Origin of the sequence: Modestobacter caceresii (genome assembly GCF_000761485.1) — a bacterium.
Classification (GTDB): domain Bacteria; phylum Actinomycetota; class Actinomycetes; order Mycobacteriales; family Geodermatophilaceae; genus Modestobacter; species Modestobacter caceresii.
The window spans coordinates 186,154-287,369 of the sequence record NZ_JPMX01000118.1 but is presented as its reverse complement, the minus strand read 5'-3'; the positions used below and the strand labels follow the sequence as shown (position 1 = coordinate 287,369).

The following is a 101,216-nucleotide window of genomic DNA, read 5'->3' as shown; positions in this document are numbered from 1 at the left end:
CCCGGGCCCCGGCCCGCCCGTCGTCCGCCGTCGACCCGGGTGCGCCGCCGGGCGCGCCGGGCACGGCGGCGCGCACTGGTGGTCGGGCGGCACGCCCTGCGCCGTGCGGTGCACGCCTGGCGGTCCTCGCTGCAGCTGCGGATCGGCGCGATCACCATGCTGGTCGCCAGCACCGTCGTGGTGATCGTGAGCCTGGTGCTGTTCAGCCAGATCAGCGACCAGCTGCTCCGGGTCAAGCGCGACGCCGCCATCGACCAGGTGCTGAACGGGGTGGCGTACGCCCAGACCGAGGTCAGCGGCATCGCCACCGGTGACTCGGCGAGCGTCCGGTCCACGCTGGCCCGGACGGTCGAGGGGCTGACGTCCCGCGGCGGTGCGGCCGGCGACTTCGAGGTCGTGATGGTCTACGGCTCGGGCGAGCAGGAACGCCCGGCGTGGAGCCGGCTGGACATCTACCCGGCCCTCCCTCCTGACCTGCGCGCCGAGGTGGCCGACGGGTCCCCGGCCTACCAGTACGCCCCGGTGCCCGGTGGGCAGGGTGAGCCCGTGCCCACCCTGGTGGTCGGGGCGCCCGTGCCCACCGATGCCCGCAGCGGCGACCGCGTGGAGGTCTACTTCGCCTTCCCGCTGGACCAGGAGCAGGAGAGCCTGGGGCTGATCCGCAGCACCGTGGTGATCAGCGGGACCGCGCTCGTGCTCTTCGTCGTGGGCATCGGCGTCCTGGTGACGCGGCTGGTCGTCGGCCCGGTGCGCAGCGCCGCCGGCGGGGCGCAGCGGCTGGCGGCCGGGCACCTGGAGGAGCGCCTGGCCGTGCGCGGGGAGGACGACCTCGCGCGGCTGGCCACCAGCTTCAACGCGATGGCCGAGAGCCTGCAGAAGCAGATCACCCAGCTGGAGGGGCTCTCGCAGCTGCAGCAGCGGTTCACCTCCGACGTCTCGCACGAGCTGCGGACGCCACTGACCACGGTGCAGATGGCGGCGGACGTGCTGCACGAGGCGCGCGCGGACTTCGACCCGGCCGTCGCCCGCTCCGCGGAGCTGCTGCGGGCCGAGCTCGACCGGTTCGAGGGCCTGCTGACCGACCTGCTGGAGATCAGCCGCTACGACGCCGGTGCGGCGACGCTCGAGGCGGAGGCGCAGGACCTCGGCCCGTTGGTGGAGCGGGTGGCCGCCGGCATGACCGCGCTCGCCGAGCGGCACGGCTGCGCCCTGCAGGTGCACGTCCCGACGTCGCCGGTGATCGCGGAGGTGGACGGTCGACGGGTGGAGCGGGTGCTGCGCAACCTCATCGGCAACGCGATCGAGCACGGGCAGGGGCAGCCGGTCGAGATCGTCCTGGCGGCCAACCGGTCGGCGACCGCGATCACGGTCCGCGACCACGGTGTCGGCCTGGACCCGGTCGCCGCCCAGCACGTGTTCGACCGGTTCTGGCGCGCCGACCCCTCGCGGATGCGCACCGTCGGCGGCAGCGGCCTCGGTCTGTCCATCAGCCTGGAGGACGCCCGGCTGCACGGTGGCTGGTTGCAGGTGTGGGGCCAGCCCGGGCAGGGCGCCCAGTTCCGGCTCACCCTGCCGCTGAACGCTGGCGGCGGGCTGTCCAGTTCGCCGCTCCCGCTGCGCCCGGCCCAGGCACGCGTCGTCGGGGGTGCATCGTGACCGGCCGCAGCACCGCCCGGCGCGCACCGCTGGTCGCGGTGCTCGCTGCGCTCCTGCTGGGCGGCTGCAGCACGGTGCCCAGCAGTTCCCCCACGGTGCGGATCACCCAGGCGGCCGCCCCGCCGGCCGGTGCGGTCGGCATCGAGCCGCCGGCGCCGGTACCGGGCGCGACGCCGGAGGAGGTCGTCCGCGGGTTCATCGACGCCAACGCCAGCACCGTCCGCAACCACCCGGTGGCCCGTCAGTACCTGACCGAGGAGGCCGCGGAGACCTGGCGGGACAGCGACGGGCTGACCGTCATCAGCGGCGACTACGCACCGGTGCGCACCGAACCCGGCGTCGTCGAGGTCACCGCTGCCGAGGTGGGCACCGTCGATGAACGCGGCAGCTTCACGGTCGGCACCGGTGAGGTCTACAACAAGGACTTCACGCTCACCGACGAGTCGGGGGAGTGGCGGATCAGCGACCCACCCGACGGGCTGCTGATGCTCGAGCCGGACTTCGCCCGCACCTACGAACCCGTCGACGCCTACTTCATCGACCAGTCCGGCACCCGGGTGGTGCCCGATCCCCGCTACCTGGTCGAGGGCGGTGCCCAGCCGAACACGCTCGTGGAGCGCCTGCTCGACGGCCCGTCCCCGCAGATCGCCGCCGGCGTGCTCAACCCGCTGACCGGCGCGAAGCTGCGCAGCACGGTGAGCACCTCCGGTCGGTCGGCGACGGTCGACCTCAGCTTCCCCGCCGACGTCGACGACGCGACCCTGCAGGCGGCCTCCGCGCAGCTGGTCTGGTCGCTGGACCAGCTGGACCTCACCTCGGTCGAGGTGCTGCGCGACGGCCAGGACCTCGGCCTGCCGGACGTGCCCGGACAGCAGCGCGTCGACGACTGGCAGCAGTACGACCCGGACGTCGTCCCGGCCGATGCCGTCGGGCACTACGTCGCCGACGGTGCGCTCCGTCGCGCCTCCGACGGCAGCGCCGCGCCGGGTCCCGCCGGCGCGGGCGTGTACCGCCTCGGCTCGGCGGCGGTCTCGGTCGACGGCCGGACCAGCGCGCTCGGGCTGACGGTGGGGGTGTCCACCTCGGCCTCGGCGTCGGGGGCGCCGGCCACGCTGTACGCCGGCCAGTACGGCGGGGAGCTGGTGCCCGCGCTGACCGGCGCGAGCTTCACCGAGCCGACGACGGCCGGCACCCGGGCGGAGGTGTGGACCGTCCGGGACGGTGCCGAGGTGATCCGGCTCCCCGGCGGCGGCGCGCCGCAGACCGTCAGTGCCCCCACGCTGCCCGGGCTGGGTCGGGCGACCACCTTCCAGCTCTCCCCGGACGGACTGCGGGCCGCCGTGGTGTTCGACGGCCCCGAGGGCGGCCAGCTCTACGTCGGGACGGTCGTCCGGGCCGAGGACGCGGTCAGCGTCCGGGACCTGCGTTCGGTGACCCCGTCGATCCGGCAGGTGGTGGACGTCGCCTGGCGGAACGCCGGGTCGCTGCTGCTGCTGGCCGGTGACCCGAGCACCGGGCGCACCGTCCCCTACGAGGTGAGCGTCGACGGCTGGGGGCTCACCGAGCTGACCACCGCGGGGTTGCCCGCACAGCCGACCGCCGTCGCGGCAGCGCCGGGGCGTCAGCCGTTGGTCAGCGCCGGCGGCACGCTGTGGCAACTGCCCGGGGGCAACTGGGTGACCGCGGTGCGGGGTGCCGAGCCGCTGCCCGGAGGCGCGCCCTTCTACCCGATGTGACCCGAGGGCGCTGGCCGTCGTCCCCACGGCCACCCCGGGTCCCCAGCTGCTCGCTGCGCGACCGGGGTGCGGCCCGGGACGGGCAGGCTCCCGGCATGGGACGGGACGCGGACGGCGGTGTGACCGAGGTGCTGCGGGCCGGGAGCCGGGTGCTGGCCGACCTGGTGCTGCCGCGCAGCTGCGCCGGCTGCGCCCGGCCCGGTGACGTCCTGTGCCCGGCCTGCCGTGGCCGGCTCACCCGGCCCCGGCTGGCCGAGCCGCGGCGACACCCGCCCGGCTTCCCGCCGACCGTGGCGGCCGGTGCCTACGCCGGTCCGGTCCGCCCGGCGGTGCTGGCGTTCAAGGAGCACGGCCGCGCCGAGCTGGCCGGGCCGCTGGGCACGGCGCTGGCACTGGCGGTCGGCGTCGTGCTGGCCGGTGCGGCGGGGCCGGCGTCCGCACCGGTCGTCCTCGTGCCGGTACCGAGCTCCGCGGCGGCGGTGCGCCAGCGGGGCCGGGACCACGTGCGGGAACTGGCCGACCGCGCCGTGGTCGAGTTGCGGGCAGCCGGGGTGCCCGCCCGGACGGCGCCGGTGCTGGGGAGGCTGCGCGGGCGGGCCGGGCGGACCCGGGACTCCGCCGGCCTGGACGCCGCCGCCCGGCGGGCCAACCTGGCCGGTCGGTTCCGGGTGCTGCCGGCCGGGCACGGGGCGTGGGCCGGGGTGTCCGCCGGCAGTCGGCTGGTCCTGGTGGACGACGTCGTCACCAGCGGCGCGACCCTGACCGAGGGGGCCCGGGCGCTGGCCGAGGTGGGGGGCACGCCGGGCCGGGACACGCCGGTGGTCGCTGCGGTCGTCGCGGCCACTCCACGGCGCGTACGGCGACCGTTCACCCCGCCGCCACCTGGGGCGTTCACGGTGCGTGGTCGGGGTGGGGACGGGCTCGGCTCTGCTTCCACTGTCGGGACCGGGACAAGGCGTCTAGCGTCGGGTTGATCACACCCCGCTCAACCGGGAGGTCCCATGGAGATCGTGGTCCGTGGTCGTAACGTCGAGGTGCCGGAGCACTTCCGCCAGAAGGTGGAGGACAAGGTCGGCCAGCTGGAACGGTTCGACGGCAAGGTCATCCGCATCGACGTGGAGCTGCTGCACGAGAAGAACCCTCGGCAGTCAGCCAACGCCCAGCGCGTGGAGATCACGCTGCGGGGCAAGGGGCCGGTGGCCCGCGCCGAAGCCTCCGCCCCCGACTTCTACGCCGCACTGGAACTCGCGGCCGGCAAGCTGGAGAACCACATGCGACGGGCGAACGACCGTCGCCGCGTGCACCACGGCCGCCGCACGCCGCCCAGCGTGCGGATCGACAACGTCCCCGCCGTCGATGAGACGGCGCTCCCCGAGGTGAGCAGCGCCCCGGAACCTGCACTGGACGGGACCCCGTCCGCCGACGTCGAGGCCGCGCTGGCCGACGGGCCCCTGGTGACCGACCTGGACGAGCACCTGCCCGGCCAGATCGTCCGGGAGAAGGTCCACCCGGCCACGCCGATGCACGTCGACCAGGCCCTCTACGAGATGGAGCTGGTCGGCCACGACTTCTTCCTGTTCCTCTGTGCCGACACCGGGGTCCCCTCGGTGGTCTACCGCCGGCACGCGTTCGACTACGGGCTGATCCGGCTCGGTGCCCCGGCGACCGCCGAGGACGACGACGCCGCAGCCATCGCGGCGTCCGCGGCAGCGGGAGACCTCGAGCCCGCGCACGCCTGACCCGGTCACCCCGGCGAGCCGCCCTCCGCACCCGCGGAGGGCGGCTCGTCCGCGTCGGCCTCCCTGCAGGGGCCCGCCGCGAGCGTGCGAGTGGTGGGGGGCAGGGAGGCCCTTCTTCAGTCGCCGGGCAGCCGGGAGAAGACCGCGGCGTCGCCCCGGCTGCCGTCCCGGTAGGCGAGGTAGGAGCGCAGCACGCCCTCCTGGGTGAACCCGGCCCGGCGGGCGACGGCCTGGGACCCGGTGTTGAGCACGTCGGCGACGAGGTACACCCGGTGCGCACCCAGCCCGATCGCCCACTCGGCGAGCGCATGCGCCGCCTCTGCGGCGTACCCGTTGCCGCGGGCCTCGGGGGCGATCCAGTAGCCGACCTCGGGGCCCATCGGGTGCTGACCGATCCGGTGCACGCCGCCGGACCCGACGAACCGCCCGTCGGCCTCGATCGCCACGGTCAGGCCGGTGCCCTCGCGCCGCATGGCCGGCGCCTCGCCGGTGACCCACCCGGCGGCGTCCGCGCGGGTGTAGGGCACCGACACCGCCGCGATCCAGCGCGCGATGTCCGGGCTCTGGCACGCGGCCAGCACCGCGTCGACGTCGTCCTCGCGGAAGGGGCGCAGGACCAGCCGGTCGGTGCGGACCACCTCGGTGGTCAGGTCGATGCCGCTCAGGTCCATGCCGCCCACGTCCATCCCGGTCAGCTCTCGTCCTGGCCCGGACCCCGCCAGCGTTCGGCGTTGCCCAGCACCCGGTCCACCGAGATCTCCAGCACGACCCGGGCCGGGTTGACCCGCGGCTGCTGGTAGCGGACGGCGTACCGGGCCTCTGCGTCGGCGACGGACCCGGCGTCCTCGCGCACCGTCGCCGTCCCCTCCAGCGTCGTCCACACCTTGCCGTCGACCTGGCAGACCGCGACCCGGGTCTGCCCACCCCGCACGTGCCGGACCTTCGCCGAGATGCCCGAGGTGATCACCCGGGCGGTGCCGGTGGCGGCGTCGACGGTGACGCCGACCGGCACGACGTGCGGGCTGCCGTCGGCGCGCAACGTGGTCAGCGTGGCCAGGTGCCGCTCGGTGAAGAAGGTCACCGCCCCGGGACCGAGCAGCGCGGCGGAGGGGGAGTTCGAGTCGGAGGACACGTGGCGGAGGGTACGAGTCGGCGGATCCGGATGCCGTTCTCGGCCGCGCCGGGACCGCTTCACAGCCGCGCCGCCTACGCTGGGGGGGTGGTGTTCAACAAGATCCTGCGTGCCGGTGAGGGCAAGATCGTCCGACGGCTGACGAAGATCGCCGACGCGGTCGAGGCCCTGGAGCCCGACGTCACCGATCTGACCGACGCCGAGCTGCGCGCGAAGACCGATGAGTTCAAGGCGCGCTACGGCGACGGGGAGACCCTCGACCACCTGCTCCCCGAGGCGTTCGCCGTGGTCCGCGAGGCGTCGACCCGCACGCTGGGCCAGCGGCACTACCGGGTCCAGCTGATGGGCGGTGCCGCGCTGCACCTGGGCAACATCGCGGAGATGAAGACCGGTGAGGGCAAGACCCTGACCGGTGTGCTGCCGGCCTACCTGAACGCGCTGAGCGGCGACGGCGTGCACGTGGTCACCACCAACGACTACCTGGCCCAGCGCGACGCCGAGTGGATGGGCCGCGTGCAGCGCTTCCTCGGCCTGTCGATCGGCACGATCGTCTCGGGCCAGCGCCCCGACGTGCGCCGCGAGCAGTACGCCGCGGACATCACCCACGGCACGAACAACGAGTTCGGCTTCGACTATCTGCGCGACAACATGGCGCAGAGCCGGAACGACCTGGTCCAGCGCGGGCACGCCTTCGCCATCGTCGACGAGGTGGACTCGATCCTCATCGACGAGGCCCGCACCCCGCTGATCATCAGCGGCCCCGCCGAGACCAGCGCCAAGTGGTACGGCGAGTTCGCCCGCATCGCCCCGCTGATGAAGCGCGACCGGCACTACGAGGTCGAGGAGGCGAAGCGGACCATCTCCATCAGCGAGGAGGGCGTCGAGTTCGTCGAGGACCAGCTCGGCATCGAGAACCTCTACGAGGCCGCCAACACCCCGCTGATCAGCTACCTGAACAACGCGCTGAAGGCCAAGGAGCTCTACAAGAAGGACCAGCAGTACATCGTCACCGACGGCGAGGTCCTCATCGTCGACGAGTTCACCGGCCGCGTGCTCTCCGGCCGGCGCTACAACGAGGGCATGCACCAGGCCATCGAGGCCAAGGAGCGGGTGAAGATCAAGGACGAGAACCAGACCCTCGCCACGATCACCCTGCAGAACTACTTCCGGCTCTACGAGAAGCTCTCGGGGATGACCGGCACGGCCCAGACCGAGGCTGCCGAGCTCTCCCAGACCTACTCCCTCGGTGTCGTGCCCATCCCGACGAACCGGCCGATGGTGCGCGCCGACCGCGCCGACGTCATCTACAAGACGGAGAAGGCCAAGTTCGACTCCGTCGTCGAGGACATCGCCGAGCGGCACGAGGCGGGCCAGCCGGTGCTGGTCGGCACCGCGAGCGTGGAGAAGTCCGAGCTGCTGAGCAGGTACCTGGTCAAGCGGGGCATCCCGCACGAGGTCCTCAACGCGAAGAACCACGCCCGGGAGGCGTCGATCATCGCGATGGCCGGGCGGCTCGGCGCCGTCACGGTCGCCACCAACATGGCCGGCCGCGGCACCGACATCCAGCTCGGCGGCAACGCCGAGTTCATCGCCGACGAGCAGCTGCGGGCCAAGGGCCTGTCCCCGGCGGAGACCCCCGAGGAGTACGAGGCCGCCTGGGACGACGCACTGGCGTCGGCGCAGGCGCAGGTCAAGGCCGAGCACGACCAGGTGACCGAGGCCGGCGGCCTGTACGTGCTGGGCACGGAGCGGCACGAGAGCCGGCGGATCGACAACCAGCTGCGTGGGCGGTCCGGGCGCCAGGGTGACCCGGGGGAGTCGCGGTTCTACCTGTCGCTCGGCGACGACCTGATGCGCCGGTTCAACGGCCCGATGCTCGAGTCGATGATGACCACGCTGCGGGTGCCCGACGACCAGCCGATCGAGTCCAAGATGGTCAGCCGGGCGATCCTGTCCGCGCAGACCCAGGTCGAGCAGCAGAACCACGAGGTCCGCAAGGACGTCCTCAAGTACGACGAGGTGCTCAACCGGCAGCGCACGGTCATCTACGACGAGCGGCGCAAGGTGCTCGACGGCGAGGACCTGCACCTGCAGGTGCAGACGATGGTCGACGACGTCGTCATCGCCTACGTCAGCGGTGCCACCGAGACCGGTTACGCCGAGGACTGGGACCTCGAGCAGCTGTGGAGCGGCCTCAAGGCGCTGTACCCGGTGGGCCTGGACCGGCAGGAGCTGCTGGACCGGGTCGCCGACGGCGACCAGGCCGCGCTCACCGCGGACGTGCTCAAGGAGGAGCTGCTCGCCGACGTGCACGCCGCCTACGCCGCCCGCGAGGAGTCGCTCGGTTCCGAGGTCATGCGTGAGCTCGAGCGGCGGGTGCTGCTGACGGTGCTGGACCGCAAGTGGCGCGAGCACCTCTACGAGATGGACTACCTGCGGGCCGGCATCCACCTGCGCGCGATGGCCAATCGCGACCCGGTCGTGGAGTACCAGCGCGAGGGCTACGACATGTTCAACGCGATGCTCGACGGCATCAAGGAGGAGTCCCTCGGCTTCCTCTTCAACCTCGAGGTCAAGACCAAGGAGCAGCAGGCCGCGGAGGCCGCGCAGAAGCAGGCCGCCGCCGAGGCGGAGGCGCTCGCCCGGGCGCAGGCCGGCACCGAGCGGGTGCTGGCCCGGCAGGCCGCAGCCCAGGCGGCAGCGGCTGCGCCGGTCGCTCCCGCTGCCGAGCCGACCGCTCCCGCCGCCCCGGCTGCTGCCGACGGCAACGGTGCTGCCCCGGCTGCCCCGGCGCCGGCGGCTGCGCCGACGTCCGACGGCAACGGCAGCGGGACGACGAGCTCGGCCCGGCGCACCCGCAAGCCGGCCCCCGTCGCAGCTGCCGCACCGGCGACCGCTGCGCCGGCGGTTGCCGGGACGGCTGCCGCCGAGCCGGCGGACGCACCGGAGCTCGAGATCAAGGGCCTGGAGGCGCCGGACCAAGGGGAGCTGACCTACAGCGCCCCCAGCCTCGACACCTCGGCCAAGGAGAGTGGCCGGGCGAAGGCCGCGAAGACCGCGACCGTCACCGGCACCAAGGAGACCCCGCGCAACGCCCCGTGCCCGTGCGGTTCGGGCAAGAAGTACAAGCAGTGCCACGGCGTCGCAGGCTGACGCACTGAACCCACCGACGCCCCGCCGACCACTGGTCGGCGGGGCGTCGGCGTGTGTGGGCACGGCCCCGCTCGGCAGGCGCGGGGACCGGACCTCCGTCAGCCGATCTGCAGCGCCGTGCAGCGCCAGCGCCCGTCGATCCCCTCCAGCCGTGCCGCGACCGCGTGCGCCCGCCCTCCCCGTCGGGCCACGGCGCTTATCTCGGCCACCCCGTCCACCGGCTCGCACACCCGCACCGAGCCCAGCAGCAGCGGTGCGGTCCCCTCGGTGCACCAGCGCGGCCGGCGGCGACCGCTGAGGGCCTGGAAGAGCGCCGGGCTCACCAGTGACTGCAACTGACCGATCGGCCGGCGGCCGGCGAACGCCTCGAGGGTGAGGGTGACCAGGCGCCGTCCGGCGGCCTGCGGGTCGGGCAGCTCGGCTCGGCGCGTCCAGGCCGGCCCGAAGTCCGCCGCCTCACCGGCCGGCCGGACCGGCTGGTCCAGGCGGGGCCGTGGACCGGGCGGAGGTGTCGGCCGCGGTGTGCGCCGGCCCGGGACCAGCAGCCGCACCGGCACGCGCTGGTCCTCCAGTGGAGGTCCGGGCGTGGGGACGGCGACCAGGTGCAGCCGCCGGGGCGCCGGTGCTGCGGTCAGCGACCCGGACGACGAGGGCGCGGGTGGTGCGGGGGAGAGGCTCGGCGAGGCGGTCATCGGTGTCTCCTCGAGACGACGGGGAACGGCGGATCGGGGTGGGCGGCGGGGTCAGGTCGGGGGCCGCAGCACCTGACCGGGCAGCAGCAGGTCCGGATCGGGGCCGATGACGGCGGCGTTGGTCTGCCACCACGCGTGGACGGCGGAGGCGATCTCGGCGTCGGCGACCGGGTGTCCGGGGCGGTGGCCGGCGAGCCAGTCGCGGGCGATGTCCCACAGGCAGTCGCCGCGGAGGACGACGTGCTCCCCGGCTGCTGGTCCGGGCCGGTCGGGTTCCGCGGGCGGGGGACCGGGAAGATCCGGCTCCGGTCCGCCCGGCCAGTCGGCCTGCACCACGGGCCCGGGGGAGCCCGACGACCAGTCCGGCCCGGGGTCGTTCGTCTCGGCCGAGGCGGTGACCAGTGGGCTCGCTCCGGCGGGCAGTGCGATGGGCGCCGCGGTGCTGAGGCCGACGCCGATCGCGATGGCCGCAGCCCGCCGGGCGCCGGCCGGGAGCACGCCGCGCAGCAGCACCCCGGCCGCCCGGCCGGCCAGTCCCGGCGCGGCGCTCGCTGCGGTCAGCAGCAGGCCGAGCGCGCCCCAGGCCCAGCAGGCCCAGGCCAGCGCGGTCACCGCCACCAGCACGAGGGCGTCCGGCCCGGCGGTGTCGACCAGCCGCTGCGGGTCGGCGAGCGCGGTGCGGACCGCCCCCGGCTCGGGGCCGAGCCAGCGCAGGCCGCCGGCGACGAGGACGAACGTCGTCGTCGTCGCCGTCCAGCGCACCGCGGACATGCCCACACCGGTCACAGCGACGACCAAACACCATCAACGAGAGCAAATGCAACCAAACGCAAGGATCTGTGGACGAGCTAGCCTCCGTCCATGCGCTGGGAGCAGCTCTTCGCCGACCTCGAGGCCCAGATGGCGGAGCAGGAGGCCGCCGTCGACCAGGCCGACGAGGCGTCCCGGGCGCGCGCCGAGCACGGTCGGGTCCGGCTGGCCGACCGGTTGCGGGGCGCGACCGGGCAGGAGGTCTCCCTCAGCTGCGGCGCCGGTGAGCTGGCCGGGCGGCTGGTCGACGTGGGCGTCGACTGGGTGCTGCTGGTCGATCAGCAGCACCGCGAGGTGCTGGTCGCGCTGGGTGCGGTGCGCGCGGTGTCCGGGCTCACCGCCGTGACCGCCGCCGCGGCCGCCGAGGGCGCCGTCGACCGGGCGCTGGACCTGCGCCGGGCGGTGCGGGCGCTGGCCCGGGACCGGGCTGCCCTGCACTGCCTGCTGGCGGACGGCGCCGTCCTGGCCGGCACGGTCGACCGGGTCGGCGCGGACTTCCTGGAACTGGCCGAGCACCCGGTCGACGAGCCCCGCCGTCGTGCGGTGGTCACCGGGGTGCGGGCGGTGTCACTGGGCGCGCTCGTCGCACTCCGGACGGCCGGGCCGGCGCTCGGCTGAGCACCCGGCGATCAGCTCAGCGGGTGGAGTCGACCTCGGCGTCGTCCGGGACCGGCTCCTCGGTGACGGCCGAGGAGCGCGCCTCGGCGTACTTCTGCTGGATGAACCGCTCCAGCTCGTCCTTCTCGACCCGCCACTGACCCCGCCCGCCGATCTGGATGGCGATCAGCTCCTTGCGCCGCACCAGTGCGTAGGCCTGTGACCAGGAGACGTTGAGGATCTCCGCCACGTCGTCGAGGGTCAGGAAGCGCTGGGTGGCCATGGGGTCGGTGTTCTCCCGTCGAAGGTGCCCGCCAGTGTGGCAGTCGGGTGACAACGGCCCGGACGGTCCACCCGAAGGTGTGGACAACGGCTGCGCGCCGGCTCGCCCCTCGGTCATGATCTCCCCCCGCGACCGCGTAGGGCGAGGTCAGCCGGGTGACCGGCCGGAGACGGACAGGCAGGGCGAGGGATGACCGGGCGAGGGATGACCGACCGATGAGCGCGCCCACCGCGGCGCCGTCCGGCGCGCGCACCGACACGGCGCCACCCGGCCCGGCGGCCCGCCGGGTCCGCCCGCCCCGCTGGCTGGACCTGCGGTTGGTGCTCGGGGTCCTGCTGGTCCTCGGCTCGGTCCTGGTCGGCGCCCGGGTGGTGACGGCCGCGGACGCGACCGTGCCCGTCTGGTCGGCGGCCGGTGACCTGGCGGCCGGCACCGTGCTGTCCGACGCCGACCTCGTGCCGGTCTCCGTCCGGCTGGACGACGTCGCGGAGGCCTACCTGGCCACCAGCACCCGCCCCGCCGGCCGGGTGCTGGCCCGCGCGGTCCGGGCCGGCGAGCTGCTGCCGCGATCGGTGCTCGAGGAGGCCGGTGACCTGGTGCAGCTCGCGCTGCCGGTGCAGGCCGGCTACGTCCCACCCGGGCTCGACCGCGGACAGGTGGTCGACGTCTACGCCGTGGCCGACCCGGTGGTGGGCGGTTCCGCGCCGGCCGGTGGCGGGGTGGACGTCGTGGTGTCCGGTGCACCGGTGCAGGCGGTCACCGGGCGGGGGGACGGCGTGCTCTCCACCGCCACCTCGACCGTGCAGGTGGTGGTCGCCGTGGCCGCCGAGGACGCTGCCGACGTGCTCGCCTCGATCAGGGGGCGGGGCCTGGTGGTCGTCGTCCGGAACTCCGTCGAGGCCACGGCCGGCCCCAGCGGCGCCGCGGCCGGGGCCGTCCCGGCCGGGCCGACCGACTGATGGCCCTGCAGGTCTTCACCGCGGTCACCGGCGCCTCGTGGGAGTCCGAGCTCGTCGGGGCGCTGGACCGTGAGGACCACGGGGTCACCGTCGTCCGGCGCTGCGTCGACGTCGCCGACCTGCTGGCCGCCGCGACGACCGGCACCGGCCAGGCGGCGCTCCTGTCGGCCGAGCTGCGTCGGCTGGACGGCGCGGCGGTGGCCCGGCTGACCGCCGCCGGCATCGCGGTCGTCGGTCTGGTCGAACCCGGCGACACCCGGGCGGCCGACCGGCTCCGCCAGCTCGGCGTCGTCCGGGTGCTGCCCGCCGACGCCCCGGCCGAGGAGATCGCCCGCGCGCTGCGGGACGCGGTGAGCGGCGGGCCGGTGGGTGGCCACGACGTCGGTGACCCACGGTCGGCGCTGCCGGTGCTGGGGCTCCCGCCCGAGGAGTCGACCCGCCCGACCGGTCGAGGACGGGTCGTCGCGGTCTGGGGGCCGACCGGGGCGCCCGGCCGCACCACCGTGGCCGTCGGGCTCGCGGACGAGGCGGCGCGGCTGGAGGTGTCCACGCTGCTGGTGGACGCCGACGTCTACGGCGGGGTGGTCGCCCAGGTGCTCGGCCTGCTGGACGAGTCACCCGGCGTCGCAGCAGCCGCCCGGCAGGCGGCGGCGGGGACCCTGGACGTCGCCGCGCTGGCGCGTCTGGCGTGGGCGGTGGACCCGCACCTGCGGGTGCTGACCGGCCTGGCCCGCGCCGACCGGTGGCCCGAGCTGCGGCCGCAGGCCGTCGCCGTGGTGCTCGAGGAGGCCCGGCGGCTGGCAGCGCTGACCGTCGTCGACTGCGGGTTCTGTCTGGAGGAGGACGAGGAGCTCTCCTTCGACACCGCAGCTCCGCGCCGGAACGGGGCCACCCTCACCGTGCTGGAGGAGGCCGACGAGGTGCTCTGCGTCAGCGGCGCCGACCCGGTCGCCCTGCAGCGCACCGTCCGGGCACTGGCCGAGCTGCGCGAGGTGCTCCCGGACGTGGAGCCGGTCGTGGTGGTCAACCAGCTCCGCCGGGGTCCGGTGCCCGGCGACGCGCGGGAGGAGATCGCCGGTGCGCTGAGCCGCTTCGCCGGCCGCGAGGTCCGTGCCTTCCTCCCGGCCGACCGGCGGGCCACCGACGCCTCCCTGGCAGCCGGGCGGACGCTGGCCGAGGTCGCCCCCGCCTCCGCGCTGCGCACCGGGCTGCGCACGCTCGCCGCGCAGCTCAGCGGGGCCACCGAGCCGGGTGGTCGTCGGCGGCGGCGCTCCCGCTGAGCCGCGCCGGCCGTGCGGCGGTGCTCCCGCGGGGCCGGCAGGGGGTGGGGTCAGCGGACGTGAGCCCGGCCCGTAGCGTGGACGCAGCACCAGTGAGGGAGGTCACGTTGGTCGAACGGCTCACCGCGTTGGACGCGTCCTTCCTGTACCTCGAGGAACCGGGCACCCCGATGCACGTCGGTGCGGTGCTGGTCCTGGAGTGCCCGTCCGGGACGCTGGACCACGACGCGCTGATCGAACTGGTGCGCGCCCGGCTGCCCTTGGTGCCGCGGTACCGGCAGAAGGTGCTGGAGGTGCCCGGCCACCTGGCCAACCCGGCCTGGGTCGACGACCCCGACTTCGACGTGAGCTACCACGTCCGGCGGTCCGCGCTGCCCCGTCCCGGCACCGAGGAACAGCTGCTGGACCTGGTCGCCCGGCTGACCGCCCGGCCGCTGGACCTCAGCCGGCCACTGTGGGAGATGTACCTCGTCGAGGGGCTGGCCGGCGACCGCTCGGCGGTGGTGACCAAGACCCACCCGGCGCTCGTCGACGGTCTGGGGGCCATCGACATCGGGCAGGTCATCCTCGACCCGGACCCGGACGCTGATCCCGCTCCGACGGCACCGGACGAGTGGCGCCCGCGCCGTCCGCCGGGGTCGGCCGCCCTGGTCTGGGAGGCGGTGGAGGACTACCTGCAGCGCCCCTCGGCGGTGCTCGAGACCGCCCGGACGGCGGCCGGTGACCTGCGGGCCACCGCGACCCGCTGGGCCGGGGTGGCCGGCGGGCTGGTGGCTGCGGTGGCCCGCACCGCGGTGTCCCCGGCGCCGGTGAGCCCGCTGAACGCACCCATCGGACGGCAGCGCCGGGTGGCCGTCGCCCGCGCCTCCCTGGACGACCTGCGGACGGTGCGCAAGACGCACGGTGGCACGGTCAACGACGTCCTGCTGACCTCGGTGACCGGCGCACTCCGGGAGTGGCTGCTCTCCCGGGGGGAGCCGGTGGTGGGCAGCACCTCGATCCGGGCCCTGGTCCCGGTGTCGGTGCGGGCCGAGGAGGACGGTGCAGCCAACGAGGTCCGGTCGTTCCTGGTCGACCTGCCGGTGGGGGAGCCGAACCCGCGGGTGCGGTTGGCCCGGATCAGCTTCGCCATGCGCGGCCTGGCGCCCAGCGGGCAGTCTGTCGGTGCGGACACGCTCAGCGCGCTGTCGGGGTTCGCCCCGCCGACGCTGCACGCCCTCGGTGCCCGTGCCGCCAGCGGGCTCTCCCGGCGGCTGTTCAACCTGGTGGTCACCAACGTGCCCGGCCCGCAGGTGCCGCTCTACGCGGGCCCCGCGCGGATGGTCGAGGTCTACCCGGTGGTCCCCCTGGTCCGTGGTCAGGGGCTGGCGATCGGGCTGACCAGCTACGACGGCACCGTCTACTTCGGGTTGAACGCGGACCGGGACAGCGTCAGCGACGTCGACGTCCTCGCCGACCTCATCGAGCAGGAGATCGCCTACCTGCTGGAGGCGTCGAGCTGACGGAGGGCTCCGCTGCCCCCACCGCTCGCGGGCTCGCGGCGCTCACCTGACGCGGGACTGGGAAGATCGTCGGGTCAGCGGCGTTGATGTCGCTGGAACTCTCGACCTGGAGGAGGCGAACCGGTGCGCGTGTACCTGCCGGCCACGACGACCGTGCTGCAGCGGTTGCTCGACGAGGGCCGACTGGAGGGACCGCACACGGTCTTCACGGTCACCCCGCAGCTGCGGGACTTCTACGAACTGAGCGACGACGCCGAGGAGCTGGAGTACGCGGCCCTGCTCGCCGCGGCGCGGGCGAGTCTCCGGTTGATGGACGTCGACCCGCTGGCCGCCCGCCGCCGGGTGGTGCTCGCCGCGGACGTCCCGGAGACCTCGGTGACCCCCCTCCAGGACGAGGGGGCCGACGCCGGTGCCGCCCGCACCACGGCCGACCTGGCCACCTCCGACATCGCCAGTGCGCACATCGACGGAGCCGAGGCGGAGGCGGACGTCCGCGCGGCGACCGCCGTCGTGCTGGAGGCCGACCTGGGGAGCGAGGAGGCACAGTTCGTCGTCGACCAGGCGGAGGGGCACGAGCTGGCCTGGTACGCGACCCAGGAGATCGGCCCGGCGCTCGAGCTGCTCTGACCGCTCCGTCCTCCCTCACGCGTCGACCGGCTCGTGGCGGTGCCGGGCGACCTGCACCCGGGTGACCTCGTGCGGGGTCACCAGCCAGCCCGAGCCCGGCCGCGCGGGCAGCGGCGTGCGGGGCAGCCGGAGCCCGAGCAGCTCGGCGTCCCCGGGTGCCGGCCGCAGCAGCACCGCCGTGCGGCTGCGGCGCAGCGCGGCAGCCGGACCGCGGAACGCCCCGGCGACCTCCGCGGCGGTCCCGGCGCCGACGACCGCCGTGCGGCCGGGCGTGGAGCCGAGCGCGGTGAGCACGTCGCCGACCTCGTCGGAGAGCGAGCTCAGGTCGTCGGCGAGCACGAGGACCGGGCACACCTCGTGCCGGGCCAGCCAGCTGCGCACCCCTGCGGCGTCCGTGCTCGGCAGCTGAGCGCCGGCGGGTTGCGGCACACCGTCGACCGCGGAGTCCTCCACGGTGAGCGGTGCGGGTGCCGGCGCGGCGACCAGGGTCAGGACGGCGGCCCCGGCCGACCGGCCGTGCGCGCCGAAGGCCCGCAGGGCACTGGACCGGCCGCTGCCCGGGGGCCCGACCACCAGCAGACCGCCGGTGCGCGCGAGGTCCACGCCGACCGCCGCACCGGCGTCGCCGCCGGGGCCGATGGGCAACCACCACGTCCGGGGTCCGGAACCGGGCTGTCCGGCGACGGTGGAGGCCGGGCCGGGCAGCGGGAGACGCGGGTCGTCGGGCAGCTCGACCACCCGCACGGGCGGCTCCGGGCACGGTGCGCCCGGCGGGTCGACGGCGGGCACCAGGGGAGTGCGGGGCAGCGCCAGCTGGCACTCGGCGGCCTCCTCGCCGACCAGGGCGCGCCCCGGCGGGCGATCGCCGGGCACCGCCCGCGCGGCAACGCCGGCCACCGCGTAGTCGGCCCGGTCGGGCAACGGCAGCACCAGGCGTTCGCGGACAGCGCCGGCCAGCCGGCCACCGGGGACGGCACGCTCGGCGGTGAGTGCGACCGTCAGGCCGACGGCGGCGCCGTCCCGTGCGAGCCGCAGCAGCGCCGCTGCACCGGTGGCGGGGTCGGCGGCCTCCAGCTGTGCGGCCACGCTCTCGTACCCGTCGACCAGCAGGAGGAGAAACGGTCCGGGTCGCCCGCCACCGCCACCGCCACCACGGCGCCGGTCCACCTCCTCGGTCAGGCGGGCCAGCAGCCGCACCGTGCGGTGCGCGTCGTCCCGGCCGACGGCCGCGCCCGTGTGCGGCAGGCCGTGGGCCAGCCCCGCGAGGCTCCCGCCGCCGTGGTCGAGCACGTGCACCTGCAGGCGGCCCGGCGGCAGGTGGTGGACCGCCTCGCCCAGCACGGTGCGCAGCGCGGTGGTCCGCCCACTGCGGGGGCCGCCCACCACCAACCAGCCGCCGCCGGCGGCCAGGTCCAGCTCCAGCGGGGTCTGCAGCTGCGTGTCGGGGGAGTCGCGCAGGCCGAGCCGGAGCCGGGACGCCGGTGCCCCCGACGACCAGCGGTCGAGCGCGGCGGCGGGGAGCTCGTCGGGCAGCGGGGGGAGCCAGGGGCGGTGCGGCGGGCTGATCTCCTCCGCCCGCGCCCGCTCCGCGAGTGCCCGGACCAGCCGCTGCAGGTCACTGGGGCCCTCGCCACCCGGGTGCCCGGGCTTCGGTGGACCCGGCCGTGACGGCCACGGACGCCGGGCGACGGTCAGCGGCGCCACGGCCGGCGCCGGCCGGCCGGAGACCAGCGCCACCTGCAGGAGCGCGGCCGGCCCGTTGCCGGTCCGCAGGTAGGCGCGGCCGGGACGGTCGGGGGGCAGGTGCGCGGGCAGGGTGCTGCCGAGCACGTCCCTGGCGTCGCCCTCGTCCGTGGTCCGCAGGCAGATCCGCAGCGAGCAGTTCGCCCGGATCTCCGGGCTCACCACACCGGCCGGGCGCTGCGTGGCCAGCACCAGGTGCACGCCGAGCGACCGGCCGCGCTGGGCGATGCCCACCAGGCCGCTGACGAATCCCGGGAGCTCCTCGGCCAGGGTGGCGAACTCGTCGACCACGATCACCAGGCGGCTGGCGGCGACCGGCACCGGCAACGCTGCGAGGTCCCGCACGCCGTGCTCGGCCAGCAGGCGTTCCCGGCGGGTCAGCTCCGCCGACAGGGACCGCAGCGCCCGCGCCGTCGACTGGGAGTCCAGGTCGGTCAGCATCCCCACCGTGTGCGGCAGCGCCGCCGCCTCGCCGAAGGCCGCTCCGCCCTTGTAGTCGATGAGCAGGAAGCTGCACCGGTCCGGTGGATGGTGCTGGGCCAGGCTGGCCACCAGGGTCTGCAGCAGCTCGGACTTGCCCGCGCCGGTCGTGCCGGCGATCAGCGCGTGCGGGCCGTCGGCGACCAGGTCGATCCCCACCGGCCCGTCGCCGGTGACACCCACCGTGGCCAGGAGGCGGCTGCGCACCCGGTCCCAGGCGCCGGACACCTGCTCGTGGCCCGGGTCCAGTCGGAGCCCGGTGGCCGGGAGGTCGAGCAGTCGGGCCGCACCGGGCAGCTCACCGGCGGATGCCGGGACGGCGAGCCGGGCCAGGTCCCGCGCGATCCGGTCGGCCGTCGCCGGGCCGACCGCGTCCAGGTCGACCAGCCGCTCCTGGTCGGCGCCGGGCAGCCGCAACCGGCCGCCGGTGCCGGTCTCCCCGGCGACCTGCAGACGGGCCGGCGCCGGCATCGCGAGGGCGGCCTCGGAGCCGGCCACCTCCAGCCACACGGCCCGTGTGCCCGCCCGCGCGACCAGGGCTGCGGTCGCCTGGTCGACCGGCCCGTCCAGCACGACCAGCGTCCGGGGCTCGGCGCCGGCTCCCGCGGTCGGGGCGCCGGACAGCACGGCCACCAGCCGGTCGGCGACGGGCTCGTCCGGGACGACCACCCCCTGCAGGTGCGGCAGCCAGCGGCACCACCGCCAGTCCGCGAGCTCGGGCTCACCGCTCACGAGCACGATCCGCAGGCCCGCCGGAGGGGTGAGCACGGCCAGCTGGCAGACCAGCGCGCGCGCCACGCCGAGGACTGCCGTCCGCGGCCCCACGAGGCCCAGACCCGTCCCGGGGGGCAGTGGCAGCGCCACCGGCAGGTGCTCGGCCAGGACGGCGGAACGGTTCCCGCCGGGTTCGGCGGTGGTCACGGTGGTGGCGCCCGGGCCCGTGCCCAGCCGCACGCTGAGCGGGGCGGCCGCGCTGCTCCGGGACCACAACGGGCTGCTGCGCCGACGCGCCGCGGCAGCCAGCAGGGCGAGGTCGGGGTGCTCGGCCTCCTGCGCCGCGCGGTGCGCGGCGACCGCCCGGCTGAGCTCGGCATCGGCCCGGGCGAGCGCCACGGCGTGCTCGGCGACCTCCCGGCGGTGACCGCGACGGCCGGACAGCCGGTCCGACGACCAGCTGGCCACGGCGACGACCGGGCTCAGCAGGGCGAAGAAGAGGAAGTGCGGCGTGGCGAGGAGCCAGGCCATCAGCACCCCGCCGAACGCCGGGAGGGCGACGGCGACCCAGCCCAGCCGTCGCCGTGACGGCTCGGACGGGGGCGTCGGCCGGAGCACCGTCGTGCTCCCCGGAGCAGGCGGGGACAGCGGGAGAGGACGGACGTGCACCCGCCCCGCCGGCGCGGCGGCGCACTCCAGGCCGGCGCCGCGGGGACCGGTCAGCCGGAGGGCGCTGGCCCCACCCGCAGCGTCGAGTCGACCGGCCACTCCTGCGCATCGGCGCCCACGGGGGTGGTCGCACCGGAGCGGTCGGTCATCGCGGTGCCGTTGGAGGAACCGAGGTCGGCGACCGTGACCCGGCCCTCGGCCACGGACACGACGGCGTGACGTCGCGAGACGTCCGGGTCCTCGAGCGTCAACCCGCAGGCCGCGCCACGGCCGACGACCAGCACCCCCTGGCCGAGCGCGACGGCACGGCCGGCGTCGGCCCCCGCCACGACGTGCAGCTCGAGAGCACCGCCGTCGGCCGGCTCGCGGGGGCCGGGGCGGCCCCACCCGAGCAGCGCGCCGTGGCGCAGGGCCTCCGACGTCAGCGGGGTGCTGGCCGGCAGGGCGCTCGACCCGGACCACAGCTCGGCCGGGGGGAGGCGGAGCCGGTCGGACAGGCGCGCCAGGACGTCGCCGAGCACAGCCTCCTCGGGTGCCCGGATCTCGACGTCGAGGACGCCGTCGGGCGCCTGCAGCGTCCAGCAGCGAGCGGTGTGCTCGCCGGACGTCGACGTCATGCGGGACACCGCAGCGGGGACCTGACCACCCGGTGATCGTGCCGGTGGCCGACGGGGGCGCGGGGGTCCCGATCGACATCTGTGGACGACCGGGTCGGCTGTGGACAGCAGCGGTCGCGCGCGCCGCGGCGGCCCTAGGTTCGGACCCCGTCGGGACGTCCCCGGCAGCCGAGGAGGGGTCATGAAGGTCGACATCGCGACGCTGGACACGATGGCAGGGCAGTGCCGGGCGGAGGCCGCCGACACCTCGGCCCGGCACGCGACGCTGTCCGCCGGGATCAACAGCTCGGTGCTGGAGGGCTGGACCGACAGTCAGGCCGCCGTGCAGTTCAGCGAGCTCTACGAGAAGTGGCGGCTGTCCAGCCAGGGGGTGAGCGAGGCGCTCACCGGCATGGGGCAGCTGCTCACCAGCGTCTCCTCGGCCTACCAGCAGCACGAGGCCGAGATGGCCGCCCGGATCGGCGCCATGCTCTGACGCCGACGCGGCTCTGACGCCGACGCGGCACGGCGGGGACGCCGACCGGCGGGTCAGCCCGGGGTGGGGGTCCCGGGCACCGCAGGCAGCCCGGTCAGGTTGTCACGGCGCTGGAGCACCGACAGCCGCTCCCACGGCAGGATCGACAGGATCGCGATGCAGTGCGGCAGGAAGATGATCGTGACCCCGGCGTAGACCATCACGTGGAAGCCGAGCAGGAAGAGCACCAGCCCGATCCGGGCCCGGTCGGTGCGCACCAGCAGGATCAGCGGTGCCGCCAGCTCGAGCACGATCATCACCCACTGCACCGTCGGCAGCAGCCAGGCCACGTCCAGCGTCCACATCGACAGGTCGGTGCCCCGGCGGACCAGCGCGCGGGTCAGGGTGGCACCGGTCGCCCAGTCCCAGCCGCCGAACCGGATCTTCGCCCAGGCCGCCAGGAAGTAGGTGAGCATCACGGTGAACAGCACGGCCGCCATCGCGAACCCGGCGGCCTCCGAGGAGCGCCGGTCCCGCAGCCGCGCCCGCCCGATCGTCGGCAGCACCGCCAGGGCGACCAGGAAGGCGATCCGGTCGTGGTCGACCTTCCCGTAGCTCATCGCGATGACCATCCACTCCGAGTAGAGGAGGAAGACGGCGAGGCCGAGCAGCCGTGGCGCCCGGCCGGTGGCGGCGGCCACCGCGGCGATCACCAGCGCCCACTGGACGACCAGCACGAGGGTGTGCGTCGGGGTGGGCAGGTTCAGCAGCCGGCCGACCAGCAGCGGCGCGTACCAGTCGGTGGGCACGTCGGCGTGGGCGCGCACCCACGCCGTGGTGAGGAAGACGTCGATCGGGATGAACAGGTAGGCGATGGCCCGGAAGACCGCGATCCGGGCCAGCGGCACCGGGCGGAACCACCAGCGGGGGGTGCCGGGGACAGCCGGGGCCACCTCCGGGCGCATCGGTGCCGCGGTGGGCGGGGTGGTGGCTGCGGTGCTCACTCGCCGTCCTCCAGCTGGTACTCGATCAGCACCCGGTCGGTGACGTCACCGGTCCGCTGGCCGTCCTCGAGGTCGATGCGGCGCTGCACGACCTGGACCTCGACCAGCTCCTCGGCGGCGGGGTTGCGCTCGGCATAGGAGTCGGCGAGGAGCCCGAGCAGCGAGGGGTCCTCGCCGATGCGGGGGAGCTGGCCCTCGAACTCGGCCCGGCGCAGCCCCACCTCGCCGCCGGAGAGCCGCACCTCCTCACCCGTGGCGGTCAGCCCGACCACCCGGGTCGAGACGACCGGGGTGTCGGGGTTCGCGCGGGTGGAGTACATCCGGAACGGGCCGAAGGGGAACGAGTCGTCGTTCCCCCACACCGTGCCGGCCAGCAACAGGGCCAGCACTATCGCGACCGCGGCCAGTCGGGCGCGCCGCCCACCCGGGGTCAGGCGCTCGACCTCGGCCTCGGCGGGCAGCTCGGGGGCGGACTGCAGGTGCACCGGGTCATCGTAGGATCGGCGCCCGTCCAGACGGGTCATCGTCGCTCCGTGGCGGGCAGCCGGCGCGCGCGTGCACCCGGCCGCCCCGGCAGTCCCACCTGCGTCGTCCGTCACCTGATGAGCGACCAGTGGGAGCAGCCCGATGCAGTTCGGCCGGTACTACGAGGAGTTCGAGGTCGGCGCCACCTACAAGCACTGGCCCGGCAAGACCGTCACCGAGTACGACGACCACCTGTTCTGCCTGCTCACCATGAACCACCACCCGCTGCACCTGGACGCCCACTACGCCGCGGAGACCACCGACTTCGGGGAGAACGTCGTCGTCGGCAACTACGTCTACTCGCTGCTGCTCGGCATGAGCGTCGCCGACGTCTCCGGCAAGGCGATCGCCAACCTCGAGGTCGAGTCGCTCAAGCACGTCGCCCCGACCTTCCACGGCGACACGATCTACGGCGAGACCACCGTGCTGGACAAGACCGAGTCCCGCTCCAAGGACGACCGGGGCGTCGTCCACGTCGAGACCATCGGCTACAAGCAGGACGGCACCGTGGTCTGCGTCTTCCGTCGGAAGGTCATGGTGCCCAAGCGCTCCTACGGAGAGGCCCGCGGCGGGGAGCAGCCCGGGCGTCCCGAGCCCGTCCGTCGGTGACCGGCCCCGGGCACCCCGTGCCGGCGGACGTCGCCGGCCACCGCGACGGCGGAGAGGGCGGTACGTGATGGACCCGATCTCGATCCTCGTCGGGGTGGGGGCGGTGCTGCTGGGGCAGGCCATCGGCTACGTGCAGGGACGCCACCACCGGGCTCCCAAGCCGATCCAGGCGATCTGCGGGTGCGGTCACGGCATGTCGATGCACAACGCGGAGACCGGGCGGTGCCACGGGATGATGAACGGCGACCCGCTCAAGTACGACTCCGACAAGGAGCCCACCGCGTACAAGCAGGTCCCGTGCACCTGCCAGCGGTACGTCGGGCCGCTCCCCATCGACCAGGTGTTCTCACCGCCCCTGCTGCCGCCGTCGGACTCCAGGTGAGTGCGGCTCCGGGTGCTCGCGAGCTCAGCGGGGGAGCACGCCCCAGCCGGAGAGCGCGGTGAGCACGCCGGGCGCCATTTCCAGCGCGGTCAGCCCGGCGGCGTCCACGAAGACGGCGTCGTCGGCGTCGTCCCCGGCCACCGGCTGTCGCTCCGGCTCGACCACGGTGCACAGCCAGTCGGTGACGGTGAAGACGACGCCGTCCCCGTCGATCCGGACGTGGCCCAGCACCCGTACCGGGCGCACGGCCAGCCCGGTCTCCTCGGCGGTCTCCCGGACGACGGCGTCGGCCTCGGACTCGCCGGGTTCCACCCGACCGCCCGGCACCGACCACAGGCCCGCGCTCGGGGCGTGGCTCCGGCGGATCAGCAGCAGGCGGCCCCGCTCGTCGTGCACCACGGCGCCGACGCACGCCACCTCCGGCCGCGGGTCGTCCACCTCGGGAAGGGTACGGGCGGCCGGGGACCCGGTGCCCGGGACGGCGGGACGCTGAGGCGATGCTTGACGAACCCACGGCAGAACAGGACGGTGAGCGGCGATGAGTGTCTCCCCGGTGTGCCCGCGCTGCGGCGAGGTTCTGGTCGTCCGCCCCGGCTCGGCCGACGAGGGCTGGTGCCACGTGCACGCAGCCGTCACCCCGCTGCACCACACCGCCGTGGTTGCCCACGACGCGATCAGCGCGGTGTGCGCCGATGCCCGGGTGCCGGCCTGGGTGCCCGACCCGATGCCCGGCGGCTGGGCGGTCACCGGGCTGGCCTGGGGCGGTGAGCCCGGGGCCCGGGCGATCGTCGTCGCCTGCGCCGGCCCGGCGCCGCTCGGGGGCTCGGCGGAACTGGTGCTCGTGGCCGAGGAGCCCGGCACCGGCCTGGGCTGCGGCTACGCCGGGCTGCCCGGCGTCGACCCGGGAGAGCTCGTCGGTGCCGGTCCCTCCACCGTCGCGGTCGAGGCCGCCGGGCAGCGGGTGCCGCTGTGGCTGGTACCGGTGGGCGACGACCGCGCCGCCTACGTCGGGGAGGCCCACGGGGTCTGGCTGTGGCTGGTCACCTGGCCGGCGTCGGCCGCCTGGTTGCTGGCCGAGGACCTCTCCCTGCTCGACCTGCGCGACCGGGTCTACCCCGACCTCCCGCTCGGCCCGACGACCGATCGGCTGCTGCCCGGCCGGTGAGCGGGCGGTGACGAACCGGCCGGTGTGGATCCGTTCGACACGCGGTCGGCGTGGCGAGTGGTGTTCCGGGTGGGGCTGCTGTTACTCATGGGTGCGCGGTCCGGACGGCCGTCGAGGTGCACTGCCGTCGGCCCGCTAGCCCGGTCGCCGTCGAGTCCGCCTGGCCACGTGAGGAAGGGAAACGGTGCGACCTTGCTGAAGAAGGTGCTCACCTGGCTGGCCATCGCGTTCGTGGTCTTCTACGTGATCCAGCGGCCCGAGGACGCGGCCGGCATCGTGCGCAGCGCCGGCGGCGCCCTCAGTGACGCGGCCGGCTCGCTGTCGGCCTTCGTGGAATCCCTGGTCTAGCCCGGCCGTGTCCGGCGCCCGTACCCGGCGGCCCCGCTGGGGCAAGGACGCCGAGAAGTACCTGCTCCCCGACGAGCCCCCGGTCATCGCCACCCGCCGTCACCCGGCGGTGCTGGCGCGCCCCCTGGCCCGGGGCGTCCCGGCCCTCGTGGTCGGGGTGTGGGTGCTGCAGCTCGACCTGGACAACGCGGGGGCCGGGGCCGTCGTCGGGCTGCTCGTGGTGCTCGGCGCGCTGGGCTATCTCGGGCTGCACGTCGGTGAATGGTGGGTGCGGCACTTCCTGATCACCCGCCGGCGGGTGCTGATGACGTCGGGGGTGATCATCCGCACCGTCGCGGTCATGCCCCTGCGCCGGATCACCGACCTGACCTGGAAGGAGACCTTCTGGGGTCAGGTACTGGGCTACGGCACCTTCCGCTTCGAGTCCGCCGGGCAGGCGCAGGGCCTGGACGAGATCACCTACCTGCCGCACGCGAAGGCGCTGTACAAGCGGCTGTCGGAGCTGATGTTCGGCTCCGACTTCTCCACCAACCCGGTGAGCTCCGACGAGGACGCCGAGGGGTCGATGAGCGCCGACGACCGGGGGGCCGGCGACGCCCCCGAACAGCACATGCCGCCACCGCTGACGCCGGGGCGCGGGCACGACACCGCCCCGATCCCGCGCACCCGCCCGCCGTCCTGACCGGTCCACCCGACCACCCTGCGGCGGGTCCCGCGCCGGTGCGGCAGGCTGGGGGCGTGCGCATCGACCTGCACACCCACTCCTCGGTCTCCGACGGCACCGACAGCCCCGCCGCCCTGGTCGCCACCGCGGCCGCAGCCGGGCTCGACGTCGTCGCCCTCACCGACCACGACACGACGGCCGGCTGGGCCCGGGCCGAGGAGGCGCGCCCGCCCGGGCTGACGCTCGTGCCGGGGATGGAGATGTCCTGCCGGTACTTCCCCGCCGGGGAGTCGCCGATCAGCGTGCACCTGCTGGCCTACCTGTTCGACCCGCTGCACCCGGCCTTCGCCGCCGAGCGGGTACGGCTGCGCGAGGAGCGGCTCAGCCGGGGGGAGCGGATCGTCACCGCGCTCGCCACCGACGGCTACCCGATCGTCTGGGCCGAGATCGTCGCCCGCAGCGAGGGCGGGGTGGTCGGGCGGCCGCACGTGGCGCGGGCGCTGGTCGAGGCGGGCGTGGTCGACTCGGTCGACCACGCCTTCGGCACGCTCCTGCACCACGGCAGCCCCTACTACGCGGCCAAGGCCGACACCGATGTGCTCGACGGAATCCGGTTGGTCCGTGCCGCCGGTGGGGTGCCGGTGTTCGCCCACGGCCTGGCGACGAAGCGGGGGCGGGTGGTCGGCGACGACGCGATCGCCGAGATGGCCGCCGCCGGGCTGCTCGGCCTGGAGGTCGAGCACCCCGACCACACGCCCGACCAGCGGGCGTACCTGCGTGCCCTGGCCACCGGGCTGGGGTTGATCCAGACCGGCTCCAGCGACTACCACGGCACCAACAAGCGCACCGCGATCGGCGCCTGCACCACCGACCCCGAGCAGTACGCGGCGCTGCTGGCCGCCGGCACCGGCAGTGCCGTGCTCACCGACTGACCCTGTCGGTGGCCCCGGTTACCGTGGCGGCGTGGCGACGGAGGGGGACCGGTGAGCGACCAGCTGGAGATGCCCGGCATGCCCAAGCGGCTGTTCTCCTGCACGCCCAGCAAACTGGCCACCTTCGCCGACTGCCCGCGCCGGTACCGGTTCGCCTACCTCACCCGGCCGAGTCCGCCGAAGGGCCCGCCGTGGGCGCACAACACCGTGGGCTCGGCGGTGCACGCGGCGCTGCGCTCGTGGTGGGAGCTGCCGGTGGAGAAGCGCACCCCGGCCGCGGCCCGGCAGCTGCTCTACAGCGGCTGGTCGCGGGCCGGCTTCCGGGACGACGAGCAGGCCGCGCAGTGGCGGGCCAAGGCCGCGGCCTGGATCACCGACTACGTGGCCGAGCTCGACCCCACCGACGAGCCGGCCGGCACCGAGCGCACGGTCGGCGCCACCACCGAGGCCCTCGCCCTCTCCGGCCGGGTCGACCGGATCGACCGCCGGGGCGACGAGCTGGTCGTCGTCGACTACAAGACCGGCCGCGTCCCCAGCACCGAGGACGAGGCACGCGGGTCACCGGCACTGGCGCTGTACGTGCTGGGCGTCCGGCGCACGCTGCGCCGTCCGTGCACCCGGGTCGAGCTGCACCACCTCCCGTCGGGCACGGTCGCTGCCTTCGAGCACACCGACCGGTCGCTGGCCAACCACGTCCGCCGGGCCGAGGACATCGCCGCCGACATCGGCACCGCGACCGAGGCACTGGCCGCGGGCGCGGACGTCGACGAGGCCTTCCCGCCGGTGCCGGGCCAGCAGTGCAGCTGGTGCGACTTCCGTTCCAGCTGCCCGACCGGTCAGGCGGCCGCCCCGGCCCGGGAGACGTGGAGCTTCCTGCCTCCCGAGCCGGTGGCGGCTGCCGAGTGAGTCAGCCCGCCGCGGAGCCGGCCGGCACGTCGGTGTAGCGGGCCGTCAGCACCTCCAGCAGGTGGCCGTCCGGGCCGCGGAAGTACAGCCGCCGTCCGCTGCCGTCGGGGTTGACCTCGCCGACCTCGCCAGGACGGCGCCCGGGCGGGTCGGCGGTGTACGGCGTCCCGTCGGCGTCGAGCCGGGCCCGGACGCGGTCGAAGTGCTCCTCGCCGATCAGGAAGGCCAGGTGCAGCGGCTCCGCCGACGGCGCGCCGGCGAAGTTCAGCACGATCGTGTCGTCGAGCTGCACGGACCGGAAGAAGCCGTCCGTGTAGGGCTCGCGGAGTTCCAGCAGGTCGACGAACCAGTCGACGGCGGCGTCCCGGTCGGTGACCGGGACGATCATGTGGTGCAGGGCAGCAGTGGGCACGGGTGCTCCGAGGGGTGAGGGGCCGGCCGCACGAGGGCCGGGGAGTGCGCAGGGGAACCGGCTCGGGGCCGGGAGCAGGTCGTGGTGCGGGCGGTGCGGCACCGGGGTGGACACGGTGCGCGGGATCGGTCTTCGCCGGAGGCGGCCCACGGGGCCGCCCGGGGGTCACGTGCGGGCCGGGTACCCGACTCGCTCACGGCTCGAGGCCGACCCGGCAGTCATGGCGGCGACCGTAGCGCCGGAGCCGGGCGCGCACAACGCTCAGCTGCCGGCCGCTCCCCGGACCGCCAGGGAGATCGCCAGGACGACCATGACGACGGCGATGCCGGCGTCGAGGACCTGCCAGGCGCGCGGGCGGGCGAACACCGGCCGCAGCAGTCGCGCGCCGTACCCGAGGCCCAGGAACCAGACCGCACTGCCCAGGGCGGCGCCGGCGCCGAACCACCAGCGGCGGTCGTCGTAGGTGCTGGCCAGCGAGCCGAGCAGCACGACGGTGTCCAGGTAGACGTGCGGGTTGAGCCAGGTCAGGGCCACGGCGGTGGACACGGTGACCGCGAGGCCGGTGCGGGCGCCGGAGGCATCGGTGAGCAGGGCGGCCGGCCGCAGCGCCCGGCGCGCGGCCAGCAGCCCATAGACCAGCAGGAAGGCCGCCCCGGCGAAGCAGACGACGGTCACCACGCCCGGCGCCCGGGTGACCAGTGCGCCGGCACCGGCGACTCCCGCGGTGATCAGCACGACGTCGGAGAGCAGGCAGACCGCGACCACCGCGGCGACGTGCTCGCTGCGCAGCCCCTGCCGCAGGACGAGAGCGTTCTGCGCCCCGATCGCGACGATCAGCGACAGCCCGAGCCCCAGTCCGGCGGCGGCGGCGAGAAGGGCGGGGGACATGCCGACCACGCTAGGTCCGTCCTGCACCGGAAGACCAGCTCACTTTACTGACGTACCTGAAGCGCGTCTGATGGTCACCGTGGACCTCGACCTCGCGCAGCTGCGGGCGCTGGGGGCGACCGTCACCACCGGCACGCTGGACGCCGCGGCCCGCGCCCTGCACGTGACGCCCTCGGCGATCAGCCAGCGGATCAAGGCCCTGGAGACCGCGACCGGCCGGGTGCTGCTGGTGCGCAGCCGGCCGGTGCAACCCACCGAGTCCGGTCAGGCGCTGCTCCGGCTGGCCCGGCAGATCGACCTGCTCACCGCCGACGCCACCCGGGAGCTGGACAGCGCGGCGCACGGTCCGGTCGCGCTGCCGATCGCGGTCAACGCCGACTCACTGGCGACCTGGGTGCTGCCCGCGCTGGCGCCGCTGGCCGGTGACCTCGTCCTCGACCTGCACCGCGCCGACCAGGCGCACACCAGCGCGCTGCTGCGGACCGGCACGGTGATGGCCGCGGTCACCGGCGACGCCGACCCGGTCCCGGGCTGCAGTTCGACCCGGCTGGGCAGCATGCGGTACCGGCCGATGGCCGCTCCTGCCTTCGCCCGGCGCTGGTTGGCCGACGGCGGGACGGCGGAGTCCCTGGCCCGGGCGCCGGTCGTCGTCTTCGACCGCAGCGACGACCTGCAGCACGCGCACCTGCGGGCCCGGGGGGTCGACCCGACTCGGCCGCCGATGCACTTCGTGCCCTCCTCGGCCGACTTCCTCACCGCGGTGCGGCTCGGCATGGGCTGGGGCATGGTCCCCGACCTGCAGGACACCGACGGCGATCTGACGGTGCTCGACCCGGACGGCGCGGTGGACGTCGTCCTGCACTGGCAGCAGTGGCGGCTGCGGTCGCCGTCGCTGGACCGGGTGGCCGATGCCGTCCTCGCTGCCGCGCGCCGGGTGCTGGAGACCGGCCGCAGCTGACCGGCTTGCCCGGGTCCCCGACGGTGACCAGACTCGGTGACCTGCTGGAGGACGGGACGAGGAGGTCGGCGGTGCTGCGCTGGTCCGCGCTCGGCCTGGCGGCGCTCATCGCCGCGTGGCTGGCCGCCGAGGTGTGGCGGGACGCGGGCGCGTTCGCGTTCCTGCTGCTCGGGCTGCCGGTCGTCGCCTGTCTGGTCGCGGTGCTGACGTCGCGTAGCCGGTACGCCCGGCCGGTCACCTGGGGTGCCGCGGCGGTCGTGCTCGGCTGGTCGCTGGTGCTGGGACTGGGGATCGGCCTGTTCTTCCTGCCGGTGGCGTTCGTGCTGGCGGCCGCCGCTGCCCGGGACGACCCGGCCCGGGACGACCCGGCGCGGCAGGACCGGGCAGGGCGCCGCCCGCTCAGGCGCTGAGCGGCTCCACCGCGGCCACCCGCTCCCGGGCCGCCCGCACGATCGGCGACTCGCGCACCCGGGCCGGCACGGCCAGCGCGGTCTGCCGGAACGCCCGGAGCCCGGCCGTCGCCGCGGCGTCGGTGAGCCCGAACCCGGGCAGGCCGTAGAGCCGGCGGGCCCAGCCGGGCAGCGTCGCCGCACCGAGCGAGGCCAGCGTGCTCCACGCCGGCCGGGCCGGGGTCAGCACCTGCACCCAGCCGGGCATCGGTGGCACCAGGACGAAGCGGGAGGCGGTGCGCGCCGCGGGCGTGACGGCCAGCTGGGCGCGGATCCGGTCGAAGTAGGCGTCGAGCTCGGCGACCGTGCGCGGCACGTCGGCCTCCTCGCAGCCCACCAGCACCGCGGCGACCACCTGCTCCTCGACGTACCGGTCGGCGTCGGCGTCGGTCAGCGGCACCCCGGCCCGGCGGGCGGTGGACAGCAGTGACTCGACCTCGCAGTTGTGCACCCACAGCAGCAGGTCGGCGTCGTCGACGTTGAAGTGCCGTCCGGTGGTCTCCTCGACCCCGGACTTCCCCCGGTGCAGCCCGCGCACCCGGCGCACCTGCCGGAGGGCGTCCCGTCGGGTGCCGAAGGACAGCGTCGCCACGTACTCGGCCGTGCGGGTCAGTCGCGCCCACGGGTCGGTGGCGAAGGCCGTGGAGAACTGGTGGACGCCGCCCATCGCCACCGGGTGCAGCGCCTGCAGCAGCAGCGCGCGGATGCCGCCCACGGAGAACGCCGGGTCGCTGTGCACCCGCCAGGTGACGCTGTCCGGCCCGAAGAAGCCGAGCAGGTCCTCTCGCTCGGTGAAGTCGTTGATCGACGGGGTCGGCCTCACCGCACGGCCCCGGCGGTGTCGTCGTCGGCGGTGGCCAGCGAGCCGTGGGGGTCGCTCCAGAAGGTGACCAGCACCTGCAGGGTGCGGGAGGGGTTCTCGATGGCGGGGGAGTGCACCGCCTGCGGGATCACCTCGTGCCGGGCGCGCAGCCGGGCGGCCATCTCCGCCTGGACCGCGGGGCTCCACGCGTCGTCGGCGACGCCGTGGGTGACGAGCACCGGCACGCCGGTCGCGGCCAGCTCGGCCACCCGGTCGGGTTCGGCGAGCATCGCATCGGCCATGCCCAGCAGCCCGGCGGCGGTGTTGGCCAGGAAACGGCGGGTGAGGAACTCCCGGGTCGGCGCTGGCACCGCCTGCGCGCGTGGATCGGTCATCGCCAGCTGGTCCAGGGTGTCGCTGACCAGCTGGACGCCGCCGGCCTCCAACAGCGGGGGCAGGTGGTCCAGCATCTCGGCCCGGGGGCCGGTCAGCGCGGCGGGGCCGCTGCCCAGCAGGGTGAGCGTGGCGAACAGCGCCGGCTCGGCGAGCACCGCTGCCCGGGCGACGAGGCCGCCGAAGCTGTGCCCGAGCAGGTGCACCGGGCTGCCCGTCTCGGTGTGCAGCTGCCGGGCGACCGCGACCACGTCGGCCGCGAGCTCGGCCACCGAGTACTGCGCCGGGTCGTCCGGGCCGGGCGACTCGTACTGCCCGCGCTGGTCCATCGCCACGGCCCGGACGCCGGCCTCGCCCAACGGGGACAGCAACGGCGCGAAGTCCTCCTTGCTGCCGGTGTAGCCGGCCACCAGCAGCACCGTCGGCCCGTCGCAGGCGCCGGTGTCCAGGGCGGCCAGCGGGCCGGAACGACCGGGGAACGTCACCCGGGCCGCGTCGTGCACCGCCAGCTGGCGGAGGTCGTCGGGGGCGGTGTGTTCGGAGCCTCCAGGCAGGACCATGCCCCGAGTGTGCCTCGCCGTGCGGCCCCGCGCCGCAGTGCGTGACTACGTGTGTGCGACCACCGCGGTGTCGGTGGCGTAGACCACGACCGGGCCGACCAGCGACGTGCGCCCCCCGGCCGGGACCTCGTCGGCGGTGGACCAGCGCTGCAGCTCCGTCCCGTCGGCGAGGCTGCGCTGCACGAAGGCCCCCGCCTCGGGCACGGTGACGGTCTCCGCACCGGTGGCGGGCAGCCCCAGGGCGGGCACCTGCCACCGCGGCAGCCCGGTCGTCCGGTCCAGGGCCAGCACCTGGCCACGTGCCCAGAGCAGGGCCACGTCGGCGACGCCGACCTGCTGCAGCGGCTCGGTGCCGGCGTGCTGGCCCTCCGGCAGGGCCGGCAGCTCCACCTCGGTCAGCAGTGCGCCGTCGGCCGGGGAGAGCACGTGCACCCGGTCGCCGACGACGACGTCGACCAGCCCGTCGACCCCGGCCAGTCGGGCGGTGTCGCTGCCGACCTCGAGGTCGCGGGTCCAGAGGACGTCGCCGGCGAACCCGTCGAGCAACCGGACCTGCACCGCCCCCAGCCCGCTACACCGCTGCAGCACGACCACGCCGGAGCTGCCGACGTCGGACCCGACGATCCGGCAGCCCTCCGGCGGCGCGTACCGCCAGCGGGTGTTGTCGCCCACCGGGTCGATCGTGACGATCCCGGTGGGGCTGCTGGCGAGCAGGATCTGGTCGGTGGCGGCCAGGTCGACGTCGGTGCGGAAGCGGACGTTGCGGTACCACTCCCGGGCGCCGGTCGAGGCGTCCAGGCCGGTCAGCTCGTTGCACCGCCCGGTGGTGCGGAAGGCCACCACCACGATGCCGTCGACCGCGGTCGCGTCGCAGAGGGTCGCGTTGGCCCGCCGGTAGTGCCAGGCCTCCTCGCCGGTCGCGGCGTCCAGCATGGCCACGCCGCGCTCGTCGGTGACCAGCACCCGACCGCTCTCCACCGCCTGCCGGGGCGCCGGGCCGGTGGCCGCCGTCCACGCCTGCGTGAGCTCGGCAGCCGGTGCCTCATCCGGGACGGCGGCCGGCTCCGCCGTCGTGCGTGAGGTCGCCGCGACGTCGGAGGTGCGCCACAGCAGGACGGCGACGGCGGCCACCACGAGGGTGACCGCCGCCCAGACCCACACCCGCAGGGGCGGGCTGAGAGACCTCACGGAAGACCTGCTCCTGACGCGGTGACCTGTTCGTCGGGTCCGCTGCTCAGGCTGCGGACTCGGAGCCGCCGCTCCCGCCGCGGCCACCGCGGCGACGACGTCGCCGGGGCCGGCCGCCGCCCTCGCCGGCGTCGGTGGACCCGGCCATCGCGGGGGCGTCCCCGTCGGTCGTCGGACCGTCCATCGCCGCTGCTGCTCCCGCGGCGGCGGCGCCGTTGCCCCGGGTGCGCTGCCGCGGGCGGCTCTTGGGCGGCCCGACCGTGGGCTGGTCGTCCTCGGGGGCGGGGCCGGTGCGGCCGGGGCCGGCGGAGTTGCCGCCGGTGCGCTGGCGCTTGCCGGTCTCGCCGAGGTCCTCGAGGGTCTCCGCGCCCAGGCCCTCGCGGGTCCGCTGCGCGCGGGGGAGCCGCCCGGTCGCCGTCGTCGGGACGTCGAGGTCGGTGTAGACCCACGGCGAGGTGGAGTAGGTCTCCGGCGGCTCGGCGAAGTCGAGCTCCAGCGCCTTGTTGATCAGCTGCCAGCGGGGGATGTCGTCCCAGTCGACCAGGGTGACGGCGACGCCGGTGCTGCCGGCCCGGCCGGTGCGGCCGATCCGGTGTACGTAGGTCTTCTCGTCCTCGGGGCACTGGTAGTTGACGACGTGGCTGACGCCGGTGACGTCGATGCCGCGGGCGGCGACGTCGGTGGCGACGAGCACGTCGACCTTGCCGGCCCGGAACGCGCGCAGCGCCTGCTCACGAGCGCCCTGGCCGAGGTCACCGTGCACGGCGGCCGCGGCGAACCCGCGGTCGACGAGCTCGTCGGCGACCTTCTGCGCGGTGCGCTTGGTGCGGCAGAAGACCATCACCAGGCCGCGGTCGCGGGACTGCAGCACCCGGGACAGCAGCTCGGGCTTGTCCAGGTTGTGCGCCCGGTAGATGAACTGCGTGGTCTGCGGGACCGTCGAGCCCTCGTCGTTGCCGTGCGCCCGGATGTGCGTGGGCTGGGTCATGAACGACCGGGACAGCGTGACGATCGGGCCGGGCATGGTCGCGGAGAACAGCATCGTCTGCCGCTTGTCCGGGACCATCGCCAGGATGCGCTCGATGTCGGGCAGGAAGCCCAGGTCGAGCATCTCGTCGGCCTCGTCCAGGACCAGACCGCGGACCTTGCCCAGGATCAGGTCGCCCCGCTGCGCCAGGTCGAGCAGCCGGCCGGGGGTGCCGACGACGACCTCCACGCCGGCCTGCAGCGCGGCGACCTGCGGCTCGAAGGCGCGGCCGCCGTAGATGGCCTGCACCCGGATGCCGCGCTTGGCGCCGGCGGCGGACAGGTCCCGGGAGACCTGCACGCACAGCTCACGGGTGGGGACGACGACGAGGGCCTGCGGCACGCCGTCGCCGCCCTCGGCCGGGGGGACGACGCGCTGCAGCAGCGGGACGCCGAAGCCCAGCGTCTTGCCGGTGCCGGTACGGGCCTGCCCGATCAGGTCGTTGCCGGCCAGGGCGAGCGGGAGCGTCAGCTCCTGGATGGCGAAGGTGCGGTGGATCCCGACCTCGGCCAGCGCGGCCACGATGTCGGGGTGCACGTCGAAGTCGCTGAACAGCGGGCTGTCGGGAGCGACGGGTGCGCCACCCAGCTCCTCGACCTGCTGCTCGAGCTCCTCGGGAGCGGGCGCGCCGGTCTCGGCGTGCTCCAGCTCCGGAGCGGCGGGGGTGCTGCTGGCGGTGGGGGTGTTCTCGGTGGAGGTCAGTTCTCTCGCCTCGGTCTGGTGGGGGACCGCGGTGCGTCGTCGGTGCCTGAGCTCGGTCTCGAGCTCCGGCGTTGCCCGACTCGCTCGCCGGTCCCGGGGTCGGTTCCGGGATGTTCGATCCAAGCGCCGACGCGGCCAGCAGACCGGGCGTCGAGTGCAGACTGCCCGGGAGACGGCCCTCGGGGGGCCGGCCTCGAGGAGGTGATCCGGCGGTCATCAGCGCACACGGAGGTTGCGCAGGAACAACGAGCCTGGCGGCTCGCCGATTCCATCCTAGCGTGACCTGCCCGTTAACCTCGCTGCGCTGCCGTGCGACACGGGCGCCGACGGCGTCGAGCGGCCGCCGGCGGCGCGCTCGGAGCGCCGGTGGGGCGCGAGGAGGGGGAACCGTGACCAGCGTCGAGGAGGGCTCCAGCCGGCCGGCCGGTCAGTCGGCGGTGATCGACCTGCTGGGCGTGCTGGCCTACGCCGAGCTGACCGCGTTCGACCGGCTCGCCGAGGACGCCCGGCTGGCGCCGACGCTCGAGGGCCGGGCCGCCCTCGCCCGGATGGCGGCGGCCGAGATCGGGCACCACGATCGGCTGACCCAGCGACTGCGTGAGCTCGGCGTGGACGTGGCCCAGGCGATGACCCCGTTCGTCGCCGCGCTGGACGCCTTCCACGACGGCACGCGGGCCAGCACCTGGCTGGAGGGGCTGGTCAAGGCCTACGTCGGCGACGGGCTGGCCACCGACTTCTACCGCGAGGTCGCGGCCTTCCTGCCGCAGCCGGACCGGGCGCTGGTCGAGGAGGTCCTCGACGACACCGGGCACGCCGACTTCGCGCTCCGGGAGGTCCGGGCCGCCATCGTCGCCGACCCCACCCTGGCCGGCCGGCTGGCGCTGTGGGCCCGGAGGCTGGTCGGTGAGGCGCTGACCCAGTCCCAGGCGGTCATCGCCGAGCACGAGCAGCTGGCCGACCTGCTCATCGCCGGCACCGGCGACCTGACCGGGGTCGCCCGGCTGCTCCAACGGCTCACCACCGCGCACTCGGCCCGGATGCAGGCCCTCGGCCTCAACCCCTGAGCGGGGCCCGGGACGTGCGACAGGGCGCCGCCGCGGTGCGGCGACGCCCTGTCGGCGTCCGTGCGGTCGATCAGCTGCTGATGAAGCCCACCCGGCGCTGGTCGGCCTCGGCGATCTCGACGTAGGCGATCCGGTCGGTCGGGACGACGATCCGCCGACCGCGTTCGTCCACCAGCGTGAGCAGGCCGTCCTTGGACCCGGTCATGGCCTTGGACACCTCGGCCGCGATCTCGTCCGGGCTCTTGGGGCTGTCGATGACCAGCTCGCGGGGGGAGTGTTGGACACCGATCTTTACTTCCACGCGGGGATGCCTCCTCAGGTCCGGCTACTGGCCACCCACGCTAGTCCAGCCCGGTGGGAGGCGGCCGGTCCAGCGGGTCCGCCGTCAGCGAACGTCGGCGGTCAGTCGGTGTCCTCACGCAGCGGGAAGCCCGACATCCCGCGCCAGCCCAGGGACGACGCGAGGGCCACGGCCTCGTCCCGGGACAAGGTGCCCTTGCGGGCGAGCCACCACCGCGCGCTCGTCTCGGCCAGCCCGGTCATCCCCGCGGACAGCAGCAGCGCCCGCTCGGGGTCCGCGCCGGTCTCCATCGCGATGACCTCGGCGATGGCCTCGATGCACTGCCGGGCGCCGCGGTCGGCGATCCGCCGGACGTCGGGGTCGTTGCGCAGGTCGGACTCGAACACCAGCCGGAACGCCTCGCCGTCGGCGTCCACGAAGTCGAAGTAGGCACCGACGGCGCCGTTCACCCGCTCGCGGTTGTCCTCCGTGCCCGCCATGGCCTCGCGGACCCGGTCGGTGAGCTCGTCGACCTGCTGCTCCAGCAGCGCCAGGTAGAGCTCCCGCTTGCCCGGGAAGTGCTGGTAGAGCACCGGCTTGCTGACCCCGGCCCGATCGGCGATGTCGTCCATCGCCGCGGCGTGGAACCCCTGGGCGACGAAGACGTCCTGCGCGGCCCGCAGCAGCTGCAGCCGCCGGGCACCCCGCGGCAGGCGGGCGGTGCGACGGGCGGCCGGCGGCGCGGGCACGGGTACGGGTCGGCTGGGTCGCATGGCCCGACGATGCTACCGGCGCACCGGGCGGAGGACGTCCCACCCCGGCCGGTCGCGGCAAGGGGGTCGGCGCGGTGTTCTACCGTCGGGTAGGTGACCGACGCCCGGCTGTCCTCGGTGCCGCTGCCGCGGCCCGGTGCCCTCCTCCCACCCTGGCCCGGTGCGATGGTGCCGGTCACCGGCGGTGAGGTCTTCGTCCGGCACACGCCCTGGTGCGGCCCGCTGCCCGGCAGCGACCTGGTCGAGGCGGAGGTGCCCCACGAGCGGGCGCTCTACGTCCACGGGCTGGGTGGCGCCTCGACCAACTGGACCGACCTGGCTGCGTTGCTCGCCGTCCGCTTCGACGGCTGGGCGCTGGACCTGCCCGGGTTCGGCCAGTCGGCGCCGCCGCCCCGCTACTCCATCCACCGGCACGTCCAGGCCGTCGTCGACGTCCTGGAGTGGATCGTCGCCCGGCCCGGCCCCGGGCAGGGGCGTCCCGTGCACCTGGTGGGCAACTCGCTCGGCGGCCTGGTCAGCGTGTGGGTCGCCGCCCGCCGGCCGGACCTGGTCGCCACCCTCACCCTGATCTCCGCGGCCATGCCGGTCTACCGGGTGCCGGCGGCGTTCGACCGGGCGATCGCGCTGGTGCTGCTGCCCGGCGTCCCCGCGCTGGCCGAACGGCGGCTGGCCGGCGCCAGCCCGGAGCAGCGCGTCCGCGGGCTGCTGCAGATGTGCTTCGGCGACCCGAGCCGGGTGCCGCCGGAGCGGGTCGCCGAGGCGGTGGAGGAGACCCGGCGGCGGGACGAGCAGCCCTGGGCGGGTCAGGCGCTCACCCGCAGCCTGCGCGGTCTGATGAGCTCCTACCTGCGGGTGGGACGGGCGAACGCCTGGCGGATGGCCCGGTCGGTGCGGGCGCCGTCCCTGGTGGTGTGGGGTGACCGGGACAAGCTGGTCGACCCGGAGCTCGCACCGCGGCTGGCCGAGGTGCTCCCCGACGCCCGGTTGCAGGTGCAGGCGGGCATCGGGCACCTGGCGATGCTGGAGGCACCCGAGCCCACGGCCCGCGCGGTCCTCGGTCTGGCCGAGGACGCCGCCGGTGACCGCGCGACCGACCCCGTCGGCGGGAACGACCTCCCGGCCGGACAGGTGTGACCGGCGGTCCGGGAACGGCGCCGCGCCCGGCCGACGTCCTCCCGGAGGTCGGTGCGTCGTGAGAGCCTGGCCGCCGTGACGAGCTCGGGACCCCGCCCGTCCGGACGGCGCCCGGCAGGCGAGCCGCTGGTCGCCCGCCGTGACCCCGCCCCGTCCGCACGTCCCGCCGTGCTGCCGCGCGGCCGGTTCCGCCGGTTCGTCCGCCGGTACGGCTGGCGGGCCTACGCCGTGCCGTTGCTGTCCATCGCGACCGTGCTCGCCCTGATCGACGTCGTCCGGCCGGGCGGTGGCGAGGGCCCCACCCCGACGTCGACGGCCGAGGCTGCCGTCGACGCCTCCGCGCCGGCCACCCCGATCGCCCCGCAGGTCACCGAGGCCGAGGGGGAGGGCGTGCCGGCCGACGTGTCCAGCACGTCGACGGCGCCGCCGGCGGACACCGTGCCCGCGGCGCCGACCTACGTCGAGCAGGGCACCGGGAGCGTGAGCGTGGTCGACGGCACGTCCGCGGTGTACGGCACCGGGCCGCTGGAACGCTTCGTCGTGGAGGTCGAGGACGGCATCGGCGTCGACGGCGCCGCCTTCGCCGCCGCGGTCGAGGGCATCCTCGGCGACCCCCGGTCCTGGGGCGCCGGCGGCCGGCTGTCCTTCCAGCGGGTGGGGGCTGCGGAGGCCGCGGCCGGTGCGTACGAGTTCCGGGTCAGCCTGGTCAGCCCGGGCAGCATGGAGATCTACTGCCCGGGCGTCGGCACCGGCGGCTACACGTCCTGCCGCTACGGCGAGCGGGCGGTCATCAACCTGGCCCGCTGGGAGACCGCCGTCCCCGACTACGGCGGGGAAGTCCCCACCTATCGGCAGTACGTGGTCAACCACGAGGTCGGGCACGCCCTCGGCAACGGCCACGAGCAGTGCCCCGGCGCCGGGCAGCTGGCCCCGGTGATGCAGCAGCAGACCCTCGGCCTGCAGAGCTGCCTGAAGAACGCCTGGCCGTACCCCTCCTGATCCTCCGGATCACCCCGCGCCACAAGCCGTTCCCCGCGGGGGTCCAGCAGGTCTAACGTGCCTGCTGGTGCGCCGGGAAGCCTGGTCGGCAGTCGTGTTCCCGACTGCGATCGGAGGGCCCCGATGCCCACCTCTCCCACTGCTGTGCCCGCGCTGCGCGCCGCGCACCTGAGCAAGCGCTTCTCCCGGACCGTCGCCGTCGACGACCTGTCGCTGGCGGTGCCACCCGGGGAGGTCTTCGGCTTCCTGGGCCCGAACGGCGCCGGCAAGTCCACGACGATCCGGATGGCGCTGGGACTGCTGCGCCCCTCCGGTGGTCACGTCGAGGTGTTCGGCGTCCCGGCACACGACGTCGGCCGCGCCCACCGGCACCTGGCCTACGTCCCCGCGGACGTCGCGCTCTGGCCGGCGCTGACCGGGCGGGAGTGCCTGGACCTGCTCGACGGCGTCGGCCCGGGCACCGACCTGGACTACCGGGCCGAGCTCGTCGAGCGGTTCGCGCTCGACCCGGACCGGCGGGCTCGCACCTACTCCACCGGCAACCGGCAGAAGGTCGCGCTGATCGCGGCCTTCGCCACCCGCGCCCCCCTGCTGGTCCTGGACGAGCCGACCAGCGGGCTGGACCCGCTGATGGAGCGTGAGTTCCGCCGCTGCGTGGCCGAGGCGGCCGGGCGCGGCCAGACGGTCTTCCTGAGCTCGCACCAGCTCGCCGAGGTCGAGGCGGTCTGCGCGCGGGTGGGCATCCTGCGCGAGGGCCGGCTGGTGGAGGTCGCCGGGTTGCCGGAGCTGCGGCGGCTGCGCCGCTCGGAGATCAGCGTCACCCTGGCTCGTCCGGCTGCCGCGGGAGCCGGCCTGACCGGGGTCGACGGCGTCGCCGACCTGCGGTGGAGCTCACCGCTCGAGCTGACGATGACGCTGGCCGGCCCGCCCGCCCCGGTGCTGCGTGCGCTGGCCGACCTGGACGTCGTCGCCCTCGACGTGCGGGAGCCCTCCCTGGAGGAGCTCTTCCTCGACTTCTACGGCGACACCGCCGGCGGCCACCGGTCCGCCGGCGAGGAGGTGCGGGCATGACCACCGGCACCGCGCCGGCCCCGACGGCGTCCGCGGCCGGGTGGACGCCGGAGCCCGGGCCGGCCGGCCGGGCGGTGACCGCACTGGCCGTGCGGTCGGTCCGCCGCGGCGCCGTCCTGGTCACCGCGGTCGCCGCCGGGATGCCGGCGCTGGTCGCGGTGCAGCACCGGCAGCTGGACCAGGAGCTGGCCGGGGCGTCGCTGGCGGCGCTGGCGGAGAACCCGGCCATCCGCACCCTGTTCGGCCCACCGGTCGCCCTCGACGACCCGGGCGGCTTCACGGTGTGGCGCACCGGCACGGCGATCGCCGTGCTCGTCGGCGTCTGGGCGGCGCTCGCGACGACCCGGATGACCCGGGGCGAGGAGGAGGCCGGCCGCTGGGACCTCCTGCTCGCCGGCCCGGCGCGGCTGCCGGCGGTGCTGCTGCGGCACCTCGCGGTGCTGCTGGGCGCGAGCGCGCTCGTCGGCGTCGCGACGGCCGCCGGCCTGGTGCTGGCCGGCACCGCCACGACCGGCGCCGTGCTGTTCGGCGCGCTCATCGGTGGCACCGGGATGGTGGGCGCGGCACTGGGCGCGCTCGCCGCCCAGCTGCTGGCCGAGCGCCGGGCCGCGGCCGGTCTGGCGGTGGGGGTGCTGCTGGCCGGTCTGCTGGCGCGGATGGTCGCCGACGGGGTGCCGGCGCTGGGCTGGCTGCACTGGCTGAGCCCGTTCGGGCTGCTGGGCCGCAGCGCCCCGTTCGCCGCCGACCGGGTGCTGCCGCTGCTCGTGCTGGCCGCCGCGGTCGCGGTCCTCGTCGCGGCGGCAGTGACGGTCTCCGCACGGCGGGACGTTGGCAGCGGACCGTGGCGCCGGCCCGGCGCCGTCCGGCCCGGCGCCCGGCGACTGCGGTCCCTGCCCGGGCTGGTGGCCCGGCACACCGGCCGGCCGGTGGTGGGCTGGGGTGCGGCCGTGGCGGCCTACTTCGCGCTCATCGGCCTGCTGGCCACGACGATGACCGACTTCCTGACCGAGAACCCGCGCTTCGCCGAGCTGGCCGCCCAGGCCGGCTTCGCCGAGTTGGGCAGCGTCCGCGGCTACGTGGCCTCGCTGTTCACCCTGCTGGCCGTGCCGGTCGGCGCGTTCGTCGCCAGCCGGGTCGCCGCCACCGCGGCCGACGAGGTCGCCGGGCGGTTGACGTTGCTCTACTCGCTGCCGGTGCGCCGGGTCCGCTGGCTGGCCACCGAGCTGACCGGGGTCGCCGTCGGTGCCGTGCTGCTCACCGGTGCGGCCGGGCTGGCGACCTGGCTGGGCGCCACCTGGGTGGGCGCCGACCTGTCCGCGGGCGCCGCACTGGCGGGGGTGCTCAACGTGCTGCCGGTCGTGGCGGTGTGCCTGGGTGCGGCGGTCGCGGCGCTGGCGTGCGCGCCGGCCGCCGTCCTGCCGCTGGGGGTGCTGCCGGCCGCCGGTGGCTACCTGCTGCTGGTGCTCGCCGACACCCTGAGCTGGCCGGGCTGGGTCCGCGGTCTGTCGCCGTTCGCCCACCTGGCGGCCGTGCCGGCCGAACCGGTGGACGTGCCGGGGCTGGTCGGGCTGCTGGCCGTCGCCGCGGTGCTGACCGCCGGGGGGCTGACCGGCTACCGGCACCGCGACCTGCGGGGATGACCCCCGGGCCGGACGCGGGAAGAGGGCGGCGTGCCACGCTGTTGGGCAGAGCAGGACACCGGCCTCTGGAGCCGGTCAGCCCTGTGACCACAGTTGTGAGGAGCGCTCCGTGCAGTTGCCACCCCTGGTGGAGCCCGCCGCCGACCTGTCGATCGACGAGGTCCGCCGCTACAGCCGCCACCTGATCATCCCCGACGTCGGGATGGACGGACAGAAGCGGCTCAAGAACGCCAAGGTGCTGGCCGTCGGCGCCGGTGGCCTCGGCTCGCCGGTGCTCATGTACCTGGCCGCGGCCGGTGTCGGCACGCTCGGCATCGTCGAGTTCGACACCGTCGACGAGTCGAACCTGCAGCGCCAGATCATCCACGGGCAGTCCGATGTCGGCCGGTCCAAGGCCGAGAGCGCCCGTGACTCGATCAAGGAGATCAACCCGCTGGTCGACGTGCGGCTGCACGAGACCCGGCTGGACTCCTCCAACGTCGAGGAGATCTTCAGCCAGTACGACCTGATCGTCGACGGCACCGACAACTTCGCCACCCGCTACCTGGTGAACGACGCCTGCGTGCTGCTGGGCAAGCCCTACGTCTGGGGCTCGATCTACCGGTTCGACGGCCAGGTCTCGGTCTTCTGGAACGAGCACGGGCCCAACTACCGCGACCTCTACCCGGTGCCGCCGCCGCCCGGGATGGTCCCCTCCTGCGCCGAGGGCGGTGTGCTGGGCGTGCTCTGCGCGACCGTCGGCGCCATCCAGGCCACCGAGGCGGTCAAGCTCATCACCGGCATCGGCGAGACGCTGCTGGGCCGGCTGATGGTCTACGACGCCCTGGAGATGACCTTCCGGGAGATCAAGGTCCGCAAGGACCCGGAGGGCGAGCCGATCACCGGCCTCATCGACTACGAGGCGTTCTGCGGCGTCGTGTCCGAGGAGGCCCAGGAGGCCGCCGCGGGTTCGACGATCACCGTCGACGAGCTCAAGGACATGATGGACGCCGGCAAGGACTTCGAGCTGATCGACGTCCGGGAGCCCAACGAGTACGAGATCGTCTCCATCCCGGGCGCGAAGCTGATCCCCAAGGACGAGATCCTCTCCGGCCGGGCGCTGGCGCAGCTGCCGCAGGACAAGCCGATCGTGCTGCACTGCAAGACCGGCGTCCGTTCGGCCGAGGCGCTGGCCGCGGTCAAGAACGCCGGCTTCAAGGACGCCGTGCACGTCCAGGGCGGCGTGACCGCGTGGGCCACCCGCATCGACAAGGCACTGCCGACCTACTAGAAGGACCCCCGTCCTCCCCACCCTTCGCAAGCTCAGGGCGGGTCCCTGGACGGGGGCCGTTCCAGCACGTCACCTGGGCCCCGGTACGCCACTGCGCGTGCCGGGGCCCGGCTGCGTTCTACTGAGGGCATGCCCGATCCCCGCCGTGCGGACCTCCTGATGCGGTACCAGCGCGCCCAGGCGCAGTTCACCGACCGGGTGGACGCCGTCGAGGCCGGCGAGTGGGACGCCCCCGCGCTGCCGGAGTGGAGCGTCGTGGACCTGGTGGCCCACCTGACCGGCGAGCAGCTGTGGGTCCCGCTGCTGCTGGCCGGGGAGTCGCCGGACGCCGTCGGTCCCCGGGTCCCGACCGACCCGGCCGAGCTGCTGGGTGAGGACCCGCTGTCGGCCTGGGAGTCCGCGGCCGACGCCGCGCTGACCGCCTGGGCCGCCGACGACGCGCTGTCCCGCACCGTGCAGCTGTCCTCCGGGCCGGCCCCGGCGAGCGACTACCTGATCGAGATGACCGTCGACCTCACCGTGCACGCCTGGGACCTCGCCCGGGCGGTCGACGGGGACACCGAGCTGGACCCCGAGCTCGTGGCCGAGGCGTTCCGCTACGCCGAGGAGCACCTCGGCGAGGACGGGGCGCCCGGGGTGTTCGACGCCCCGGTCGAGGTGCCGCCGGGCGCGGACCTGCAGACGCGCCTGCTGGCCCGGTTCGGCCGCCGGGCCTGACCGCCCTGGCGGACTCGCCGTCGGTGCGGCACCCGGGCCGGCCGGGACCCCCGCGGCCTAGGCTGCCGTCCCGACACAGCCGAGCCGGAGGTCGCACGATGAGCCAGCCACCCCAGGGCCCGCCCCCGTACGGCCCGGACGGGTCGTCGCCGTCGGGTGGCCGGCCGCCGCAGGGCGGTGGCTGGGGTCAGCAGCCGGGTCAGCCCGGCGGCTGGGGGCAGCCGGCGCCCGGGCAGCCCGGCGGGGGCTGGGGTCAGCAGCCGGGGCACGCCGGTGGTGGCTGGGGGCAGCAGCCGGGTCAGCCCGGCAGCTGGGGCCAGCCCGGGCCGGGGCAGCCGCCCGGCGGGTACGGCCCCCCTCCCGGTCCCGGGGGCTGGGGTGCGCCCCGCCCGCCCGGCTACGGCGACCAGCCCACCCAGGTGGGCGGGTTCGGCGGCCCCGGGTGGGGCGCCCCGGGCGGGTCGAGTGCCTCCGGTGGTGACGACGACCGCAAGAAACGGACCACCGTCCTCGTCATCATCGCGGCGCTGCTGCTGCTCGTGGTCGTCGCGGTGGTGCTCACGCTGACCCTGACCGGGGACGACGACGCCCCTGAGCCGACGGCCGCCGGGACCAGCCCGTCGTCGTCCGCTCCGTCCGCGTCGTCGTCCGCGCCGACCAGTCCGCCGGCGCCGGCGCCGGACGACCTGCTGGCGCAGCTGCCCAGCGACTTCGCCGACTGCCAGGAGCGGGGACTCCGCGGTGACGGGGACGTCGCGGCGGCGGAGTGCGGGCCCGCGCTCACCCAGCCGGGCCCGGCCGGTGCGGTCTACCACCAGTACCCGGACGTGCCCACGCTGGACTCGGTCTTCGCCGCCGACGCCGCCGAGCTCGGGGTCGGCGAGTGGTCCGGGGACGACGACTGCTCGACCACCACCGGCTACGGCGAGTGGACCTACCCCGACGGCGTCACCGGTGGCCTGGTGGCCTGCGCCCTGCTGCCCGACGGCGACGCGGTGATCGTCTGGACCGACGACGAGTACCTGATCGAGGGTGCGGTCCACGCCCCCGCGACGACGCAGGACGAGGTCGCCGACCTGTACGAGTGGTGGACGCTCAACAGCGACTTCACCGGCTGAGGTCGGCACCGTGCGAGCTCCCGGACCCGAGCCGCGCTCGGCGGAGGACGTCGACGAGGCCGTCTACGACGTGGTCGAGGCGATCCCGCCGGGGCGGGTGAGCACCTACGGCGCGATCGGGCGCCTGGTCGGGGTGGGACCGCGCCGGGTCGCCCGGGCGCTGTCCGCCGGTGGCGCGGCCGTGCCCTGGCACCGGGTGGTGCGCGCAGACGGGACGGCGGCCGAACCGGTCCGGGTGCGGCAGCTGGAGCTGCTGGCCGGGGAGGGGGTGCCGCTGCGCGGTGCCCGGGTCGACCTGGCCGCCGTGGGCTGGCCGGACGAGGTCTGAGCCGGACTGCCTGAGCCGGACTGTCGTACCCCCGTGGTCTCATCGGGGTGTGCGGGGGGAGGCGGGCAGTCAAGCGGTGGTCACGACCGAGTCGTCGGCGGGTGTCGCGGGGCCGGTGTACCGGCTGGTGCAGCCGGAGCCGGAGCCGGTGGTCCGCCCGCAGCTCGACCCGACCCAGCAGGCGGTGGTCGACCACCGGGGCGGTCCGCTGCTGGTCCTGGCCGGCCCCGGCACCGGGAAGACCACCACGATCGTCGAGGCGGTCGCCGCGCGGATCGACGCCGGCGCCGACCCCGAGCGGCTGCTCGTGCTCACCTTCAGCCGCAAGGCCGCGGCCGAGCTGCGCACCCGGATCACCGCCCGAGTCGGGCGCACCATCCGGGAGCCGGTGGCCCGCACCTTCCACTCCTACGCCTTCGGGGTGCTGCGCCGGGCCGCGGTGCTGCGCGGTGAGCCCGCCCCGCGGCTGCTGACCTCTGCGGAGCAGGACGCCGTGCTGGCCGAGCTGCTGCGCGGCGACGCCGACGAGGAGGGCGCCGTCCGCTGGCCCGCCGAGCTGGCCGCCGCGCTGGGCACCGACGGCTTCCGGGACGAGCTGCGCGAGCTGCTGCTGCGGGCCACCGAACGGGGCATCGACAGCCGGCGGCTGTCCGCCTGGGGGCGTGAGCGCGGGCTGCCGCACTGGGAGGCCGCCGCGGACTTCCTCCGGCAGTACCAGGACGTCTCGTACTTCGCCACGGTCGCCCGCGGCGGCGCCTCCGGCTACGACCCGGCCGAGCTGGTCCGCACCGCCATCGACGAGCTGCGCGACGACCCGGAGCTGCTGCGCACCGAGCGGGAGCGGGCGGGCTGGCTGTTCGTCGACGAGTACCAGGACACCGACCCGGCGCAGGTCGAGCTGGTCGAGCTGCTCGCCGGGGGCGGGGGTGACCTGGTCGTCGTCGGCGACCCGGACCAGGCGATCTACGCGTTCCGTGGCGCCGAGCCGCGCGGGATCATCGACTTCCCGAGCCGCTTCCGGCACCGCGACGGCCGGCCGGCCGACCGGCTCTCCCTGGGCGTCTGCCGCCGTTCGGGCGCCGAGCTGCTCGCCGTCAGCCGGCGGGTCGCCGAGGGGCTGCCGGGGCCGTGGGAGCACCGCCGGCTGCAGGCGGGGGAGCACACCGCTCCCGGCACCGCCGAGGTGCACGTCTTCGACTCCCCGTCCACGGAGGCCGCCTTCCTCGCCGACACGATGCGCCGCGCGCACCTGCTGGACGGCGTGCCGTGGTCGCAGATGGCGGTCGTGGTCCGGTCGGCCACCGCCGGCCTCGGCCCGGTCCGCCGGGCGCTGGGCCAGGCCGGGGTGCCGGTCGCCGTCTCCGCCGACGACGTCGCGCTCGCCGGCCAGCCCGCCGTCCAGCCGCTGCTGGCCGCGCTCACCGCGCTGCTGCCGGCCGCGGCCGACACGGCTGCGGACGCCGAGCCGCCGGCGGAGACCGGGCTGGACGAGCCCGGCGCCGAGGCCCTGCTCGCCTCCCCGCTGGGTGGGGCGACGGTGCTGGACCTGCGGCGGCTGCGCCGGGCGGTCCGCCGCGAGCTGGCCACCCGGGGTGAGGACCCGGCGGTCCGGGGGGCGCCGCTGGCGGCGGTGCTGGCCGACGCCACGCTGCTCGACGCACTGCCCGAGCACCTGGCCCGGCCGGCGCTGCGGGTGGCCCGGGTGCTGTCGGCCGGCCGGCTCTCGCTGGCGGCCGACGGGAGCGCCGAGGACGTCCTGTGGGCGATGTGGCAGGCCAGCGGGCTGGCCAACCGGTGGGCCCGGGCCAGCGCCGCCGGGGGCCCCTCGGGTGCGGTGGCCGACCGCGACCTGGACGCCGTCGTCTCGCTGTTCGACGCCGCCGCCGGCTTCGTCGACCGTCTCCCGCACGCCACCGTGGCCGCGTTCGTGCAGCACCTGGGCGCCCAGCAGCTGCCCGGTGACAGCGGTGCCGCGCGGGCACCGATGGGGGAGACGGTGCGGCTGCTCACCGCCCATGCGGCCAAGGGCCTGGAGTGGGACCTGGTCTGCGTCGCCGGGGTGCAGGAGGGGATCTGGCCCGACCTGCGCAGCCGGGTCAGCCTGCTCGGCGCCGAGGACCTGGTCGACGCCGCCGGTGGCACCGACCCGGCCACCCTGGACCGGCGCACCCAGGCGATGGCCGAGGAGCGGCGGTTGTTCTACGTGGCCTGCACCCGAGCGCGGCGCCGGCTGCTGGTCACCGCCGTCGACGGCGCGCTGGACGGCGGTGACGCCGGGGCGACCGCCTCACGGTTCCTGGACCTCGTGGCGCCGGCCCCGGCCGAGGGGGACGGCGCGCGCCCGCACACCCCGCTGCCCCGGCAGCTGACCCTGCCCGCGCTCGTCGCCGAGCTGCGCCGGCACCTCACCGACCCGCACACGCCGCCGGCCCGCCGGAGCAGCGCTGCTGCCGTGCTGCGCCGGCTGGCCGCGGAGCGGGTGCCCGGGGCAGACCCGGCCGGCTGGTGGGGGCTGGCACCGCTGTCGGACGACGCACCGCTGGTCGACCCGGCCGAGGTGGTGCCGGTGCGGCCCTCGGCGATCGACACCTTCCAGCGGTGCCCGCTGCGCTGGGTGCTCGGCGCGGTCGGTGCGGAGGCGGCCCCGGAGGCCACCCGCACGGTGGGGTCCGCGGTGCACGACGTGGCCCAGCAGGTGGCCGAGGGGCTGCCGCCCGCCGACGCCCCCGCCGTGCTGGACACCGAGCTCGACGGGCTGGACCTGGGTCCGGGCTGGTTCGACCAGCGCCAGCGGGAGCGGGCCCAGGAGATGCTGACCAAGTTCCTGGCCTGGCACACCCGCGCCGACCGGGAGCTGATCGCCGCGGAGGAGGACTTCGACGTCACGGTCGGCCGGGCCCGGCTGCGCGGGCAGGTCGACCGGCTGGAACGCGACGCCGAGGGGCGGCTGGTCGTCGTGGACCTGAAGACCGGCAAGACCGCGCCCCGGGCCGTGGAGGAGCACGGGCAGCTGGCGGCCTACCAGCTGGCCGTCACCGAGGGCGCCTTCGCCGAGCACGGCACCGCCACCGGCGGTGCGGCGCTGCTGCAGGTGGGCGGCGCGCAGAAGGCGGCCAAGGAGCACGTGCAGCCGCCGCTGCCCGTCGACGTCGACCCGCGGGAGAGCTGGGCGGGCGAGCTGATCGCCGAGGTCGGCGCGGGCATGGGAGCGGGGCAGTTCGTGGCGCGCACCGACACCGACTGCGAGCGGTGTGCCTTCCGCCGCAGCTGCCCGATGCAGGAGTCCGGCCGGCAGGTGACCCGGTGACGCCGCGGGCCGCTGCCGGTGACGGGCAGCTCAGCTTCGACCTCCCCGGCATGGTGCCGGTCGCCGCGCCGGAGCCGCCGCGGCTGCTGACCCCCGCCGAGACCGCCGCCCGCAGCGGCGTCGGCCACTCGCCGTCCCCGGAGCAGGCCGGCGTGGTCGCCGCTCCCGTCGACCGGCCGCTGGTGGTGGTCGCCGGCGCAGGGTCGGGGAAGACCGAGACGATGGCCGCCCGGGTCGCCTGGCTGGTCGCCAACCAGCTCGTCGCGCCGGAGGCGGTGCTCGGCCTGACCTTCACCCGCAAGGCGGCCAGCGAGCTCAACGCCCGGGTGCGCAAGCGGCTGGCCGCGCTCGCCGAGCACCCGGACACCGACCCGGCGCTCCGGGAACGGCTCGCCGTGGCGGCACCGACGGTGGCGACCTACCACGGGTACGCGGCCAGCATCGTCGCCGAGCACGGGCTGCGGATCGGCGTCGAGCCCGGGTCCGGCGTGCTCGGGCCGGCCATGTGCTGGGGCCAGGCGGCGACCGCCGTGGCGGCGCACACCGGCGACATGAGCGACGTCGCCCTGGGCCTGGTCACCACCACCGAGGACGTGCTCCAGCTCGCCGCCGAGCTGGGGGAGCACGACATCACCCCGGACGCCCTGCGGGCCTGGACGGCGCGGTTCGAGTCCCAGCTGCGCGGCTACGCAGACGCCGGGCGGAAGAAGGGGCCCTACGCGGAGGTGCTCAAGCTGGTGGCCCGGCAGCGGGCCCGGGTCGCCCTGCTGCCGATGGTCGAGGCGTTCCAGGCGCGCAAGCGTGCGGCCGGGGCCATCGACTACGCCGACCAGGTGTCCCTGGCCGCCCGGGTCGCCGTCAGCTCCGCCGAGGTGGGCCGGCGGGAGCGCGCCCGGTGGCGGGTCGTGCTGCTGGACGAGTACCAGGACACCAGCGTCGGTCAGCTGCGGATGCTGGAGGCGCTCTTCGGTGGCCCGGGCGGCCACCCGGTGCTGGCCGTGGGTGACCCGCGGCAGTCCATCTACGGCTGGCGGGGCGCCTCGGCCGGGACGATCGAGCGGTTCGCCCGCACCTTCCCCGGCACCCCCGAGCGCCCGGCCGAGCGGCTCACCCTGTCCACCAGCTGGCGCAACGACCAGGCGGTGCTGGCCGTGGCCAACACGGTGGCCGCCGCGCTGCCCGAGCCCGAGCAGCCGCTGCCGGACCTCCAGCCCTCCCCGGTCGCCGGTCCGGGTGCGGTGCACTGCGGGCTGTACGACACGGTCGCCGAGGAGACCGAGGCGCTCGCCGACCGGCTCGAGCAGTGCTGGAAGGGCTCCGAGGACGCCGCGCCGGGGGCTCCCGCGGCGCGGCCGACGATCGCCGTGCTCGCCCGGCGCCGGGCCCAGCTGCCCGGCATCGCCGCCGCACTGCGCGCCCGTGGCCTGCCGGTCGAGGTCGTCGGGCTGGGCGGGCTGCTGGACGTGCCCGAGGTCTCCGACGTGGTGGCCACCCTGCGGGTGCTGGTCGACCCGAGCGCCGGCGACGCGCTGGGCCGGCTGCTCACCGGCGCCCGCTGGCGGATCGGGCCGCGCGACCTGGCGGCGTTGGAGGCGCGGTCCCGGGCGCTGGTCCGGGAGCGCCGCACGCCGTCCCCCGAGCCGGTCGAGGAGGGCACCCCGCCGGCGGCCGGCGCCCCGGCGAGCCCGGTCCTGCCGCGGGAGCGCGGGAGCATCGTCGAGGCGCTCGACGACCTCGGCCGCCCCGACGCGTACTCGCCCGAGGGGCACCGGCGGCTCCGGCGGCTGGCCAACGAGCTGTCCGGGCTGCGCTCCCGGCTGGGTGAGTCGCTGCCCGACCTGGTCGACGAGGTGGTCCGCAGCCTCGGCCTGGAGACCGAGCTGGCCAGCCACCCGGACGTGACCCCCGGCGGCGCCCGAACGCACCTGGACGCACTGCACGAGGTCGCCGCCGAGTTCTCCGAGCTCGCCGAGCTGCCCTCGCTGCCGGCCTTCCTCGGCTACCTCGCCGACGCCGAGGTGCGGGAGCGCGGCCTGGAGCCCGGTGAGGTGGCCGTCAACCCGGAGGCGGTCCAGCTGCTCACCGGGCACTCGGCGAAGGGCCTGGAGTGGGACGTCGTCGCGGTGCCCGGGATGACCGTGGGGCAGTTCCCCGCCAAGGGCGACGCTTCCGACTCCTGGATCCGCGACCCCGGCGCGGTCCCGGTCGACCTGCGGGTCACCGACCGCGCCGAGCTGCCGCGGCTGCACCTGCCGGTCCCCGGTTCCGGTGACCAGGCCGCGGTCCGCGACGCCCTGGCCGACTACGTCGAGGAGTGGAAGGACTTCGGGCTGGCCGAGGAGATCCGGCTCGGCTACGTGGCGGTGACCCGGGCCAAGCACCTGCTGCTGTGCTCGGGCAGCTGGTGGCGCGACGGCAAGACCGTCTGCGGGCCGTCGTCCCTGCTGCTGGCGGTCAAAGGCGCCTGCGAGGACGGCGCCGGTGTCGTCGACGCGTGGACCGAGCCCCCGGCGGACGACGCGGAGAACCCCGCCCTGGCCGAGTGGCCGGTGGGCGTCTGGCCGGCCGACCCGCTGTCGACCGGCCGCCGCCGGTCGCTCACCGCCGCCGCCGACCTGGTCGCCGGCACCGAGCCGCACCCGCTGACGACCCAGGCGCTCGGCGCGACCGACGACCCGCTGGTCGCCGAGTGGCTGCGGGACGCCGACCTGCTGCTGCGCGAGCGGGCCGAGCACTCCCGCGGCACCGTCGACGTCCCGCTGCCCGCCCACCTGTCGGTCTCCGCGCTGGTGGCGCTGCGCCGCGACCCCGGTGAGCTGGCCCGCCGGCTGCGCCGGCCGATGCCGGCCGCGCCGGCACCGCTGGCCCGGCGGGGCACCGCCTTCCACGCCTGGCTGGAGGAGCGCTTCGGTGCTGCCCGGCTGATCGACCTGGACGAGCTGCCCGGCAGCGGCGACGCCGGCGCGGCCCCCGACGCCGCGCTCACCGCGTTGCAGGAGGCCTTCCTGGCCGGGGAGTGGGCAGACCGCCAGCCGGTGGACGTCGAGGCGCCGTTCGAGACACCGCTGGGGCCGCTCACCCTGCGCGGCCGGATCGACGCCGTCTACGCCACGCCCGACGGTGGCTTCGAGGTCATCGACTGGAAGACCGGCCCCGTGCCGGGGGCCGCCGAACTCGCTGCCGCCGGCGTCCAGCTGGCCGCCTACCGGCTCGGCTGGTCCCGGCTGACCGGCGTGCCGGTGGAGCGGGTCAGCGCCGGCTTCCACCACGTCGCCGCCGGGGTCACGCTGCGCCCGGTCGACCTGCTCGACGAGGACGGCCTGCTCGCCCTCGTCACCGGGCGCCCGGCCGGCTGAGGGTGCGCGCGGCTCGGTGCCTCACGCGCGGTCGGCCCCGCCCTCCGGGCCGGGAGCGTCCCGCTCGTCGCGGACGGTCGACGGAGCCAGCGGTGCGCCGGACAGGTGCGCGGCCTCGGCGATCTTGTAGCCCGCGATGGGCACGGTGAACAGCTGCAGGGCGATGGCGACCAGCAGGGTCACCACCGCCGACACCCCCGGCGCGAGCACGACCACGCCGAAGAGCACGCAGACCAGCCCGAGGCTCGCCGCCTTGGTGGCTGCGTTGGCCCGGTTGTAGACGTCCGGCAGACGCACCAGGCCGACCCCCGCTGCGCCGATCAGCAGGACGCCGACGATCGCCAGGCCCTGGCCCAGCACGCTCTGTAGGGTCATCGGGACCGCTCCGCGACCAGCCGCGCGAACGCCACCGTGGAGAGGAAGCCGACCAGCGTCGCGACGAGGACCAGGTCCAGCAGCGCCGGTGTGCGCAGCCGCACGGCCAGCACGGCGATGCCGGCGACGACGACGACGAAGCCGTAGTCGACGGCCAGCGCCCGGTCGGCGTCAGTGGGTCCGGCCCACAGCCGCCAGGTGGCGACCAGCAGGCACAGGGCCAGCACGACGAGTGCTCCGTCCAGCACGAACACCGTTCAGCTCCGGCGGTCGTCGTCGGGGGCCCGGTCCTCGGGCTGCTCGGTCACCGGCCGCCAGGCAGTCAGCATCTGGTCCTCCAGGTCGCTCAGTTCGGCGCGGAACGCGTCCGGGTCCCCGGCGTGCATCCCGTGCACGGTCAGCAGCCGCCGTTCCCGGTCCAGTTCGATCGGCAGCGTGCCGGGGGTCAGGGCGATCAGGCTCATGAACGACGCCACCTCGAAGGGTGTCCGGCTGCGCACCGGGATCACCACCACGGCCGGCGCCACCTGGAGCCCGGGGGTCAGGACCTCCCGGGCGACCGCGAGGTTCGCGCGCAGGAACCGGAGGAGGAACTGCACGGCGAAGGCGGTGACCCGCCAGACACGCAGGGCACCGCGCTGCGGCAGCGAGGCCGGACCGGCCCCGGGGTGGGCGCTCATCGCCCGGTCACCGCCGCCACCCAGGCAGCGGGGTCGGCCAGGTCGGCACCGGCCACGGTGCTGAACGAGAGCAGCGGCTCGGCCCAGAGCCCGAGCACGACGGCGGCCGCGGCCAGGAACAGCGGCGGGGCGAGCACCAGCGGCCGCACCCGGCTCCCGAGGGCGCTGGCCACCGGAGAGGCACCGCCGTCCGCGGCCGAGGCCTCGCCGGGCTCCGCGTCCCCGTCCGCGCCGGGCTGCTCGGCGGGCGGCTCCCAGAAGACGCCGTTCCACAGCTTCACCATCGACAGCAGGGTCAGCAGGCTCACCCCGACGAGGAGGGCCACGGCCAGGTACTGCCCGGCCGCGGCGGCCGCCGAGGCCAGCCCGAGCTTGGCGACGAACCCCGACAGCGGTGGGATGCCCGCCAGCGTGAGCGCGGAGACCGCGAAGACGCCGGCCAGCAGCGGTTCCCGCCGAACCAGGCCGCCGAGCCGGTCGAGGTCGCCGGTGCCGTAGCGGTGCTCCACCACCCCGGCGCACATCAGCAGGGCCGTCTTGACCAGCACGTACTGGACCAGGAAGAACACCGTGGCGCTCAGCCCGGCGGCCGTGGACAGGGCCAGCCCGACGAAGACGTAGCCGATCTGGCTCACCATGTGGAAGGTGAGCACCGGCCGCATCGCGTGCTCGCCGACCGCGCCCAGCACGCCCACCACCATGGTCAGCAGGGCGACGGCCATGATCACCCAGAGGTACCGCGGGGTGCCTCCGTAGACGACCGAGTACAGCCGGATGACCGCGTAGACCCCGACCTTGGTGAGCAGCCCCGAGAAGAGCGCGGCGACCGCGGGGCCGGTCCGTGAGTAGGTCTGCGGCAGCCAGCCGTGCAGCGGCACGACCGCCGACTTCACGCCCAGCGCGAGCAGCACGACCGCCCCGGCGAACCCGACGGCCGGCGACGACTCCGCGGCGCCGGCCAGCTCACCGAGGTTCACGGTGCCCGCGACGCCGTAGAGGAGACCGACGCCGGCGAGCAGGACGGTGGAGGCCATCAGGCTGATGCTCACGTACAGCCGGGCGGCGGCCAGCCGCTCGGCCCCGCCGCCCGCCGCGAACAGCAGGTAGCTCGGCACGAGCATGACCTCGATGAAGACGAACAGGTTGAACAGGTCCGCGGTGAGCACTGCGCCGGAGACCCCGGCCAGCAGGACCAGCACGAGCGGGACGAACGCCGGGTCCTCGTCCTCCCCCAGGGCCGCGGCGAAGGGCAGCGAGACGAGCACCAGCAGTGAGGTGACCGCCAGCATCACCGCGCTGAAGGTGTCCGCGGCGAAGACGATCGCGATGCCCGGCTGCCAGCCACCCAGCTGGAGCACGGGCACCGCACCGTCCGACGTCGCGGCCAGCAGGGACCCGGCGAAGACCAGCACCCCGCCGGCGGCGGCCGGCCCGGCCACCCGGTCCAGCCGGGTGGTGTGCGGCCACAGGTGGTGCACGAGCGCCAGCAGGCCGGCCACCAGCAGCGGCCCGGCGACGGGCAGGACGAGGAGGCCGCCGGTCACGACGGCCCACCCTCGGTGCGCTGGTCGGCGGCCTCGCCGCCCCGGTCCGCGTCCTCCCCGGGGAACGGCTCCCCGGTCGTCGCACCCGGGTCGCCCGCCCGGGCCAGGGCGAGCATGTACACGGTGATCCCGAAGGTGATGACCACCGCGGTCAGCACGAAGGCCTGGGGCAGTGGGTCGGCGGCTCCGTCGGCGTCGGCCTCCCCGAGCAGGGGGACCCCGCGTCGCTGCATGCCGCCGGCGGAGACCAGCAGGACGTTCACCGCATGCCCGAGCAGCACGAAGCCCAGGACGACGCGGAGCAGCCCCCGGCGCAGCAGCAGGAAGACCCCGGAGGCCACCAGGAGGCCCACCACGAGCGCGGCGGTCACGGCGCCCGCTCCGGGACCCGGCCGGCGACCAGGGGACCGACGGCCGCGGAGCTGGTGCTCGGCGGGTCCGGTTCGTCGTCGTCGGCGAGGGCCGGGTGCTCCAGCCGCGTGACGGCGGCCGCGAGGAGGCCCAGCACCAGCAGGTAGACGCCGAGGTCGAACAGGAACGTGGAGCCGATCCCGAGAGCGTGCAGCAGCGGGAGCTCGACCGGGGTCAGGAACGCCTCGCCCTGCACGGTGGGCAGTGCCCCGATGGCCACGGTGAGCACCAGGCCGGCGCCGGCGAGCCGGTCCGGCCGGGTCAGCCGGCCCAGCAGCGTGTCCGGCCCGGAGGTCAGCTGGCTCAGTGCGATCGCGGCCCCGGCGACCAGGGCGGCGATGAAGCCACCTCCGGGCTCGTCGTGCCCCCGCCAGAGCAGGAAGGCCGAGAGCGCGAACATGCCCGGCACCAGCACCCGGCTGCTGACCTCGAGCACGGCGTCCCGCCGGTGGCCGGCCGGCGTCCCCGGCGCGGGGGCGCGGCGCCGCTCGGAGCGGCCGAGGACCAGGGCCGTGCCCAGCGCGGTCGTGCCCAGCACGACGGCCTCGCCGAGGGTGTCCAGGCCCCGGTAGTCGACCAGGATCGTGTTGACGACGTTGGTGCCGCCGGTCTGTTCCTCCGTGGAGGTCAGGAAGTGCTCCCCGACCGCGGAGAGCTCCCGCCGACCGGTGAACGCGAGGGTGGCCAGCGCCGCGGCCACGCCGGCGCCCAGCGCCAGCGCCGCGGCCGGGACGGCCTCGCGCCGCGGGGTGCGCACGAGCCGGCCCGGGACCTCCCGCAGCACCAGGACCGCCACCACTGCCGTCATCACCTCGACGAGCATCAGGGTGAGCGCGACATCGGGCGCGCCGGCGAGCAGGAACCACGTCGCCACGAGCAGGCCGGTGACGCCGACCAGGCCCACCGCCGCCATGGTCGAGCCGGTCAGCACCGCGGCGAGCACCACCACGGTCAGCAGCGCTGCGACCACCCAGTCGAGGGGGCGGTCGGTGTCGGCGCGGCCGGGCAGTCCGCCCACGAGGACGGTCCCCACGACCGCCAGCGCGACCAGCGCCACCAACGGGCGGCTGAGGTGGGCGGCAGGGGAGGAGGTGCGTTCCGGCCCGCCCACCACGTGCCCGAGCGCGATCACCCCGTCGTGCGCCCGGTCGAACAGCCGCCCGGCGTCGGGGAGGCGGAGGCGCTGCAGGGACCGGTCGACGGGGGCGCGGAACGCGAACAGGACCAGGCCGAGCACGATCGTCAGCGCGGACATGGCCAGTTCCGGGCTGAGCCCGTGCCAGAAGTACACCTCCGGGGGGTCCCCGGCCGGGGCGACGTCGCGGGCGGCCGAGACGATCATCGGGCTCAGCACGCTGACCGCGGGGCCGAGCACCAGGCCGAGCCCCGCGGCGACGGCCCCGGGCAGCAGGAAGGCCGCCGGGGGCTCGGAGACCTCGGCGTGCTGTTCGGAGCCACCGAAACCGCCGTGCACGATCCGGGCGGCGTAGGCGAACGTCAGCACCGACGCCGTGACGCCGAGGGCCAGCGCCACCGGGCCGGCCCACGGGGCGCCCTCGGCCTCGAGCAGCCCCATGAACAGGTACTCCTTGCTCACGAAGCCGAGCATCGGGATGACCCCGGCCAACGAGAGGGCGGCCAGCACCGTCGTCGCCGCGGTGACCGGCATGGCCCGCCACATGCCGGAGAGCTCCCGGATGTCGCGGGTCCCGGTCTCCTCGTCGACGATCCCGGCGAGCATGAACAGGGTCGCCTTGAACAGCGCGTGGGCGAAGGTGTGCAGGACGGCGGCCGCCAGTGCCTCCGGCGTCCCGACGCCGATGACGGCGACCAGCAGGCCCAGCTGGCTCACCGTCGAGTAGGCGAGGATCCCCTTCAGGTCGTTCTCGCGCAGGGCCAGGAACGCCCCGGTCACCGCCGTCAGCAGGCCGACGCTGATCAGCGCCGTGGACCACGCGGCCTCGTCGGCGAACAGCGGCGAGAAGCGCAGCAGCAGGTAGATGCCGGCCTTGACCATCGTCGCCGAGTGCAGGTAGGCGCTCACCGGCGTCATGGCCACCATCGCGCCGGGCAGCCAGGAGTGGAAGGGCAGCTGGGCGGACTTCGTGCACGCCGCCAGGACGAGGAGCCCCCCGATCGGCCAGGCCAGCCCGGAGTCCAGCACCCGGTCGGGCTCGGCGAGGATCGTCGCCAGGTCCGTCGTCCCGGCGGCGACCGTGAGCAGCACCACCGCGGCGAGCAGCGCCAACCCGCCGGCCGCGGTGACCAGCAGGGCCTGCCGGGCCGGACGGGCAGCGGCGGCCCCGGCGGTGGAGATCAGGAAGAAGGAGCAGACCGTGGTCAGCTCCCAGAAGACGTACAGCAGCACCACGTCGGCGGCCAGGACGAGGCCGAGCATGCTGGTCGCGAAGAGGGTCAGCAGCAGGTAGACGGTCCCGTGCGGCTCGTCGTCGCCGAGGTAGCCGGGGCAGTACGCCATGACCAGGGCGCCGACGCCCAGCACGATGAGGCAGAAGACGCCGGCGACCCCGTCCAGCCGCAGCGAGAGCGAGACGCCCAGCGACGGCAGCCACTCCCACGACGCGGTCTCCGTCCGGCCGTCCAGCACCCGCGGGGCGGCCGAGGCGAGCAGCGCCCCGACCGCCAGGTAACCGACGGCCAGCGGGTAGCCGGTGGTGCGGCCCAGACGCCGGGCCAGCAGCGGCGCGGCCGCGGCGAGCGCGAGCATGCCGAGCAGGGCGAGGGCGAGGAGCACCGGTCAGTCGTCACCCGGGCAGGTGCCCGCTGCAGCAGTTGGGCGCGGCGGCACGGTCACGCGGTCGCGACTACCCGAGCCCGTTCCGTGCCAACCCGGCGCTTGCGGTCGGGCCGCTCGCCGCGCCCCGGGCGATCCGGTCCAGCACCGCCCGGGCGAGGTCCTCGGGTGCCTGCTCGGGGACCCAGTGGCTGACCCCGGGCAGCTCCACGAAGCGGTAGTCGCCGGTGACCTGGTCCGCGCACGCCTCCGCGGCGATCCGGCCCACGGCCACGTCGCCGTCGCTCCACACGTACGTCGTCGGCACCTCCACCGGGTCGATCCGCGTGGCCGAGCTCATCGCCCGGTACCAGTTCAGTGCTGCGGTCAGCGCACCCGGCGCGGACAGCTGCCGCACGTAGACGTCGACCGCCTCGGCGGGCACGCCCGGTGCGTCGAGCATCCGCCGCAGTCGTCGGGCGTCGTCGGCGAGCAGCACCTCCTCGGCCTTGCCGGCCTGCCAGAAGAGCTTGATGTAGGCCGACCGCTCCTTCTGTTCCGGATCGGCACGGAAGGCCAGCGTGTAGGCCGTCGGGTGCGGCACCGAGACGGCGGTCAGGGTGCGGACCCGGTCGGGGTGCCAGCCGGCCAGGCCCCAGGCCACGTTGGCGCCCCAGTCGTGCCCGACGACGTCGGCGACCGGCACGTCCAGGGCGGTCATCAGGTCCGCGGTCACCTGGACCAGGTTGGTCAGCGCGTAGGCGTTCACCTCCCCGGGACGGGCGCCGGGGGAGTAGCCCAGCTGGTCGGGTGCGTAGGTGCGCAGCCCCGCCTCGGCGAGCAACGGGGTCACCGCCGACCAGCTCAGTGACGTCTCCGGGAAGCCGTGCAGCAGCAGCACCGGCGGACCGTCCTCCGGCCCGTCCGTCCGCACGTCGAAGGTCAGGTCGCCCACGTCCACCTGCAGCATCCCCACGGCCATGCAGGCAACCTAGCCCGGCACCCGCCCGGTCGCGTCGGCGCGGCGGGATACCGTCCACGGCGTGAGCAGCTCCGCCGAACGCGACTTCGTCACCGCCCACCTCGACGACCTGCACGCCGACCTCGACGCCTGGTTGCGGATCCCGTCGATCTCGGCCGACCCGGCACACGCCGGCGACGTGGCCGCCAGTGCCGAGTGGCTGGCCGACGCGCTGCGCCGCACCGGCTTCCCGACCGTGGAGGTCTGGCCGACCGAGGGCGCGCCGGCCGTCTTCGCCGAGTGGCCCTCGGCAGACGCCGCGGCGCCGGTCGCCCTGGTCTACGGCCACCACGACGTCCAGCCGGTCGACCCCCCGGAGCTGTGGGAGCACCCGCCCTTCGAGCCCACCCGGGTCGAGGGCCCCGACGGCCCCGAGCTGCACGCCCGCGGCGCCATCGACGACAAGGGCAACGTCGCCTTCCACCTGCTCGGCATGCGCGCCCACCTGGCCGCCACCGGCCGGGACACCCCCGCCGTCACGGTGAAGCTGCTCATCGAGGGCGAGGAGGAGTCCGGGTCGCCGTACTTCGCCGACCTGTTGCGCGCCCACACCGACCGGCTGGCCTGCGACGTCATCGTGGTCAGTGACACCGGCATGGCCGCCCCCGACGTCCCCAGCGCGGTCACCGCCATGCGCGGGCTCGCCGACGCCGAGATCACCCTCCGCGGACCCTCGGTCGACCTGCACTCGGGCTCCTTCGGTGGCGCGGTGCCCAACCCGCTGCACGCCATGGCCGAGCTGTTGGCCTCGCTGCACGACGAGTCGGGGCGGGTCACCCTGCCCGGCTTCTACGACAAGGTGCGGCCGCTGACCGACCGCGAGCGCGAGCTGATGGGCCGGGTGCCGTTCGACGAGCAGGCGTGGCTGGCCGGCCCGGCCGCCTCCCGCGTGGCCACCGGCGAGGCGGGCTTCAGCACCCTGGAGCGGGTCGGCGCGCGCCCGACCGCCGAGGTCAACGGCATGTGGGGTGGGTACACCGGCCCCGGCCACAAGACGATCGTCCCCGCCGAGGCGCACGCCAAGGTGACCTTCCGGCTCGTCGCCGACCAGGTGCCGGCCGACCTCGGGGAGCAGGTGCACGCCTGGGTGCAGGCGAACACCCCCGCCGGCATCGAGGCCGACGTCCACGTGCCGGCCGGAGGGGTCGCCCCGTGCCGCAGCGACATCGACCACCCGGCCATGGACGCGCTGCTGCGCTCGATCGGGCAGGCCTTCGACACCGACGCCGACCAGGTGTTGTTCACCCGCGAGGGCGGCAGCGGCCCGGAGGCCGACCTGGCCGGCATCCTCGGCGCCCCGCTGCTGTTCCTCGGCGCCGGGCTGCCCACCGACCGTATCCACTCGCCGAACGAGCGGGTGCTGCTGCCGATGCTGTACCGCGGCGCCGAGGCCGCCGCCCACCTGTGGCGCGAACTGGCCACCGTCCCGTTCCCGGCGCGCTGAGCGCCGGGGGAGGGCACCGACGATGAGCGGGCCGAGTCCCGGGCTGGCCGGGCAGTCGACCGGTCAGGGCAGCGCGCCCCCGGCCGGCTGGTACCCCGACCCGGACGGCGCCTCGGGGCTGGTCCGCTGGTGGAACGGACTGACCTGGTCCGACGTCACCACCCCGGCCGGCCCGGGGGTCACCGTCGGGCGGCCGTTCGAGGCCCCGCCGGCGCAGGACCCGCCGTCCTCCTGGGACTCTTGGGCGAGCCCCGAACCGGCCCGGCCGCGCCGCAACCCGCTGCTGCTCGGGCTGGGCGGGTTCCTGCTGGTGCTCGTGCTGGTGCTGGCCGGGCTGCTGATCGGGAGCTCCGGGACCGATCCGGAGCCGGACGACGAGGCCCCGGTGGCCGCAGCTGCCCCGGCGCCCGGCCAGGAGTTCCCGCCCGGGACGGTGCGGATCATCGACGAGGCCGCCGGCATCTCCTACCCCTTCCTCGGCGCCGGCTGGTTCGAGTGGGACCGCGGCGTGCAGCTGGAGATGGCTGCGGTCGCCGGCCAGTACTTCGTCACCCAGGACGACCTGCCCGGCGCGAGCGGGGTCTTCATCGCCCAGTGCACCTCGGGGCCGCTCGCCCCCTTCTACGGGTGGGCCGGCCCCGGCACCCTGCAGTCCACGGCCACCGCCGTGGCCGACTCGGTGCGCTCCCGCTACTACCCGGAGCCCAACGAGCGCGAGGTCCGCCGCGACGAGGCGGTGACCGTCGACGGGGCGGCGGCCTGGGTCGTCGAGTTCGACCTCACCTGGGACGCCGAGGGCTACGACGCCAGCGGCGAGCGGGCCGCGCTGCTGCTGGTCGACGTCGGCCGGCCCGCGCCCGCGCTGCTCTACCTGTCCGTCCCGAACACGCACGCCGAGCTGTACGGGGCCATCGACCGGGTGCTCGCCGATGTCGACGTGCTGTGACGGCCGTGGTCCTCCGGGCCGGACTGCGGCCAGGTGGCGTGCGCCGACCGCGCTGAGCCGGCCCCGGGTCGCCTGCCCGGCCGACCCGGGTGGCACTGGCCCGGCCGGGGGAGCTCGGCCGTCCCCGTCTGCGGCGTGTCGTCCGGCGCGGTTAGGGTCGGTGGCGTGACAGCAGCTGGGCCCGACCTGACCCTGCGGCACCCGGTGGAGCGCTTCACGCTCGACAACGGGCTGCGGGTCGTCCTCGCGCCGGACCGGAGTGTCCCCGTCGTCGCCGTCAGCGTCTTCTACGACGTCGGCATGCGATCCGAGCCGCCGGGCCGCACCGGCTTCGCGCACCTCTTCGAGCACATGATGTTCCAGGGCTCGGCGAACGTGCCGAAGATGGAGCACGCCCGCCTCGTCCAGGCCGCCGGCGGCACCTTCAACGGGTCGACCCACCAGGACTACACGAACTACTTCCAGGCCCTGCCCGCCGAGGCGCTGGAGCGGGCGATCTTCCTGGAGGCCGACCGGATGGCGGCCCCGGCGATCACCGAGGAGAACCTCCGCAACCAGATCGACGTGGTCAAGGAGGAGATTCGGGTCAACGTGCTGAACCGGCCCTACGGCGCGTTCCCCTGGCTGCAGCTGCCGGAGATCGCGTTCGAGAGCTTCGCCAACACGCACGACGGCTACGGCTCCTTCGTCGACCTCGAGTCCTCCACCGTCGACGACGCCGCGGACTTCTTCTCCCGCTACTACGCCCCGTCCAACGCGGTGCTCTGCATCGGCGGTGACCTGGACCCGGCCGAGACCGAGGTGCTGGTCCGCCGCTGGTTCGACCCGGTCCCCGCCCGCCCGGCCCCGCCGGCACCGGTCGTCGGCGAGCCCTCGCCCACCACGGTCCGCCGCGGTGTGGTCGAGGACCGCCTGGCGCCTGCGCCGGCCGTGGCGATCGGCTGGCGGGTGCCCGACCCGGTCGGTGACCTGGACACCTACCTGGGCACCGTGCTGCTGGCCGAGCTGCTCAGCGAGGGCGACGCCTCCCGGCTCGAGCGCCGGCTGCTGCACACCGACCGGCTCGCGGTGGCGCAGAGCACCTACCTCGGCCTCTTCGGTGACCCCTTCGACGTCCGGGACGCCACGTTGCTGGTCAGCCAGGTGCACCACCCGGCCGACGTCCCGGTCGACCGGGTGCTCACGGCGGTGCACGAGGAGGTCGACAAGGTCGCCACCGACGGCGTCCCCGCCGACGAGCTGGCCCGGGTGACCGCACGCACCGAGGCGCAGCTGCTCCAGCAGGCCGACTCCGTGCTCGGCCGCACGCTCGGGTTCGCCTCCGCCGAGCTCATCCACGGCCGGGCCGAGCTGGCCGGCGAGCTCGCCGCCCGGCTGGCCGCGGTCACGCCCGACCAGGTGCAGGCGGCGGCCCGCGGGCTCTCGCCGGACACCGCCGCCGTCCTCGAACTGCGCGCGACCGGAGGAGCAGCCCGATGAGTGCCCCCGTGCTGGACCTCTCGCTGGTGCCGCCGCTGGGCGAACCACGGCCCGCCGTGGCGCCCGAGGTGCACCAGACCACGCTGCCGAACGGGCTGCGGCTGGTCGTCGTCCCGCGGCCGGGCGTGCCGCTGGTCGAGCTCCGGCTGCGGGTGCCCTTCGCCGCGTCCGCCCCGCGGTCGGCGGCCACGCACGCGGCCCGCACCGCGCTGCTGGCCAGCGCCGTGCTGCTGGGCACCGCCCGGCACGACCAGCTGGAGATCGCCCAGCTGCTGCAGACGCACGGTGGCGAGCTGTCGGTCTCGGCGGACGCCGACCGGCTGCTGTTCTCCACCACGATGCTCCCCGACGGGCTCGGCGCCGTCCTGGACGTGCTCGCCGAGCTGCTCACCGCGCCGACCTACCCGGCGGGTCCGGTCGACGCCGAGCGAGCCCGGGTGGGGGAGCGCATCCTCATCGCCCGGTCCCAGCCCGGTGTCATCGCCCGGTCGGCGCTGGCCGCCCGCCGGTTCGGCGCGCACCCGTACGCCCAGCAGCTGCCCGCGGCCGAGCTGGTCGCGGCGGTCACCCCGGCGGCGCTGCGCAAGCTGCACCGGGAGCGGGTCCTGCCCGCCGGCAGCACGCTCGTGCTGGTCGGCGACGTCGATCCCGCCGCGGCGGTCGACGCCGTCGGCACCGCCTTGGCCGGCTGGGTCGCCGAGGGCAAGGCGGTCGCGGCCGCGCCGGTGCCCACGCTCGCCCCCGCCCCCCTGGAGCTGGTGCACCGGGCCGGCGCGGTGCAGTCCAACGTGCGGCTGGGCGGACCGGCGCCGGGCCGCACCGACCCGCAGCTGCCCGCGCTCCGGTTGGCCAGCATGGTCTTCGGTGGCTACTTCTCCTCCCGGCTGGTGGAGAACATCCGCGAGCGCCGGGGTTACACCTACAGCCCGCGCAGCTCGGTCGAGCACCTGATGGCCGGCTCGTCGTTCACCGTGGAGGCCGACGTCGCCACCGGCGTCACCGGCCCCGCCCTGCTCGAGACCGTGTACGAACTGGGCCGGATGGCGCTGACGCCGGTCACCGAGGCCGAGCTCGACTCCGCCCGCCGGTACCTGCTGGGCACGCTGGCCCTCGGGACGGCGACGCACGCCGGGCTCGCCAGCACGCTGTCGGCGCTCTTCGGTGCCGGTCTGTCCGCCGACTGGCTCGCCGAGCACCAGCAGGCGCTGGCCGCGGTGACCGTCGAGGAGGTCACCGAGGCCTCCCGGCGGTGGCTGTCGCCGGCCGGGCTGACCGCGGTCGTCGTCGGGGACGCCGAGGAGGTCGCCGACCAGCTGCGCGTGCTCGGCCCGATCGAGGTCACCGCCCCGTCCGTCGAGCCGGTGCCCGAGTCGCTCGCGTGAGCGTCCCACCCGGCGGCAGCACCCCGGCCGACAACCCGCCGCCGCCGGCCCGCGGTGACTGGCCGGAGGACCGGCACGCCGGCGCGGTCACCGAGGTCCCGCTGCTGTCCCGCACTGCCCACGACCGGGGCCACCTGGCCCGGTCGCTGCCCGACCCGGCGCAGGGCCGCCCCGTCCGCGTGCTGCGCGTCGACGAGCGGCGCACGGCGCCGGTGCACGAGGGGCCGGCCGGCCCGGAGCTGGTCTACGAGGAGCAGCTCGCCTGGCCGGAGGACGCCATCTACCTCGGTGAGGCCGACGGCGTCGCGTACGGCGCGCTCCGGACCCCGCGCTCGCTGACCGTGGGCGGCCGGCCGGTCGACTCCTGGGCCGGACTGCGCGAGGTCGGTGGCGCCCTCGGCGACCTGGACGCGGGCCTGCTGGTCCAGGCGGTGGGCATCATCGAGTGGCACGAGCGCAACCGGTTCTCCCCGATCACGGGTGCGGCGACCACGATCGAGCGCGCGGGCTGGGTGCAGCGCGACCCGGACAGCGGCCGCGAGGTGTTCCCGCGCACCGACCCCGCGGTGATCATGCTGGTGCACGACGGGGGAGACCGGTGCGTGCTGGGCCGGCAGGCGGTCTGGCCGGCGGGCCGGTTCTCGATCCTGGCCGGCTTCGTGGAGCCGGGTGAGTCCGCCGAGGCCGCGGTCGCCCGCGAGGTCGCCGAGGAGGTCGGCATCGCCGTCACCGACGTCCGCTACGTCTCCAGCCAGCCGTGGCCGTTCCCGCAGTCGCTGATGCTCGGCTTCGTCGCCCGCGCGACGAGCGAGGAGCTGCGCATCGACCACGACGAGATCGAGGAGGCGCGGTGGTTCAGCCGGGAGGAGCTGCGCTCGGGCACCGGCCCGCAGGCGCTGCCCCCGACGGTCTCGATCGCCCGGCACATCATCGACCGCTGGGTGGCCGGCGAGTTCAGCTGACCGACAAGCGGCCCTGCAGGAAGAGGGCCGGCCGGGCGGCGTGGTCGGCGAGGACCACGGCGTCGGCCAGCGCCATCGGGTCGACCTCGTCGTCGTAGCGGTCGAAGGCCGGCAGCTCCCAGGCCCGGTCGGCGGGCGCCCGCCGCCGTCGGGCGGCTGGGCTGACCCGCAGGTGGACGACGACGTCGAACGCCAGCCCCAGCCCCTGCAACAGCGAGCCCGGCACGAGCAGCACCCCACCGGCGGGGGCGGGTCGGTACTCGGCCCGGGCGGCCCGGTCCCGTTCGAGGTCCCACAGCGCGGGCAGGTGCTCCCCGGTGCCACGGGGGCCGCACCGGTCCAGCACCTCACGGGCCAGGGCGGCGGCGTCCAGCCAGTCGCTGTACCGGGCGTCCGGGTCGGTGCGACCGTGCTCCAGTCGCAGCGAGGCGGGTCGGTAGAAGCCCTCGGCCGGGACCACGACCGCCGGTCGGCTCAGCGTGGGCAGCCGCTCGGCCACGGCGTCGGCCAGCACCTGCGGACCGGTCGTGCCCGGCGCGCCGGGGAGCTCCGGCCCGTCGACGGCGACCCGGAGTGAGGTGGCGCCGGGTTCGGGCGGCAGCCGCGACAGCAGCTCGGCCAGCCGGTCGGCCAGCGCGTCGGGGGAGAGCGGGAGCGGAGCAGTCAGCTGGGGGCCCCGGAGACGGCGTCGCGCGCGGGGAGGGCGTCGAGCACCTCCGCGGCGAGTTCCGCGGCCGGCCGGCCCTGGGACCTGGCCCGCCCACGCAGCTCCTCGAACGCCTCCCGGGGGCTGCTGCCGTGCCGCTCCGCCAGGACGCCGATGGCCCGTTCGATCGAGACCCGGGCGGCCAACGCGTGCTCCAGCTGGGAGACGGTGCGCCGCAGCGCGGTGATCTCCTCGTCCCGAGGGTCGGCACACCCGCTGACGGCAGGGGCCGGTGGACCGGCCGTCCGGGCCGCCCGCCGCGCCTGTCGGTCCGGCTCCGGCGTGGTGCCGAGTTCGCCGGCCACGAGGTCGGCCAGGGTCATCGCCTCGACCAGCGCCAGCCCGTCGACCATCTCGCCCCAGCCCCCGCCGGAGTCGCCGACCGGCCCCTCCGGCGCGCCCCCGAGGGGGTGCAGGGGGCTGAGCACCGACCAGCCGCGCCTCGTGCGGACCACGACGGCCGCGGGCCCTCCGGACGGGCTCAGCAGGACGTCGGTCGGCAGCGCGACCGCCACCGGCCGGCTCCCGGGCAGCGACGGCCCGGTCATCGGCTCCATCTCGGCCTCTCTCGGTGCCGGGGCTCGGTCGGCGGGAGACGATCCGCAGCTCCCGGGTGGACGATCATCGCCCCCGGAGGCCACGGACCAGCGATCACGCGCCGGGCAGCTGCGCGAGCTGGGCCTTCACCTGGTCGATGCTGGGGTTGGTGAGCGCCGAGCCGTCGGCGAAGACCAGGGTGGGGACGGTGCGGTTGCCCCCGTTGGCCTGCATGACGATGTCGGCAGCGCCCTCCTCGACCTCGATGTTGACCTCGGCGTAGTCGATCCCGTCGCGGTCCATCAGCTTCTTCAGGCGCATGCAGTAGCCACACCAGTTGGTGGTGTACATCGTGACCGCGGCCGTCGGAGTGCTCATCGGGTGGATCCTCCCTCGTGTGTCCCCCGGGAGGCCACCCGGGGAGGGTGGCCCTGGGCCCGGGGCCTGCCGCTGGCGGAACGCGCCGGGCCTGGGGATCCTTCCCCCGGCCGTCGGAGGCGGCTGGGAGGATCGGGTCGTGGCGATGCAGCGGGTCGAGGACGAGCGGGGCACCGCCGAGGGGCCGACCGGGCCGGAGGCCGTGCTCGCGGGCCTGGACGAGCAGCAGCGGGCGGCGGCCGAGGCGGTGCGCGGGCCGGTGTGCATCCTCGCCGGCGCCGGGACGGGCAAGACGCGCACCATCACCCACCGGATCGCCTACGGCGTGCACCTGGGCGAGTACGTCCCGGAGCAGGTGCTGGCGGTCACCTTCACCGCCCGGGCGGCCGGCGAGCTGCGCGGCCGGCTGTCGGCCCTGGGCGTGGGCGGCGTCCAGGCCCGCACCTTCCACGCCGCGGCGATGCGCCAGCTGCGGTACTTCGCGCCGCGCGTGCTCGGCGGGCCCATGCCCGAGCTGATCGAGAACAAGCTGCGCGTCGTCGCCGGTGCGGCGACCCGGGCCCGGTTGACCACCGACCGCACCAGCCTGCGTGACCTGGCCAGTGAGATCGAGTGGGCGAAGACGACGCTGGCCACCCCGGAGGACTACCCGGCCCGGGCCGCGGCCGCCGCACGCGACCTGCCCTTCGATGCCGCCGCCGTCGCCGAGGTGTACCGCGGGTACGAGTCGGCCAAGCAGCGCGACGGCGCCCTGGACTTCGAGGACCTGCTGCTGGTCACCGCCTACGCGATCGAGGAGCACCGCGACGTCGCCCGCGAGGTGCGCGCCCAGTACCGGCACTTCGTCGTCGACGAGTACCAGGACGTCAACCCGCTGCAGCAGCGGCTGCTGGACGCCTGGCTCGGCGGTCGCGCCGAGGTCTGCGTGGTGGGCGACCCCAACCAGACGATCTACTCCTTCACCGGCGCCGACCCGGAGTACCTGCTGGGCTTCGCCGACCGCTACGGCGACGCCGAGGTGGTCAAGCTCGAGCGCGACTACCGGTCCACGCCGCAGGTCGTCGGGCTGGCGAACAAGCTGATCGGCCAGGCGCCGCCACGCAAGGGGCTGCCCGGGCTGCGGCTGCTGGGCCAGCGGGCCGAGGGGCCGGCCCCCGCGTTCGTCGAGCACCCCGACGAGCCGGCCGAGGCCGCCGCGGTGGCCCGCGCCTGCCGGGAGCTGGTCGACGGTGGGCTGCCGGCCAGCGAGATCGCCGTGCTGTTCCGGATCAACGCCCAGTCGCAGGTCTACGAGTCCGCACTGGCCGACCTCGGCGTCCCCTACGTGCTCAAGGGCGGGGAGCGGTTCTTCGAGCGGCCGGAGATCCGCGAGGCGGTGCTGCTGCTGCGCGGGGCGGCGGCCGGCGGGAACGACCCCGGCGCGCTGGTGCCCGCCGTCCGGGACGTGCTGGCCTCCACCGGCTGGGTGGAGCACCGGCCACCGCCCGGCGGCACCGCGCGCGACCGGTGGCAGTCCCTGGCCGCGCTGGTCGACCTCGCCGTCGACCTGGTGGCCGAGCAGCCCACGCTGGACCTGGCCGGTTTCGTGGCGCACCTGGCCGAGCGGGCCAACGCCCAGCACGCCCCCACGGTCCAGGGGGTGACGCTGGCCTCGATGCACGCGGCCAAGGGCCTGGAGTGGGACGCCGTGTTCGTCGTCGGGCTGGTCGACGGCGTGCTCCCGATCGCTCAGTCGCAGTCCCGCCTCGAGGCGGTGGAGGAGGAGCGCCGGCTGCTCTACGTCGCGGTCACCCGGGCCCGCGAGCAGCTCACGCTGTCCTGGTCGCTGGCCCGCAACCCCGGGGGCCGCCGCTCCCGGCCACGCAGCCGGTTCCTCGACGGACTGGCGCCGGACGCGGCTGCCGCGCCCCGCCGTCCGGCCAAGCGGCCGAAGGTCGTCCTGGAGGGCGAGGCCGGGGAGGTGTTCGAGAGGCTGCGGGCCTGGCGCAGCACCGCAGCCGAGGCCGCGTCGGTGCCGGCGTACGTCGTCTTCACCGACGCCACGCTCCAGGCGATCGCCGAGACCCGTCCCACCACGGCGCGCGAGCTGTCGGCGCTGCCCGGTGTGGGGGCCCGCAAGCTCGACCTCTACGGCGCCGAGGTGATCGCCACCGTCGAGGGCGGACACGGCTCCGACCAGGGCGAACACACGTCCTGAGGAATCTCGGTTAATCCGGTTGACCCGTCTCCGGCGGCTCCCCTAGCCTTCGTTCCACCACCTGGGAGTGATCCAGGACGCACCAGCAGCACCGCACCACCCGCAGCAGACCGCAGCGAGACCGGCCGGGAGGCCGGACTCCGACCCTCGGAAGGAGGGGCCCCGTGATCACCACCGACATGACCAACGCCGGCGTGCGCACCGAGACCTCGCCGGCCGTCGGCCTGCGCTGCTCCATCCCGGCCGAGTGGGTCGTCGCGATGGCGCCCGCCGCCGCTCCGCAGTACGGCACCGATCTGTCCTTCGCCGGCTGGGTGCCTGCTGTCCGCCTCCGCGGCCTGATCGCCGCCGCCGGCACGACCGGCCTGTCCACCACCGGTGCGCGCCTCGGCACCGATGCCCTGCCGTCCGTCCAGACCACCGCCCTGAAGGGCAACGCCGTCATCGGCGCCCCTGCTCGGCACACCAGCAGCACCCCGGGTGACCTGCCCCCGGAAGACCCACTGGGCTAGCACAGCCCAGCAGGTCCTCCTCGAGGCCGCGGAACCCGGACACCGGGTACCGCGGCCTTCGTCTTGCTCCAGCGTCTCGACGAGCCTCCGCGGAATCCCGACCACACCGGTCGGCGGGGCCCCGCCGACCGGCCGCACAGACGAAGGAAGAGGAGGCGCGGCCGTGCAGACCACGATCGACCCCGCGACGTCCCATCGCCGATCCGGGCTCGACCGCACGCACGTGTCCACCCAGGCGACGGCCCGGGAGGTGGCCCGTCGGGGGCTGCCCTGCCGGGTGCAGGACGCCGACCTGTGGTTCGCCGAGAGCCCGGCTCAGCTCGAGCAGGCCAAGGCGCACTGCGCGACGTGCCCGGTGCGGTCGGCCTGCCTGGCCGGGGCGCTCGACCGGGCCGAGCCCTGGGGCGTCTGGGGCGGGGAGATCTTCGACCACGGGGTCGTCATCGCCCGGAAGCGGCCCCGGGGCCGCCCGCCCAAGGTCCGGACCGAGGCCGCGGCATGAGGCCGCGGCACCGGAGCAGCGGGCTCCCGCCGGTCCGGCGTCCCCACCCGGGGCGACCGGCCACCCGATGTACCTCCACCCGGCGACCGCGCAGCGGTGCCGACACACCCTGAGGGACCACGATGCACTCGTTCGACCAGGACCTGACCAGATCCCACATGACCCGGCGGATGGCCGAGGCGGAGACGTCCGCCCGGGCCCGACGGCTGATCACCGCCCGGCGCTGGGCACGCCGGGCGGAGCGGGCCTCCCAGCGGGCCGCCCGCGCCAACTCCGCCGTCTGGTGACGACGCGAGCACGGAACAGCACCACTGCGCGGCAGCAGCCGCCGTCCGTTCCGACCGCGGGGCCGCAGGCTCCCGGTCGGAACGGACCCGACCGCTCCGGCTGAGCCGGGACGGTCCCCGACCGCGGTGCCGTCGGTGAGGGCGACGGGTCAGCCGGCGAAGCCGGGCAGCCACTCCTCGCAGACGCCGCGGTAGGGCGCCTCCGCGTCGAGCTGGCACAGCACGCCGATCGACCCCATCGTCACCCGGTGGATCAGCAGGTAGGCCGGCGGCAGGTTCAGCTGGCGGCCCAGCCGGCTGGCGTCGCTGCGCGGGTCACCGATCCGGTTCGCCTGCTCCTGCATCCACGCCCGGTTGAACTGGAACGACGGGGCCGACACCGGAGCGAGGAAGGGCAGGAGGAAGTCCAGCACTCCCTGGGCGTCGACCTCGATGGACTCGCGGACGAAGCCCTCGGCACGGAGGTCGGCCAGCACGTCCTCGGCGCGGCCCTCCAGCGCCCAGCGGACCAGCCGGCCGATGGGCTCGGGGTGGCCGCCGGGCAGCCGGGCCGTGGCCCCGAAGTCGATGACCCCGAGCCGCCCGTCGGGCACCAGGCGGTAGTTGCCCGGGTGCGGGTCGGCGTGCAGCAGCCCGGCTCGTTGCGGCCCGGAGAAGTGCAGCACCGACATCAGCAGCCCGGCCCGGTTGCGCTGCTCCCGGGTGCCGTCGGCGATGACCCGGGACAGCGGGATGCCCTCGAGCCACTCGGAGACGATGACCTTCGGTGCGCTGGCCACGACCCGGGGGACGACGATCTGGTCGTCGTCGGCGTAGGCGGCGGCGAACGCCCGCTGTGCGTCGGCCTCCAGCCCGTAGTCCAGCTCCTCCTCCGCGCGCAGCTTGAGCTCGGCGATGAGCGGCTTGACCTCCATGCCGGGGAAGAGCACCGCGAACATCCGGGCGAAGCGGGCGAGCTGGTTGAGGTCGGCCATCAGCGCGGTGCCGGCACCGGGGTACTGGATCTTGACCGCGACGTCCCGGCCGTCCCGCCACGTGGCCCGGTGCACCTGACCGATGCTGGCCGCCGCGGCCGGGGTGTCGTCGAAGTCGCGGAACCGCTCGCGCCAGCTCCCGCCCAGCTGCTGGGCGAGCACCGCGTGCACGGTGCGCACCGGCATCGGCGGAGCCGCCTCCTGCAACTTGACCAGCGCCTCGCGGTAGGGCCCGGCCATCTCCTCGGGCACCGCGGCCTCGAAGATCGACAGCTGCTGGCCCAGCTTCATGGCGCCGCCCTTGAGCTGGCCCAGCACGGCGAACAGCTGCTCGGCCGTCTGCTGCTGCAGCTCCGCGCTGACCTCCTCGGACGAGACCCCGGAGAGCCGCTTGCCGATGCCCAGGGTGGCGCGCCCGGCGGCGCCGAGCGGCAGGGAGGCGAGCCGTGCCGTTCGGGACACCGCCCCCCGCGGGATGTCCCGTCCGGTGTCACTCACCACACCAGTGTCCCCTCTACGGCGTCGGCGCGCCCCGACCGGCCCCGCGACAGGCGCATCCCGGGTGCGGCGGCCAGCGGCGCAGGCGGGGGAGCAGGTCGGGCGGGTGCAGCTCGAGAGCCGCGCCCACGGTCACCGGGTCGTCGTCGCCGTCGAGGTGGGCCAGCACCTGGACGGCCGCGGTGACCGCGGTGAGCAGGCAGGTGACCGTGGCGCCGCTGGGCGCCGGCTCGACCGCGGCGAGCTGGGCGGCCAGCCGGGGCCACGCCGGGTCGTCGTCCCGCCGCCAGGCGTCGGCGCAGCGCAGGCACCCGCCGCCGGGGCTGCCCGGCAGCACGAGCGGGCCCACGACGCCGGTCTCCTCGCGCACCGTGGCGACCAGGTGCGGCGTGCCCGCCTGGTGCAGGGCCGCGGACAGCGGATCGGCAGCCGCCCACGGTCGGCACAGCACCACCAGGTCCGGTGCCCGGTCCGGTGGGAGCGGCCGGAGGTCGGTCAGCGGACTGGCCCGCCGGACGGCGTCGGCCGCAGCCAGCGCCCGGGGGCGCCCCTCGTCGGCCGCCGTCACCCCACCGACGACGGCGTCCTCGGCGCGGGTCGCGCCCCGGTCCCGGACGTGCACCCACCCCACCCCGCTCGCGGCCAGCACCGCGGCGAGCGGCGCGCCCACCCGGGTGGCGCCGTCGACGACGACCGCGCTCTGCCGACGGACGCGCCACCGCCCGCCCGTGCCGGCCCGCGGGACCGCTGCGGGCAGCTCCAGCCCGGCCCGGGCGACCGCTGCCGGGCCCGGGTCGGTGGCCAGCAGGTCGGCCGCGGCCAGGTCGTGCAGCAGGCCGGTGCCGCGCAGCCCGGCCAACAGGTCGTCCACCACGTCACCGGGCACGCCCTCGGCCACCGACTCGGCGCGCACCGTGCGCTCGCTGCGGCGTCCGTCCAGCCGGCGCAGCAGGGCGGCGACCTCGTTGCCGGCCGGGTGGACCCGCAGCCCGTCACGCCCGTCGACGCCGCCGATCTGCAGCAGCTCCGGGTCCAGCCGGAGCAGCGGCGTGGCAGCGGGCAGCAGCGGGTGCGGGCTCTCGGTCATCGGAGGGAGGGTGCCAGCGCGGCGGTCCGGCCCGCAGCCGTCGTCCACAGGCCTGCGAGCAGGCCCGCCGGCCTTCTCCCACAACCTGTGGACGGCGGTGTGGACACGGTGTTGACCGGCTGGCGTGTCGCTGTGCACGACCGGGGGAGTGGGCGGGGACGACGCCGGGCTGAGGTCGCCGGCCACTCGCCTTACCTGCAAGAACGCCCTGGCGGTCCTGTGGAGCGACCACCCGCCGTCCATCGATCGGGGGACAGCCGCTCGACCGGTGTCCACTGTCCGTGTGCACCTGTCCACGACCGGGTGTCCTCACCCTCAGCGTCCGCCGCCCGGCCCGATACGGTGCGTGCGTGGAGAAGCGACCCGACCGCCGCGCGCCGGCTGCGTCGACGGCGGTCCCCGCTGTCCGCACGGCTCCCCGTCCGGTGCCGGAGGTGGAGGTCCGCCGCAGCGCCCGTCGCCGCCGGACCGTCACGGCCTACCGGGAGAACGGGCGCACCGTGGTGCTCATCCCGGCGGCCTTCAGTGCCGCCGAGGAGCGGCGGTGGGTGGACCAGATGGTCGCCAAGCTGCAGACCCGCGAGGAGCGGCGTCGCCGCACCCTCGCCTCCGACGACGAGCTGATGGACCGGGCGCTGGAGCTGTCCCGGGCGCACCTGGGCGGGCGGGCGGTGCCGGCCAGCGTCCGCTGGGTGGACAACCAGAACCGCCGCTGGGGGTCGTGCACCCCGGCCGACCGGACCATCCGGCTGTCGAGCCGGCTGCGGGGCATGCCGGAGTTCGTCGTCGACTACGTCCTTGTTCACGAGCTGGCGCACCTGCTGGAGGCGAACCACGACGAGCGCTTCTGGGCGCTGGTGCACGCCTACCCGCGGGCCGAGCGGGCGCTGGGCTTCCTCGAGGGCTTCGAACACGGCTCCACGGGCGGCCAGGGCACCGACGGCGACGAGCTGGAGCCCGGCGCCGTCGACTGAGGAAGGACCCCGTCCTCCTCACCCCTCGCAAGCTCGGGGCGAGCCTCGGACGGGGCCGTTCCAGCAGGTCACCCCGCTCGCGGCGGGACCCTGCAGCGAGGCCGTTCCAGCGCGTCACCACGCTCGCGGCGGGACCTGGCAGCGGGGCTGGTGCCAGCACGGCACCAGCCCCGTTGCCGACGGAGGTCAGGCGCGGGGCCCTGCTCCGCCGTCCTCGTCGTCCGTGGTGCTCTCACCCTGCTCCGGCGGCGTGCCGTCGGACTGCTCGTCCATGCCGCCGGTCAGCTCGGCGAACGGGTCGCCTGCTCCCTGGCGGGAGACGAAGTCCAACGGCTCGTCCAGGTCGTCCGACGTGGGCAGCAGGTCCGGGTGCGACCACAGCCGGTCGCGCTCGGCCGGGCCGTGCTGCTGCGCCATCGCACCCCAGACCGTGCTGGCGTCCCGCAGTCGCCGCGGGCGCAGCTCCAGCCCGACGAGGGTGGCGAAGGTCTGCTCGGCCGGCCCGCCCGAGGCCCGGCGCCGGCGCATCGTCTCGGCCAGCGCCGAGTGGCCGGGCAGTCGCTCGGCGGCGGCCGCGGAGACGATGCTGTCCACCCAGCCCTCCACCAGGGCCAGCAGCGTCTCCAGCCGGCGCAGCGCCATCTGCTGCTCCGGGGTCTCCTCCGGCTCGAGCAGCCCGCTGCCCAGCAGCTTCTGGATGCTCTCCGGGTCGCTGGGGTCCAGCCCGCCCTCCATGCCGCTCATCGCGTCGTTGAGGCCGCGCTCGATGGCCTCCCGGTCGACGTGGATGCCGCGGGCGTAGGCGTGGACGGCGTCGGTCAGCTGCTGGCGCAGCCACGGCACGTGGGCGTACAGCCGCTGGTGGGCGGCCTCGCGCAGCGCCAGGAAGAGCCGGACCTCGTCCTCGGGACGGTCCAGACCCTCACCGAAGGCAGCGACGTTCTGCGGCACCAGGACGCCGGCGCCCTGCGGCCCCAGCGGCAGGCCGACGTCGGTGCTGGTGGTGACCTCGTCGGCGAGCCGGGCCAGCGCCTGGCCGACCTGGGCGCCGAACATGACGCCGCCCATCTGGCCCATGATCCCGGCCAGCGGGCCGGCGATGGACGCGGCCTCGGCCGGCAGCGCGCTGGTCATGGCCGCCACCACGCGCTCGGCCAGCGGGTCGATCAGCGCCGTCCAGGCCGGCAGCGTCTGCTCGACCCACTCCACCCGGGACCAGGCCAGGCCCCGGTCGACCCCGGAGGGGAGGTCGGTGACCTGGTCCAGCCAGAGGTCGGCCAGCCGCAACGACTCGGTGACGGCCGCCTGCTCACCGGCGGAGGTGGGCTGGTGGCCGGGGGCCAGCTGGCTGATCGCGCCCTGCCGGGCGAGGTCCCAGTTCACCGGGCCGCCCGACCAGTTCATCAGCTTCTGGAGCTCGGCGAACAGGGGCATCTTGCCGAGCAGTTCGGCGGGGTTGCCGCCGCCTGCCCCGGCAGCGCCGAAGAGCGCACCGAGGCCGAAGGGGTCGTTGCCCGCCGGCCCGTCGCCGCCCTGCCCGCCGGGCTCGCCCCGGCGCTCGGGGTCGCGGTCAGGGGGCCCGAAGCCGAAGGGGAGATCGCTCATGTCCCCACCGTAACCGCGCTGGACGCCGGTCGACCGCCGTCCGGACCTGGCACCGGTCCTCCCGCCCCGACCGGCGGCTGACCTGCGTCGGACCGGCGACCTGCGCTGGTCACCTACGCTCGCCGTTCGACGGGCCCGCCCGCCGGGCCGCGGGCCCGACGACGGTGGCGGGGCCCGCCGACGGCGGTGGACCGCCAGCGAGGAGGAGTCGTGGTCGAGGGCGCAGGCGTGGACCCGGCGACGTCGCGGACGGAGCCGGCCGCCGCCGGTGCGGGGCACCGGTGACCCGGCGGACCACCGTCCTGGTCGCCGGGACGCTGCTGCTGCTGGTGTTCGGCGTGCTCGGGACGCTGCTCCCGGTGCCCTTCGTGGCCCAGGTGCCGGGCCCGACCTACAACACCCTGGGCGACATCGACGGCACGCCCATCATCAGCGTGGAGGGCCGTGAGCCCAACGACGTCTCGGGCAACCTGAACCTGACCACCGTCGGCATCCCGCAGGAGGAGCTGACGCTGGTGGGCGCGGTGCAGGGGTGGTTCGACAGCGAGGTCGTGGTCGTGCCGAGGGAGCAGGTCTACCCCTCGGGCCGATCGGTGCAGGAGACCCAGGCGGAGAACCGGCAGGCCTTCCTCACCTCCGAGCAGGCCGCCCGGGGTGCCGCGCTGGCCGAGCTGGGGTACCCGGAGGCGGTCGTCGTGCAGGAGCTGGTCGAGGAGTCGGCGTCGGAGGGGCGGCTGGAGGCCGGGGACGCGATCGACGCGGTGGACGGCACGCCCACCCCGGACCTGGACGCCCTCTCCGCCGTGCTGGCGGCCACCCCACCCGGCTCCGAGGTGGTCGTCGACCACCGGCGGCGGGGTGAGCCCGGGTCGACGACGGTGACCACGTCCGCCGCAGCCGAGGGCGAGGGGTCGGCGCTCGGCGTGCTGGTGCTGCAGACCCCGTACGCGCCGTTCGACGTCGGGATCGAGGTCGCCGACGTCGGTGGCCCGTCCGCCGGCCTGATGCTCGCCCTGGGGATCATCGACCTCGTGGGCGACACCGACCTCACCGAGGGGGCGGTCGTCGCCGGTACCGGGACGATCGACACCGAGGGCGTGGTGGGGCCGATCGGTGGCATCCCGCTCAAGCTCGTCTCGGCCCGGGAGATCGGGGCCGAGCTCTTCCTGGTGCCCGCCGAGAACTGTGCCGAGGCGGTGCAGAACGCCCAGGAGGGGCTGCCGACGGCCCGGGTGGCGACGCTGGACGACGCGCTCACCGCCCTGGCGGACCTGCGTGCCGGGCGGACCCCCACGCCGTGCTGACCGCGCCCCTGGAGTGCTCACCGTCCCGCCCGGAACGGACTGTCAGCCAGCCGTGACCTGCTCGTGACCCGCTGGGAACCCGGCGCCGCCGACAACAGTTGAGGGAGCGGACCCCAGCGGTCCCGCCTTCCGCCCCTGGCGGTTCCCGGGTCCCCTGTGATCGTGTTCCCCGGCCGGGCCCCTGAGCCCGAGCCATCTCGAAGCAGCAAGAAGACAGGAGACCGACCGTGGCCATGCGGCCCCCCGTGCCGGTGCCGACGCTGTCCCGGCGCGCCAAGCTGGTCATCGGCGTCGTCGCCGTGCTGCTGGTGCTCTTCACCGTGATCGGCACGCTCACCAACGTCTACGTCGACTACCTCTGGTTCGACGAGACCGGCTTCACCGAGGTGTTCTGGACCGAGATCCAGACCCGTGCGCTGTTGTTCGCCGTGGCCGCGGTGGCCACCGGGGGGCTGGTCGCCCTCGCGGTGTACCTGGCCTACCGGTTCCGCCCGACCTTCCGGCCGATGTCGCTGGAGCAGCAGAACCTCGAGCGCTACCGCCAGTCGGTGGAGCCGCGGCGCAAGCTGGTGCTCGCCGGCATCGGCGTCGTCCTGGGCCTGTTCGCCGGCATCACCGCCCAGGGCAGCTGGCAGACCTGGCTGACCTACCGCAACTCCACCGACTTCGGGACGGTCGACCCGCAGTTCGGGCTGGACATCTCGTTCTTCGTCTTCGACTACCCGTTCTACCGGCTGCTGCTGGGCTTCGGCTTCGCCATCGTCCTGCTGTCGCTGATCGGGTCGGTGCTAACCCACTACGTGTTCGGCGGTCTGCGGCTGCAGACCCCGGGCCAGAAGCTCACCGGCGCGGCGCGCGTGCAGCTGTCGGTCCTGGTCGGGGCCTTCGTGGCGCTCAAGGCGATCGCCTACTGGCTGGACCGCTACGAGCTGGTCTACTCCAACCGGGGTGACGTCTACACCGGTGCCTCCTACACCGACCTGAACGCCCTGCTGCCGGCGAAGAACATCCTGGTCGTCGTGGCGGCGATCTGCGCCATCGCGTTCTTCGCCAACATCCTGGTGCGCAACACGCTGCTGCCGGCCGCGGCGCTGGTGCTGCTGCTGGCCTCCAGCCTGGTGATCGGCGTGGCCTACCCGGCGATCGTGCAGCAGTTCGTCGTCAACCCGAGCGCCAACCAGCGCGAGGCGCCCTACATCGAGCGGGCCATCGAGGCCACGCGCGACGCCTACGGCCTGGCCGACGTCGAGTACGTCGACTACGCGCAGGACACCGCCGGCGATCCCAATGTCGGTGCCGTCCTGTCCGAGCTGCGCAACGACGACCAGACCATCCCGAACGCCCGCCTGCTGGACCCGAACGTGCTCAGCGACACGTTCACCGCGCGCCAGCAGATCCGCAACGTGTACGGGTTCCCGGAGAAGCTCGACATCGACCGGTACACCATCGACGACCAGACCCAGGACTACGTGGTCGCCGTCCGCGAGCTGAACAGCGACGGCCTGAGCGAGAACCAGGACAGCTGGATCAACCGGCACACCGTCTACACCCACGGCAACGGCTTCGTGGCCGCGCCGGCCAACCAGGTGACCGCGGGCCGGGAGGGCGGCGAGCCCAACTTCACCACCGGCAACCTGCCCACGACCGGCAACATCCCGGTGGACCAGAGCCGCGTCTACTACGGCGAGCTGATGAACGACTACTCGGTGGTCGGTGCACCCGAGGGAGCCGAGCCGCGGGAGTTCGACCAGCCGGAGGGCGGCTCGGACGAGGGGCAGATCAACAACACCTACGACGGTGCCGGCGGGATCGCGGCCGGCAGCTTCTTCCGGCAGCTGACCTTCGCCATCTTCTACCGCGAGCGGAACTTCCTGCTCTCCGAGGCGGTCAACGAGGAGTCCAAGGTCCTGCACATCCGCAACCCGCGGGACCGGGTGCAGAAGGCCGCACCGTTCCTCGAGGTCGACGGCGACCCCTACCCGGCGGTGATCGACGGGCGGATCGTCTGGATCCTCGACGGCTACACCACCTCGGACTCCTACCCCTACGCCGAGCAGATGGAGCTGGGCGAGGCCGCGACCGACGCGCTCACGGGCACCGGCACGACCGCGCTGCCCAACGAGACGTTCAACTACATCCGCAACTCCGTGAAGGCCACGGTCGACGCCTACGACGGCTCGGTGACGCTGTACGAGTGGGAGTCCGACCCGGTCCTGCAGACCTACATGCAGGCGTTCCCGGGCGTCGTCGAGTCGCGGGACTCGATGAGTGCCGAGCTGGAGAGCCACATGCGGTACCCGGAGGACCTGTTCAAGGTCCAGCGGGAGATCCTCACCCGCTACCACGTCGACGACCCGGTCGACTTCTACAACCAGAACGACCGCTGGCAGATCCCGGACGACCCGACCCAGGACACCACGCAGGACCAGCCGCCGTACTACATCCTGGCCCAGCGGCCGGGCGACGAGGAGGCCAGCTTCCAGCTGACCAGCCCGATGAACGCCTTCGAACGGCAGAACCTGTCGGCGTTCATCTCCGCCTCGAGCGCACCGGAGACCTACGGGGAGATCCAGGTCCTGCAGCTGCCCGGGAACACGCCGTTCCGTGGACCGGGCCAGGTGCAGAACGCCTTCGAGACGAACAACCTGATCCGGCCCGACCTGACCCTGTTCAACAGCGACAGCTCGACGGCGGTGTTCGGCAACCTGCTCACCCTGCCCATCGGGGACGAGGGGCTGCTCTACGTCGAACCGCTGTACGTCCGGTCGTCGGGTGAGGGCGGCTTCCCGCTGTTGCAGAAGGTGCTGGTCAACTTCGGGGACCGGATCGGTTACGCCAACACCCTCTCCGAGGCCCTGGACCAGGTCTTCGGCGCCGGAGCGGGGGAGTCGGCCACCGACAGCGACGACGTCGCCGACACCGTCGACGAGGACGCCACCCCGGACGTCGTGCCGGAGCCGGTACCGGATCCTGAGGTGCCGGTGGGTGGGGGCGACGCGAACGGCACCCCGGAGATGGCTGACGCGGTCTCGGACATCAACGCCGCGCTGGAGGCACTCCGCACGGCCCAGCAGGGCGGTGACTTCGCCGGCCAGGGTGCGGCCCTGGAGGACCTGCAGGTCGCGGTGGAGACGTACCAGGCGGCGCAGGCGGCGGCCGAGGCGTCCCCGGGCGGCTGAGCTGGGGGCGGGGAGGGGGCCTGCGGTCCCCTCCCCGCAGAGCTGGTACTGTCCTGTTTACCGACGCGGGGTGGAGCAGCTCGGTAGCTCGCTGGGCTCATAACCCAGAGGTCGCAGGTTCAAATCCTGCCCCCGCTACCACGACAGAACGGCCCCCACAGTCACTGTGGGGGCCGTTCTCGTTCGTGCCGGGTCGTCCTTCCGTGCCGGTGTCCCTGGCCGGGAAGATGGCCGGGGGGACGGCCGTTAGCATGGGGACAGCACCTGCTTCAGGGACCTGTCGCTCGTCCGGCGACGACTTCTCCTGTGCGGTGGGTGCCCTGGCCATCGAGTGGTGGCTGCAGGTCCCCACCGTGGGTGGGCTGTCCGGCCCCGATCGCGTCGATCTGCTGCAGATCCGTGGGGCCGGGTCGTGGATCGGAGCGACCGTCCTGGTCGTCTCCTCGCGACAGCCGTCACCCCGATCGCGGGCCTGTGTGCGGCACCCGCCGCGGCCACCGGGCCGGGCGTTCCAGAGGAGGATTCTTGGCTCGACGAGGCCAGGCCCAGGCGGGCACCCGCCGTGGCGCCCCGCGCACCCAGCGACGTGCTCGGGACCGTGACGAGGGCGACCTCATCGCGGTGCTCGCCCGCACCGTCCGGGAGGTCGAGGCGGCCGCCCAGCGCGGCCGGGTGACCCCGGCCGTGCGCGCGAAGTTCCAGGTCGTGGCGCTGCTGGTCCGCGAGGAGCACGCCCGGGTCCGCGCGGAGGGGGCCGGCAACGACAGCCGCCGGGCCGAGCAGCTGAAGCGGCTGGACGGGATCGGGACGATCCTGGCGAAGACCGCTGTGCGGGACTCCGGCCTGCTCGCGCTCCTCGCCGAGGACGCCGTCGTGTCGGAAGCGGCCAGGTCGCTCAAGCGGCAGGTGCTGGAGTCCGTCGGGGTCGAGCCGACCCCCGACGAGGCGCCGACGCCGGAGCCCGCTGCCGCCCCCGTCGCCCCCGAACGTCAGGTGGTGCCCCAGTCGGTCGTCTCGCGGCAGATGGCCAACCCGTTCCTGGCTCCGGACTTCTCGGCCGTCCGGCCGGCCGCCCCCCGTCCGCGCCGCCTGGCCGGGTGGGAGCTGCTCGGCCCGTTGCTGAACTCGTTCGAGCGCGCCTCCGGGGGAGCCCCCGCGTGCCTGGACCTGCCCTTCCCGACCAGCCGGTTCACCCCGGCCGGCCTGGACCTGATGCCGCACCAGGGCCAGCTGGTCGCCGCGGCCGCCGCCGGTCACCGGACGTTCCTGCTCGCCGACGAACCCGGCCTGGGCAAGACGGCGCAGGCGCTGCTCGCCGCTGAGGCGGCGGACGCCTACCCGCTGCTCGTCGTCGTCCCGAACGTGGTGAAGACCAACTGGGCGCGGGAGGCCGGGCTCTGGGTGCCGCACCGCTCGGCCACCGTGATCCACGGGAACGGGGACACGATCGACGGCTTCGCCGACATCGTCGTCGTCAACTACGAGGTCCTGGACCGCCACGTGGGCTGGCTCGGCGACTTCGGCTTCGGCGGCATGGTCGTCGACGAGGCGCACTTCATCAAGAACAAGACCTCCCAGCGCTCCCAGCACGTGCTGGAGCTCTCCGAGCGGATCCGGACCCGCAACCCCCGGCCGCTGCTGATGGCCCTCACCGGCACGCCGCTGATCAACGACATCGAGGACTTCCGGGCCATCTGGCAGTTCCTCGGCTGGATCGACGACGCCAAGCCGCTCGCCGAGCTGATGGACGCGCTGGAGGAGACCGGGCTGACGCCCGCCGACGCCGGGTTCTACAGTTCCGCCCGTAGCTGCGTCATCGACATGGGCATCGTCCGGCGCCGCAAGGTCGACGTCGCTGCCGACATCCCCGCGCGCCGGGTCGCCGACCTGCCGATCGAGCTGGACGGGCCGGCCGGGCGGTCGATCCGCGCCGCCGAGCGTGACCTCTCCCGTCGGCTGGTGAAGCGGTACGAGTCGGCGATCGCGGCGCGGGAGTCCGCGACCGTCGTCGAGGGCATCGACGCGGGCCTGGTGCGTCAGGTGGCCCGCTGGGAGCTGAAGGACGCCACCACGGCCAAGGCCGGGGAGAACGTCTTCAGCATGATGCGGCGGATCGGTGAGGCGAAGGCGGGCCTCGCGGCCGACTACGCGGCCCAGCTCGCCCGCAGCGCCGGCAAGGTCGTCTTCTTCGCCAAGCACATCGACGTCATGGACACCGCCGAGGAGGTCTTCGCCAAGCAGGGTGTGCGCTTCTCCTCGATCCGCGGCGACCAGACGCCGGGGGCGCGGCAGCGGAACATCGACGCGTTCGTCAACGACCCGGACGTCGCCGTCGCGGTCTGCTCGCTGACCTCGGCCGGCGTCGGGCTCAACCTGCAGGTCGCCTCCAACCTGGTGCTCGCCGAGCTCTCCTGGACCGACGCCGAGCAGACCCAGGCCATCGACCGCGCCCACCGGATCGGCCAGACCGAGCCGGTCACCGCCTGGCGGATCATCGCCGCCCAGACGATCGACGCCCGGATCGCCGAGCTGATCGACAGCAAGGCCGGTCTCGCCGCCCGCGCGCTGGACGGGTCCGACGAGGAGGTCGGGTCGTCGACCGACGTCCAGCTCGAGGCGCTCGTCGCCCTGCTGACCGACGCGTTGCAGGCGGCAGCCGGGCCGGTGCCCGCCGCCGAGCTCGCCCTCTGACCCCCCGGTGCAGGTGGTCTGAGGGGTGCGGTAGTGTTCTCCCTGCGACGCGGGGTGGAGCAGCTCGGTAGCTCGCTGGGCTCATAACCCAGAGGTCACAGGTTCAAATCCTGTCCCCGCTACCACTCGGAGGGCCCGGTCACCGTCACGGTGACCGGGCCCTCCGTCTGTGTGCGCCCAGCCGGTTGGGCAGACTCTGCACCGTCACGGACGTACACGGCAGCGCCGTGCGACAGGAGGACCTCCAGATGGACGCGGGACCGATCTCCGACCGGGCACAGCGATGGCCGGGGCAGGTCACCGAGCGCACGCTGGCCGACGGGCGGCCGATCCTCTACTTCGACGACGAGGCGACCGCCGGTCCGGTGCACGAGACGGCCGACGACCGTCCGCTGCGCGAGGCGCCGCGCGCCGGGGAGGTCCGCTACGACGTCCTCACCGGTGAGTGGGTGACGATCGCCGGGCACCGGATGAACCGCACGTTCCTGCCCAGCGCGGCCGACTGCCCGCTCGACCCGACCCGCGACCCGGCCCGCCCGACCGAGGTGCCCGACAGCGAGTACGACGTCGCCGTCTTCGCCAACCGGTTCCCGAGCTTCGCGCCGCTGACCGCCGGCCCGGTCGAGGGGGCGCCCGCCGTCCCGTTCGGCCCGCCGGACGCCCCGGCGTACGGCCACTGCGACGTCGTGGTGTTCTCCAGCGACCACGACGCCGCCGTCGTCGACCTGCCGGCGGCCCGGATGCGCACGATCGTGGAGGCCTGGGCGCAGCGGACGGCGGCGCACTCGGCCGATCCCGGGGTCGCCGAGGTCTTCGTGTTCGAGAACAGCGGCCAGGAGATCGGGGTGACGCTGACCCATCCGCACGGGCAGGTCTACGCCTACCCCGTCGTCACGCCGCGCACCGGCCAGCTGCTGGAGCAGGCCCGCCGGCACCGGCAGGCGACCGGCGGCAGCCTGCTGGCGGACGTGCTCGCCGCCGAGCAGGCCGAGGGCACCCGGGTGGTGCTGGCCGGTGAGCACTTCACCGCCTACGTGCCACGGGCCGCCCGCTGGCCGGTGGAGGTGCACCTCGCGCCGCGCCGCGACGTGCCCGACCTGGCCGCGCTGGACGACGCCGAGCGCGCCGAGCTGGCGGTGGTCTATCAGGAGCTGTTGCGCCGGGTGAACCGCTTCCACCCCGGCGTCGAGCGGGTGCCCTACATCTCCGGCTGGCACCAGGCGCCGACCGGTGAAGACCGCGAGCTGGGCCGGTTGCACCTGCAGCTGTTCTCGCTGCTGCGGGCGCCCGGGAAGCTGAAGTACCTGGCCGGCTCGGAGTCCGGCATGGGCGCCTGGATCAACGACACCACGCCGGAGCGGATCGCCGAGCGGCTGCGTGAGGTGGCGTCGTGAGCGGCGGGCGGTCGCAGGCCGACCTCGCGGTGGCGGAACTGCGCGAGACCTGGGGGAGCGGGCCGGACGGCGTCTGGACCGCGCCCGGCCGGGTCAACCTGATCGGCGAGCACGTCGACTACACCGGCGGCCGCTGCCTGCCCTTCGCGCTGACCCGGGGAACGGCCGCGGCCGTGCGCCGCCGGGACGACGACCGGGTGCGGATCAGCAGCACCGACCCGGACGCCGCGCCGTTCGAGGGGACGCTGGCCGACCTGGGCCCCGGCGCGGTCTCCGGCTGGGCCGCCTACGCCGCCGGGACGCTCTGGTCGCTGCAGCAGGCCGGGGTCGAGGTGCCCGGGCTGGACCTGGCGGTCAGCAGCGACGTCCCGCTGGGCGCCGGCCTGTCCAGCTCGGCCTCGTTGGAGGCGGCGGTGGCGCTGTCGGCGGCCGAGCTGGCCGGCCGGACCGACGACGAGCAGCTGCGGCACCTGCTGATCCAGGCCGCGATCCGGGCGGAGAACGAGGTCGTCGGCGCCGGCACCGGCGGGATGGACCAGACCGTCGCCCTGCTGGCCGAGGAGGGCTCGGTCCTGCTCATCCACACCCGGGACTCCCGCACCGAGCCGGTGCAACTGGGGCTGGCCGAGGCCGGCCTGGAGCTGATGGTCATCGACACCCGGGTCAAGCACACGCTGGCCGACGGCCAGTACGCCCAGCGGCGCGCCGACTGCGACGAGGCAGCCCGGCTGCTCGGTCTGGAGTGGCTCAGCGACGCCACGCCGGCCGACGTGGAGCGGCTCAGTGACCCGCGACTGAAGGCGCGCACCCGGCACGTGGTCACCGAGAACCAGCGGGTCGACGCGGTCGTCGAGCTCGTCCGGGCCGGGCGGGTGGCTGAGATCGGGCCGCTGCTCGACGGTTCGCACACCTCGCTGCGCGACGACTACGAGGTGTCGGCCGTGGAGCTCGACGTCGTCGTGGCGGCGGCCCGGGCAGCGGGTGCGCTCGGCGCCCGGATGGTCGGCGGCGGCTTCGGGGGGTCGGCGATCGCGCTGATCCGTTCCGCCGACGCCTCGGCGGTCGAGGAGGCGGTCGTGGCCGCCTGCCGTGAGCAGGACCTGACCACCCCCGGCGTCCTCACCGTCACCTCCGGTCCGGCGGCCCGCCGGCTGTCCTGAGGGAGCCTCCCGGGGAACACCCCGGCTGCGACGCCGGTTCGGGAGAGCATGGAGCCGACCGTCAGAGACGCCCCCGAGGACAGCCGCTACGAGATCCGGGACGGCGAGCAGCTGCTCGGCCAGGCCGTCTACCAGCGCCGCGGTGACCAGGTGGTGTTCACCCACACCGAGGTCGACAGCGACGCCGAGCACTCCGGGCTGGGCAGCACGCTGGTGCGCGCCGCCCTGGACGACGTCCGGAGCAAGGGCGGCACCGTCGTCCCGATGTGCTCGTTCGTGCGCGGCTGGATCGAGCGGCACCCCGAGTACCGCGACCTGGTCGCTGCCGAGGCCTGAGCCGACACGGTCGCTGGGGCCTGAGGCCGCTGCGGGCGGGCGGTGCGCGCCTGAGAGGCTTGGGGCATGCGCGTCCTGGTCACCGGTTGGTTCAGCTTCGACGAGGTGATCGCCACCATCGGCGACGAACTGGGTGCCGATGCGGTGGTCGGCTGGCTCACCGAGGCCGGCATCGGCCACGACGTCGCCTGGGCGCCCTACCTCCAGCGGGGCGCGAACTGGCGCGATCTCGACCCGGCCGACTACACCCACCTGGTCTTCGTCAGCGGCCCGCTGTCGGACACCCCGTTGCTGCGGGAGCTGACCGCGGCCTTCGCCGACGCCCAGCGGTGGGCGGTGAACGTCTCGGTGGTCTCCGACGCCGGGCGCGCCCTGTTCCACCGGGTCTGGGAGCGGGACGCCCCGGGCATCGCCCGGCCGGACCTGGCGATCGGCACAACCACCCCGGACGTCCCGGTGGTCGCGGTGGCCTTCGCCCCGCCGCAGGAGGAGTACGGCGACCGCAGCCGGGCCGCCCAGGTGCGGGCCGCGATCGAGAGCTGGCTGGGTGCCCGGGCCGTCCCGTGGTTCGAGCTCACCATGGACCTGTACGAGAAGCCGCACGAGCGGTTCCCGTCGCAGGTCGAGGCGCTGGTCCGCCGGGCGGACGTCGTGGTCAGCATGCGGCTGCACGCGCTGGTCCTCGGGCTGGCGCACGGCGTCCCGGTCATCGCGTGCGACGCCATCGTCGGCGGGGCCAAGGTGAGCGCCCAGGCCGCGGCGCTCGGCTGGCCGGTCGTGCTGCCGGCGGAGCAGGTCGACGCCAACGCACTCGACGCGGCGCTGGAGCACGCGCTGTCGGGCACGCTGACCCAGGAGCTGGCCGAGGCCCGCCGCCGCGGGGCGGCCGGCAACGCGGCGGCGCACGAGTGGTTCGTCCGGGAGCTCGCGGGCGGGTGAGCCGGGGTCTGTGACGCCGGTCACGGCTGGACTAGCGTCGGGGTGCTGCGTCCCGTCGTCCGCCTTGGAGGCCGACCGTGAGCTCACCGACGCTGGACCTGGACACCGTCGACCTGTCCGACCGGACGTTCTGGGGCGCGCCGCCGGAGCAGCGGCACGCGGTGTACGACCAGCTGCGCCGCGAGCGCCCGTTCGCCTTCTTCGCCGAGCCGGTGATCCCCTACATCGAGCCCGGCCCCGGCTACCACGCGGTGACCAGGTACGCCGACGTCGAGGCGATCAGCTGCCAGCCGGCGTTGTTCTCCTCCGGGTCCGGCGCGGTGTCCATCGCCGACATGCCGCCGGACCTCAACGAGTTCTACGGCTCGCTGATCAGCATGGACGACCCCCGGCACGGCAAGATCCGGCGCATCGTCGCCAAGGCGTTCACGCCCCGGGTGCTGGAGAAGCTCGTGGGCAACGTGCAGGCGGTGGCCGACGACGTGGTCGCCCGCGCCCGGCGGACCGCCGAGGACGGCGACGGCACCATCGACGTGGTCGCCGACCTCGCCGCACCGATCCCGCTGCGGGTCATCTGCGACATGATGGGCATCCCGGACGACGACCGGGCGATGGTGCTGCAGCAGTCGAACGTCATCCTCTCCGGCGGTGACCCCGAACTCGTCCAGGACGAGGAGCAGATGGTCACCGCCTTCCTGGAGGCCGGGGAGGAGCTCGCCGGACTGATGGCCCGGCTGGCCGCAGAACGGCACGCCCACCCGGCCGACGACCTGACCACCGCGCTGGTCAGCACCGAGGTCGACGGCGAGCGGCTCACCCGGCAGGAGATCGCCTCGTTCTTCATCCTGCTGCTGGTCGCCGGCAACGAGACGACCCGCAATGCGATCTCCCAGGGCGTGCTCGCGCTGTCCGAGCACCCGGCCGAGCGCGACCGGTGGGCCGCCGACCCGGGCCTCACCCGCACCGCGGTGGAGGAGGTCGTGCGCTGGACCAGCCCGATCACCTGGATGCGGCGGACGGCCGCCCAGGACGTCGAGCTGTCCGGGCAGTCGTTCCCGGCCGGGTCGAAGTTCCTGCTGTTCTACGGCGCGGCCAACCGTGATCCCGCCGTCTTCCCCGACCCGCACCGGTTCGACCTGTCCCGCGATCCCAACCCGCACGTCGGGTTCGGCTCCCGCGGTCCGCACTTCTGCCTGGGCGCGCACCTGGCCCGGCGGGAGATCGGCGTGGCCTTCCGGGCCTTCGCCGACCAGTTGCCCGACCTCGAGGTGGTCGGGCCGCCGGCCCGGCTGGAGTCCTCGTTCGTCAACGGCCTCAAGCGGCTGCCGGCGCGGCTGACCGGCGCCCGATGACCCGCGTGGTGGTCGACCGGGAGGTCTGCATGAGTGCGGGGGTGTGCGAGATGGAGGCGCCGGAGGTGTTCCAGCTCGACGACGACGGCGTGCTCCAGGTGGGTGAGCCGACCGACCTCACGGCGGTGGAGACCGCGGTGCGCGCCTGCCCCACCGGTGCGCTCACCCTGGTCGACGAGGACTGACCGCTCAGCCCGCCTGGTCCAGCGGGCGCAGGGCGGTGGCGAACCGTCGTTCCAGCTCGGCCGGCACGGGCCGGCGCCGGTCCAGTGCGGCAGGCAGTCGGCGCAGCACCCCGGCCAGCGCCCGGCGGGCGGCGGCGTCCCCGGCGGCGCGGCGCGCCAACCTCCCGGTCGCGGCGAGCGCCACCGGGAGCGGGCGGCGCAGCCAGTCGACGAGCACGTCGTTGCGGGTCTGCAGCGCCCAGCGGGCCGGGCTCGGCCGGTCGCGTCCGGCGGGGTCGTGCCAGGCGACGACGTCCTCGGCGAACACCAGCTGCCAGCCCGCAGCGGCGAGGTCGAGGGCCAGCAGGTGCTCCTCGCCGCCGAAGAACAGCAGCGGGGAGAAGCCGCCGACGGCCAGGTGGGCGTCGCGGCGCACGACGCCGGCGAACGCCGGGAAGCTCAGGACGTCGGGCCCGGCGGCGGAACGGCCGAGCACCTCGGCGCGGTGCTTGCGGGTCACGGCGTCCTCGCTGCCGTCCCCGGCCATTCGCACCCGACCGACCACCACCGCCACCCTCGGGTGGGTGTCCAGCAGGTCGGCCGCGGCCTCCAGCGCACCCGGCTCCCACCACGAGTCGTCGTCGGCGAAGGCGACGTACCGGGTGCCGGCCCGCTGGACGCCGTGGTCGCGCCCCACCGCGCCGGCATTGGCCGGCAGCTCGACCACCTCCACCCGGGGGTGGCCGGCCCGGACGGCGTCGGCAGTGCCGTCGGTGGAGCCGTTGTCCACCACGATCACCGGTGGCCCGCCGGGGGAGTCCAGCCGGTCGAGCGACCGCAGCAGCGACTCGCGTCGGTCCATGGTGGCGATGACGACGCTGACCCGGGGCTCGCTCACGACGACCCCCTACCCGGCTGCCGGCCCCTGCACGGGTGGCCGCGGTGTGGGACCGGCCACCGGACCTGCCCCGTGGGTGATCAGGCGGTGAGGGCGGTGCCCTCGGTCGGGGAGTGCAACGCGGTGACCAGGGAGTCCAGTGGCAGGTCCAGGGCGCCGGCCAGTGCGGCCACGGTGAAGAAGGCCGGTGTCGGGACCCGGCCGGACTCGATCTTCCGGAGCGCCTCGAGGCTCACCCCGGAGGCGGCGGCGACCTCGGCGGGGGAGCGGTCGCCGCGCGCCGCGCGGAGCAGGCCACCCAGCCGGCGGCCGCGCTCGTGCTCCTCGGGGGTCAGCGGCGGTCGGACCATGGGCGTGATAGTAATACCGGGATACCAATACCGGAAGGACTCCAGATGATCGAGCTGCGCACACCCGGGGAGATCGACGCCATGCGCGCCGCCGGGGCGGTGGTCGCCGACATGCACGCCGCGGTGCACGCGCTGGCCGCGCCAGGGGTACGGCTGAGCGAGCTGGACGCCGTCGCCCGCCAGGTCCTGGCCGATGCCGGCGCCACCTCGCCGTTCCTCGGCTACGCGCCACTGCAGAGCACGCCGCCGTTCCCCGGCGTGCTCTGCCTGTCGGTCAACGACGTGGCCCTGCACGGCATCCCCACCGCCCAGGAGCTCGAGGACGGCGACCTGCTCAGCGTCGACGCGGGGGCCACCCTCGACGGCTGGGTGGGCGACGCGGCCCGCACCTACCCGATCGGCACTCCCCGGCCGGAGGACGTCCAGCTGGTGGAGACCACCGAGCGGGCGCTGGCCGCCGGGATCGCCGCGGCGGTCGTCGGCAACAAGATCGGCGACATCTCCGCCGCCATCGGTGCGGTCGGTCGGGCCGGCGGCTGCGGGATCAACACCGACCAGGGCGGCCACGGCGTCGGCCGGTCGATGCACGAGGCACCCAGCGTGCCCAACGAGGGCCGGGCCGGCCGTGGGCTGCCGCTGCGCGCCGGCCTGGTCATCGCCATCGAGCCGTGGTTCCTGGCAGGGGGCAGCGACGACTACCGGGTCGACGCCGACGGCTGGACGCTGCGCAGTGCCGACGGCAGCCGCGCCGCCCACGTCGAGCACACGGTCGCCGTCACCGCCGACGGCCCCCGCATCCTGACCGCCCCGCGCTGAGCCGCCGTTGTGCGCTCACCGTCGCCTCTCAGCCGAGGAACCGACAGTGAGCGCACAACGGCGATCAAGCGAGGGCCTGGTCCAGGTCGGCGAGCAGGTCGTCGACGTCCTCGATGCCGACGGACAGGCGGACCAGGTCGGCGGGGACCTCCAGGGGCGAGCCGGCGGCGCTGGCGTGGGTCATCCGGTGCGGGTGCTCGATCAGCGACTCCACGCCACCGAGCGACTCGGCCAGGGTGAACAGCTGCGCGCGCTCGCAGACCCGCAGTGCTGCCTCCTCGCCCGCCTTCAGCCGGAACGAGACCATCCCGCCGAAGCCGGACATCTGCTTGGCCGCGATCTCGTGGTTGCGGTGCTGCGGCAGCCCCGGGTACAGCACGTCGCCGACTCCCGGGTGCTCCAGCAGCCACTCGGCGACCCGGCCGGCGTTCGCACTGTGCCGGTCCATCCGGACCCCGAGCGTCTTCAGGCTGCGCAGCACCAGCCACGAGTCGAACGGGCCGCCGACCGCACCCATCGCGTTCTGGTGGTAGGCCAGCCGCTCACCCAGCTCGGTGTCGGCGACCACGAGTGCGCCCCCGACGACGTCGGAGTGCCCGCCCAGGTACTTGGTCGTGGAGTGCACGACGACGTCGGCGCCCAGGGTCAGCGGCTGCTGCAGGTAGGGGCTGGCGAAGGTGTTGTCGACGACCAGCAGCGTGCCCGAGGCGTGCGCGATCTCGGCCAGCGCGGCGATGTCGGAGACGTTGAGCAGCGGGTTGCTCGGCGTCTCGCACCAGATCACCCGGGTCGTCTCCGGCGCGACCGCGGCGCGGACCGCGTCCAGGTCGTTGAGGTCGACCGGGGAGTGGGTGACGCCCCACGGCTCGAGCACCCGGGAGATCAGCCGGTACGTGCCGCCGTAGGCGTCGCCGCCCAGCACGATCCGGTCACCGGGCCGGCACACGGTGCGCAGCAGGGTGTCCTCCGCGGCGAGCCCGGAGGCGAAGGCCAGCCCGCGGGTGCCCTGCTCCAGCGCGGCCAGCGCCGTCTGCAGGGTGTCCCGGGTGGGGTTGGCGCTGCGGCTGTACTCGTAGCCGCCGCGCAGTCCGCCGACGCCGTCCTGCTTGTAGGTGGTCGTCAGGTGCAGCGGCGGGATGACCGCGCCGGTGGCGGGGTCTGGCTCCTGCCCGGCGTGGATGGCGAGTGTGTTGAAACCGGTCACGACTGCACCGTAGGCGCCGGGATGCCGACGAGGTGGCCCAGCACGTCCTGCCGGGTGACGACGCCGGCGGGCTTGCCGTCGACGTGCACGAGCAGGGCATCGGCGTCGCCGAGCGCCCCGACCGCGGCCGAGACCGGCTCGCCGGAGCCGATGATCGGCAGCGGGGCGGACATGTGCCGCTCCACCGGGTCGGCCAGCGAGGCCCGGCCGGTGAACAGCGCGTCCAGCAGTGCCTTCTCCGCGACCGAGCCGACCACCTCACCGGCGGTCACCGGCGGCTCGGCCTTCACGACCGGCAGCTGGCTCACCCCGTACTCGCGGAGGATGTCGATCGCGTCGCGCACCGTCTCGTTCGGGTGCGTGTGCACCAGCGTCGGGGTGCTGCCGGACTTCGCGTCCAGCAGTTCGCCCACGGTCTCGCCACCGCCGGCGTCCAGGAACCCGTAGTCGGCCATCCACTCGTCGTTGAAGATCTTGTTCAGGTAGCCGCGGCCACCGTCGGGCAGCAGCACGACCAGGACGTCGTCCTTCGTCAGCCGCTCGGCCACGCGGAGGGCCGCCACGACGGCCATCCCGCAGGAGCCGCCGACCAGCAGGCCCTCCTCGCGGGCCAGCCGGCGGGTCATCGCGAAGGAGTCGCCGTCGGACACCGCGACGATCTCGTCGGCGATCGACTTGTCGTAGGCCTCGGGCCAGAAGTCCTCGCCGACGCCTTCCACCAGGTACGGCCGGCCGGTGCCGCCGGAGTAGACCGAGCCCTCCGGGTCGGCGCCGATCACCTGCACCCGGCCCTCGCTCGCCTCCTTGAGGTAGCGGCCGACGCCGGAGATGGTGCCGCCGGTGCCCGCGCCGGTGACGAAGTGGGTGATCTTCCCGTCGGTCTGCGTCCAGATCTCCGGCCCGGTGGTCTCGTAGTGCGAGCGCGGGTTGTTCGGGTTGGCGTACTGGTCGGCCTTCCAGCCGCCGGGGGTCTCCCGGGCCAGTCGGTCGGAGACCGAGTAGTAGGAGCGCGGGTCGGCCGGGTCGACGGCGGTGGGGCAGACGTGCACCTCGGCGCCGTAGGCCTTGAGCACGTTGATCTTCTCGTGGCCCACCTTGTCCGGGCACACGAAGATGCACTTGTAGCCGCGCGTCTGGGCGACGATGGCGAGGCCGATGCCGGTGTTGCCGCTGGTCGGCTCGATGATCGTGCCGCCCGGCTGCAGGGCGCCGGACGCCTCGGCGGCCTCGACCATCCGCAGCGCGATCCGGTCCTTCACCGAGCCGCCCGGGTTGACGTACTCGACCTTGGCCAGCACCAGCGGTGCGTCCGGGCCGAGGTGGGCGGTCACGGCGTTCAGCCGGACCAGCGGGGTGTTGCCGATGAGCTCGACGACGGACTCGGCGTACTGCACGGGGGCTCCTGCTCTGCGGGTGGGCCGGCGGTGGATCGCGCGCACCGGCGTACCCGACCATCCCACCAGACGCCGCGGGTGTGCGTCAGTACGGCAGGTAGTAGGTGAGCAGGTCCGCACGCAGCGGCGGGAAGAGCGCCGCGTAGGAGTCGGCGTCCCGGCCCGGGTACACGTCCGGTCGGCGACGGGAGAGCCCGTGCATGCCGTGCGGCCCGAGGAGCAGGGCGCCCAGCTGGTCCGGGGCGACGCCCGCGCCGCGGACCGTGCCGGGGGCCTGCAGCCGCCCGCCGGGGACCACCGGACCCAGCCCGTCGTCGGTGACCGGCAGCCGCCAGCTGGCCCGGTAGGTGGAGACCACGACGTCGTGTCCACCGCGCTCGGCTCCGACGTCGGCGAACCGGCGGGTGAGCACCGGCCGCAGCGCCTCCAGCAGCGCACCCGGCTCGGGCACCCGCACGTAGTACTGCTCGGCCAGGTCGCTCCCGTCGCCCAGCCGGTCGGCCCACGCGCGGCCGGGGAGGGTGCCCGGGCGGTCGGTGACCCGGACCGGCCGGCCGGCGGCGAGGGCCGCGACGCCGGCCAGCAACCCGGTGGCCGCCGCGTCGTCCACCGCGGTCGGCTCGGCGACCAGGACGTCGTCGTCGGGCTCGGGGACCCGAGCGGAGGCGACGACCGTGCCGTCCCGCTCCAGCACCCAGGTGGTGCTCGCCTCGTGCGCCACCAGCCAGCGCAGCCGGGCAGCCGGGTGCGGCATCGCGACGTCCGCGCCGGCCTGGGCGGCGTCCTGCAGCCGGGCCAGCGTCGGCAGGTCCGCCGCGGTGGCGGGCCGCAGCCCGGGGGCCGGGGCGGGGGGCGAGCGCACCGGCCGGGCCGGGGGGACGTCGATCGCGTACTCGTAGCCGAACAGCCGGTAGGAGTACGGGATCCCGATCATCACCTGCAGCAGGTCGCCCCGGGCGGCGGAGCGGTCGTGCGCCCAGGCCATCAGCGCCCGCACCAGGCCCCGGCCCTCGTAGGCGGGGGCGGTGGCCACCAGCTCGACCTGACCGGCGGGCAGGACGACGTCCTCCAGCCGCACGGAGTCGGCCAGCAGGGTCGCGGTGGAGACCACCCGGTCGCCGTCCACCACCACCGCGGTGGCGTCCCAGCCGGTGTCCGGGTCCTCCACGACCAGCCGCTGGTCCAGTGCGTCGGCCGGCTCGCCACGGTCGGCCAGCAGTGCGCCCACCTGCTCCAGGTCGCCGGGGCGGCAGCTCCGCAGGCGGAGGCCGCCGGGGAGGAGCTGCTCCACTGCTGCCGTCGTGGTCATGTCCGGACCCTGGCGCGGAGGTCGGGGCGGGACAACCGAGTTCCGGGGCCGGACTCGGCGCCCGGCTGTGCGACCGACCCGTTTACGGCGTATACGCTCGGTCGGCCGGTCGGGCATGCCACCCGCCGGAGGCGGACGTCGAACCAACGGCCCACCCGCCGGACTGGAGAGGGAACCCCCGAGACGATGACCGAGAGCCTTGGCGCGCTGCACCAGGAGCTGGCCGGAGTCGTGCTCGCGGGCCGGGAGCTGCCCGAGGTGCTGACCGAGATCGTCCAGATCTCTCACCGTGCGATCCCTGGTGCCGAGGCCACCTCGATCACGCTGATCCGTGACGACCGCGCCTTCACCGCTGCCTTCGACGGGCAGATCGCGATGGACGCCGACGAACTGCAGTACGAGCGCGGGTACGGCCCGTGCCTCGACGCAGGGCGGTCCGGGGAGGTCTTCATCATCGAGGACATGCTGCGCGAGGACCGCTGGCCCGACTACGCGCGGCAGGTCGCGGAGCTGGGGGTGCGCAGCTCGCTGTCGATCCCGCTGCCCTTCCAGGGCGCGAACATCGGCGCGCTGAACAACTACGCCCGACACCCCGCTGCCTTCGGCGACGCCGACGTCGCCGCCGGGGAGGAGGTGGCGGCCTTCGTCGCGATCGCCGTCGGCAACGCGGAGGCGGCTGCCCGCGCAACCGACGACGTGGCCAACATGCGCCAGGCGATGGCCTCCCGCGCGGTCATCGAGCAGGCCAAGGGCATCTTGATGGAGCGCTACAAGGTCACCTCCGAGCAGGCGTTCACGCTGCTCACGCACGCCTCGCAGCGCACCAACGTCAAGCTGCGCGACATCGCCGAGGAGCTCACCGCCACCGGGCTGCTGCGCGGCAGCTGACGGCGGCTGGCGGCACGCGCGCGGACGAGGTCAGATTCAGGGCGTGACCCAGCGCAGACCTGCAGCGGGGCGGAGCACCCGATGACCGTCGTGCTCGGCGCGGACCTGGGCACGAGCGGGCTCAAGCTCGCCGCGCTGGACCTCGACGGGGTGGTGGTCGCGGAGAGCGAGGTCGGCTACCCGGTCGAGCGTCCGCGGCCGGGCTGGGCGCAGACGGAGGTCGCCGTCTGGCAGCGCGCGCTGGACGACGCCCTCACCGCGGTGGCCGCGACGCTGGGCGACCGGCCGGTCGCGGCCCTCGGGTTCTCCGGCCAGATGCACGGGGCCGTGCTCGTGGACCGGTCCGGCGCCGCGCTCGCCCCGGCGCTGCTCTGGCCCGACCAGCGGGCGACCGCGGAGCTGTGCCGCTGGCGGGAGCTCCCCGAGCCAGACCGCGCCGCGCTGGCCAACCCGCTGGCCGCCGGGATGACCGGGCCGCTGCTGGCCTGGCTCGGCGTGCACCACCCGGAGCTGGTGGCCCGGGCGGCGACGGTGCTGATGCCCAAGGACGCCGTCCGAGCCGCCCTCGTGCCCGACGCCGACCCCGCCGTCACCGATCGCAGCGACGCGTCGGCGACCCTGCTGTGGGACGTGCCCGGTGACCGCTGGTCGACCGCGGCCACCGCCGCCGCCGGCGTCGACCGGGCCCTGCTCCCCGCCGTCCTGCCGGGATCGACCGTCGTCGGTACGGCGCGGGTGCTCGGCCGGGGCGTTCCGGTGGTGGTCGGCGGCGCCGACACGCCGCTCGCCCTGCTGGCCGCCGGCACGCGCACCGGCGTCCAGGTCAACCTCGGGTCCGGGGCCCAGGTGATCCGGCCGGGTGTGGCGCCCCGGCCGGGCGCGGAGCCCGCCGTTCACTGCTACGCCGACGCCGGGGACGGCTGGTACGCCATGGCCGCGCTGCAGAACGCCGGCACGGCCTGGGCCTGGGTCCGCGAGGTGCTGGGCCTGGACTGGCCGACCTTCGCCGCGACCCTCGCCACCACCCGGCCGGGGGCCGGGGGCGTGGTCTTCTCCCCGTTCCTCGCGGGGGAGCGGGGCGGGGTGGCCGGGCCGACCGACCGTGGTGGCTGGACCGGGCTGTCGGCCGACACCACCCGGGCGGACCTCGCCCGCGCGGCCCTGGAGGGCGTGGCGTGCGCCGTGGCGGCGGCGCTGGACCTGCTCGGGCCGGACGCCGACGGGACGGTCGTGCTCACCGGTGGGGGAGCGCGGGACGCCGGGGTGCAGCAGCTGCTCGCCGACGTGCTCGCCCGACCGGTCCAGCACGTGCAGGTCCGGAGCGCATCGGCGGCCGGCGCCGCGGTGCTGGCCGCCCGCGGGGTGGGCCTGGACCTGGTACCCGTGCGGGCGGCCGGGCCGGTCGTCGAGCCGGGGCGGGCGGCGGAGTCCGGCGCCGTCCGCGCACGCTGGGCAGCTGCCCGGGGCTGATGTCCGGCCCGTCGCGCGGAACGTCGGCGCTGCTGGCACCGTTGACGCCGACGAGCGGCCCGACCGGGAACCGCAGGAGAGCAAGGGGGTGGGCGCACCATGGCGTCGCTGATGAACAAGGTCATGCAGTTCGCGAACAGCCCGAAGGGCAAGCAGGTCATCCGGCAGGCGACGGACAAGGCCCAGCAGCTGGCCAAGGACCCGAAGACCCGGGCGAAGTTCGACAAGGTCGCGAACAGCCCGAAGGGCAGGCAGGTGATCCGTCAGGCGACGGACAAGGCCCAGCAGCTGGCCAGCGACCCGAAGACCCTGGCGAAGATCCAGGACGTCCGGCGCCGGGTGCAGGGTGGCCGCGGCGGCTCCGGCACGGGGTCCGGCACCTCGGCCTGACCGGTTCGACCCATGCCGGCGGCGCTCACTCCCCTCGGGGGGCGAGCGCCGTCAGCACGTCGGGGTGCAGGACGCCGTTGCTGGCCACGGCGCTCCCCCCGGCCGGCCCGGCGTTGCCGGCCAGGTCGCTGAACGCGCCGCCGGCCTCGCGCACGATCACGTCGAGGGCGGCCAGGTCCCACAGCGAGACCTCCGGTTCGCAGGCGACGTCGACGGCGCCCTCGGCGACCATCATGTAGCTCCAGAAGTCGCCGTAGGCCCGGGTGCGCCAGACCGAGCGGGTCAGGTCCAGGAAGGGCTCCAGCCGGTCCTGCTCCTCCCAGCCGGAGAGGCTGGAGTAGGACAGGCTCGCGTCGGCGAGCGCGCCCACCTGGGAGACCGTGCAGCGCGTGGCGTTCTCCAGTCGGCGTCCGGTCCAGGCGCCGGTGCCCGCCGCCGCCCACCAGCGGCGGTTGAGCGCGGGTGCCGAGACGAGGCCGACCACCGGGAGGTCGCCGTCGAGCAGGGCGACGAGGGTCGCCCACACCGGGACGCCGCGGACGAAGTTCTTGGTGCCGTCGATCGGGTCGATGACCCAGCGCCGGTCGCCGCGGCCGGTGCTGCCGAACTCCTCGCCGAGCACGGCGTCCCGGGTGCGCGCACGGGCCAGCGTGCTGCGCAGCTGCTCCTCGACCGCGCGGTCGGCGTCGGTGACCGGGGTGAGGTCGGGCTTGGTGTCCACCCGCAGGTCCTGCGCCCGGAACCGGTCCAGGCTGATCGCGTCCGCCTGATCGGCCAGTACGTGCGCCAGGCGCATGTCCTCGTTGTATCCCCGCTGACCAGCCGTCATGGCCCGAACCTAGCGGGCGGGCCCGTCGGGGCCCGCCCGCAGCGTGGTGACGTGCTGGCGCGGCCCCCTCTCAGGGGCCCGCCGCGAGCGTGGTGACGTGCTGGAGCGGCCCCTTCTCAGGGGCCCGCCGCGAGCGTGGTGACGTGCTGGAGCGGCCCCCTCTCAGGGGCCCGCGCCGAGCCTGCGAGGCGTGGGGGGAGAGGGGGTCCTTCCTCAGTCGAAGACGGCCTTGCTGACCGCCGCCGGGGTGTCGTACTCCTGGTCGTCGATCCCCTTGAGGGCGTCGATGACCTCCGCGCTGCCCCCCTGGGACTCCGCGTGCTTGACCACGTCGTCCTTCTTGGCCGGGTAGTCGATGCCGGACAGGGCCTTCTGGATGTCGATCGGGCTCACCATGGGCCTCCGGGTACCCGCAGCCGCGCCGGCGATGCACGGATACCGTCGGGGAGTGGAGGCCGGGACCATCGTCGGGTTGTTGGCCGATCCGGCGCGGCTGAAGGTCGTGGCCGCGCTCGCGCTCGGCGCGGGCACCCTCACCGAGGTCGCCGAGGCGTCGGGGCTGCCCCTGAAGGACGTCGCGCTGGCCGCACGGCGGCTGTCCCGGGCCGGCCTGGTGCACCGCGACGGTCACCTGCTCGCGCTGCACGCCGAGCGGTTCGGGGAGGCGGCCCGGGCAGCGGCCGCCACCGCCCCGCCCGTGCCGCGACTGTCCGACGACCCGGGTGCCGACGCCGTGCTGCGCGCGTTCGTCCGGGACGGCAGGCTGGTCTCCGTCCCCGCGCAGCACAGCAAGCGCCGGGTCGTGCTCGAGCACCTCGTGCACGTGTTCGAGCCGGGCGTCCGCTACCCGGAGCGGGAGGTCAACGCACTGCTGGCCGCCTGGCACCCGGATGTGGCCGCGCTCCGCCGATACCTGGTGGACGAGGCGCTGTTGACCCGGGAGTCGGGCGTCTACTGGCGCAGCGGCGGTTACGTGGAGGTGTGACGGTGCAACGGCAGGTGTTCGCGTTCTCGGGTGTCATCGAGCCGCAGCCGGGGGAGCGGGGCAACCGCCCGCTCCTGGAGCACGTGCTGGCCCTGGGCGCTGCCCGCCGGACGAGCGGTGGGCCGGTGCGGCTGTGCTACGTCCCGACGGCGGTGGGCGACGACCCGGCGGCGGTCTCGGCGTACCAGCGGGTGTTCGGTGGCCGGGACGACGTCGTCCTGAGCGTGCTGCGGTTGTTCCCGCAGCCGAGCGTCCCCGACGTGCGCGGCCACCTGCTCACCCAGGACGTCGTGCTGGTCGAGGGCGGCAGCGTGGTGAACCTGATCGCCGTCTGGCGGGCGCACGGCCTGCCGACGGTGCTGCGCGAGTGCTGGGAGGCCGGGGTGGTGCTCGCCGGCCCCAGCGCGGGCAGCCTGTGCTGGCACGTGGGCGGGCCCACCGACTCGTGGTCCGACCGGCTCGACCCGTTCACCGAGGGCCTGGCCCTGTTGCCGTTCAGCAACGGTGTGCACGACGACCTGACCGCCCAGCCGCGCCGGGACACCTACCGCCGGCTGGTGGCCGCCGGGGCCCTCCCCGCCGGCTACGCGACCGAGGACGGCGTGGGCCTGCACTACCGGGGCACCGAGCTGGCGGAGGCGGTCGCGGTGCGGCCCGGCGCCCGCGCGTACCGCGTCGACCCCGACGACCACGGCGGCTGGACCGAGCGCGCGATCACCCCCCGCGCGATCTGAGCGGACCCGCACGGCCCCGCCGCGAGCGCGGCCCCCTCTCAGGGGCCCGCCCCGAGCTCGCGAGGGATGGGGAGTGGCCCCGTCCCGAGGAGGACGGGGTCCTTCCTCAGTGGCCGGGGGTGAGCTGGCCGACGGCGGTGATCAGCCGGCGGAAGCTGCCCAGCCGCTCCCGGGCGGCCGGTGGGCCCTGGGCGGCCCAGGCGTCCAGGGCGCACTCCGGGTCCGCGGCGGTGTGCCCGCAGGCGGGCGGACAGTCGACCGCGGCCTCGGCGAGGTCGTCGAAGGCGGCGAGCACGTCCTGCGGGGTGACGTGCGCCAGCCCGAAGGAGCGGATGCCCGGGGTGTCGATCAGGGTGCCGCCCCCGGGCAGGTCCAGCAGCACCGCCGATGAGGACGTGTGCCTGCCCTTGCCGATCTTGCTCACGTCGCCGATGGCCCGGAAGGCGCCCGGGATCAGCCGGTTGAACAGCGTCGACTTGCCGACCCCGGACTGGCCGACCAGCACGCTCATCTGGTCCCGCAGCCGGGTCACCAGCTCATCGAGCGGCGCCTCGCGGGACATCGGGACCGCGTCGACCTCCAGTCCGGCGTACCGGTCCAGCAGTGGCTGCGGGCTGGCCAGGTCGGACTTGGTCAGCACCAGCAGTGGCGACAGCCCTCCGGCGTAGGCGGCGACCAGGCAGCGGTCCAGGAAGCCGAGCGCCGGCTCGGGGTCGGCGATCGAGGTGACGACGACGAGCTGGTCGGCGTTGGCCACCACGATCCGCTCGGTGGGGTCGGTGTCGTCGGCGGTGCGGCGCAGCGAGGTGACCCGGTCGGCGATGGTCACGATCCTGGCCAGGCTGTCGGTGCGCCCCGTCGTGTCGCCCACCAGGCGCACCCGGTCACCGACGACGACGCCGTGCTTGCCCAGCTCGCGGGCGCGCATCGCGGTCACGTCGACCGGGGAGCCCCCAGGACCCTCGACCCGCACCGTCATCCGGCCGCGGTCCACCGCGATGACCAGCCCGGGCACGGCCTCCTCGTGCGTGGGGCGGGTGCGGGTGCGGGGACGGGAGCCGTGCCGCGAGGCCCGGACGCGGACGTCGTCCTCGTCGGACCGGCTGTCCATCCTCCGGCTCACGCGGGCACCCCGGCACCCTCGCCGAGCAGGCCGGCCCAGCGTTCCCGGTAGTCCGGCAGCGTCTTGGTCACCGCGGCCGGGTCGGTGACCTCGATGCCGTCGACCGCCAGGCCCAGCACGGCCGCCGCGTGCACCATCCGGTGGTCGGCGTAGGAGTCCAGCCGCGCCGCCCGGCGCGGCCCCGGGGTGATGACCAGCCCGTCGGGCAGCTGCTCGACCCGGGCGCCGACGGCGCTGAGCACCTCGTCCAGCGCCTGCAGCCGGTCGGTCTCGTGGCCACGCAGGTGGGCGATCCCGGTGAGCCGGGAGGGCCCGTCGGCCAGGGCGCACAGCGCGGCGAGCACCGGGGTCAGCTCACCGACCTCGCCCAGGTCGGCCTCGAGGGGGGCGATCCGGGCGCCCCCGGTCACCTGCAGCCCCTCGGGCGTGCGGGCCACAGCGGCGCCCATCGCGGTGAGCAGCCGGTCGAGCTGCGCGCCGGGCTGGGTGGTGTCGGTCGGCCAGTCGCGCACGGTCACCCGGCCGCCGGTGACCAGGGCCGCGGCCAAGAACGGCGCGGCGTTGGACAGGTCGGGCTCGACGACGCGGTCGAGGGCGGCGATCGGGCCCGGGGCGACGTGCCACCCACCGTCGGTCCGGCGCACCTGCACCCCGTGCTCGGCGAGCGTCCGCACGGTCATCTCCACGTGCGGCAGGGAGGGAAGGCTCCCGGCGAGGGTCAGCTCGATGCCGGTGTCGAACCGGGCCGCCGCCAGCAGCAGACCGGACACCACCTGGCTGGACTCACTGGCGTCGACGGTGACCGCACCACCGCGCACCGCGCCGGTGCCGTGCACGGTGAAAGGGGCCCGGCCGCGGCCGTCGTCGTCGACCCGGACGCCGAGGTCGCGCAGCCCGGCGATCAACCCGGCGTTGGGCCGGTCCCGCAGCCGTGCGTCGCCGTCGAGCCGCACCGGCCCGGTGGCCAGCGCGGCCACCGGCGGCAGGAACCGGAGCACCGTGCCGGCCAGCCCGGCGTCCACCTCGGCCGGCCCGTGCAGCGAGCGCGGGGTGACCAGCCAGTCCGCGCCGTCGGAGGCGATGCCGACCCCGAGCGCCCGCAGCCCGGCGGCCATCAGGTCGGTGTCCCGGGCGCGGAGCGGGCGCACGAGCCGGCTGGGCCCGTCGGCGATCGCGGCCAGCACGAGGGCGCGGGCGGTGATCGACTTGGACCCGGGAAGGGTCACCACGGCGTCCACCGGGGTGTGGCGGGCGGGCG

The 101,216-nt window shown here is 75.2% G+C and carries 96 protein-coding genes and 2 tRNA genes; 58 read left to right on the top strand and 40 right to left on the bottom strand.

Translation table 11 applies throughout. The features are described 5' to 3' along the window. From mtrB to hpf, 4 genes are all read left to right on the top strand, one after another. Positions 1-1,656: MtrAB system histidine kinase MtrB (gene mtrB, locus IN07_RS22015; protein WP_052091629.1), on the top strand; the 1,656-nt coding region annotated here is incomplete at its 5' end. Continuing rightward, the gene (locus tag IN07_RS22010) at positions 1,653-3,392 is read left to right on the top strand and encodes an LpqB family beta-propeller domain-containing protein (protein WP_036340431.1); all 1,740 of its coding nucleotides are present in this window, start codon (positions 1,653-1,655) and stop codon (positions 3,390-3,392) included. The genes mtrB and IN07_RS22010, both read left to right, overlap by 4 nt. A 95-nt stretch (positions 3,393-3,487) precedes the next feature. Continuing rightward, the gene (locus tag IN07_RS26795; RefSeq protein WP_156119336.1) at positions 3,488-4,366 is read left to right on the top strand and encodes a ComF family protein; all 879 of its coding nucleotides are present in this window, start codon (positions 3,488-3,490) and stop codon (positions 4,364-4,366) included. Between the two features lie 27 nt (positions 4,367-4,393). Next, the gene (gene hpf / locus IN07_RS22000; RefSeq protein ID WP_036340428.1) at positions 4,394-5,131 is read left to right on the top strand and encodes a ribosome hibernation-promoting factor, HPF/YfiA family; all 738 of its coding nucleotides are present in this window, start codon (positions 4,394-4,396) and stop codon (positions 5,129-5,131) included. Positions 5,132-5,247: 116 nt separating this feature from the next. Here hpf and IN07_RS21995 read toward each other — a convergent pair whose 3' ends face one another. Together IN07_RS21995 and IN07_RS21990 are read right to left on the bottom strand one after the other, a co-directional pair. Further along, a complete protein-coding gene (locus IN07_RS21995) occupies positions 5,248-5,817 on the bottom strand; it encodes a GNAT family N-acetyltransferase (protein ID WP_081975611.1) in 570 nt (189 codons plus the stop codon). A gap of 5 nt (positions 5,818-5,822) precedes the next feature. After that, on the bottom strand, positions 5,823-6,263 hold the full coding sequence (locus IN07_RS21990) for a TIGR03618 family F420-dependent PPOX class oxidoreductase (RefSeq protein WP_081975610.1): 441 nt from the start codon (positions 6,261-6,263) through the stop codon (positions 5,823-5,825). 87 nt (positions 6,264-6,350) lie between these two features. Here IN07_RS21990 and secA point away from each other — a divergent pair, with 87 nt between their 5' ends. After that, complete coding sequence (secA, locus tag IN07_RS21985; RefSeq protein ID WP_036340660.1) at positions 6,351-9,416, top strand: preprotein translocase subunit SecA; 3,066 nt, start codon at positions 6,351-6,353, stop codon at positions 9,414-9,416. A gap of 98 nt (positions 9,417-9,514) precedes the next feature. On the opposite strand, the gene IN07_RS21980 is transcribed toward secA, so the two are convergent. Then, the gene (locus IN07_RS21980) at positions 9,515-10,108 is read right to left on the bottom strand and encodes an Rv3235 family protein (protein WP_036340425.1); all 594 of its coding nucleotides are present in this window, start codon (positions 10,106-10,108) and stop codon (positions 9,515-9,517) included. 51 nt (positions 10,109-10,159) lie between these two features. Further along, complete coding sequence (locus IN07_RS21975; RefSeq protein ID WP_036340657.1) at positions 10,160-10,879, bottom strand: LysM peptidoglycan-binding domain-containing protein; 720 nt, start codon at positions 10,877-10,879, stop codon at positions 10,160-10,162. A gap of 90 nt (positions 10,880-10,969) precedes the next feature. Between IN07_RS21975 and IN07_RS21970 the strand changes: the two genes are divergently transcribed. Continuing rightward, a complete protein-coding gene (locus IN07_RS21970) occupies positions 10,970-11,536 on the top strand; it encodes a hypothetical protein (protein ID WP_036340423.1) in 567 nt (188 codons plus the stop codon). A gap of 16 nt (positions 11,537-11,552) precedes the next feature. On the opposite strand, the gene IN07_RS21965 is transcribed toward IN07_RS21970, so the two are convergent. Then, positions 11,553-11,798, bottom strand: a complete 246-nt coding sequence (locus IN07_RS21965) for a helix-turn-helix domain-containing protein (RefSeq protein WP_036340421.1) — start codon at positions 11,796-11,798, stop codon at positions 11,553-11,555. A gap of 215 nt (positions 11,799-12,013) precedes the next feature. Between IN07_RS21965 and IN07_RS21960 the strand changes: the two genes are divergently transcribed. From IN07_RS21960 to IN07_RS21945, 4 genes are all read left to right on the top strand, one after another. Beyond that, complete coding sequence (locus IN07_RS21960) at positions 12,014-12,757, top strand: SAF domain-containing protein (RefSeq protein ID WP_036340418.1); 744 nt, start codon at positions 12,014-12,016, stop codon at positions 12,755-12,757. Continuing rightward, positions 12,757-14,037, top strand: coding sequence for an AAA family ATPase (locus IN07_RS21955; protein ID WP_036340416.1), 1,281 nt, complete (start codon positions 12,757-12,759; stop codon positions 14,035-14,037). The genes IN07_RS21960 and IN07_RS21955 overlap by 1 nt, the downstream gene beginning before the upstream one ends. 107 nt (positions 14,038-14,144) lie before the next feature. Then, positions 14,145-15,539 (top strand): WS/DGAT/MGAT family O-acyltransferase, encoded by a 1,395-nt coding sequence (locus IN07_RS21950; protein WP_036340655.1) that lies wholly within the window; start codon positions 14,145-14,147, stop codon positions 15,537-15,539. 123 nt (positions 15,540-15,662) lie between these two features. After that, positions 15,663-16,166, top strand: coding sequence for a DUF6912 family protein (locus IN07_RS21945; RefSeq protein ID WP_036340414.1), 504 nt, complete (start codon positions 15,663-15,665; stop codon positions 16,164-16,166). A 15-nt stretch (positions 16,167-16,181) separates the two neighbouring features. On the opposite strand, the gene IN07_RS21940 is transcribed toward IN07_RS21945, so the two are convergent. Then, entirely contained in the window at positions 16,182-19,721 is a 3,540-nt protein-coding gene (locus IN07_RS21940; RefSeq protein WP_156119335.1) for an FtsK/SpoIIIE domain-containing protein, read from the bottom strand. Between the two features lie 101 nt (positions 19,722-19,822). Continuing rightward, entirely contained in the window at positions 19,823-20,389 is a 567-nt protein-coding gene (locus IN07_RS24280; protein ID WP_052091614.1) for an FHA domain-containing protein, read from the bottom strand. 181 nt (positions 20,390-20,570) lie between these two features. Between IN07_RS24280 and IN07_RS21935 the strand changes: the two genes are divergently transcribed. Next, a complete protein-coding gene (locus IN07_RS21935; protein ID WP_036340408.1) occupies positions 20,571-20,864 on the top strand; it encodes a WXG100 family type VII secretion target in 294 nt (97 codons plus the stop codon). 53 nt (positions 20,865-20,917) lie between these two features. Here IN07_RS21935 and IN07_RS21930 read toward each other — a convergent pair whose 3' ends face one another. Together IN07_RS21930 and IN07_RS21925 are read right to left on the bottom strand one after the other, a co-directional pair. Beyond that, a complete protein-coding gene (locus tag IN07_RS21930; RefSeq protein ID WP_231558527.1) occupies positions 20,918-21,847 on the bottom strand; it encodes an MFS transporter permease in 930 nt (309 codons plus the stop codon). Beyond that, entirely contained in the window at positions 21,844-22,332 is a 489-nt protein-coding gene (locus tag IN07_RS21925) for a hypothetical protein (protein ID WP_052091613.1), read from the bottom strand. The genes IN07_RS21930 and IN07_RS21925 overlap by 4 nt, the downstream gene beginning before the upstream one ends. A 142-nt stretch (positions 22,333-22,474) precedes the next feature. Here IN07_RS21925 and IN07_RS21920 point away from each other — a divergent pair, with 142 nt between their 5' ends. Together IN07_RS21920 and IN07_RS21915 are read left to right on the top strand one after the other, a co-directional pair. Further along, the gene (locus IN07_RS21920; RefSeq protein ID WP_036340405.1) at positions 22,475-22,981 is read left to right on the top strand and encodes a MaoC family dehydratase; all 507 of its coding nucleotides are present in this window, start codon (positions 22,475-22,477) and stop codon (positions 22,979-22,981) included. A 67-nt stretch (positions 22,982-23,048) separates the two neighbouring features. Continuing rightward, positions 23,049-23,363, top strand: a complete 315-nt coding sequence (locus IN07_RS21915; RefSeq protein ID WP_036340402.1) for a hypothetical protein — start codon at positions 23,049-23,051, stop codon at positions 23,361-23,363. A gap of 24 nt (positions 23,364-23,387) precedes the next feature. On the opposite strand, the gene IN07_RS21910 is transcribed toward IN07_RS21915, so the two are convergent. Continuing rightward, the gene (locus IN07_RS21910) at positions 23,388-23,801 is read right to left on the bottom strand and encodes an NUDIX domain-containing protein (protein ID WP_036340399.1); all 414 of its coding nucleotides are present in this window, start codon (positions 23,799-23,801) and stop codon (positions 23,388-23,390) included. Between the two features lie 100 nt (positions 23,802-23,901). Here IN07_RS21910 and IN07_RS21905 point away from each other — a divergent pair, with 100 nt between their 5' ends. The 5 genes from IN07_RS21905 to IN07_RS21890 all read left to right on the top strand — a co-directional run bounded on the left by IN07_RS21905 (position 23,902) and on the right by IN07_RS21890 (position 27,378). Beyond that, entirely contained in the window at positions 23,902-24,528 is a 627-nt protein-coding gene (locus tag IN07_RS21905) for a DUF6758 family protein (RefSeq protein WP_036340396.1), read from the top strand. Positions 24,529-24,696: 168 nt separating this feature from the next. Beyond that, positions 24,697-24,876, top strand: a complete 180-nt coding sequence (locus IN07_RS25495; protein WP_156119333.1) for a hypothetical protein — start codon at positions 24,697-24,699, stop codon at positions 24,874-24,876. A gap of 7 nt (positions 24,877-24,883) precedes the next feature. After that, positions 24,884-25,558 carry a PH domain-containing protein gene (locus IN07_RS21900; protein WP_036340393.1) on the top strand — a complete coding sequence of 225 codons (675 nt, stop codon included), beginning with the start codon at positions 24,884-24,886 and terminating at the stop codon, positions 25,556-25,558. 56 nt (positions 25,559-25,614) lie between these two features. Next, positions 25,615-26,472, top strand: coding sequence for a PHP domain-containing protein (locus tag IN07_RS21895; RefSeq protein ID WP_036340650.1), 858 nt, complete (start codon positions 25,615-25,617; stop codon positions 26,470-26,472). Between the two features lie 51 nt (positions 26,473-26,523). After that, positions 26,524-27,378 (top strand): RecB family exonuclease, encoded by an 855-nt coding sequence (locus IN07_RS21890; RefSeq protein ID WP_231558526.1) that lies wholly within the window; start codon positions 26,524-26,526, stop codon positions 27,376-27,378. Position 27,379: 1 nt separating this feature from the next. Here the strand turns inward: IN07_RS21890 and IN07_RS21885 are convergent, their stop codons facing one another. Continuing rightward, positions 27,380-27,790, bottom strand: a complete 411-nt coding sequence (locus tag IN07_RS21885; RefSeq protein WP_156119332.1) for a VOC family protein — start codon at positions 27,788-27,790, stop codon at positions 27,380-27,382. A 261-nt stretch (positions 27,791-28,051) separates the two neighbouring features. Continuing rightward, positions 28,052-28,678, bottom strand: a complete 627-nt coding sequence (locus tag IN07_RS21880) for a LysE/ArgO family amino acid transporter (RefSeq protein ID WP_036340644.1) — start codon at positions 28,676-28,678, stop codon at positions 28,052-28,054. A 70-nt stretch (positions 28,679-28,748) separates the two neighbouring features. Here IN07_RS21880 and IN07_RS21875 point away from each other — a divergent pair, with 70 nt between their 5' ends. Continuing rightward, positions 28,749-29,636 (top strand): LysR family transcriptional regulator ArgP, encoded by an 888-nt coding sequence (locus tag IN07_RS21875; protein ID WP_036340388.1) that lies wholly within the window; start codon positions 28,749-28,751, stop codon positions 29,634-29,636. A 23-nt stretch (positions 29,637-29,659) separates the two neighbouring features. Further along, positions 29,660-30,046 (top strand): hypothetical protein, encoded by a 387-nt coding sequence (locus IN07_RS21870; RefSeq protein WP_156119331.1) that lies wholly within the window; start codon positions 29,660-29,662, stop codon positions 30,044-30,046. Here IN07_RS21870 and IN07_RS21865 read toward each other — a convergent pair. From IN07_RS21865 to IN07_RS21850, 4 genes are read right to left on the bottom strand one after another with little or no spacing between them, the layout of a single operon-like run. Continuing rightward, positions 30,036-30,908, bottom strand: a complete 873-nt coding sequence (locus IN07_RS21865; RefSeq protein ID WP_036340381.1) for an oxygenase MpaB family protein — start codon at positions 30,906-30,908, stop codon at positions 30,036-30,038. The genes IN07_RS21870 and IN07_RS21865 overlap by 11 nt on opposite strands. Beyond that, positions 30,905-31,840, bottom strand: a complete 936-nt coding sequence (locus tag IN07_RS21860) for an alpha/beta fold hydrolase (protein ID WP_036340378.1) — start codon at positions 31,838-31,840, stop codon at positions 30,905-30,907. Before IN07_RS21860 ends, IN07_RS21865 begins: the two co-directional genes overlap by 4 nt. A 45-nt stretch (positions 31,841-31,885) precedes the next feature. Continuing rightward, on the bottom strand, positions 31,886-33,028 hold the full coding sequence (locus IN07_RS21855; protein WP_036340375.1) for an outer membrane protein assembly factor BamB family protein: 1,143 nt from the start codon (positions 33,026-33,028) through the stop codon (positions 31,886-31,888). Between the two features lie 46 nt (positions 33,029-33,074). Next, on the bottom strand, positions 33,075-34,880 hold the full coding sequence (locus IN07_RS21850; protein WP_231558525.1) for a DEAD/DEAH box helicase: 1,806 nt from the start codon (positions 34,878-34,880) through the stop codon (positions 33,075-33,077). A 266-nt stretch (positions 34,881-35,146) separates the two neighbouring features. Between IN07_RS21850 and IN07_RS21845 the strand changes: the two genes are divergently transcribed. Then, positions 35,147-35,821, top strand: a complete 675-nt coding sequence (locus tag IN07_RS21845) for a ferritin-like fold-containing protein (RefSeq protein ID WP_036340372.1) — start codon at positions 35,147-35,149, stop codon at positions 35,819-35,821. A 70-nt stretch (positions 35,822-35,891) separates the two neighbouring features. On the opposite strand, the gene IN07_RS21840 is transcribed toward IN07_RS21845, so the two are convergent. Both IN07_RS21840 and IN07_RS21835 read right to left on the bottom strand, forming a co-directional pair. Further along, positions 35,892-36,122 carry a DUF3107 domain-containing protein gene (locus IN07_RS21840; RefSeq protein WP_036340369.1) on the bottom strand — a complete coding sequence of 77 codons (231 nt, stop codon included), beginning with the start codon at positions 36,120-36,122 and terminating at the stop codon, positions 35,892-35,894. A gap of 101 nt (positions 36,123-36,223) precedes the next feature. Continuing rightward, positions 36,224-36,874 (bottom strand): TetR/AcrR family transcriptional regulator, encoded by a 651-nt coding sequence (locus tag IN07_RS21835; RefSeq protein WP_052091612.1) that lies wholly within the window; start codon positions 36,872-36,874, stop codon positions 36,224-36,226. A gap of 93 nt (positions 36,875-36,967) precedes the next feature. Between IN07_RS21835 and IN07_RS21830 the strand changes: the two genes are divergently transcribed. The 10 genes from IN07_RS21830 to IN07_RS21785 all read left to right on the top strand — a co-directional run bounded on the left by IN07_RS21830 (position 36,968) and on the right by IN07_RS21785 (position 51,814). Then, positions 36,968-38,008: an alpha/beta fold hydrolase gene (locus tag IN07_RS21830; RefSeq protein ID WP_052091611.1), complete on the top strand. Its 1,041-nt coding sequence runs from the start codon at positions 36,968-36,970 to the stop codon at positions 38,006-38,008. A 75-nt stretch (positions 38,009-38,083) separates the two neighbouring features. Beyond that, positions 38,084-39,007: a DUF3152 domain-containing protein gene (locus tag IN07_RS21825; RefSeq protein WP_231558524.1), complete on the top strand. Its 924-nt coding sequence runs from the start codon at positions 38,084-38,086 to the stop codon at positions 39,005-39,007. A 123-nt stretch (positions 39,008-39,130) separates the two neighbouring features. Further along, entirely contained in the window at positions 39,131-40,078 is a 948-nt protein-coding gene (locus IN07_RS21820; RefSeq protein WP_081975606.1) for an ABC transporter ATP-binding protein, read from the top strand. Beyond that, entirely contained in the window at positions 40,075-41,718 is a 1,644-nt protein-coding gene (locus IN07_RS21815) for an ABC transporter permease (protein WP_036340364.1), read from the top strand. Before IN07_RS21820 ends, IN07_RS21815 begins: the two co-directional genes overlap by 4 nt. Before the next feature lie 109 nt (positions 41,719-41,827). Continuing rightward, positions 41,828-42,988 (top strand): adenylyltransferase/sulfurtransferase MoeZ, encoded by a 1,161-nt coding sequence (moeZ, locus tag IN07_RS21810; protein WP_036340362.1) that lies wholly within the window; start codon positions 41,828-41,830, stop codon positions 42,986-42,988. Positions 42,989-43,117: 129 nt separating this feature from the next. Continuing rightward, complete coding sequence (locus IN07_RS21805; RefSeq protein ID WP_064972469.1) at positions 43,118-43,705, top strand: TIGR03086 family metal-binding protein; 588 nt, start codon at positions 43,118-43,120, stop codon at positions 43,703-43,705. 98 nt (positions 43,706-43,803) lie between these two features. After that, positions 43,804-44,823, top strand: a complete 1,020-nt coding sequence (locus tag IN07_RS24275) for a hypothetical protein (protein WP_156119328.1) — start codon at positions 43,804-43,806, stop codon at positions 44,821-44,823. Between the two features lie 10 nt (positions 44,824-44,833). Further along, positions 44,834-45,151 carry an MGMT family protein gene (locus IN07_RS21795; RefSeq protein ID WP_036340357.1) on the top strand — a complete coding sequence of 106 codons (318 nt, stop codon included), beginning with the start codon at positions 44,834-44,836 and terminating at the stop codon, positions 45,149-45,151. A 76-nt stretch (positions 45,152-45,227) separates the two neighbouring features. After that, on the top strand, positions 45,228-48,458 hold the full coding sequence (locus tag IN07_RS21790; RefSeq protein WP_156119327.1) for an ATP-dependent helicase: 3,231 nt from the start codon (positions 45,228-45,230) through the stop codon (positions 48,456-48,458). After that, positions 48,455-51,814: an ATP-dependent helicase gene (locus IN07_RS21785; RefSeq protein WP_231558523.1), complete on the top strand. Its 3,360-nt coding sequence runs from the start codon at positions 48,455-48,457 to the stop codon at positions 51,812-51,814. Before IN07_RS21790 ends, IN07_RS21785 begins: the two co-directional genes overlap by 4 nt. A gap of 21 nt (positions 51,815-51,835) precedes the next feature. Here IN07_RS21785 and mnhG read toward each other — a convergent pair whose 3' ends face one another. The 7 genes from mnhG to IN07_RS21750 all read right to left on the bottom strand — a co-directional run bounded on the left by mnhG (position 51,836) and on the right by IN07_RS21750 (position 58,540). Further along, the gene (gene mnhG / locus IN07_RS21780; protein WP_036340354.1) at positions 51,836-52,189 is read right to left on the bottom strand and encodes a monovalent cation/H(+) antiporter subunit G; all 354 of its coding nucleotides are present in this window, start codon (positions 52,187-52,189) and stop codon (positions 51,836-51,838) included. After that, positions 52,186-52,443 carry a monovalent cation/H+ antiporter complex subunit F gene (locus tag IN07_RS21775; protein WP_036340351.1) on the bottom strand — a complete coding sequence of 86 codons (258 nt, stop codon included), beginning with the start codon at positions 52,441-52,443 and terminating at the stop codon, positions 52,186-52,188. Before IN07_RS21775 ends, mnhG begins: the two co-directional genes overlap by 4 nt. A 3-nt stretch (positions 52,444-52,446) precedes the next feature. Next, a complete protein-coding gene (locus IN07_RS21770; protein WP_052091609.1) occupies positions 52,447-52,869 on the bottom strand; it encodes a Na+/H+ antiporter subunit E in 423 nt (140 codons plus the stop codon). Then, a complete protein-coding gene (locus IN07_RS21765) occupies positions 52,866-54,413 on the bottom strand; it encodes a monovalent cation/H+ antiporter subunit D family protein (protein WP_036340348.1) in 1,548 nt (515 codons plus the stop codon). The genes IN07_RS21770 and IN07_RS21765 overlap by 4 nt, the downstream gene beginning before the upstream one ends. Continuing rightward, on the bottom strand, positions 54,410-54,784 hold the full coding sequence (locus IN07_RS21760; protein ID WP_081975605.1) for a sodium:proton antiporter: 375 nt from the start codon (positions 54,782-54,784) through the stop codon (positions 54,410-54,412). The genes IN07_RS21765 and IN07_RS21760 overlap by 4 nt, the downstream gene beginning before the upstream one ends. After that, positions 54,781-57,579, bottom strand: coding sequence for a hydrogen gas-evolving membrane-bound hydrogenase subunit E (gene mbhE / locus IN07_RS21755; protein ID WP_064972468.1), 2,799 nt, complete (start codon positions 57,577-57,579; stop codon positions 54,781-54,783). Before mbhE ends, IN07_RS21760 begins: the two co-directional genes overlap by 4 nt. A gap of 70 nt (positions 57,580-57,649) precedes the next feature. Continuing rightward, complete coding sequence (locus tag IN07_RS21750) at positions 57,650-58,540, bottom strand: alpha/beta fold hydrolase (RefSeq protein WP_052091608.1); 891 nt, start codon at positions 58,538-58,540, stop codon at positions 57,650-57,652. Between the two features lie 61 nt (positions 58,541-58,601). Between IN07_RS21750 and IN07_RS21745 the strand changes: the two genes are divergently transcribed. The 5 genes from IN07_RS21745 to nudC all read left to right on the top strand — a co-directional run bounded on the left by IN07_RS21745 (position 58,602) and on the right by nudC (position 64,792). Further along, positions 58,602-60,023: a M20/M25/M40 family metallo-hydrolase gene (locus tag IN07_RS21745; RefSeq protein WP_036340343.1), complete on the top strand. Its 1,422-nt coding sequence runs from the start codon at positions 58,602-58,604 to the stop codon at positions 60,021-60,023. A 22-nt stretch (positions 60,024-60,045) separates the two neighbouring features. Beyond that, on the top strand, positions 60,046-60,969 hold the full coding sequence (locus IN07_RS21740) for a DUF2510 domain-containing protein (protein WP_036340340.1): 924 nt from the start codon (positions 60,046-60,048) through the stop codon (positions 60,967-60,969). Positions 60,970-61,134: 165 nt separating this feature from the next. Beyond that, complete coding sequence (locus IN07_RS21735) at positions 61,135-62,448, top strand: M16 family metallopeptidase (protein WP_036340337.1); 1,314 nt, start codon at positions 61,135-61,137, stop codon at positions 62,446-62,448. Beyond that, the gene (locus IN07_RS21730) at positions 62,445-63,830 is read left to right on the top strand and encodes a M16 family metallopeptidase (protein WP_036340335.1); all 1,386 of its coding nucleotides are present in this window, start codon (positions 62,445-62,447) and stop codon (positions 63,828-63,830) included. The genes IN07_RS21735 and IN07_RS21730 overlap by 4 nt, the downstream gene beginning before the upstream one ends. Further along, positions 63,827-64,792 (top strand): NAD(+) diphosphatase, encoded by a 966-nt coding sequence (gene nudC, locus IN07_RS21725; RefSeq protein WP_036340333.1) that lies wholly within the window; start codon positions 63,827-63,829, stop codon positions 64,790-64,792. Before IN07_RS21730 ends, nudC begins: the two co-directional genes overlap by 4 nt. Here the strand turns inward: nudC and IN07_RS21720 are convergent. The 3 genes from IN07_RS21720 to IN07_RS21710 all read right to left on the bottom strand — a co-directional run bounded on the left by IN07_RS21720 (position 64,785) and on the right by IN07_RS21710 (position 66,413). After that, positions 64,785-65,306, bottom strand: a complete 522-nt coding sequence (locus IN07_RS21720) for a nucleoside/nucleotide kinase family protein (RefSeq protein ID WP_231558522.1) — start codon at positions 65,304-65,306, stop codon at positions 64,785-64,787. The genes nudC and IN07_RS21720 overlap by 8 nt on opposite strands. Positions 65,307-65,455: 149 nt before the next feature. Then, complete coding sequence (locus tag IN07_RS24410) at positions 65,456-66,046, bottom strand: ANTAR domain-containing protein (protein ID WP_081975618.1); 591 nt, start codon at positions 66,044-66,046, stop codon at positions 65,456-65,458. Between the two features lie 103 nt (positions 66,047-66,149). Further along, positions 66,150-66,413, bottom strand: coding sequence for a mycoredoxin (locus tag IN07_RS21710; protein WP_036340330.1), 264 nt, complete (start codon positions 66,411-66,413; stop codon positions 66,150-66,152). A gap of 145 nt (positions 66,414-66,558) precedes the next feature. Here IN07_RS21710 and IN07_RS21705 point away from each other — a divergent pair, with 145 nt between their 5' ends. The 4 genes from IN07_RS21705 to IN07_RS26000 all read left to right on the top strand — a co-directional run bounded on the left by IN07_RS21705 (position 66,559) and on the right by IN07_RS26000 (position 69,911). Beyond that, complete coding sequence (locus IN07_RS21705; protein ID WP_036340603.1) at positions 66,559-68,610, top strand: ATP-dependent DNA helicase UvrD2; 2,052 nt, start codon at positions 66,559-66,561, stop codon at positions 68,608-68,610. 164 nt (positions 68,611-68,774) lie between these two features. Then, positions 68,775-69,122 (top strand): hypothetical protein, encoded by a 348-nt coding sequence (locus IN07_RS21700; RefSeq protein ID WP_036340327.1) that lies wholly within the window; start codon positions 68,775-68,777, stop codon positions 69,120-69,122. Between the two features lie 163 nt (positions 69,123-69,285). Beyond that, positions 69,286-69,624 carry a WhiB family transcriptional regulator gene (locus IN07_RS21695; RefSeq protein ID WP_269429982.1) on the top strand — a complete coding sequence of 113 codons (339 nt, stop codon included), beginning with the start codon at positions 69,286-69,288 and terminating at the stop codon, positions 69,622-69,624. A 122-nt stretch (positions 69,625-69,746) separates the two neighbouring features. Then, positions 69,747-69,911 carry a hypothetical protein gene (locus tag IN07_RS26000; protein ID WP_197058594.1) on the top strand — a complete coding sequence of 55 codons (165 nt, stop codon included), beginning with the start codon at positions 69,747-69,749 and terminating at the stop codon, positions 69,909-69,911. A 149-nt stretch (positions 69,912-70,060) separates the two neighbouring features. Here IN07_RS26000 and IN07_RS21690 read toward each other — a convergent pair whose 3' ends face one another. Together IN07_RS21690 and IN07_RS21685 are read right to left on the bottom strand one after the other, a co-directional pair. Next, positions 70,061-71,383 carry an ABC1 kinase family protein gene (locus IN07_RS21690; RefSeq protein ID WP_036340597.1) on the bottom strand — a complete coding sequence of 441 codons (1,323 nt, stop codon included), beginning with the start codon at positions 71,381-71,383 and terminating at the stop codon, positions 70,061-70,063. A 16-nt stretch (positions 71,384-71,399) separates the two neighbouring features. Further along, entirely contained in the window at positions 71,400-72,470 is a 1,071-nt protein-coding gene (locus IN07_RS21685; protein ID WP_036340593.1) for a ThiF family adenylyltransferase, read from the bottom strand. Positions 72,471-72,820: 350 nt separating this feature from the next. On the opposite strand from IN07_RS21685, the gene IN07_RS21680 reads away from it, so the two are divergent. Then, positions 72,821-73,444 carry a M48 metallopeptidase family protein gene (locus tag IN07_RS21680; protein WP_081975604.1) on the top strand — a complete coding sequence of 208 codons (624 nt, stop codon included), beginning with the start codon at positions 72,821-72,823 and terminating at the stop codon, positions 73,442-73,444. A gap of 186 nt (positions 73,445-73,630) precedes the next feature. Here IN07_RS21680 and IN07_RS21675 read toward each other — a convergent pair whose 3' ends face one another. After that, the gene (locus tag IN07_RS21675) at positions 73,631-75,049 is read right to left on the bottom strand and encodes a zinc-dependent metalloprotease (protein WP_036340321.1); all 1,419 of its coding nucleotides are present in this window, start codon (positions 75,047-75,049) and stop codon (positions 73,631-73,633) included. Positions 75,050-75,330: 281 nt separating this feature from the next. Here IN07_RS21675 and IN07_RS21670 point away from each other — a divergent pair, with 281 nt between their 5' ends. From IN07_RS21670 to IN07_RS21620, 11 genes are all read left to right on the top strand, one after another. Continuing rightward, positions 75,331-76,353 carry a YlbL family protein gene (locus tag IN07_RS21670; protein WP_036340318.1) on the top strand — a complete coding sequence of 341 codons (1,023 nt, stop codon included), beginning with the start codon at positions 75,331-75,333 and terminating at the stop codon, positions 76,351-76,353. 233 nt (positions 76,354-76,586) lie between these two features. Further along, on the top strand, positions 76,587-79,532 hold the full coding sequence (locus tag IN07_RS21665) for a UPF0182 family membrane protein (RefSeq protein ID WP_231558528.1): 2,946 nt from the start codon (positions 76,587-76,589) through the stop codon (positions 79,530-79,532). A 64-nt stretch (positions 79,533-79,596) separates the two neighbouring features. Beyond that, positions 79,597-79,673, top strand: a tRNA-Met gene (locus IN07_RS21660). A 384-nt stretch (positions 79,674-80,057) separates the two neighbouring features. After that, entirely contained in the window at positions 80,058-82,223 is a 2,166-nt protein-coding gene (locus IN07_RS21655) for a DEAD/DEAH box helicase (RefSeq protein WP_036340313.1), read from the top strand. A gap of 48 nt (positions 82,224-82,271) precedes the next feature. Beyond that, positions 82,272-82,348, top strand: a tRNA-Met gene (locus tag IN07_RS21650). Between the two features lie 123 nt (positions 82,349-82,471). Beyond that, positions 82,472-83,617, top strand: coding sequence for a galactose-1-phosphate uridylyltransferase (galT, locus tag IN07_RS21645; RefSeq protein ID WP_052091607.1), 1,146 nt, complete (start codon positions 82,472-82,474; stop codon positions 83,615-83,617). Continuing rightward, on the top strand, positions 83,614-84,777 hold the full coding sequence (gene galK, locus IN07_RS21640; protein WP_052091606.1) for a galactokinase: 1,164 nt from the start codon (positions 83,614-83,616) through the stop codon (positions 84,775-84,777). Before galT ends, galK begins: the two co-directional genes overlap by 4 nt. 48 nt (positions 84,778-84,825) lie before the next feature. Then, a complete protein-coding gene (locus IN07_RS21635; RefSeq protein ID WP_036340310.1) occupies positions 84,826-85,113 on the top strand; it encodes a GNAT family N-acetyltransferase in 288 nt (95 codons plus the stop codon). 66 nt (positions 85,114-85,179) lie between these two features. Then, positions 85,180-86,052 (top strand): polysaccharide pyruvyl transferase family protein, encoded by an 873-nt coding sequence (locus IN07_RS21630; protein ID WP_036340308.1) that lies wholly within the window; start codon positions 85,180-85,182, stop codon positions 86,050-86,052. A gap of 77 nt (positions 86,053-86,129) precedes the next feature. After that, positions 86,130-87,404 (top strand): cytochrome P450, encoded by a 1,275-nt coding sequence (locus IN07_RS21625; RefSeq protein ID WP_036340305.1) that lies wholly within the window; start codon positions 86,130-86,132, stop codon positions 87,402-87,404. Next, complete coding sequence (locus tag IN07_RS21620; protein ID WP_036340302.1) at positions 87,401-87,589, top strand: ferredoxin; 189 nt, start codon at positions 87,401-87,403, stop codon at positions 87,587-87,589. Before IN07_RS21625 ends, IN07_RS21620 begins: the two co-directional genes overlap by 4 nt. A 4-nt stretch (positions 87,590-87,593) precedes the next feature. On the opposite strand, the gene IN07_RS21615 is transcribed toward IN07_RS21620, so the two are convergent. Beyond that, positions 87,594-88,466, bottom strand: coding sequence for a glycosyltransferase family 2 protein (locus IN07_RS21615; protein WP_036340299.1), 873 nt, complete (start codon positions 88,464-88,466; stop codon positions 87,594-87,596). A gap of 80 nt (positions 88,467-88,546) precedes the next feature. Further along, complete coding sequence (locus IN07_RS21610) at positions 88,547-88,816, bottom strand: helix-turn-helix domain-containing protein (RefSeq protein ID WP_036340296.1); 270 nt, start codon at positions 88,814-88,816, stop codon at positions 88,547-88,549. Positions 88,817-88,861: 45 nt separating this feature from the next. Between IN07_RS21610 and map the strand changes: the two genes are divergently transcribed. Continuing rightward, positions 88,862-89,632 carry a type I methionyl aminopeptidase gene (gene map, locus IN07_RS21605; RefSeq protein ID WP_036340292.1) on the top strand — a complete coding sequence of 257 codons (771 nt, stop codon included), beginning with the start codon at positions 88,862-88,864 and terminating at the stop codon, positions 89,630-89,632. Positions 89,633-89,696: 64 nt separating this feature from the next. On the opposite strand, the gene IN07_RS21600 is transcribed toward map, so the two are convergent. The 3 genes from IN07_RS21600 to IN07_RS21590 form a co-directional block, all read right to left on the bottom strand. Beyond that, the gene (locus IN07_RS21600) at positions 89,697-90,836 is read right to left on the bottom strand and encodes a cystathionine gamma-synthase (protein WP_036340289.1); all 1,140 of its coding nucleotides are present in this window, start codon (positions 90,834-90,836) and stop codon (positions 89,697-89,699) included. Further along, positions 90,833-92,230, bottom strand: coding sequence for a cystathionine beta-synthase (locus IN07_RS21595; RefSeq protein ID WP_036340287.1), 1,398 nt, complete (start codon positions 92,228-92,230; stop codon positions 90,833-90,835). Before IN07_RS21595 ends, IN07_RS21600 begins: the two co-directional genes overlap by 4 nt. A gap of 85 nt (positions 92,231-92,315) precedes the next feature. Continuing rightward, positions 92,316-93,539, bottom strand: a complete 1,224-nt coding sequence (locus tag IN07_RS21590; RefSeq protein ID WP_052091605.1) for a GNAT family N-acetyltransferase — start codon at positions 93,537-93,539, stop codon at positions 92,316-92,318. A 186-nt stretch (positions 93,540-93,725) separates the two neighbouring features. Here IN07_RS21590 and IN07_RS21585 point away from each other — a divergent pair, with 186 nt between their 5' ends. The 3 genes from IN07_RS21585 to IN07_RS21575 all read left to right on the top strand — a co-directional run bounded on the left by IN07_RS21585 (position 93,726) and on the right by IN07_RS21575 (position 96,287). Continuing rightward, positions 93,726-94,427 (top strand): GAF and ANTAR domain-containing protein, encoded by a 702-nt coding sequence (locus IN07_RS21585; RefSeq protein ID WP_036340283.1) that lies wholly within the window; start codon positions 93,726-93,728, stop codon positions 94,425-94,427. A gap of 81 nt (positions 94,428-94,508) precedes the next feature. Further along, positions 94,509-95,897, top strand: a complete 1,389-nt coding sequence (locus tag IN07_RS21580) for an FGGY family carbohydrate kinase (protein WP_036340281.1) — start codon at positions 94,509-94,511, stop codon at positions 95,895-95,897. A 99-nt stretch (positions 95,898-95,996) separates the two neighbouring features. Then, positions 95,997-96,287 carry a hypothetical protein gene (locus tag IN07_RS21575; RefSeq protein ID WP_036340278.1) on the top strand — a complete coding sequence of 97 codons (291 nt, stop codon included), beginning with the start codon at positions 95,997-95,999 and terminating at the stop codon, positions 96,285-96,287. A 25-nt stretch (positions 96,288-96,312) separates the two neighbouring features. Here the strand turns inward: IN07_RS21575 and hisN are convergent, their stop codons facing one another. Both hisN and IN07_RS21565 read right to left on the bottom strand, forming a co-directional pair. Beyond that, positions 96,313-97,116, bottom strand: a complete 804-nt coding sequence (gene hisN, locus IN07_RS21570) for a histidinol-phosphatase (RefSeq protein ID WP_036340275.1) — start codon at positions 97,114-97,116, stop codon at positions 96,313-96,315. A 213-nt stretch (positions 97,117-97,329) separates the two neighbouring features. Then, complete coding sequence (locus tag IN07_RS21565; protein WP_036340272.1) at positions 97,330-97,512, bottom strand: DUF2795 domain-containing protein; 183 nt, start codon at positions 97,510-97,512, stop codon at positions 97,330-97,332. 52 nt (positions 97,513-97,564) lie between these two features. On the opposite strand from IN07_RS21565, the gene IN07_RS21560 reads away from it, so the two are divergent. Together IN07_RS21560 and IN07_RS21555 are read left to right on the top strand one after the other, a co-directional pair. After that, positions 97,565-98,101 (top strand): DUF2087 domain-containing protein, encoded by a 537-nt coding sequence (locus tag IN07_RS21560; protein WP_036340269.1) that lies wholly within the window; start codon positions 97,565-97,567, stop codon positions 98,099-98,101. Positions 98,102-98,103: 2 nt separating this feature from the next. Then, positions 98,104-98,835, top strand: coding sequence for a Type 1 glutamine amidotransferase-like domain-containing protein (locus IN07_RS21555; RefSeq protein ID WP_036340585.1), 732 nt, complete (start codon positions 98,104-98,106; stop codon positions 98,833-98,835). Between the two features lie 106 nt (positions 98,836-98,941). Here IN07_RS21555 and rsgA read toward each other — a convergent pair whose 3' ends face one another. Both rsgA and aroA read right to left on the bottom strand, forming a co-directional pair. After that, complete coding sequence (rsgA, locus tag IN07_RS21550; protein ID WP_231558520.1) at positions 98,942-99,958, bottom strand: ribosome small subunit-dependent GTPase A; 1,017 nt, start codon at positions 99,956-99,958, stop codon at positions 98,942-98,944. After that, the coding region (gene aroA / locus IN07_RS21545; RefSeq protein WP_197058592.1) for a 3-phosphoshikimate 1-carboxyvinyltransferase at positions 99,955-101,216 on the bottom strand (1,262 nt) is incomplete at its 5' end. The genes aroA and rsgA, both read right to left, overlap by 4 nt.

What these genes read in the sequence shown, in the direction of transcription:
- IN07_RS26795 (WP_156119336.1), top strand. Translation starts at nt 3,488, where the DNA reads ATGGGACGGGACGCGGACGGCGGTGTGACCGAGGTGCTGCGGGCCGGG.
- hpf (WP_036340428.1), top strand. Translation starts at nt 4,394, where the DNA reads ATGGAGATCGTGGTCCGTGGTCGTAACGTCGAGGTGCCGGAGCACTTC.
- IN07_RS21995 (WP_081975611.1), bottom strand. Translation starts at nt 5,817, where the DNA reads ATGGACGTGGGCGGCATGGACCTGAGCGGCATCGACCTGACCACCGAG.
- IN07_RS21980 (WP_036340425.1), bottom strand. Translation starts at nt 10,108, where the DNA reads ATGACCGCCTCGCCGAGCCTCTCCCCCGCACCACCCGCGCCCTCGTCG.
- IN07_RS21975 (WP_036340657.1), bottom strand. Translation starts at nt 10,879, where the DNA reads ATGTCCGCGGTGCGCTGGACGGCGACGACGACGACGTTCGTCCTCGTC.
- IN07_RS21970 (WP_036340423.1), top strand. Translation starts at nt 10,970, where the DNA reads ATGCGCTGGGAGCAGCTCTTCGCCGACCTCGAGGCCCAGATGGCGGAG.
- IN07_RS21965 (WP_036340421.1), bottom strand. Translation starts at nt 11,798, where the DNA reads ATGGCCACCCAGCGCTTCCTGACCCTCGACGACGTGGCGGAGATCCTC.
- IN07_RS21960 (WP_036340418.1), top strand. Translation starts at nt 12,014, where the DNA reads ATGAGCGCGCCCACCGCGGCGCCGTCCGGCGCGCGCACCGACACGGCG.
- IN07_RS21955 (WP_036340416.1), top strand. Translation starts at nt 12,757, where the DNA reads ATGGCCCTGCAGGTCTTCACCGCGGTCACCGGCGCCTCGTGGGAGTCC.
- IN07_RS24280 (WP_052091614.1), bottom strand. Translation starts at nt 20,389, where the DNA reads ATGACGTCGACGTCCGGCGAGCACACCGCTCGCTGCTGGACGCTGCAG.
- IN07_RS21935 (WP_036340408.1), top strand. Translation starts at nt 20,571, where the DNA reads ATGAAGGTCGACATCGCGACGCTGGACACGATGGCAGGGCAGTGCCGG.
- IN07_RS21920 (WP_036340405.1), top strand. Translation starts at nt 22,475, where the DNA reads ATGCAGTTCGGCCGGTACTACGAGGAGTTCGAGGTCGGCGCCACCTAC.
- IN07_RS21915 (WP_036340402.1), top strand. Translation starts at nt 23,049, where the DNA reads ATGGACCCGATCTCGATCCTCGTCGGGGTGGGGGCGGTGCTGCTGGGG.
- IN07_RS21905 (WP_036340396.1), top strand. Translation starts at nt 23,902, where the DNA reads ATGAGTGTCTCCCCGGTGTGCCCGCGCTGCGGCGAGGTTCTGGTCGTC.
- IN07_RS21880 (WP_036340644.1), bottom strand. Translation starts at nt 28,678, where the DNA reads ATGTCCCCCGCCCTTCTCGCCGCCGCCGCCGGACTGGGGCTCGGGCTG.
- IN07_RS21875 (WP_036340388.1), top strand. Translation starts at nt 28,749, where the DNA reads ATGGTCACCGTGGACCTCGACCTCGCGCAGCTGCGGGCGCTGGGGGCG.
- IN07_RS21860 (WP_036340378.1), bottom strand. Translation starts at nt 31,840, where the DNA reads ATGGTCCTGCCTGGAGGCTCCGAACACACCGCCCCCGACGACCTCCGC.
- IN07_RS21835 (WP_052091612.1), bottom strand. Translation starts at nt 36,874, where the DNA reads ATGCGACCCAGCCGACCCGTACCCGTGCCCGCGCCGCCGGCCGCCCGT.
- IN07_RS21820 (WP_081975606.1), top strand. Translation starts at nt 39,131, where the DNA reads ATGCCCACCTCTCCCACTGCTGTGCCCGCGCTGCGCGCCGCGCACCTG.
- IN07_RS21815 (WP_036340364.1), top strand. Translation starts at nt 40,075, where the DNA reads ATGACCACCGGCACCGCGCCGGCCCCGACGGCGTCCGCGGCCGGGTGG.
- IN07_RS21805 (WP_064972469.1), top strand. Translation starts at nt 43,118, where the DNA reads ATGCCCGATCCCCGCCGTGCGGACCTCCTGATGCGGTACCAGCGCGCC.
- IN07_RS24275 (WP_156119328.1), top strand. Translation starts at nt 43,804, where the DNA reads ATGAGCCAGCCACCCCAGGGCCCGCCCCCGTACGGCCCGGACGGGTCG.
- mnhG (WP_036340354.1), bottom strand. Translation starts at nt 52,189, where the DNA reads ATGACCCTACAGAGCGTGCTGGGCCAGGGCCTGGCGATCGTCGGCGTC.
- IN07_RS21770 (WP_052091609.1), bottom strand. Translation starts at nt 52,869, where the DNA reads ATGAGCGCCCACCCCGGGGCCGGTCCGGCCTCGCTGCCGCAGCGCGGT.
- IN07_RS21750 (WP_052091608.1), bottom strand. Translation starts at nt 58,540, where the DNA reads ATGGCCGTGGGGATGCTGCAGGTGGACGTGGGCGACCTGACCTTCGAC.
- IN07_RS21740 (WP_036340340.1), top strand. Translation starts at nt 60,046, where the DNA reads ATGAGCGGGCCGAGTCCCGGGCTGGCCGGGCAGTCGACCGGTCAGGGC.
- IN07_RS21730 (WP_036340335.1), top strand. Translation starts at nt 62,445, where the DNA reads ATGAGTGCCCCCGTGCTGGACCTCTCGCTGGTGCCGCCGCTGGGCGAA.
- IN07_RS24410 (WP_081975618.1), bottom strand. Translation starts at nt 66,046, where the DNA reads ATGACCGGGCCGTCGCTGCCCGGGAGCCGGCCGGTGGCGGTCGCGCTG.
- IN07_RS21710 (WP_036340330.1), bottom strand. Translation starts at nt 66,413, where the DNA reads ATGAGCACTCCGACGGCCGCGGTCACGATGTACACCACCAACTGGTGT.
- IN07_RS21705 (WP_036340603.1), top strand. Translation starts at nt 66,559, where the DNA reads ATGCAGCGGGTCGAGGACGAGCGGGGCACCGCCGAGGGGCCGACCGGG.
- IN07_RS26000 (WP_197058594.1), top strand. Translation starts at nt 69,747, where the DNA reads ATGCACTCGTTCGACCAGGACCTGACCAGATCCCACATGACCCGGCGG.
- IN07_RS21685 (WP_036340593.1), bottom strand. Translation starts at nt 72,470, where the DNA reads ATGACCGAGAGCCCGCACCCGCTGCTGCCCGCTGCCACGCCGCTGCTC.
- IN07_RS21675 (WP_036340321.1), bottom strand. Translation starts at nt 75,049, where the DNA reads ATGAGCGATCTCCCCTTCGGCTTCGGGCCCCCTGACCGCGACCCCGAG.
- IN07_RS21665 (WP_231558528.1), top strand. Translation starts at nt 76,587, where the DNA reads ATGCGGCCCCCCGTGCCGGTGCCGACGCTGTCCCGGCGCGCCAAGCTG.
- galT (WP_052091607.1), top strand. Translation starts at nt 82,472, where the DNA reads ATGGACGCGGGACCGATCTCCGACCGGGCACAGCGATGGCCGGGGCAG.
- IN07_RS21635 (WP_036340310.1), top strand. Translation starts at nt 84,826, where the DNA reads ATGGAGCCGACCGTCAGAGACGCCCCCGAGGACAGCCGCTACGAGATC.
- IN07_RS21630 (WP_036340308.1), top strand. Translation starts at nt 85,180, where the DNA reads ATGCGCGTCCTGGTCACCGGTTGGTTCAGCTTCGACGAGGTGATCGCC.
- IN07_RS21620 (WP_036340302.1), top strand. Translation starts at nt 87,401, where the DNA reads ATGACCCGCGTGGTGGTCGACCGGGAGGTCTGCATGAGTGCGGGGGTG.
- IN07_RS21610 (WP_036340296.1), bottom strand. Translation starts at nt 88,816, where the DNA reads ATGGTCCGACCGCCGCTGACCCCCGAGGAGCACGAGCGCGGCCGCCGG.
- map (WP_036340292.1), top strand. Translation starts at nt 88,862, where the DNA reads ATGATCGAGCTGCGCACACCCGGGGAGATCGACGCCATGCGCGCCGCC.
- IN07_RS21590 (WP_052091605.1), bottom strand. Translation starts at nt 93,539, where the DNA reads ATGACCACGACGGCAGCAGTGGAGCAGCTCCTCCCCGGCGGCCTCCGC.
- IN07_RS21585 (WP_036340283.1), top strand. Translation starts at nt 93,726, where the DNA reads ATGACCGAGAGCCTTGGCGCGCTGCACCAGGAGCTGGCCGGAGTCGTG.
- IN07_RS21580 (WP_036340281.1), top strand. Translation starts at nt 94,509, where the DNA reads ATGACCGTCGTGCTCGGCGCGGACCTGGGCACGAGCGGGCTCAAGCTC.
- IN07_RS21575 (WP_036340278.1), top strand. Translation starts at nt 95,997, where the DNA reads ATGGCGTCGCTGATGAACAAGGTCATGCAGTTCGCGAACAGCCCGAAG.
- hisN (WP_036340275.1), bottom strand. Translation starts at nt 97,116, where the DNA reads ATGACGGCTGGTCAGCGGGGATACAACGAGGACATGCGCCTGGCGCAC.
- IN07_RS21565 (WP_036340272.1), bottom strand. Translation starts at nt 97,512, where the DNA reads ATGGTGAGCCCGATCGACATCCAGAAGGCCCTGTCCGGCATCGACTAC.